Here is a 113,002-nt window from a genome sequence, read left to right on the forward strand (position 1 = left end):
CGACCGACGCCTTCGAGGCCCGCGCGCTGCAGCACGAGATCGACCACACCGACGGGTTCCTGTTCCTCGACCGGGTCGCGGGCGCGCACGCGATCTACCCCCGCCAGACCTACTTATAGGAGTGACCGGTCCCGCTGCGGACCGCCCGCCCCCGTATCCCAACTGGCAGAGGAAGCCGACTTAAACTCGGCGCAGTCCGGGTTCGAATCCCGGCGGGGGCACCTCTTCTGCCCACAGCAGAACTCCTCCGCGACCCGCCCGGCGGTCGGCCCGGCCGACCTACGATGAGGCATGGCCGAGGACGACACCGAACCGCTCTGGCGGGACCTGCTGGGTCGCGAGCTGCGCCGGCTGCGGCGTGAGCGCGGCGAGACGCTGACCGAGACCGCGGAGCGGGCGGGCATCTCCCCGCAGTACCTCTCCGAGATCGAGCGCGGGCTCAAGGAGCCGAGCAGCGAGATGATCGCCGCGGTGACCGGCGCGCTCGGCAGCTCGCTGCTCGACCTCACCTCCGCCGTCGCCGGTGAGCTGTACGACGCCCGCCCGGCCCGCCCGCTGCGGTCGGTCCCGTCCGGCGTGACCGCGCTGGCGCTCGCCGCCTGACCGGCGCGGACTCACGCCAGCACGGGCGACCGCTCCGCGATCACCTGGTCGATCAGCCCGTAGTCTCGCGCGGCATCGGCGCTGAACACCCGGTCGTGGTCGGTGTCGGCGCGCAGCGTGCCGACGTCCTGACCGGTGTGCCTCGCGAGGATCCGCTCGATGTCGGCCCGCACCCGCACCACCTCGTCGGCCTGCAGGATCAGGTCCGGGATCGGGCCGCGTCCCTGCGCTGCCGGCTGGTGCAGGACGACCCGGGCGTGGGGGAGCGCCGCCCGCTTGCCGGGCGCGCCCGCAGCGAGCAGCACCGCACCGACGGCGACGGCCTGGCCGACGCAGGTGGTGGCGACCTGCGGCCGGACGTACTGCATGGTGTCGTGCACGGCGAGCATCGCGCTCGGGTCGCCGCCCTCGCAGTTGATGTAGAGCTGGATGTCGCGGTCCGGGTTGTCGGCCTCGAGGAAGAGCAGCTGCGCGACGAGAGCGTTGGCGACCCCGGCGTCGATCGCTGTCCCGAGGTAGACGACCCGCTCGGTCAGCAGGTGCGAGTAGACGTCCATGATCCGCTCGCCCCGCGGGTGCTGGGCGATGACGTTGGGGATGGTGTAGCTGCTCATCGCGAGACTCCTGTCGTGAACGTGCCGAGGCCGACCGGGCGTCGTACAGGTGGGGCGACGGCGTCGAAGGTGGAGACCACCTCGTCGACGAAGCCGTAGTCCAGCGCCTCGGTGGCGGTGTACCAGCGGTCGCGCAGCGAGTCCTCGAAGATCCGCTCGACCGGCTGGCCGGTGTCCTCGGCGATGAGGCCGAGGACGGTGTCGCGCATGTGCCGCAGGTCCTCGGCCTGCAGCTCCACGTCGGCGGCGGTTCCGCCGATGCCCGCCGAGCCCTGGTGCATCAGGATGCGCGAGTGCGGCAGCGCCCGGCGCTTGCCGTGGGTGCCGGACGAGAGCAGGAACTGCCCGGCGCTGCAGGCGATGCCGAGCGCCAGCGTCGAGACGTCGCACGGGACCAGGCGCATCACGTCACGGATCGCGAGCATCGCCGGGACCGAGCCACCGGGCGAGTGGATCCACAGTGCGATGTCGGCGTTCGGGTCGGCGGTCGCGAGCTCGACGAGCTGGGTCGCGAGGACCACGCCGTTGTCGTCGTCGAGCGCGCCGTCCATCACCAGCACGCGCTGCTGGAAGAGCTCGCGCCGCCGTTTGTCGTCGAAGAGCCGGGGGCCGTTGTCGTGGGTCATGGCGCCACCCTGCGTCGGCTCCGGCACCGGGACCAGAGGATTCTGCCGACGGCGGAGGGCTGCTGCTGGGAGCAGCAGGGGCGGGTCGGTTGACTTCAGGTCCACCTGAACCAGCACAGTTGACCCATGCACCGTCACCACCGCGACCACGAGCACGACCACCAGCACGACAGCTCGCTCGAGGCCCTCCGCAACGCCCTGACCGCCGGCTTCTGGGACGAGCGGTACGCCGGCAGCGACCGCGTCTGGAGCGGCCGGCCCAACCAGCGGCTGGTCGAGCAGGTCGCCGACCTGGCGCCGGGCACCGCGCTCGACGTCGCCTGCGGCGAGGGCGGCGACGCGATCTGGCTGGCCGCGCAGGGCTGGAAGGTCACCGCGGTCGACGTCTCCCAGGTGGCGTTGGCGAAGGTCGCGCAGCACGCCGAGGACGCCGGCGTGGCCGACCGCCTCAAGCTCGGCTTCTACGACGCGCTCGACGACCCGCGGCCCGCGGGGCGCCGCCACTTCGACCTCGTCACCGTCAGCTTCCTCCACGTGCCGGTGGAGGACTTCGTGCCCATCTACCGGGGCATCGCCGACGCCGTCGCGCCCGGCGGCCGGCTGCTGGTCACCGCCCACCACCCGCACGACGTCGAGAGCGGCAGCCGTCATGACCACGGGCCGGGCCTGCTGTTCGAGCCCGACCGCGTCCTCGGTGCCCTCGGTGTGGGGGAGCCCGGCTCGCCGTGGACGGTCGAGGTCGCCGAGACTCCCGACCGCGTCCAGGAGACGGCCGACGGCCCGCTCCACGTGCGCGACACCGTCGTCCGGCTGCGACGGGGAGAGGGCCGCGCCGAGGGGTGACGCGCGTCACCTCGCTGGAGTACCTTGCCGGGCGTGCTCCCTGCAACCTGTTCTAGTTTCCTGCGACGCGTCGCGGTGGTCGCGCTCGCGCTGCTGCTCGGCCTGGTCGGTGCCGCCGCGTCCGCGCCGGCGGCGAGCGCCGACGAGGACGAGCCGCAGCTGCGCCGCGAGGGCCGGTGGCTCGTCGACGACCAGGGCCGGGTGGTGATCGTCCACGGCTTCAACCTGGTGTGGAAGCTCGACCCCTACGTCCCGCCCGCGACCGCGGAGGGCTTCACGGCGGCCGACGCGCAGTGGCTCGCGCGGTACGGCTTCAACGGCGTACGGCTCGGGACCCTGTGGGCGGGGATCACCCCGGACGCGCCGGGGGTGGGCGACCCGTCGTACCGCCAGGGCTGGCAGCGGGTCATGGACCTGCTCGCCGACCGCGGCATCTGGATGCAGCTCGACATGCACCAGGACCAGTGGCACGAGACGTACGGCGGCGAGGGGGTCCCCGACTGGGCGCTGCACCGGCCGACGGCGCTCTCCCTGCTGCCGCCGCTGAACCTGCCCTTCCCGATCGGCTACTGGACGCCCGAGAACTCGCTCGTCTTCGACGAGTTCTGGGCCAACAAGCACCGCGGGATCGACGACTGGGCCGCGGCGTGGCAGGTGGCCGCGGGCTGGTGGAAGGACCAGCCCTACCTGATGGGCTACGACCTCATCAACGAGCCGTGGATGGGACTCGAGTGGCTCACCTGCATCTCCTTCGGGTGCAAGGCGAGCTACACCAAGGAGCTCCAGCCGGCGTACGAGAAGGCCACCCGCGCCATCCGGCAGGTCGACGGCGACAACGTGGTCTGGTGGGAGCCGCAGCAGCTCGCTGCCGGCCAGAAGGTGCCGACCTTCCTCGAGCCGATGGCGGGGGAGGACCAGCTGGGCTACTCGTGGCACAACTACTGCCAGGACGTCTTCCTCGAGTCGCAGGGCCTGCCGCTCGGCGACGTCGAGAACTGCTGGAGGTTCAGCCAGGAGCGCACCACCACGGCGCTCGCGCAGGCGGAGCGGATCAACGCGGCGCCGCTGATGAGCGAGTGGGGCGCCACGGACAACATCCGCGCCGTCGAGATCGACGCTGCCGTCGCCGACCGCAACCTGATGGGCTGGACCCACTGGGCCTACAAGCAGTGGCAGGACCCGACGACCGCCGACGACGCGCAGGGCATGTTCCACGACGACACCGACTTCTCCTCGGTCAAGACCGACAAGCTGCGCGTCCTGGTGCGCACCTACGCGCAGGCGACCGCCGGGACCCCGCTCGCGATGGACTTCGACGCCGCGACCGGCGCCTTCTCCTACCGCTACCGCTCCAACGCGATCGACGCCCCGACGGAGATCTTCGTCAGCCCGCTCCACTATCCCCGCGGGTACGACGTCCGGGTGACCGGCGGTCACTGGGCGCCGGGCACGGGCGGTCGGATCGAGGTGCGTCCCGACGTCGCGGGGCAGGAGGTCACGGTGCAGATCACCGGACGTTGACGCGGGAACCAAACGCCGCGGTCAGGCGTTCCACCAACATCAGGCCCCTAGACTGGGGGCCTCGAGACGATTCGCAGACCTGCGGAGGAGATCATGCAGAGCAACAACCCGGTGTTCCGGCGCTCGGAGGAGTTCAACCGGAGCGGTGCAGGCGCGTACCAGGGGTTCGGCCAGCAGCCGGGCTACGGTCAGCCCGGCCAGCCCTACCCGGGCTACGGCCGGCCCGCCCCGACCCCCACCACGGGAACGGGCCGGATGACCATCGACTCGGTCGTCCAGTCGACGTCGATCACGATCGGCATCACCGTCCTCGCCGCCGCGGTCACGTGGCTCGTGACGCCGGCGATCAGCCCCGAGACGGGCATCCCGTCCAGCCTGCTGGCGGCCTCGGTCATCGGTAGCGGCGCGGCCTTCATCCTGTCGCTGGTCAACTCGTTCAAGCGGATCATCAGCCCCGGCCTCGTCATGGCCTTCGCGGTCGCCGAGGGCGTCGCGCTCGGCGCGCTCAGCGAGCTGTTCAACGCGGTCTACGGCGGCGGCATCGTCGTCCAGGCAGTGATCGGGACGTTCGCGGCCTTCGGTGGCACGCTGGCGGCGTACAAGTTCTTCGACATCCAGGTCGGCAACAAGTTCCGCACCTTCGTCATCGCGGCCATGTTCGGCATGGTGGCCCTGAGCCTCTTCGAGGTCGTGCTCGGCCTCTTCGGCAGCAACCTGGGCCTCTTCGAGGACGGCGCGCTCGGCCTGGTCTTCGCCATCGCCGGTCTCGTGCTCGGTGTGTTCATGCTGATCCTCGACTTCGACTTCGTCGAGCAGGGTGTCCGCAACGGCCTGCCGGAGCGCGAGTCGTGGCGGGCCTCGTTCGGCCTGCTCGTCAGCCTGGTCTGGATCTACACCAACCTGCTCCGGATCCTCGCGATCCTCCAGCAGGACTGACCGACCGCTTCGTACGACGGCCCCGGTCCCACCTCGGTGGGGCCGGGGCCGTTGTGTTTTGCGGTTCACCTACCGAATTTGTCGCCAAGGGGATCAGGGCGCGACGAATTCGGTAGGTGCGTCGTACCACCCGACCTCACGCGGAGGTCCGTCGAAGCCACCGCTGCCTGTCCTCCTCGTCCAGCGCGCGCCGTGCCTGGACGGACGAGGTGTCGACCCACCAGTGCGGCTGGTCCAGTGTCCAGCCCTGCCCGGCGTGGCGCCGCCGGGCGCGCGCGTACGCCGCATCGAGCCGGCGCTCGAAGGAGCCGAGGTCCCGCAGATCGGTGGACAGCATCGTGACGAGCTCGAAGCCGAGTTCCCGACACAGCTCCTCCGTCTCGAGATCGCGGCGTCGTACCGTCCGTCGCTCATGGATCAGTCCGTCGTACTGCCCGACGACGCCTGCCTCCGCGTCGAACAGGTCGGGCGTCAGGAGATGGCTGCCGGCCGGGTCGAAGATGGGTGCGTTGCACAGCAGTGTGGCGACGGGGTGGCGCTGCCGCCAGCGCATCAGCATGGTGACCTCCATCGGCGACCAGACGTTCTCGTCAGCCACTTCGAGCGCAGTGTTGAGGCGTCGAGTGTGCGGGCGACCCTTGATCCGCGCGGCGTAGTCGCGGAGCTCGTCGAGACTGGCCAGGTCGTCTGCCATGGCCATGCAGATGACCTGGACGGTTTCCTCCATGGATCGCGCGCGTAGAGCCGCGACGCAGATCGATCGCTCGGGACGGGTGATCGGAAGACCGTCAACGCGCATGATGTCGCCGTCGAAGAGCCAGTCCCGGCACAGCTGGACTCCCGGACGGCGTGCGAGGTGCACCGAGTCGCCGATGGCGACCGGCACCGGGAGGGGCTCGCCGCCTGCTGTGCACCCGGGGAACCATCGCGCTCCTTGCCAGTGCAAGGCGGCCCAGCCCGTGGCCCCGCTGCCCTCGGGGGCACTCGCGACCGCCTCCACGATCCGTTGTAGGACCGAGCCTTGACCGACATGTGCAGGCACGAAGAGGCCGCAGGACGACCCACGCCAACGCGGCCCGCGTGCCTGGCCCGGAGTCGGACCGTTGCGCCCCGACGGGTCGACGGGCACCGGGACGACAATGTCCGGCCGGGTGATGTTCAGCTCCATCGGCCCAGCCTCGGCCAGATCGCCGGCCTCGGGCGGTCGTCCTCCACAGGCCTGCCGGGAAGTGCGGTTCACCTACCGAATTCGCTCTCGACAGCGCCGAAGCGCGACAAATTCGGTAGGTGAACCGCGACCAGATGCGGACGTGAGGAGCCGCTCAGTCGGCGACGGGTGCGCCCTCGTGCTCGGCCGGGGCCTCGCCGGGGACGTGCTGGCGGCTGCGGCGGTGGCGCAGCTCGACCCAGAGGCCGCGGACGCCGGCGCGGCGGCCGCCGATCTCGGTGCCGTCGAGCTCGGTGCCCGGCTCGTTGACGGCCTGGACGGCTGCGCGGGTGATCGGCAGGACGCCCTCGCCGCGGTAGGCCTCGAGGGCGACCTCCTCGTCGGGGACCTGCTCGAGAGCGGCGAGCACCGACGGGACCAGGACGCCGGCGAGGGCCTTGTAACCCTCGGCGGACGGGTGGAACTGGTCGGGGCCGAACAGCAGCGCCGGGGCTGCGGCGAACTCGGGACCCAGCACGTCGCCGAGCGACACCGTCCGGCCGCCCTCCTCGATGACCGCGATCGTCTGGGCCGCCGCGAGGCGGCGCGACCAGGCGCGCGCCACCTGGCGCAGCGGCGGCGCGATCGGCTGGACCGTGCCCAGGTCCGGGCAGGTGCCGACGACCACGCTGGCGCCGGCGCCCATCAGCCGGCGCACCCCCTCGGAGAGGTAGCGCACCGAGTGCGAGGGCCGCATCGTGTGGGTGACGTCGTTGCCGCCGATGAGGATCACGGCGGCGTCGGGCTCGATCGGCAGCGCGCGGCCGACCTGCGCGGCGAGGTCGGAGGACTTGGCGCCCACGACGCAGAACTCCCGCAGGTAGACACGGCGGTTCGCGTGCTCGGCCACGGCGGAGGCGATCAGCGCGCCCGGCGTCTCCTCGACCCGGTCGACGCCGTAGCCCGCGGCGCTGGAGTCGCCCAGCAGGGCGATCCGGATGGCGGGACCGGGGCGGCCGCGGCCGTACCAGCCGGTCGCGTCCGGGGGCGGCTCCTCGCGCGCGGGACCGATCGTCTTGCGCGCCAGCCGGGCCTCCGCGGTGAGTACGCCGTAGAGGCCGGCGCCCAGCGCGGAGAGCCCGCCGCCGCCGTACAACGCGGCGGAGGCGAGCTTGCGGGCTGCGGACGCCTTGCTCACGGCGGCAACTCTACGGATCCACCGATACGGTGATGGCATGGAGTACGTCGAATCCCTGCTGGAGCTGATCGGCAACACCCCGCTGGTCCGGCTCAACCGTTCCCTCGACCTGCCCGCTGACGGACCGTTGGTGCTGGCCAAGGTGGAGTACCTCAACCCCGGCGGTTCGGTGAAGGACCGGATCGCGACCCGCATGATCGAGGCTGCCGAGGAGTCCGGCGCCCTCAAGCCCGGCGGCACGATCGTCGAGCCGACGTCCGGCAACACCGGAGTCGGCCTCGCGATGGTGGCGCAGCAGAAGGGCTACCACTGCATCTTCGTGTGCCCCGACAAGGTGAGCGAGGACAAGCGCAACGTCCTCAAGGCGTACGGCGCCGAGGTGGTCGTCTGCCCGACCGCCGTCCCGCCCGAGCACCCCGACTCCTACTACAACGTCAGCGACCGCCTCGCGGCGCAGCCGGGCGCGTGGAAGCCCGACCAGTACTCCAACCCGCACAACCCGCGCTCCCACTACGAGGAGACCGGGCCCGAGCTCTGGCGCCAGACCGAGGGCCGGATCACCCACTTCGTCGCGGGCGTCGGCACCGGCGGCACCATCTCCGGCATCGGCCGCTACCTCAAGGAGCAGAACAAGGACGTCCAGGTCGTCGGCGCCGACCCGGCCGGCTCGGTCTACTCCGGCGGCACCGGCCGCCCGTACCTCGTCGAGGGCGTCGGTGAGGACTTCTGGCCCGAGACCTACGACCGCGAGGTCGCCGACCGGATCATCGAGGTCTCCGACGCCGACTCGTTCGCATTCACCCGCCGCCTCGCCCGCGAGGAGGCGCTGCTCGTCGGCGGATCGTCCGGCATGGCCGCCTTCGCCGCGCGCCAGCTGGCGCAGGAGCTCGCCGACGCGGGCCAGAGGGACGCCGTGATCGTCGTGCTGCTGCCCGACTCGGGCCGCGGCTACCTCAGCAAGGTCTTCAACGACGACTGGCTGGCGCAGTACGGCTTCAGCACCGGCCAGCCGCAGCCCGCCCGCACGATCGGCGAGGTCCTCCGCAGCAAGACCGCCGGCCTGCCGGCCCTCGTGCACACGCACCCCAACGAGACGATCGCCGAGGCCGTCGCCATCCTGCAGGAGTACGGCGTCTCGCAGATGCCCGTCGTGCGCGCCGAGCCGCCGGTCGTGGCGGCCGAGGTGGCGGGCTCGGTCTCCGAGCGGGCCCTGCTCGACGCGCTCTTCACCGGCAAGGCCCGGCTCAACGACTCGGTCGAGCAGCACATGTCGCCGGCCCTGCCGACGATCGGCTCGACCGAGGACGCGACGGCGGCGGTCCCGCTGCTGGAGTCGGCGGACGCCGTCCTGGTGCACGAGGACGGCAAGCCGGTCGGGGTGCTCACGCGCCACGACCTGCTGAACTTCCTCGCCAAGGGCTGAGTGCGTGCACGTTGAGACCGGGACCGCCCTCCCCGAGGGTGTCCGGTTCGCGCGGCCGGAGGACGTCCCCGACGTCCTCCGGCTGATCCGCGCCCTCGCGGACTACGAGCGCGAGCCGGACGCGGTCGAGACCACCGAGGCCGACCTGCACCGCTGGGTGTTCGGCGACGACCCGGTGGCGAACGTGCTGGTCGCAGAGGCCGATGGCGTTGTCGTCGGGATGGCGCTGTGGTTCCGCACCTACTCGACCTGGACGGGTGTGCCGGGCATCTACCTCGAGGACCTGTTCGTCGATCCCGCAGCCCGGGGGAGCGGCCTGGGCAAGGCGCTGCTCACCGCGCTCGCCCGGATCGCCGTCGACCGCGGCTACCGCCGCGTCGAGTGGGCCGTCCTCGACTGGAACACGCCGTCGATCGAGTTCTACGAGGCGCTCGGTGCGCGGCCGATGCAGGAGTGGTCGACCTACCGGCTCACCGGCGACGCGCTGGAGTCGCTCGGCGGGTGAGGCCGGCGTCGGTCAGTGCCGCTCCTCGAGCCCGACGGCGTCGCGGAGCCGGCGGACCGAGGCGCGCAGCTCCTCGGAGTCGCCGGCCTGGTGGGACATCAGGTCGGACAGCGCCTCGGCGATCACGTTGAGCTTCTCCTGCGACGCCTCCTCGCCGCGCCGGCCGGCGTTCTCGAGGAGGACCAGCAGGAGCAGCGAGAGGATCGCGGATCCCGTGTGGAGCCCGAGCTCCCACTTCGTCGTGCTTCCCCACAACGGCTTGCTGAGCGCCCATGCCGCGAGGGCGACGACGATGACGCCGAAGAAGGGCGCCCGGCTGATGTGGTCGTTGATGCGGTCGACGAACCGCTCGAACCACGCCCGCCCGCCGCTGCTGTGCCGCGACTCCGCGGCCGGGTTGCTCCTCATGGCGCGAGGCTATGCCAGCGCTGCTCCCGCCGGCGGGACGTAGTAGCGGCACGTGTGGTGGGGCGCGAAGCCCAGGGCGTCCCAGAAGGCGAGGCCGCCCGGGTTGGCGGTCTCGACGTGCAGCCACGCCGTCAGCGCGCCCTGCTCGGCGCCCCAGTCGAGCAGCTCCGCGAGGACCGCCGACGCGAGGCCGCGCCGGCGGTGGCCGGGGTCGACCGTCAGGCCGTAGATGCCGAGCCAGTCGCCGTCGAGCCGGGCCTGCGCCTCGGCGAGCGGGTCGCAGCCGGTGCCGACGCTCGCGACGGCGCGGCCGTCGACGGCGGTGAGCTCGACGGCCTTCCCCTGGCGCCCGAGGGTACGACGAACGCGCGACACCGCCGCGAGCCGGAGCTCCGACTCGCCGTACCCGAGGTCGTGCCAGCCGAGCGCGCGCAGCTCGTCCTCGACGGGGGAGCCCGCCTCGAGCTGGGCGAGCGGGTCGCGCCCGCGGGCGGCGTAGAACGCGACGACCTCCTGCGCCGCCTCGGCGACGGGACGGCCGGGGTCGCCGATGGCGAGACACGAGTTGGCCCGCTTGCGGAGGGTGGTCACGGGATCGGGCTGGCAGCGCAGCTCCCACTCGCCGAGAGGGATCCGCTCGAGGTCGGGCCACAGTGCGCCGGTGCGTGCCTCGGCGTCGCGGGTGCTCACCCGCAGCCGGGTCGAGGGGCGCGGCGGCACCGGCTTGCCGGAGACGATGTCGCCGATCGCGATGGTGACCGGCTCGCCGGACTCCGGCTGGACCACGCACCGACCGTCCCCCCACGCCAGGCAGGTGCCGAGCAGGTCGGTGAACCCGGGACCGCCGGTCGGGCCGGTCTGACCCCGCAGGAGGCGGCGTACGACGATCCGCTGGCCGATGACGTGCGGGCCGAGCAGGTGCCGGCCGGACGGATGTCCATCTTCGGGGGGTCTGCGCGCATCCGACACGGTCGGGATACTAGGCTGCTCCCCGACACGAAACCCCTTCATATTGGATCCGTCGTGTCGAGCCCGAAGCCCCGTAGTGGAAGTCCTGGTCCAGGAGGAACCGATGACCTACATCATCTCGCAGCCGTGCGTCGATGTTAAGGACCGTGCGTGCGTCGATGAGTGCCCGGTCGACTGCATCTACGAGGGCAAGCGGATGCTCTACATCCACCCCGACGAGTGCGTCGACTGCGGCGCCTGCGAGCCGGTCTGCCCGGTCGAGGCGATCTTCTACGAGGACGACGTGCCGGAGGAGTGGAAGGACTACTACGACGCCAACGTGAAGTTCTTCGACGACCTCGGCTCGCCCGGTGGCGCCGCCAAGATGGGCGAGATCGACAAGGACGCCGAGTTCGTCGCCGCGCTCGAGCCGCAGAACCAGGACCACTGAGTCCGCTCTGCGATGGTTGAGGTGCGAGCGCAGCGAGCCTCGAAACCCGTCTCGGGCCGCCTTCCCGACTTCCCCTGGGACAAGCTGACCCAGTACGCCGCCACCGCGCGCGCACACCCTGACGGGATCGTGGACCTGTCGATCGGTACGCCGGTCGACCCCACCCCGGAGGTCGCCCGCCGCGCACTGGCGGAGGCCGCCGACTCGCCGGGCTACCCGCTCACGGTCGGCACGGCCGAGGTCCGCCAGGCCGTCGTCGACTGGCTCGCCGGCACCCACGGTGTGACCGGCCTGGGCCTCGACCAGGTCCTGCCGCTTATCGGCTCCAAGGAGTTCATCGCCTCGCTGCCGACGTTCCTGGGTCTCGGCCCCGGCGACGTCATCGGCTACCCCGAGCTGGCCTACCCCACCTACGAGGTCGGGGCCGCGCTGGTCGGCGCCAAGGCCGTCGCCACCGACTCGCTGACCGCCTTCGGCCCCGAGACGCCGAGCCTGCTGTGGATCAACTCGCCGTCGAACCCGTCCGGCCGCGTGCTCCCCAAGGAGCACCTCAGGAAGGTCGTCGACTGGTGCCGCGAGCGCGGCGTGCTGCTCGTCTCCGACGAGTGCTACCTCGACTGCGTGTGGGAGGGCGAGGCGTACTCCGCCCTGCACCCCGACATCTCCGGCGGCTCCTCCGACGGGATCCTCGTCGTCCACTCGCTGTCGAAGCGCTCCAACCTCGCGGGCTACCGCTGCGGGTTCGTCGCCGGTGACCCAGCCGTCATCGCCGAGCTGCTCGCGGTCCGCAAGAACCTCGGCCTGATCATGCCCGGACCGGCGCAGCACGCGATGGCGGCCGTCCTCGGCGACGAGGCGCACGTCAAGGAGCAGCACGAGCGTTATCTCGCCCGTCGTACGAAGCTGCGGGCCGCGCTCGAGTCCGCGGGCTACACGATCGAGCACTCCGAGGCGTCGCTCTACCTCTGGACGACCCGCGGCCCCGACGGACCGGACGCCTGGCAGCTCGTCGCCGAGCTCGCCGAGAAGGGCATCTTGGTCGCGCCGGGCGCGTTCTACGGCGCGGCCGGCGCGCACCACGTGCGGATCGCGCTGACGGCGAGCGACGAGCGCATCGATGCGGCCGTCGCCCGCCTCTCCTCCTGACGCGCCAGCCGCTAGGCGGGGATCGTCGCCATCACCTCGAGCATGTGGTTCATCACGGCGTTGTGCTCGGCGGCGGGGCTGAACATCACGATCTCGGCATCCTCCTCGACCCGCACCGTGTGACCGGCGGGCCAGTGCACGACCTGGCCGGCGGTGCAGGTCTCGGTGCTGCCGTCGCCGTACGTCACGACGACGCGCCCGGTGGCGACGTACCCCCAGTGCGGGGCGAAGCACAGGCCGTCGTCGAGGCCGGCCAGCAGCGGCGCGACGTCGACGCCGGCGGCGAGCACGAGGTGCTCGGCGGCGAGGGTGCCGAAGGCGGTGCCGAACTCGCCCTGGTGGCGGACGTGGGCGCCGAGGGCGTTGATCTTGACGGGGAGGTCGGTGGTGGCGGCGTGCATGGCGGTTTCCTTTCCTCGGGAGCTGTTCACCCCTCAGGCGTGACAACCGGTGTCACAATGCGACAGTGAGCGCCGCGGCGAGCCCCGGGGACCTCGAGCGGCTGGCCCTCGAGCGCTACGTCGCGGGCGATCTCGACGGCTGCGTGGCCGCCTGGGAAGGCGTGTACGACGCCGAGCTGGCCGCGGGACGTCCCGACGCCGCCGCCCGCGCCGCCGCCCTCGTGGCGCTCAACCTGCTCTGCGAGACCGGGCTGATGGCACCCGTGCGGGGCTGGGTCGCGCGGGCCCGTCGCCTGGTCGCCGACGCCGAGCCGGGCCCGGTGCACGCGCTGCTGGCGATCACCACGACCTACGAGCGCTTCCTGTCCGGCGACCCGGACGCCGCGTGGGAGCCGGCACGGGAGGCGGTGGAGCTGGGGGAGCGGTTCGGCGTCGACCCCGCCCGCGGCCTGGGCCGCGTGGCGCTCGGTCGGCTGGCGATCCACACGGGTGACGTCGACGCGGGGATCGCGCTGCTCGACGAGCTCGCGATGGACCTGGGCGCGGGGCGCTTCGACCCGCTGACGACCGGCAACGTCTACTGCGAGCTCATCTGCGCTGCCCAGTGGCTGGGCAGGCACGACCGCGCGCGGGAGTGGACCGAGGTGATGGACCGCTGGCGGCAGGGGCCGGCGTTCGGGGCCACCCATGGACGCTGCCGCGTCCACCGCGCCGAGCTGCTGCGGATCTCCGGGCCGGCCGATGCCGCCGAGGACGAGGCCCTGGCCGCCTGCGCCGAGCTGCGCCCCTGGCTGCGCCGCGAGCTCGGCTGGCCGCTCGTCGAGCTCGGCAACATCCGGCTGCGCCGCGGCGACCTCGCCGGAGCCGAGGAGGCCTTCCGCGAGGCGCACGCACGTGCGTGGTCCCCCCAGCCGGGCATGGCGCTGGCGCGGCTCGCGCGCGGCGACCTGACCGGCGCGGCGGCGATGGTTCGCGCCGAGATCGAGCACCCGATGGCCGTGCCGTGGAAGGAGCGGCCGCCCTTCGGGGAGCTGCGCCTGGTGCCGCTCCTCGCCGCCGAGGCGGAGATCGCCTGCCACCGCGGCGACGCGGCGACCGCGGTCGCGGCCGCCGACCAGCTGACGACCGTCCTCGCGCACTACCCGAGCGCCGGCATCCGTGCCGAGGCCGCGCTGGCCCGCGCCCGCGCCGCGCTGCTCACCGGCGACCCCGCGACCGCGGTCGACACCGCGCAGGAGGCGGTCGCCGAGTGGGCCGAGCTCGAGGCGCCGTACGACGCCGCGGTGGCCCGCACCGTCCTCGGCCACGCCCACCGGGCGGCCGGCAACGACGACCTCGCGCGGCTGGAGTGGCAGGCCGCGTCGACCGGCTTCGTTGCCTTCGGGGCGGCGGGACGTGTCGCGGAGGTGGCCGCGCTGCTGGAGGCCCCGGCAGCGTCGCCGGTGCCCGGCGCACGCGCGACGCTGGCGCACGAGGGGGACCGGTGGCGGCTCGGGTACTCCGGTGTCGACGCGTGGCTGCCCGACCTCAAGGGCGTCCAGCTCCTCGCCACCCTGCTGGCCGCGCCGGGGCGGGAGTTCCCCGCCGTCGACCTGGCCGGCGCCGCGGTCGTCGAAGCGGGGCTGCCGGTGCTCGACGAGGAGGCCCGGGCGTCGTACCGGAGGAGGTTGGGGGAGGTCGAGGACGACCTCGCCGAGGCCGAGCGCGACAACGACGAGGCGCGGCGCGAGCTGGCCTCGCGCGACCGCGAGTACCTCCTCGCCGAGCTCTCCGGCGCGGTCGGCCTCGGCGGCCGCTCGCGCACGACGGGCGGCACCGCCGAGCGGGCCCGCACCAGCGTCACCCGCTCGCTGCGCTACGCCCTGGCCCGGGTCGCCGAGGCCCATCCCGACCTCGGCGCACACCTGTCCCGCGCCGTCCGTACCGGCACCTGCTGCAGCTACGTCCCCGACCCCACCGCCCCCCTCGACTGGCACGTCACCCCCTGACCTGCCCCCTCGCCCGCCGAGTTGCCACTTTCCCCGGTCGACTCGCCACTTCTGGCCGTCGAGTTGCCGGTATAGCCAAGGCCACGGATCAGGATCGGCAAGTCGACCGCCAGAAGTGGCAACTCGCGCCCGGAAAGTGGCAAGTCGGCGGGTGGAGGTCAGCGGAAGACGTCGATGTGGACGTGGTCGCGGTGCTCGAGGATCGCGATGTCGCCGGAGGAGGAGGGCGGGTCGTAGTCGCGCCAGCCGTCGCGGCCGGCGGTCCAGATCCGGTCGTCGAAGATGACGGTGCGGATGTCGAGGCGGGCGGCGTTGGCGACCGCCCAGTGCGCCATGGCCCAGCCGCGGGCGTTGTTGCGCGCGTTGACCGGGCGCACGAAGACGTCGATCGCGCGGCCGTCGTAGTGGGCGGAGCCCTCCATGTGGCCGCTGCTCACGCCGTCGGGGTCGAAGCCGCCGAGCGAGAGCCGGCCGAAGCTCGCCAGCAGCTCCTTGCGGACGGCGTTCGCGCGCGGCGTCAGCCCGCTCGGGGTCAGCTCGGTCTCCGCGTCGGGTGCGCCTCCGTCGAGGTCGCAGCTGAAGGTGGCGGGGGAGTAGCCGGTCAGCGCGGACGCCAGCGCCCGGCCGTCGGCCTCGTGGTCGGCGTACGCCCCGGGGTACGCCGAGCGTTGCACCCGCTGCGCCGCCACCGTGATCTCCAGCCCCTCGTAGCCGTCGACCTTCACCAGGGCGTCGTAGAACGCGTTGGTGGCGTAGACGGGGTCGAGGATCTGCTCCCGGGTGCCCCAGCCCTGCGACGGCCGCTGCTGGAAGAGCCCGAGCGAGTCGCGGTCGCCGTAGTCGATGTTGGCGAGCTTGGACTCCTGGTAGGCGGTCGCGAGCGCGATCGACGCGGCCCGCGCCGGCAGCCCCCGTCGTACGGCGATGGCGGCGATCAGCGAGGCGTTCTCGGCCTGCTCGCCGGTGACGTCGACGGTGTGCCCGCCGACCGAGACCGTGCAGTCGCCCGTGGGGCCGCCGACGAGCGAGTCGGTCGCCTTGAGCACGGCGATGCCGACGGCCGCGACGGTCGTCACGACCGCCAGACCGACGACGACCGCCGTGACCCTGCCCTTCACGACCTTCAGTGTCCGGGACGGGACAAGCGGAGCCGTGCCGGCGGCGTCAGTTGGCGTGCAGCGCCGCGTTGAGGGCGATGCCCTCGCCCTGCCACGGGACCGCCTCGATGGCGCCCGAGACGGAGTTGCGGCGGAAGAGCACGTTGCTGGCGCCGGAGAGCTCGGCGGCCTTGACGACGCGCGGCTCCTTGCCCGGCTCGAGCACGGTCACCTTGGTGCCGGCGGTGACATAGCAGCCGGCCTCGACGACGCAGTCGTCGCCGAGCGAGATGCCGATGCCGGCGTTGGCGCCGAGCAGGCAGCGCTGGCCGACCGAGATGACCTCCTTGCCGCCACCGGACAGGGTGCCCATGATCGACGCGCCACCCCCGATGTCGGAGCCGTCGCCGACGACCACGCCGGCCGAGATCCGTCCCTCGACCATCGAGGTGCCGAGCGTGCCGGCGTTGAAGTTCACGAAGCCCTCGTGCATGACGGTCGTGCCCTCGGCGAGGTGCGCGCCGAGCCGCACCCGGTCGGCGTCGGCGATCCGGACACCGGCCGGGATCACGTAGTCGACGAGGCGGGGGAACTTGTCGATGCCGTGGACCGTGACGTGCTGGCCCGTGGCCTGGAGGCGCGCGCGGGTGAGCTCGAAGCCCTCGATCGCGCAGGGGCCGGCGGACGTCCAGACCACATTGGTCAGCAGGCCGAACTGGCCGTCCAGGCTGAGCCCGTGGGGCTGCACGAGGCGGTGCGAGAGCAGGTGCAGGCGCAGCCACACATCGACGGTGTCGACCGGCGCGGCGTCGAGGTCGGCGATCTCGACGAGGTTGACCTTGCGGGTGACACCGCGGGCGTCGTCGGCGCCCTCGAGGGCGACCAGGTCCGCTGGCGCTGCGGCGTCGGCGGGCTTCTCGCCCAGCGACGGGGCAGGGAACCAGGTGTCGAGGACGGTCGCGCCGTCGGCGGCGTACGTGGTCAGGCCGAAGCCCCAGGCAGCAGTCACGTGAGGAGATCCTAGTCGTCTCCGGAACCGGACAGGTGTCGGCGCCGTCGGAGCGGACATGACCAAGGGCATGATCCTCCGCGCAGCCGTCCCGCTCCTCCTGCTCGCGCCCGCGCTGGCCGGGTGCGCCGGCGACGACGGACCGGTGACGCTCGAGGTCACCACCCAGGACTGGACCGGCTGGTCGCGCGAGCAGCCGGAGCCGACCACGCAGTCGGTCACCCTCACCGAGGGGGAGAGCTTCACCGTCACGATGCTCGGCGACGAGGTCACCGTCACCCTCACCGGCGTCGACGACGACGGGGTCGAGCTGGAGACGAGCAGGCAGCTCGCCCGCAAGGATCCCGGCGGCGGAGCCGACCACGACGACCTGACCGACGAGTTCACCCTCGACCGCGACGGCTCGGTCGCCTTCACGACACCCAGCCTCGACGGAGGTACGACGGTGACCGTCGCCGAGGGCTGAGGGCGGCCGGTCAGCCTTCGGCGAGGATCGCCAGCTGGCGCCCCTGCGCGATCAGCCGGCCCTGCTCGTCCCACAGCTCCACGTCCTCGTCGTGGTAGCCCGAGATCACGTGCCGGGTCACGACGTGCCCGAGCGCCCAGACCGTGTCCGGGCGCCGCCGGTAGTGCACGGTGAGCTGGATGGTGGCCGAGGCGAGGTGGCCGATCTCCGCCGTCACCGGCGGGAACGCGTCCACCATCGCGCCGGCGAGGAGTGCGTCGACGGGGCGCTCGTCGACGGCCCGGATCCAGCAGATCGACTCGGTGACGCCGGTGGGCCGGCCCTGCAGCCAGCCGGCGACGACCGGCGCGCGGTAGCTGTAGCGGTCGAGGATCGGCACCATCCCCTCCGGGATGAGCTCGCTGGCGTCGGCGCAGTCCTCCGGACGCGGGACGTCGGGCGCGGCGTGGGGTGTGTGCTCGACCGAGCCGACCGCGTCCCAGTCGTGGGTGCTGACCACGGCGTGCGCGATCTCCTTGCCGTCCTGGACGAGGACGGCGTCGTACGTCGAGACGCGGCGGCCCTTGCGCACCTCGCGGACCCGGATGTCGGCGGGACCGGCGGTGGCGGGCCGGAAGTAGGTGATCGAGATGCTCAGCGCGTCGGGGTGGGCCGACTCCAGGAGCACCGCGTGCTGCAGCAGCGCGAGGACGTAGCCGCCGTTGGGCGTCTGGTTGGCGGTGTTCCAGTCGGTCGTCAGCTGGACCCGGTGGACGCCGTCGCCCAGCGGCTCCGTGGCGACCGCGTCGTCGAGGAGGTGGCTCACCCGTCCATCGTGCCGGAGTACACGGACGACGACGACGTGGCAGTCGTCACTCGCCGGCCCTCCTCACTCGCCGGTCGTGCCGTCGATGCACTCGCGCAGCAGGTCCGCGTGCCCGCAGTGGCGGGCGTACTCCTCGATCATGTGCACGAGGATGTCGCGCACGCTCGAGGTCTCGGTGCCCTGGCGGAAGGTGACCACCTGGCCGAGGCCCTCGTCGGTCAGCCGGTCGAGCCAGGCGTCGGCGAGGCTCACCTGCTCGCGCCACGACGCCCACGCGAGGGTCACGGCCTCCTCGGTCGGCTCGACCTCGGCGAAGCCGGCGTCCCCGTCGTCGTACAGGCGCTGGCCCTCGACCTCCACGAGCGCCCGCTGGAACCAGAAGTGCTCGACCCGCGCCATGTGGCGGACCAGGCCGAGCAGGCTCATCGAGCTCGGCGGCACGGACTTCGTCGCGAGCTGCTCGGGGGAGAGGCCGGCGCACTTGCGCTCGAGCGTCTCGCGGTAGTGGGTGAGGTAGTCGCGGTAGTTCGCCAGCTCGCCGGTCATGGGCCCCAACCTAGGAGGCAGCGCAATCCGGTTTCCCGTACGGCGCCCGGGCGCCGTACCCTTGGGGCACAGCGTTCGAGCCGTCATCAGCGGCGAGCTCCGGGAAGAAAGCCCCCAGCAGCCAGCCGGGGGTGACTAGAACCCGGCGGGCAGGCCCGTGACAGCCGCCAAGGAGGGGTCCCGCCAGCAGGTCCGGCGGGACAAGCAGGGTGGTACCGCGGTCCTGACGGATCGTCCCTGCGGTGCAGATGCCGCAGCAGAGACGACGCAGGAGACCGAAGCCCGATGACCTATCCGAAGGTCAGCACCGACCCCACCAGTGACGCGAACAACGGGCGCGGCGCCGTTCCCGGCTCCCCGCGCTTCCCCGAGATCGAGGAGCGGGTCCTCGCGTACTGGGCGGAGGACGACACCTTCCGCGCGTCGGTCGAGCAGCGCGACCCCGGCGCCCACGGCGAGAACGAGTTCGTCTTCTACGACGGCCCGCCGTTCGCCAACGGCCTGCCGCACTACGGCCACCTGCTGACCGGCTACGTCAAGGACATCGTGCCGCGCTACCAGACGATGCGCGGCAAGCGCGTCGAGCGCCGCTTCGGCTGGGACACCCACGGCCTGCCGGCCGAGCTCGAGGCGATGCGCCTCAACGGCATCAAGACCACCGACGAGATCGTCGAGATGGGCATCGACAAGTTCAACGACGCCTGCCGCGCGTCGGTGCTCAAGTACACCGGTGAGTGGCGCGACTACGTCACCCGCCAGGCGCGCTGGGTCGACTTCGACAACGACTACAAGACCATGAACCCCGAGTTCATGGAGTCGGTGCTGTGGGCCTTCAAGAGCCTGTTCGACAAGGGCCTGGTCTACGAGGGCTTCCGCGTGCTGCCCTACTGCTGGAACGACGAGACGCCGCTGTCCAACCACGAGCTGCGGATGGACGACGACGTCTACCAGATGCGGCAGGACCCCGCGGTCACCGTCGGCTTCGACGTCACGACCCCCGGCGAGCTCCAGGGCGCGAAGCTGCTGATCTGGACCACGACCCCGTGGACCCTGCCGAGCAACCTCGCCGTGATGGTCGGCTCCGACATCGACTACGTCGCAGTGGAGCACGAGGGCCAGCGGTTCGTGCTCGCCGAGGCGCGGCTGGCGGCGTACTCCCGCGAGCTGGGCGACGAGCCCACCGTCGTGTGGCGCGGCACGGGCGCCGACCTGCTCGGCCTGACCTACGCGCCGCCGTTCTCCTACTACGCCGGCCACGCCAACGCCTTCCGCGTCGTCGCCGCCGACGAGGCGGTCACGACGACCGACGGCACGGGCCTGGTGCACAGCGCCGGCGCGTTCGGTGAGGTCGACAAGGAGGTCACCGACCGCGAGGGCATCGAGCCGGTCATGCCGGTGGGCAAGGACGGCCGGTTCACCCACCCCGTCGTCGAGTACGCCGGCATGCTGGTCTTCGACGCCAACCTGCAGATCATCGACGACCTCAAGACGGTGACCCAGGGCGGCGTCGGCGGCTCGGTGACGCCGGGCACGGTGCTGCTGCGCCGCGAGACCTACGACCACTCCTACCCGCACTGCTGGCGCTGCCGCGAGCCCCTGATCTACAAGGGCGTGAGCAGCTGGTTCGTCGAGGTCACCGCGTTCAAGGCGCGGATGGCCGAGCTCAACCAGGAGATCCGCTGGGTCCCCGAGCACATCAAGGACGGCCAGTTCGGCAAGTGGGTCGACAACGCCCGCGACTGGTCGATCACCCGCAACCGGTTCTGGGGCTCGCCGGTGCCGGTGTGGAAGTCGGACAGCGAGGAGTACCCCCGCATCGACGTCTACGGCTCCTTCGAGGAGATCGAGCGCGACTTCGGCCGGCTGCCCCGCAACGCCCAGGGCCTGCCGGACCTGCACCGCCCGTGGGTCGACGACCTGACCCGCCCGAACCCCGACGACCCGACGGGCCAGTCGACCATGCGCCGCGTCAGCGACGTCCTCGACGTGTGGTTCGACTCGGGCTCGATGAGCTTCGCTCAAGTCCACTACCCGTTCGAGAACAAGGACTGGTTCGCCGGTACTGATGACGGCTCCGCCGTGGGGCACTTCCCCGCCGACTTCATCGTCGAGTACATCGGCCAGACCCGCGGCTGGTTCTACACGCTGCACATCCTGGCGACCGCGCTCTTCGACAAGCCGGCGTTCTCGTCCTGCATCAGCCACGGCATCGTGCTCGGCTCCGACGGCAACAAGATGTCGAAGTCGCTGCGCAACTACCCCGACGTGTCCGAGGTCTTCGACCGCGACGGCGCCGACGCCATGCGCTGGTTCCTGATGGCCTCGCCGATCCTGCGCGGCGGCAACCTCGTCGTGACCGAGCAGGGCATCCGCGACGCCGTGCGCCAGGTGATGATCCCGCTCTGGAACACCTGGTACTTCTTCGCGCTCTACGCCAACGCCGAGAACTACGAGGCCAGCGTCGGTCGCGCCGAGTCGCTGGGCAGCAAGGACCCGCTCGACCGCTACCTGCTCGCCAAGACGCGCCAGTACGTCGAGAAGATGACCGCCGAGCTCGACGACTACGCCATCGCCGACGCCTGCGAGACGACGCGGGCGTTCATCGACGTGCTGACGAACTGGTACGTCCGCCGTTCCCGCGAGCGCTTCTGGGAGGGCAAGCCGGAGGCCTTCGAGACGCTGGCCGCCGTCCTCGACGTCGTGTGCCGGGTCGTGGCGCCGCTGCTGCCGCTGACGACCGAGGAGATCTGGCGCGGCCTGACCGGTGGTCGCTCGGTCCACCTCGTCGACTGGCCGGACGCCTCCGCGCTGCCGGCCGACGACCAGCTGGTCGCGGCGATGGACGAGGTCCGTGACGTGTGCTCGGCGACCTCGGCGCTGCGCAAGGCCGGCAAGCTCCGCAACCGGCTCCCGCTCGCGGGCCTGACCGTCGTGGTCTCCGACCCGGCGGCGCTCGAGCCGTTCGCGGCGATCATCGCCGACGAGCTCAACGTGAAGTCGGTGCGCCTGGTCGCGGCCGACTCCGACGAGGCGGCCGGCTACGGCGTCGAGCAGAAGCTCACCGTCAACGCCCGCGCCGCGGGCCCGCGCCTGGGCAAGGACGTCCAGCTCGCCATCAAGGGCTCCAAGTCCGGCGACTGGTCCGTGGCCGCCGACGGCACGGTCACCGCCGGTGGCCTCGCGCTCGTCGAGGGCGAGTTCACGCTGGAGACCGTCGTCGGTGCCGCCACCGAGGGCGTCGCGACCGGCATGCTGCCGGCCGGTGGGTTCGTCGTGCTCGACACCGTCGTCACGCCCGAGCTCGCCGAGGAGGGCGTCGCCCGCGACCTGGTGCGCGCTGTCCAGCAGGCGCGCCGCGACGCGGACCTGCAGGTGACCGACCGGATCGAGCTCGTCGTCACCGGGACGCCGGCGGTGCTCGCCGCGGCCCGCGCCCACGAGGCGCTGATCGCGGGCGAGACCCTCGCGACGTCGTACACGGTGGGGGAGGAGGCGCCCGCGGGCGCCACCGAGGTCGTCGTCGGCGACGGCGAGAAGGGCGCGATCAGCCTGAGCCTGGCCTGACGCCGGACTGCGGCGGGTCAGGCGCACGGACGTCGGGGGCGGGCTGGTTGACTGTGACCGTGCCTGCCCTCGACCTGTCCGCCGACGTCGTCACCCTGACCCGCCAGCTGGTCGACATCGAGTCGGTCAGCCGCGACGAGCAGGCGATCGCCGATGCCGTCGAGGCGGCGCTGCGAGCCCTCCCGCACCTCGAGGTCGTACGACGCGGGCACACCGTCGTCGCGCGCACGGCCCTCGGCCGGGCGAGCCGGGTGGTGGTGGCCGGCCACCTCGACACGGTGCCGGTCAACGACAACATGCCCAGCCGGCTCGACGAGGCGGCCGGGATCCTGCACGGGCTGGGCACCTGCGACATGAAGGGCGGCGACGCCGTCATCCTCCGGCTCGCCGCGACCGTGACCGAGCCGGTGCACGACGTGACCTACGTGCTCTACGAGGCGGAGGAGATCGACTCGGCCTACAACGGCCTCCGGCTGCTGGGGGAGTCGGACCCGGAGCTGCTCGCGGCCGACTTCGCGATCCTGATGGAGCCGTCGAACGCCGTCGTCGAGGCCGGCTGCCAGGGCACCCTGCGCGTCGAGGTGCGCACCCGCGGCGAGCGGGCGCACTCCGCGCGCAGCTGGCGCGGCGTCAACGCGATCCACGGCGCCGCCGAGGTGCTGGCCCGGCTCAACGCCTACGAGGCGCGGCGCCCGGTGATCGACGGGCTGGAGTACCACGAGGGCCTCAACGCGGTCGGCATCAGCGGCGGCGTCGCCGGCAACGTGATTCCCGACGAGTGCGTGGTCACCGTGAACTTCCGGTTCGCCCCCGACCGCTCGGAGGCCGAGGCGCTCGCCTTCGTCGAGGACTTCTTCGACGGCTTCGAGACCACCCTGACCGACAGTGCGTCCGGGGCCCTGCCGGGGCTGGACCGGCCGGCAGCGCGGGCGTTCATCGATGCCGTCGGTGGCGAGGTCAACCCGAAGTTCGGGTGGACCGACGTCGCCCGGTTCACCACGCTCGGCGTGCCCGCGGTCAACTACGGCCCGGGTGACCCGATGCTGGCCCACAAGCAGGACGAGCACGTCGAGACCGCCCAGATCGAGCGCTGCGAGCAGCAGCTGCGGGCGTGGCTGCAGGGCGAGGCCGCGCCGACCGACCGCGAGGAGAAGCCATGACCCGGCGCAACGGACCCGGACCCCGGCCCAGCAAGGGCCGTCCCGAGGGCTCGACCACCGACCAGCGGCTGCTCGACAGCCGCGGCGACGGCGGCTGGGTCCACACCGACACGTGGCGCGTGCTGAAGATCCAGGCCGAGTTCGTCGAGGGCTTCAACGACCTCGCCGAGCTCGGGCCGGCGATCTCGGTCTTCGGGTCCGCGCGGATCCCCGCCACCCACCCGGCCTACGACATCGGCGTCCGGGTCGGCAGTGCGCTCGCGAAGGCGGGCTTCGCGGTGATCACGGGCGGCGGGCCGGGCGCCATGGAGGCGGCCAACAAGGGCGCGATGGAGGCCGGCGGCGAGAGCGTCGGCCTCGGCATCGAGCTGCCTTGGGAGGCCAAGCTCAACGACTACGTCGGGTTCGGGCTCAACTTCCGCTACTTCTTCGTCCGCAAGATGATGTTCGTGAAGTACTCCCAGGGCTACGTCGTGCTGCCCGGCGGCCTGGGCACCCTCGACGAGCTGTTCGAGGCGATGACCCTGTCGCAGACGCTCAAGATCACGCAGTTCCCGATCGTGCTGATGGGCGTCGAGCACTGGCGGGGCCTCATCGACTGGATGCAGGGCTCGATGCTCGAGGACGCCCGGATCAAGCAGTCCGACATCGACATGCTCACCCTGACCGACGACGTCGACGAGGCGGTCGAGCTGATGGTGGCCGCCCGCGAGCGGCACGCCTGAGGTCGCCGTGTCCGATCCGATGATGTGGATCTTCGCCGTCCTGATCGTGCTCGCCATGGGCGGCGTCGCGATGCTCGCGGCCGGCTACGGCGAGCCGATGACCCCGACGTACGACGACCGGCCGGACGCGCTCGTCCCCGCCCACCGTCCCGTCGGCCCCGGCGACCTGCGCAAGGTCCGCTTCTCGCTGGCGCTGCGCGGCTACCGGATGGCCGAGGTCGACGCCCTGCTGGCGCGCCTCGCGTCCGAGATGGAGGGTCGGTCCCCGCACGCGGAGCTGGCGGCCGCGCCCGATCCCGCGGGCGTGGTCCACGTGCCGAGGGTGCGGGAGACCGCCGAGGAGTGGGCGGCCGCCCACCCCGCCGGGGAGGACATCCTCGACTTCTCACTGGAGAGCGTCGACCAGGTGGAGTCCTTCCTCGACCAGTGGTCGCGGCGGCCGGACCGGGCCGACGCCGAGGACAACGACGACGTCTGGGCGGCCGGTGCCTATGTCGGCGAGATCCTCGTGCGCGCCGTCCCCGGCGCGGTGTGGGTGCACCACCCCGACTTCGAGCCGCTGCCGGTGGTGGAGATGCCGTCCGGTCGGTTCGAGAACCCCATCGGCAAGGCGATGAACCGCTACGAGGGTGACGAGAGCGACAGCATCGCGTTCTACCTGGAGGCGGCACTCGCCGCCGAGCAGCGCGCCTGACCTCCAGTCCGCGGACCGGGTTCGGCGAGGGGCGCTGCATGGTTTGTGTGGCATGGGCGATAATGGTCCGGCGCACAGTCGGGTGCACAGGGCGCCCGACAGCACGCTGAGGTAGTGGAAGAGGGGTGCCGCATGGCGGCGATGAAGCCTCGGACCGGCGACGGTCCGCTCGAGGTGACCAAGGAGGGGCGCGGCATCGTGATGCGCGTCCCGCTCGAGGGCGGCGGCCGTCTCGTGGTCGAGCTCAACGCCGAGGAGGCTTCCGCGCTCGGCGAAGCGCTCAAGAACGTCGTCGGGTGACCTCACCCGCTGCCAGCACCCGGCCCGTCCTCCCCGGACAGGTCAACCCTCCCGAGTTCGCGCTCAGCGACCTCCTTCCGGGAGCGATCAAGGGCGTCGACGTCGTCGCGCTCCCGGTCCTCCCGGCCGACGGTGACGGTGCCGTCCTGCTCGGGCCCGGTGCGGCCGAGCTCGCCGACGAGCTGGGCATCGACCTGGTCGGCATCGCCGAGGTGCACGGGCTGACCGGTGCCACCGCCGAGGTCGCCGTGGTGCCCGTGCCCGGTGGCTCGCCCGCCAACCCGGACCTGCAGCTCGTGGTGCTCGTCGGCGTCGGCGCCGCGACGACCACCGACCTGCGCCGGGCCGGCGCCGCGCTCGCGAGGGCGACCCGTGACCGGGCCGCTGTCGCGACGTCGATCCCGACCGTCCACCTCGACGCCGACGACGCGGTCGAGGCGTTCGTGGTCGGCACGATGCTCGGCGCGTTCGTCTTCCACTGGCGCTCCCAGGGACCCGAGCACACGCCCGTACGCCGGGTGGTGCTCGCCGGCCCGACGGTGAGCGCCGACCGCTCGGTCCTCGAGCGGGCCGTCGCGCTGGGTGGAGCCGGCTGGCGCTCGCGGCTGCTCGCCACGGTGCCCTCCAACCTGAAGAACCCCGCCTGGCTGGCCGAGCAGGCGAGCGACCTCGCGGCCGTCGCCGGCCTCGACGTCGACGTCTGGGACGAGCAGCGGCTCGCGGCGGAGGGCTTCGGCGGGATCCTCGCCGTGGGTGCCGCCTCGGCCACGCCGCCGCGCCTGATCCGCCTCGACTACACGCCGGGCGGCATCTCGGCCCGCGCGGCGAAGAAGCTCCCGTTGGTCGTCCTCGTCGGCAAGGGCATCACCTTCGACACGGGCGGCCTCTCGATCAAGCCGAGCGCCTCGATGGGCTCGATGAAGCGCGACATGACGGGTGGCGCCGTCGTCCTCGCGACCATGGCGGCGCTGGCCGACGTCGACTGCCCGGTGCGCGTGGTGGGGCTGGTCGCCGCCGCCGAGAACGCCATCTCCGGCAGCGCGCTGCGGCCCGGCGACGTGATCACCCACTGGGGCGGTCGCACCACCGAGGTCGGCAACACCGACGCCGAGGGCCGCCTGGTCCTCGCCGACGCACTCGCGTACGCCGTGGCGAAGCTCGACCCGGCCGTCGTCGTCGACGTCGCCACGCTCACCGGCGCGGTGAAGGTCGCGCTGGGTCAGCAGGTCGGCGGCCTGTTCGCCAACGACGACACCCTCGCCGACGCCCTCGCCGGTGCGGGGGAGCGTGCGGGCGAGCCGCTGTGGCGGTTCCCGCTGTACGCCGGCTACGAGGACAAGCTCGCCTCGAAGATCGCCGACGCCTCCAACGACCCCGGCGGGGCCGGCGCGATCACGGCCGCGCTGTTCCTGCAGCACTTCGTGGGCGACGTACCGTGGGCGCACCTCGACATCGCCTCCGTCGGCGACGTCGAGAAGGAGTGGCACGAGTGGACCGTCGGACCCTCGGGCTTCGGCGCGCGCCTCCTGCTCACCTGGCTCGGCAGGCCCGACCCGGTCGCCGGTGTGGGGGACCAGCCGAGCTAGCCAGGCCGGCAGCGTGGCGGGAGGCGCGCGATGGCAGCTTGCTGCCTCCCGTCATCGCGCCGGAGACACGCTCGGACACATCATCAGTCCGACTCGGGGACCCATTCCTTCTTGGCGACGAGCAGGCCGTCGCCGACGGGCAGCAGCGCGGGGACGAGACCCTCGGTCGCGGCGACCTGGTGGACGAGGTCGCGGATCGCCACGGTCTCCTCGTCGCGCTGGGACGGGTCGGCGACCCGGTCGTGCCACAGGGCGTTGTCGAACGCCACGACCCCGCCCGGGCGGAGCAGGCGCAGCGCCTCGGCGAGGTAGGCGCCGTACTCACGCTTGTCACCGTCGGCGAAGACGATGTCGTAGTGGCCGTCGGTGAGGCGGGGGAGCACGTCGAGGGCGGAGCCCGCGATGGTGCGCACCCGCTGCGGCGCGATGCCCGCCTCCTTGAAGGACTCGCGGGCGAGCCGCTGGTGCTCGGCCTCCACGTCGACCGTGGTCAGCACGCCGTCGGGGCGCATGCCGCGCAGCAGCCAGACGCCCGAGACGCCCGTGCCGGTGCCGATCTCGACGACCGCTCGGGCCTCGAGGACCGCGGCGAGCAGGCGCAGCGTGGCGCCCGCGCCCGCGCCGATGGGGACGACGCCGACCTCCTCGGCGCGCGCCCGGGCAGCCGCCAGGACGTCGTCCTCGTCGACGTAGGTGTCGGCGAAGGTCCAGCTGGTCGCGTTGATGGGTGTCGGAGCCACGGTCCCACCCTAGGGCGTTGCGGCCGCCGAGGCGGGGAGGCGGCACGGGGCACCGGGAACAGCGGCTTCCCGCCGTTCGTTGGGGTCAATGATCAACGAGTTCACAGGGAACGTTCAGGACCGACCCCTACCGTGAGAGGAGCCAGGAGACCTTGGCACTGATCCAGCGGAAGAAGGCCACGATGAAGGAGCCCGTCGATACCCAGCAGGCCCGCCCCGAGCACGATGTGCCCGGCGCCCCGGAGCTGAGCTGGGAGAGCATCGTCGAGGAGCACTCCGACCGTGTCTACCGCCTTGCCCTGCGCCTGACGGGCAACCGTCACGACGCGGAGGACCTCACCCAGGAGGTCTTCGTCCGGGTCTTCCGCTCGCTGCACACCTACACGCCCGGCACCTTCGAGGGCTGGCTGCACCGGATCACCACCAACCTGTTCCTCGACCAGGCCCGTCGCAAGCAGCGGATCCGCTTCGACGCCCTCTCCGACGAGCGGGCCGCCCGGATCGCCAGCGCCTCGCCGGCCCCTGAGCTCGCCTACGCCGACCAGACCTTCGACGACGACGTCGAGGCCGCCCTGTCGGCGCTGCCGCCCGACTTCCGCGCCGCCGTGGTGCTGTGCGACATCGAGGGCCTCAGCTACGAGGAGATCGCCGAGATCCTCGGCGCCAAGCTCGGCACGGTGCGCTCCCGCATCCACCGCGGCCGCGCGCTGCTGCGCACCGCGCTGGCGCACCGCGCCCCGACCGCCGGCCGCACGCAGTACGCCGGACCGGCTCCCGTGGGGGCGCCGTGAAGCACGCCACTCGATTCCCCACCTCCCCCGCTTCGCTCCTCCGGCGGACAATCGATCGGGGACCCCGGTGATCGGCCACCTCGGCAACCGCGTCAGTGCCCTCCTCGACGGCCAGTTGTCCCCGAAGGACACCGAGGACGCCTGGGCGCACGTCTACACCTGCCACGCCTGTCGTGACCTCGTCGAGCGCGAGGGCTGGGTCAAGACCCGGCTGGCCGGGCTCTGCGGTGGCCAGGGGGAGGCCCCGTCCGGGCTCAAGGGCTCGTTGATGAGCATGCCGCCGGGCGACGCGCTGCTGGCTGCGCCGACGCACCACGGCCCCGGTCGTCGTACCTCCGGCGCGGTGATGATCGGTGGCAGTGCCGTCGGCGCCGCCATCCTCGGTGTGGTCGCCCTCGGGTTCGCGACGGGCACGGCACCGCCCGCCGACCGCCGCCCTCCCGTCACCCAGATCAACACCGCCGTCCCGACCGCGCCCAGCACGCCGGCGCCGTCCTCCAGCACGGGCGGCGGCACGGGCGGCACGACCCCGGGCGCCGGGCTCGGCCAGCCCATCCCGGTGCGCCGGGTGCTGCCCTGACCGACCGCCCGCAGCCGGCGCTGGGGGGATCGGCAATGATGTACAGGTGAACGACGAGCTCGACCCCGACCGGGAGCCCACCCAGCCGATCGCCGCGGACGACGCGTCCGCGCCGGCGCCCGAGCGCCCCGTCGAGCCGTCGCCCGCGCCCGTGCCGGCCCAGCCCGTGTCGCAGTGGGCACCCCCGGCGCCCGGCGCGCCCCGGCTCCCCGACGCCGCGGCGCCCGACGCCGCCCCCGAGCCGACCGCGATCCTGCCGGCCGAGCCGCTCGCTGCCCCGATCGGCGCGCACGCGGGTCCTGCGCCCTCGATGGCTCCCTCGCTGATGCCGCCGGCCCCGACCACGCCGCCGACGACGGCCGACCTCTCGGTCCGGCGCCCGTCGGCCGACTCCGTCGCCGCCACCGGCGCCCGGATGCGCTGGCCCCTGGTCGCGCTGCTGGCGCTGGTCGTCGGCCTCGGCGGTGGCTTCCTCGGCGCCCTCGGCTACGACAAGCTGGCCGACGACGACGTCTCCGGCCCCGGGTACGCCGACGGAGGGCTCTCCGACGTCGACCTCGAGGACGCCGCCCCGCTGGCGGCCCCCGGCTCCGTCGCCGACGTGGCGAAGGCGGTCCTGCCCAGCACCGTCCAGATCCTCGCCGAGTACGACGGCCAGGAGGCCGGCGCGACGGGCTCCGGCTGGGTGCTCGACGGCAACGGCCACATCGTGACCAACAACCACGTCGTCGCCGACGCGGCCAAGGACAACGGGCCGATCGTCGTCATCGACCACGACCGCAACCGCTACGACGCCGAGGTGGTCGGGCGCAGCCCCGTCTACGACCTGGCGATCCTGTTCGTGAAGAAGCACGACGACCTCAAGCCGGCCAAGCTCGGCTACTCCGCCAAGCTGCAGGTCGGGGAGCCCGTCGTCGCGCTCGGCTCGCCCCTGGGCCTGCCGGACACCGTCACCTCGGGGATCGTGAGCTACCTGCACCGTCCGGTCAGCACCGGCTCGACGGCCGACGACTCGTCGTACATCGACGCGGTGCAGACCGATGCGGCCATCAACCCCGGCAACTCCGGCGGCCCGCTGGTCAACCAGAAGGGCGAGGTGATCGGCGTCAATTCGGCCATCGCCACCGCGGGCGGCGGCTCGGTCGACAAGGAGGCCGGCAACATCGGCGTGGGCTTCGCGATCCCGGTCGAGCAGGTGCGGATCACGGCCGACCAGATCCTGAAGTCGGGCAAGGCGCAGTACCCGTTCATCGGAGCCAACGTGAAGCCCGGCTCGGGCCCCGACGGCAAGGGTGCGGTCCTCGACTCCATCATGAAGGCAACGCCCGCCGAGAAGGCCGGCCTGAAGCCCGAGGACGTGATCCTCGCGGTCAATAACCAGCCCGTCTTCGCCAGCGTCGACCTCGTCGTTGCCATTCGCACCTATCAGCCCGGCGAAACTGTCGAGTTCACTGTTGTGCGCGACGGCGACACCAAGCAGGTCAAGATCGTCCTGGCTGGCAAGGACGGCTGATTCATCCCGCGGTCTGGTCGCGCCGTCAGCGCGCCAGAGCTGAGACTGCCGCGGGGATTGCTCCCAGCAGCGCGGCGCACGCGATCAGCGTGCGCCGCGCAGACGCCGACTTGAGCAGTTCGCGTCGTTCCAGGACGGCCGCCATCAGCACCACCGCCGCGAACACGACGATGAAAGTGCCGTCCGTGAGCGCCAGTGACCTGGTCAGAGCCAGACTGGCGAGGACGTAAGTGAGCAGGAACGAACTGATCGCCGTGGGAAGCAGGGGGCTCGTCGCGGCCCACGCGCGATCCAGCTCGTCCCTACCGGGCGTCCTTGCCAAGGCAGCGCCTCAGAAGCAGTTGGTGGCGATGGCCGAGATGCCGAGGATCTCCCCGGCCAGTGCGGGCGCCGCCTTGCGCACGTCGGACCAGTTCCCCGCCTTGACCAACAGCTCTGCCGTCTTCCGGATGCCCCCGAGACTCTTGACGATCGAACCGGCCTTGGCGAGTGGCACGATCGCGAGCGTCACCGAAGCCACGCACTTGGTCACCTTCCACGTCGTCGACCAGAAGCCCGGATCGCCGAACCAGCCCCAGCCCCAGCGACTGACCACGACACGGGTGTTCGCCGTGCAGGAGACCACTCGAGAGGAACCGTCCTCAAAGATGCGGGCTACGTAGTTCTGGCAGCGCGGGAGCGGGTTGCTGCGTGCGGGGCGCAGGTTGATCTCCCGCTTGATGGCGTAGTAGATCCGGCTGCCGCTACGGAACTTGACGGTGCGGTAACGACAGGGGACCTCCGACGTGCGGCAGTCGCGGGCCGCGGCAGCTGCCACACGCTCGGCCTGGCCGGACGGAGCCGCGGGAGCGGCATGGGCCGGCGCGGCCACGAGGGCCGCGAGGGATGCCACCAGCAGGGCAGTGACAAGAGCGATGCTGCGCGTCCATGAGAGCGCGCGAGTACGACGGTCGAGCATGGAATGTCTCCTGGTCCCGAGTTGTGAGGAGTGCGAGAGGGCACTAGATCATGGGCGCCACACGAGGTCAACCCGTTTTGGCGAACCCTCGCAACAAGCGGGGCTTCAGACTTCGGAGTCGCTCTCCACGAACGGGTGCTCGGCGACGTACTCGCGGGTCGCCTCGTACTGGTTCGCGATGTACTCCTCCAGGCGCGTGCCCTCGACCCGCCACTGGCCGCGGCCGCCGATCTTGATCGCGGGCAGCTCGCCGCGACGGACCAGGGCGTAGACCTGCGCGCTGGACGTGTTCAGCACCTCGGCGACGTCGGCGAGGGTGAGGAACCTCGGGGTGTCGGCCATGGGTCCATCGTCGCACCCGAGCGCCTCCGCGCCGAACGCGGCACGCCCCGCTTGTGGACAGCCGGCCTGTGGAGGAGCGGGTGGCGCGCCGCGGCGACGGCCTGCATGATGTGCCGGTGTCCAGAGATCTCGGGAACTCTCCGGGCACGCCTGCCCCGCCCCCGGCCATCCGCGTGGCCCGGCCCGGCTGGCGTGACCCCAGGTTGTGGATCGGCGTGCTGCTCGTCGCCGGCTCGGTCGTCGCCGGCGCCCGCCTGCTGGCAGCCGCTGACGACACGGTGGCGGTCTGGGCGCTCGCCGACGACCGGGGGAGCGGCACGCCCGTGGTGGCGGCCGACCTCGAGGTGCAGCGCGTGCGCTTCGGCGACGACCAGGCGCTGGCACGCTACTTCCCAGCCGACCGGGACGTGCCGGACGGGCTGGTGCTGACCCGCGCGGTCGGCGCCGGCGAGCTGCTGGCCCGCTCGGCGGTGGCCGACGCGGAGAGCGACGAGGTGCTCCAGGTCCCGCTGGCGGTGGATCCCCAGCAGGTCTCCCCGGACGTCACCACCGGCTCCGTCGTCGACGTGTGGGTCAAGGACGGCATCGCCGAGCGGGCGACGGCGGACGACGCGAGCGACGCGACCGGCCCGGTCGGCGCGCCGGCGCTGAGCGGGGTGACGGTGCTCGCCGCCCCGGCCTACGACGACACCTTCGCGGTCTCCGGCACCCGCCAGGTCGTGGTGGCCGTCGACGACGAGCGGGCGGCCGCGTTCGAACGGCTGCTGGCCGGCCTGCAGGACCCGGTGATCCGGATCCTCCAGCGGTCGTGAGCGCGCGATGAGCTCCCCGGTCACGATCGTCCTCCTGGTCTCGACGGGGGCGGCGTGGGAGACCCGCGCCCTGGCCGCCCTGCAGGCGAGCCCGGCCACGGTGGTGCTCAAGCGCTGCGTCGACGTCGCCGACCTGCTCGCGACCGCCAGCACCGGCCAGGCGCACGTCGCGGTGCTCGCCGCCGACCTCGCCGGGCTCGACCACGCCGTCGTCGACGACCTCGGCCGGTACGGCGTCCGGGTGGTCGGCATCGCCACGGACGCCGAGCTGACCCGCCCCCGCGCGGCCCGGATCGGCCTCGTCACCCTGCTGGAGGTCGCCCGGATCGACGAGGTCGCCGCCCTGGTGGCCGCACTCCCGGCGGACCCGACGGAGCCGCCGGGACCACCCGAGCTGCCCGGCGTCGTACCCGGGGGTGCGGGGGAGGGCCCTCCCGCGGCTCCGGAGGCGGGCGCACCGGGCCGCGTGATCGCGGTCTGGGGGCCCGGTGGCGCCCCGGGGCGCACGACCCTCGCCGGCGCTGTCGCCGCCGACCTGGCGCGCCGCGGACTCAGCACGCTGCTCGTGGACGCCGATCCCTACGGCGGAGCGGTCGCACAGCAGCTGGGGATCCTGGACGAGGTGTCCGGCCTGCTCGCCGCGGCGCGGCTGGTCGCAGCGGGCACGGTCGAGCAGCGGTTCGCGACCGTGCAGCGGCGGCTGTCCGACCGGTTGCGGGTCATCACGGGCCTGCCGCGCCCCGACCGCTGGTCGGAGGTGCGGCCCGGCACGCTCACCGCGCTGGTCGAGCGGGCCCGCCTCGACGGCCAGGTGGTCCTCGACACCGGCTTCAGCATCGAGCCCGACCCGGCCGCCGACCTCGGCCGGCCGGCCCGCAACGACCTGACCCGCGAAGCCCTCGAGGTGGCCGACGAGGTGGTGCTCGTCGGCGCCGCCGATCCCGTCGGGCTGGCCCGCCTGGCCCGGGCCGTCACCGACCTGCGCGACCTGGTGCCCGACCTGGCGCCACGCATCGTCGTCAACCGGATGCGGCCGAGCCTCGGCTGGCGGGAGGCGGACGTCACCGCGATGCTCGCCGGGTTCGGCCCGAGCCGTGGTGTCCACTTCCTGCCCGACGACCAGCCGGCCGTCGACCGCGCCCTGGTCGCCGGGCGGCTCCTCGTCGAGTCGGGCGAGTCGCCGCTGACCCGCGCGGTCGGGCGCCTGATCGACGCCATGGCCGGCGGGTCCCCACGACTGCCATAGTGGCGGGGTGCCCCGGATCCCCGTCCCCGACGTGCTCCTGCGCGTCCTCGGCCGCCAGCTCGGCGGTCCGTCGGGGCCGCTCGGGGCGCTCGTCGCGCGCATGCTCAACAAGGGCAACGCGACCACGGTCGCCGCGGCGGTCGACGCGCTGGCGCTGACCGGGGGCGAGACGGTCGCCGACATCGGCTTCGGCGGCGGACTCGGACTCGACCTGCTCCTCGACGCATCCGGCGACACCGGCCGCGTGCACGGCGTCGAGCCCTCGGCGGACATGCTGGACCGCGCTCGGCGGTCCCATCGCGATGCCGTGGCGAGCGGCCGGCTCGAGCTGCACGAGGCGACGATGGCCGCGCTGCCCTTCGCCGACGGTGCCCTGGCGGGCTGGATCAGCGTGAACACCGTCTACTTCGTCGACGACCTCGATGTCGCCTTCCGCGAGACGGCGCGCGTGCTCGCCCCGGCCGGGACGGGCGTGATCGGCATCGCCGACCCCGCGTGGATGGGCCGCCAGCCGTTCACCCGCCACGGCTTCACGTTGCGGCCGGTCGCGGACGTGGTGGCCGCGCTCGCCGCGGCCGGCCTCGACGTCGAGCACCGCACGCTCGGGGACCGCGAGCCGGTGTTCCACCTGCTCGTCGGCACCCGGCCGTCCGTCAGGCGCTGAACAGCAGCATCAGACCGCCCGCGGTGAAGGTCACCATGACGGCCAGCAGCGGCAGCTGACCGGTCACCTGGTCCTTCCGCGGCAGCAGGGCCAGCGCCCGGTCGTGGGCGGCGATCGCCGCCACCACGTGTCCGACCACGACCGCGAGCACCTTGATCGTGGCGAGCGTCTGCGGGTGGTAGGAGAACCAGTACGACGGCTCGACGGCCGCCGTGCCGAGGATGTCCCAGCCCTTGCCGAACGGGTCGCTGGCCCGGGCGAGCGTCTGCGTCCCGACGTCGATGAAGAGCGTGAGGTAGTGCGCCACGATGTAACCGAGGATGATCGGCACGATCGAGTGCGCGTAGTGGCGCGGCAGGTCGCGCCGCGACACCTCGGCACCCGGGGGCGTCAGCGCGCTGCCGCCGCTGAACAGCAGGCCCGCGAGCAGCACGAAGCAGAGCAGGGCGACGTTGTCGAGGTAGACCTTGTCGATGCTGGAGCCCTGGTAGAACTTCACCCAGAAGGTCGACTCGCGGAACGAGTCGAACGCCGTGCTGCCGAAGAGCACCGCGACCACCGCGACCAGGCCGGGCAGCGGCGGGATCGTCGCCAGGTTGGCGAGCGGGCTGCGCAGCACCAGGCGCTCCTCCTCGTCGCGCGCCCACGGCGAGAGCTTCGCGATGAGCGAGGAGTAGACCTCGAAGGGGTCCGCCCGCTCGTAGAAGCGGTTGCCGAACACGGCTCCGCCGACGAGCATCGCGCCGACGTACACGGCACACCAGAACCGGACGGAGCCCAGCTCGGTCGGGTACTCGTAGGCGAGCTCCAGCCACACGAACGCGAACAGGCCGAGCGCGGCCGGCCAGTAGCCGAGGCGCTCGGGGTAGGGGACCAGCCCGGCGTCGGGGTCGCTGCCGGCGAGGCGCGCGATGCCGGCGTTGAGGGTGCGGACCGGGCTGATCGCCCTCCACACCGGGCCCAGCAGGGCCGAAGCGAAGACGAGCCCGACCCACCACCAGACGTAGAAGATGCCGAAGAACGGGTTGGTCAGGTTGTCCTGGCCGGCGACCGCCACCGCGACCGTGTACGCCGCCAGCAGGAGCCCGACCACGCGGGCGCCGACCCGGAAGGCCACCGACGACACGAAGGCGTCGAGCGGGGGCCAGACGACGCGGCCGGTGACCGGCTGGCCGTCGTAGCGCGGCCTGCGCCAGGCGACGACGAGGACGGTGAACGAGACGACGAGCGCGGCCACCGCGCCCGACACGGCCAGCTCGAGGGAGATCGGCAGGTCCGCCTGACCGCCGATCCCGTGCGCCTCGATCGTGCCGTCGGCGCCCCCGATCAACGGACCTCGAGCTGGACGATCACCTGGTCCAGCTCGTGCGACTCGACGGCGACGACGCCGGGCCGGTCGATCGCGATCGGCAGCGTGGTGGTGCCCGCGTCGTACTCCAGCTGCTGCTCCGGGTCGGAGTGGATGTGCAGCTCGCCGGGCTCGTCGGCGGTCACGACGAGGTCGACCGGCTGGCCGGCGTCCACCTTCACCCGGTCGCCGCTCGGGTCCACCTGGCCGTCCTTGATGGTGATGTCGATCGTCACCACGTCGTCGGAGCCGGCCTTCTCGTCGTCGCCGCAGGCGGTGACGGTGGCCAGCAGGGCGACGCCGGTGAGCACGGCGGCGACAGCGCGCAAGCGCATGGGTGGTCCTCCTCGTCGGGGAGCCGGCACTCGTCGGCCGACACTCGTGGACCGTGTCGGCCCGGCTCCAGGTTCTCTGCCAGAATCTCACGGTGACCCCAAGGCGTCCGGATGGGGCCGGACACCGTTGGTCCCCGGGGGTCCGCCAAGAGGTTGGAGAACGACGTGGTGGATCGGGTGCGTCCGCGCGACCTGACGTTCCTCGCTGAGGAGACGCCGGAGACGCCGCTGCACAACGCCACCATCGAGATCTTCGATCCCGGTGAGGGCGAGGGTGCCTTCGACCACGCGCGCCTGGTCGCCCTGATCCGCGACCGGATCGCGTTCGTGCCGCGCTACCGCCAGCGGCTCCAGACCGTTCCCGGCCACCTGGCCAACCCGGTGTGGGTCGACGACGAGAACTTCGACCTCGGCTTCCACGTCCGGCGCTCGGCCCTTCCGCGGCCCGGTACGTCGGCGCAGCTGCTCGAGCTCGTCTCCCGGATCGTCTCGCGCCCGCTCGACCGGACCCGCCCGCTGTGGGAGATCTACTTCGTCGAGGGCCTCGAGGGCGGCCGCGTCGCGCTGCTCTCCAAGACCCACCAGGCCCTCGTCGACGGGGTCCACACCGTCGACCTCGGCCAGCTGCTGCTCGACCTGCAGCCCGAGGCGCGCGAGCTCGACCCCGACGACTGGGTGCCGCGGCGCTCGCCCAACCCGGCCCGCCTCCTCAGCAGCGCCGTCCGGGAGAACCTCACCGACCCCGGCGTCCTGCTCGACACGGTGCGCACCGGCTCCCGGGCCGTCGCCCGCGAGGCCGACCGCCGCAGCAGCCGCGTGCGCTCCTTCGCCGCCGCGGCCACCGGGCGCCGGCCCAAGCGGCGCGGCGTCATCAACGGCCCGCTCTCGCAGCAGCGCCGCGTCGTGACCGTCGAGACCCGCCTGTCCGACTACCGCAAGGTCCGCGAGGCGCACGGCGGCACGGTCAACGACGTGATCCTCGCGACCGTCACCGGCGCCCTGCGGGCGTGGCTGATGACGCGGGCCGAGTCGATGGGCGGTCTGCGCCAGGTCCGCGCCGTCGTGCCGGTCTCGGTCATCGACGAGGAGCTCGAGGCCACATCACTGGGCAGCCAGATCGCGGCGCACTTCGTCGACCTGCCGATCAGCGAGACCAGCCCCGTCGTCCGGCTGCACCAGGTCTCGTACTCCTTCCAGGCGCACAAGGACACCGGCCGCAGCGTGGCCGCCAACCGGCTCGCCGGCATCGCCGGCTTCGCGCCGACGACCTTCCACGCCATCGGCTCCCGCGTCGCCAATGCCGAGCTGCGACGCGGCTACCAGCTGTCGGTGACCAACGTGCCGGGCCCGCAGACCCCGCTGTACGCCGCCGGCGCGCGGATGCTGGCCAGCTACCCGGTGCCCCCGTTGACGCCCGGCCACCCGTTGGCGATCAGCGTGACGTCGTACGACGGCGGGGTGTTCTACGGCATCACCGCCGACCGCGACTGGATCCCCGACGCCGAGCTCCTCGGCTCGTGCGTGCAGGAAGCGCTGGAGGAGCTGCTCGAGCTGTCGTCGGCGACGCGGGAGCGCGCGCCGCGCGGACGCCGCAACCCGAAGGCCAAGCCGAGGCCCAAGCCCGGTTCCTGACCCGCAGGGGTCGCGACGGCGCGGGTGGTGGGACGATGGGTCCGTGATCCCGCTGCACATGGGCGCCCTGCATCCCGCCGAGCAGGTCGCCACGATCGTCCTGGCCTTCGGGCCGTTCGTGGTGCTCGGCATCGTGATCATGGTCCGGCGTCGTGCCGAGCTCGAGGAGGAGCGCCGCGAGCAGGAGAGCGACACGGCCCGGCTCCCCGAGGGGGAACCGGGCCGCGACGACTGAGCGTGGTGCCGGGGCGGGCGGCTACGGCTGGCGCGCCAGCCACGCCTTCCCGGTCCGCTCCTCGGCGCGCAGCGCGCTCCCGAGCAGCTTCGCCAGCAGGTCCTCGATCTTCCCCGCCACGAGCGGGATCTTGACCGTCACGTCGAGGGTGACCGTCTCGTGGGTGACGCCGTCCTTCTCGACGAGGACCGCGGTGCCCTTCATCTCGCCCGGCTTGCCGGGGATGGTCACGTGGACGTCGGCGTGCGACGCGCTCGACCAGGCCTCGGTCTGCACGATCGTCACCGTGTCGCCGACGATCTTCTTCGCGAAGGCCGGGACCTTGTCGGTCGGCTGGGTCATCTCGATCCGGACGGCCTTCTCGTTGGCGTCGCCCTCGATCTCCGCCGTGTACGACGTCGCGCGCTGGTTGCGGCAGACCTCCTGCCGGAACTCCGGGTCCGACAGCATGCCCGCGACCTCGATCAGCGGTGCGTCGTACACCATCTCGTGCACCAGACGTGTTGCCATGTCAGCGATCTCCCCTCAGCCAGGCGATGCCCGTGGCGTGCTCCACGGACAGGCCCTCGTCGATGTTGTCGGCCATGATCTTCTCCAGCTTGCCCGCGATGAGCGGCACCTTGACGCCCACCTCGAGCTCCTGGACATAGGTCGTCCCGCTGCCGTCGGCAGTGAGCCGGATCGTCCCGACCATGGTGGTCGGCTTGCCCGGCGCCGTGATCTCGACCGTCCCCGAGGCCGGGTCGGACCACTCCTCGCGGATGACCGCGCGGGTGGTGTCGCCGGCGATCTTCTTGGCGATCGCCGGCAGTCCTGCGGTCCTCTGCACCTGGTCGCTGACCATCGTGAAGCCCTCACCCTGCGGGGTGATGGTCACGTCGATCGACACGACGTCCTGGGCGGCGGCGACCTTCTCCCGGAACGCCGGGTCCGCCAGCATGGCGAACACCTCGGCCGGGGCTGCCTCGTAGGCGAGCTCACGTCGGAACTTCATGGCGACATCATGTCGCACCCCGGTGGCCCGTGTACGGCAGCCGGGCGACGGCCTGTCGCAGCGACCGCCGGACCGTCTCGGATACGAGACGAATGCGGCCGCGTCAGGTTGTGGCCCGGGTCACCGGGGTCCTAGTGTCGAGACGTGTCAATGACGACGCTGCCGCCCTCGGCACCGGGGGCCGACCGTGACCGCATCTTCGAGCAGGCCGCCGCCGCGGCCGGAACACCGAAGGGGTCGGGTGGGCCGCCGCGTGACGCGCTGCCCGTGCTGCTTCCGGCCTACTACCGGCACGTCGCGACGGAGGAGCTGGCCGCGCGCAGCGACGTCGACGTGTACGGCGCCTTCGCGTCGCACCACCACCTCGCGCTGGACCGCAAGCCCGGCCAGGCGAAGGTGCGGGTCTTCACCCCGACGGTCGCCGAGCACGGCTGGTCCGCCGCCGGGCACTCGGTCGTGGAGGTCGTCGGCGACGACATGCCCTTCCTGGTCGACTCGCTGACCATGCTGCTCGCGCGGCTGGTCCACGACGTCCGGACCGTCGTCCACCCCACCTTCGACGTGCGCCGCGACGCCGACGGCCGCCTCCTGTCGGTCGAGCCGGTCGCGTCCGGCTCGGTCACGCCCGCCGAGGGCGCCGTGCGCGAGTCCTGGATGCACATCGAGGTCGGCCGCCTCGGCGGCGACGGCGACGACCACCCCGAGCAGGTCGCGGCCGCGTGCCAGCGCGTGCTGGCCGACATCCGCGCCGCGGTCGAGGACTGGTCCGGCATGCAGGGCCAGGTCACCGACATCGTCGACGGCCTCGCCGCCGACCCGCCGCCGCTCGACCCCGAGGAGGTGCGCCGCGCCCGCGAGCTGCTGGGCTGGCTCGCCGACGAGCACTTCACCTTCCTCGGCTACCGCGAGTACGTCCTGGACCACGTCGTGCTCCCCGGTGGCGAGGAGGCCGAGGACGTGCTGCGGCCGGTGCCCGGCTCCGGCCTGGGCATCCTGCGCGACAACCCGGGCGAGGGCGACACCTCGGTCGCGTTCAGCCGCCTGCCCGACGCCGTGAAGGCCAAGGCCCGCGAGAAGACGCTGATGGTCTTCGCGAAGGCCAACTCGCGCTCGACGGTCCACCGGCCGGCGTACCTCGACTACGTCAGCGTGAAGACGTTCGACGACGCCGGCGAGGTCGTCGGCGAGCGCCGCTTCCTCGGCCTGCTCTCCAGCGCGGCCTACACCGAGTCGCTGCTGCAGATCCCGCTGCTGCGCGAGAAGGTCGCCGAGGTCCTGCACCGCAGCGGCTACGACGCGCGCAGCCACGACGGCGCCGCGCTGCTCGACACCCTCGAGACCTATCCGCGCGACGAGCTCTTCCACACGCCGGTCGACGAGCTGTCGCCGATCGTGGAGGCGGCGATGCAGGCGCGCGAGCGCCGCGCGGTCCGGCTGTTCATCCGCCGCGACACCTACGCCCGCTACCTCTCGGTCCTCGTCTACCTGCCGCGCGACCGCTACAACACCGGCGTGCGCCAGCGGTTCGTGCAGATCCTGGTCGACCAGATCGGCCGGGGCCGGATCGGCCCTGACGACGTCGAGTTCAACGTCAGCATCAACGAGTCGACGACCGCGCGCGTGCACTTCGTGGTCCACCTTCCCAAGGGCGAGCTGGTCCCCGACGACATCGACACCGCCGACCTGGAGCGCCGCCTGGTCGAGGCGTCGCGCTCGTGGCAGGAGGACTTCCTCCAGGCCGTCATCGCCGAGTACGGCGAGGAGGTCGGCGCGCTGCTCGGCCGGCGCTACGTCGACGCCTTCCCGGAGGCCTACAAGGAGGACTTCAACCCCCGGGCCGCCGCGGTCGACCTCGGCCGGATCGAGGCCATCCACGGCGAGAGCGGGATCGACCAGTCGCTCTACGCCGACCTGGACGCGGCCGACGGCGAGGCCCGGCTCAAGGTGTTCCGGGTGGGGGAGCCGCTCTCGCTGAGCGGCGTGCTGCCGATGCTGTCGTCGATGGGGGTCGAGGTCGTCGACGAGCGGCCCTACGGCCTGACCGGCCTCGAACGTCGTACCCACATCTACGACTTCGGCCTGCGCTACGGCCAAGCCCTCCCGGACCACGCGCGCGAGCTCTTCGCCGATGCGCTGCGGGCGATGTGGGACGGCTTCACCGAGATCGACGGCTTCAACCGCCTGGTCCTGCGCGCCCAGCTGACCTGGCGCCAGGCGATGGTGCTGCGTGCCTACGCGAAGTACATGCGCCAGGGCAACAGCCCCTTCGCGCTCGACTCCATCGAGCAGGCCCTGGTCGACAACGTCGAGCTGGCCCGCCTGCTGGTGCTGCTCTTCGAGACCCGGTTCGACCCGGGAGCCGCGGACGGCCGCGCCGACCGCGAGGCCGGTCTGGTGGCCAAGATCAGCACCGCGCTGGACGACGTGGTCAGCCTCGACCACGACCGGATCCTGCGGTCCTACCTGACGCACGTGCAGGCGACCCTGCGGACCAACTACTTCCAGGGCGAGGACGGCGCCCCGAAGCCGTACCTCTCCCTCAAGCTCGAGCCGTCGGCCATCCCGGACCTGCCGGAGCCGCGGCCGAAGTTCGAGATCTTCGTCTACTCGCCGCGGGTCGAGGGCGTGCACCTGCGCTTCGGTGCGGTCGCCCGCGGCGGCCTGCGCTGGTCGGACCGGCGCGACGACTTCCGCACCGAGATCCTGGGCCTGGTGAAGGCGCAGATGGTGAAGAACACCGTCATCGTGCCGGTCGGCGCGAAGGGCGGCTTCTACGCCAAGCAGCTGCCCGACCCGGCCGGTGAGGGCGGTCGCGAGGCCTGGCTGGCCGAGGGCGTCGCCTGCTACAAGACGTTCATCCGCGGCCTGCTCGACGTCACCGACAACCTCGTCGGTGGCGAGACCGTGCCGCCGCCGCTCGTGGTCCGCCACGACGCCGACGACTCCTACCTGGTCGTCGCGGCCGACAAGGGCACGGCGACCTTCTCCGACATCGCCAACGGCGTCGCCGCCGACTACGGCTTCTGGCTGGGCGATGCGTTCGCCAGCGGCGGCTCGGTCGGCTACGACCACAAGGCCATGGGCATCACCGCCAAGGGCGCCTGGGTCTCGGTACGCCGCCACTTCCGCGAGATGGGCATCGACTGCCAGAACGAGGACATCACCGTCGTCGGTATCGGCGACATGTCCGGCGACGTGTTCGGCAACGGGATGCTCTGCTCGGAGCACATCCGGCTGGTCGCCGCCTTCGACCACCGCGACATCTTCATCGACCCGGAGCCGGACGCGGCGACGTCGTACGCCGAGCGCCGGCGGCTCTTCGACCTGCCCCGCTCCAGCTGGCAGGACTACGACCGCTCGCTCATCTCCGAGGGCGGCGGCATCTTCCCGCGCAGCGCCAAGTCGATCCCGATCAACGCCCAGGTGCGGGCCGCGCTCGGGATCGCCGGCCACGTCGAGCGGATGACGCCGGCCGAGCTGATGCGCGCGATCCTGCTCGCGCCCGTCGACCTGCTCTGGAACGGCGGCATCGGCACCTACGTGAAGGCGTCGACCGAGACCAACGCCGACGCCGGCGACAAGGCCAACGACGCGATCCGCGTCGACGGGGGCCAGCTGCGCGTGCGGTGCGTCGGCGAGGGCGGCAACCTGGGCTTCACCCAGCGCGGCCGGATCGAGTACGCCGTCGACGGGGGCCGGATCAACACCGACTTCATCGACAACTCGGCCGGTGTCGACACCTCCGACCACGAGGTCAACCTGAAGATCCTGCTCGACCGGGTCGTCCTCGCCGGCGACCTGACCGGCAAGCAGCGCAACGAGCTGCTCGCCTCCATGACCGACGAGGTCGCCGAGCTGGTGCTGCGTGACAACTACGAGCAGAACCTCGCGCTGGCCAACGCCGCGAAGAACGCGCCGTCGCTGCTGCACGTCCACGAGCAGTGGATGCACGACCTCGAGTCGCGTGGGCTGCTCGACCGCGACCTGGAGGCACTGCCGCCGACCCGCGAGGTGAAGCGGCGGATCGAGGCCGGGGGAGCGCTCACCCAGCCGGAGCTCGCGGTGCTGATGGCGTACACGAAGATCGTGCTCGCCGAGGAGCTGCTGGCCTCCGACCTGCCGGAGGACCCCTACCTCACCCTGGACCTGCAGTCGTACTTCCCGGCCCCGGTGCAGGAGGGCTTCCTCGACCAGATCGGCGACCACCCGCTGCGCCGGGAGATCATCGTGACCCAGGTCGTCAACGACCTCGTCAACGGCGCGGGCTTCACCTACTGGCCCCGCCTGGCGGGCGAGACGGGCGCCAGCCCGGCCGAGCTGACCCGGGCGAACTTCGTGGCGCGCGAGATCTTCGGCTCGCTCGACCTGCGGCGTGAGCTCGAGCAGTACGACAACGTGCTCGACGCTGCCCTCCAGACCCGGATGCGGGTGGAGATGCGCACGCTCGTGGAGCGCGCCTCGCGCTGGCTCGTCACCAACCGGCGCCCACCCATGGACAGCCAGGGCAATGTGGAGTTCTTCGCGACGCCGGTGCAGGAGACGATGCTCGCGCTCCCGTCGCTGCTGACCGGCGCCGAGCTGGCCGCGTACGAGAGCCGCCGGAAGTCGCTGGAGGCGCAGTCCGTGCCGCCCGAGCTGGCGTCGCGGGTCGCGTCCTTCGACGTCGCCTACACGCTGCTCAACGTGGTCGAGATCGCCGACCGGGCCGGCCTCCCGCCGGCCGAGGTCGCGCGGGTGCACTTCATGCTCGGCGAGCGGCTCGGCGTCTCGGCGCTGCAGCAGCGGATCGTCGACCTGCCGCGCGAGGACCAGTGGCAGACCATGGCCCGGGCCGCGCTCCGCGACGACCTGCACGCCGTCCACGCCCAGCTGACCGGCGAGGTGCTCGCCGCGACGGCCGGCCTGGAGCCGGAGGGGGACGAGGACCCGCTCGAGCTGGCGTCGCGCCGCGTCACGGTGTGGGAGGAGGCCGCGGGCGGTGTCGTCGACCACGCCATCGGCGCGCTGAACGCCATCTGCGCCGACGAGCCGACCGACATCGCCAAGGTCTCGGTCGGTCTGCGCGTGGTGCGGGGCCTGCTCACCTGAGCCGAATGTCGTTGAGAGGGCTCACCACCTTGTCCTAGGGTCGCGGTGATGTCCGCGATCGACGTGCAGGACCTGACCAAGCGCTACGGCGACCTCACGGCCGTCGACGGCGTGACGCTCCAGGTCGCCGAGGGTGAGTTCGTCGGCGTCCTGGGGCCGAACGGCGCCGGCAAGACGACCCTGCTCGAGATGATCGAGGGGCTGCGGAAGCCCGACGGCGGCGAGGTGCGGTTGCTGGGGGAGCCGGTGTGGCCGCGGAACCCGCGGCTGCAGCCGCGCATCGGCGTCCAGCTGCAGGCCTCGTCGTTCTTCGAGCGGCTCACCGCGCGCGAGCAGATCCGCACCTTCGCCAGCCTGTACGGCGTCGGCGCCGGTCCCGCGGACGAGTGGCTCGAGCGGGTGGGGCTCACCGACAAGGCCGGCGCACGGGTGGAGGACCTCTCCGGGGGCCAGGCCCAACGGCTGTCGATCGCCTGCGCGCTGGTGCACGACCCGGAGCTGGTCTTCCTCGACGAGCCGACGGCCGCACTCGACCCCCAGGCGCGGCGCAACCTGTGGGACCTGCTGTCGTCGATCAACGAGAGCGGGCGCACGGTCGTACTGACGACGCACTACATGGACGAGGCGGAGGTGCTCTGCGACCGGGTGGCGGTCATGGACCGCGGCCGGATCCTGCAGTTCGACACCCCGGCGGCGCTGGTGCGCGGCCTGGACGCACCCGCGCGGATCACGGTCGCCCCCGGCACGCTGACGGCGGACCAGGCGGCGGCGATCCCCGGCGTGAGCGATGCTGCCGAGGACCTCGACGGCGTGGTCCTGGTGACCCGCGACCCGGCGGGCGTGCTGACCGCCCTCGCGGCCGGGGACCACCTGGCCGGGGTGAGCGTGCGCACCGGCACCCTCGAGGACGTCTTCCTGTCGCTGACCGGACGGGAGTACCGGGCATGAGCCGTCGCCTCGAGGGCTCGCCCTTCCTGGCCCTGTCCGTCGCGATCCTGCGCGGCTTCCTGCGCGACCGCGCCGCCGTGTTCTTCGCCGTCGTCTTCCCCCTGATGTTCCTCGTGCTCTTCGGCGGCCTGCTCGGCAACCAGGACCAGTCGAAGGTCGACCTGGTCAAGGTCGGCGCGGTGCCGCTGGTCGACGAGCTCCCCGACGACGCGCGGGCGGCCTTCGACCACACCTTCGAGGTCACCGACGAGGACGACCTCGCCGCGGCGCTGGAGGAGGTGCGCAAGGGCGACGCCGACGTCGCGATCGAGCAGCGCGGCGACGAGCTGGTCGCGCACTACACCCAGACCGACCAGGTGAAGGCCGCGGTCACCCAGGGCACGCTGCGGGCCTTCGTGGACGGGGCCAACGTGGCGGCGACCGGCGAGCCGCCGACGTACACGTTCACCGCGGAGCGGGTCGAGGACGACTCGCTCTCGGTGATCCAGTTCGTCACCCCCGGGCTGCTCGGCTGGGCGGTCGCGATGAGCGCGGCCTTCGGGTCGGCCGCGACCCTGCAGGGCTGGCGGCAGTCCAAGCTGCTCCGGCGCCTCCAGCTGGCACCGGTCGGCACCGGCACGATCGTCGGCGCCCGGGTCGCGGTGACCCTGCTGATCGCGCTCGGCCAGCTCGCGATCTTCCTCGGGCTGGGCGCCGCGGCCTTCGGCCTCCGGCTGACCGGTTCGTGGTGGATGTCCGTGCCGCTCGTCGTCGTCGGCACGCTGTGCTTCATGGCCATCGGGCTGCTCGCCGGTGCGCTCGCGAAGACCACCGAGGGTGCGGTCAACCTCGCCAACTTCCTCGTGCTGCCGATGGCCTTCCTCAGCGGGTCCTTCTTCCCGCTCGACGGCGCCCCGACGTGGCTGCGGCGGCTCTCGGACCTGTTGCCGCTCAAGCACCTCAACGAGGGCATGCTCGACGTGATGGTGCGCGGCGAGGGGCCGGCCGCGGCCGTCGTACCGCTGGTCGTGCTGGCCGGCTTCGCGGTCGTGGTGACCCTGCTGGCGGCGAGATTGTTCCGTTGGGAGACGGCGTGAGGCGCAAGCCCTAGGGTGTCTGTTGCTCCGACCGACGTCGTCCTCGAGGAGAACCCATGCCCGCCCCCACCGTGCTCGTGGCGCCGCCCGCGACGGGACCCGTGCTCGACATCGCCGTCGTGCTCGGCCTGCTGGCGCTGATCATCGTCGTCGCGCGGATCGCCGGCACGCTGGTCGCCAAGGTCGGCATCCCGCCCGTCGTCGGGGAGATCGCCGCCGGTGTGCTGCTGGGCCCGAGCCTGCTCGGGATGGAGCTCAGCAACGACCTCTTCCCGACCGACCAGCGAGGCTTCCTCGACGTGCTCGCCCGCGTCGGCCTGGTGCTGTTCATGTTCGTGGTCGGGCTCGAGCTCGACCTGAAGCTGATCAAGGGCCGCGAGAAGGTCGCCGGGGCGGTGTCGGTCTGCTCGATCATCCTGCCGTTCTCGCTCGGCATCGGGCTGGCCCACCTGTTCGTCACCAGCGACGCCACCAAGGCGCTCAAGCCCGAGGGCGCGGACTTCTGGCCGTTCGCGCTCTTCATGGGCGCGGCGATGTCCATCACCGCCTTCCCCGTCCTCGCCCGGATCCTCACCGACCGCCGGATGCACCGCACGGAGACCGGAGGCCTCGCGCTGGCCTGCGCGGCGACCGACGACATCATCGCCTGGACCCTGCTGGCCGTCGTGCTCGCGATCGCAGGCGTCGACGGCGGCCACGGACACCTCCCGAGCTGGGCGATCTACCTCGCGATCCCGTTCGTGCTGCTGGCGATCTTCGTGGTCCGGCCCGCGCTCACCTGGCTCACCCGGGCCTACCACCGGGCCGGCGAGCTGACGCCGACGATCCTCTCGGTCGTGCTGGTCGGGATGCTGCTGTTCGCGGCCACCACCGAGGTGCTCGGCATCCACTACATCTTCGGCGCGTTCCTCTTCGGCGCGATCATCCCGCACGAGCAGGCCGCCGCCCTCCGCCACGAGATCCTGGTCCGGCTCGAGCAGATCTCGGTGCTCCTGCTCCTGCCCGTGTTCTTCCTGATCTCCGGCCTCAAGGTCAACATCCAGGGCCTCGGCACCGAGCACATCGTGCCGCTGCTGGCGATCCTGGCCGTGGCGATCGTCGGCAAGTACGTCGGCGCCTACGTCGGTGCGCGGTTGCAGAAGGTCCCGCACTGGCAGGCCAGCTCGCTCGGCCTGCTGATGAACACCCGCGGCCTGACGGAGCTGATCATCCTCAACGTCGGCCTGGAGAAGGGCCTGCTGTCGCCGGAGCTGTTCACGCTCATGGTGATCATGGCCCTGGTCACCACGGTGATGACCGGCCCGTTGCTCGGCTTCACCTACCCGCAGCGCCGGGTCGCGCGCGACATCGCCGAGGCCGAGCGGGCCGCGCTCGGCGAGGAGGCCGTCGACCGGATCCTCGTCCTCGCCCACGACGGCCAGGACAACCGGCTGCTCGTCGACCTGGCCATCGGCGCGCTCGGGGGCGCCCGTCCGGCCGAGATCGTGATCGCGGACCTGACCCCGCAGGGCCGCGCCCTCGAGGTCGGCAGCGGCATGTCGCTCGACCTCGCCGAGATGGCCGCGGCCATGGAGCGCCAACAGGTCCTGGTCCACCACGGTGAGGGCCAGGGCGTCCCGGTGCGGGTCATCGCCCACCCCTCGGCGGACGTCCAGGAGGACCTCGTCGAGCTCGTCGGGGTGCTGCAGCCCCAGGGCCTGGTGGCCTGGTCCGACGACCCGTCGCTCGACGCCGTCGTCGCGGCCAACGAGTCGCCCGTCGTGGTGGCTCCAGCGGGGACCCCGGTCCCGGACGCGGACGCGCCGGTCGTCGTACACGGGAGCAATGACACGGACGGCGACGCTGCGATCGTGCTCGGCGCGCGCCTGGCCCTCGTGCGCGGGACGACCCTGGAGGTCCGCGGCGACGGTCGCCGCACCACGGCAGCCCGCACGGCGCTGGCCGCGCGGGGCGTGCGGGTGGTCGACGCCGCCGAGGACGCCGGACCACTGGCCGCCGCGCCCCTCGTCCTGTCGGCCGCGTCCGCGGGGCAGGGCGGGATCACCGTGCGGGCCGAGCTGGACGCCGCGCCGACCGACTTCGCGACGGTCACCCTCGGCGAGGTCGCCGCCCCGGCCTGACGCCGTCAGCGGGTGATGCCGAAGCGCTCGGAGAGCGTGGTCCAGAACGACTGGTCGACGTCGGCCTGCCGGGCGAGGGCGACGTGGACGAGGTCCATGTCGGCGCGGAGCACGGCACGGGCGGCGGCGTGCCCGGGGTCGGCATGGCAGGCGTTCTCGATGGCGCTCGCCACCGTTGACAGCATGACGAGGTGGTCGACCTCCTGCTGGGGAGCGGGTTCGTGGTCCTGCTGCCGTCGTCGGCTCTCGGCCTCGAGCGCTGCTTCGGCCTGCGCGAGCCGAGCCGCGGTGGCCGGCGTCATGGTGGCCACCGCACCCCGCCCGAACTGTCCCAACGTCACGGCGAAGTCGGGGTCCTGGTCGACGCCGGCCGCGCGGGCGAGGAAGGTGGCCACCCACTCCGCCAGTTGCCGTTGACGTGCCGGCGCGAGGGTGCGGGCGGCCTCGTGGGCCTCCAGCCTGGGCACCATCAGGGCCGATCCCGACGGATGGGCGGCGAGGAAGCGCCGGACCAGCTCGGCGGAGAACTGCTCGCGTCGGGTCCCGCCCTCCAGCCGGCTGACCGCGTCCATGGTGCCGAAGGCCGCGTGGACCGTCCGCCAGACCGAGGTGGTGGCGTCAGGATGCACGGCAGCCTCGCAGGTGCCCGATGCCCACTGCTGGACGTTCAGGGTCCGGTAGCGGCTCTCCGAGAACATGTGGTCCGGATCCGTCTCGTCGTCCGGGGCGTCCCAGTCGTCGAGCTCCTCGGCGAGGCTGCCGTCGCGCAGGGCCCGGAACTCGGGGCTCTCCTCGAGGTGGCGGACGATCTCGTCCCACTCCGGGTCGCCGGGACCGACCGATCGCGCGGATGCGGTCCCGCCCTCGGCGTCGCTGGACACCACGACGTTGACGTTCACAGCCCAGCTCTCGCCGTCCTCGTCGTCATCGTCCCCGTAGCCCACGATCTCCTGCCAGTCGTCCTCGTGCTCCTTGAGGTTCTCCTCGGAGATCGCGCGATCGATCGCACCGAAGCGCTTGCGAGCCTGCTCGGGCAGCGGAGCGGGCGACGCGGACCTGAGTAGCTCGACCACGCAGCGGAAGTCGGGATCGTCGGCGAGCCCGCTCGCGGCGAGCACCTGGTCCACCGACCACGCCACCACCTCGCGCTGGGTCGGCGCGGGCAGCGCAGCGAGCGCGGTGACCAGCTCCGGGTACTCGCGGGCGAGCGCCGTCGATGAGGTGGTGTCGGCCTCCACGGACGCCGGCATCGGGTTGATCCTCACGACGTCCGTCCTGTCGACGTCGTGCCGCCCGAAGGCCACGCCGGTGAAGAGGTGGACCATCGCCGACCCGAGCGCGATCGGGTCGACCTCCTCGTCGTCCACGTGGGGAAGGACGAGCGCCCGGACGTCGGGTGGGAGGTCGCCCAACTCCTCGTCGTCGTACGGCGGGAGCTCCATCGAGGCCACCATCCGGCCCGCCTCCGCGCAGGCGAAGCGGATGCCGACGTTCTCGTTCCAGTAGACCGACGCGGCGCGGCCGTTCGGCGCGGCGAACGACGCCGGCACCAGGACCTCCGGGCGGTTGCCCTGGTAGCCGTTGGGCTCGACCGTCAGCGATCCACCGCCGAGCAGGCGGTGGAAGGCAGCGATGTCCTGGAGCTCGTCCTCGTCGACCGGCTCGTCGGGATCCGCGCCGAACAGCTCCATGAGCCTGGCCGGCGGCAGCCCCCCGACCACCGTGATGCAGGCGGCGACGTCGCCGACGACGTCGACGACCCAGCCGTACCGAGCCGCCGTGGTCATCGATGCATCAGCTGGAAGCGCCGGCGTGCGTGTTGAACGCCAGCGTGCGGTGCCCGATCCGGACCCGCGTGCCCTGCACGAGGACCTGCTCGGTGCCGGGCGGCATGCGCACCCAGTCCGGGGTCTTCGGGACGTGCACGAAGGTGCCGTTGGTCGAGTTGTTGTCGATCAGCACGACGTCCCAGCCCCGCATCTCGAGGCGTGCGTGCACGCGGGAGACCTGGTTGGACTGGTCGATGATCGGCAGCGGCCGGAACTCGCCCGACCCGATCCGCGGGTCGGCGTTCGGGTCGCGGCCCAGGAGGTAGGGGGTGTCCAGCTGGAACACCGCGCCGTCGTCGAGCACGATCACGCCCAGCGGCGGCCGTGGTCCGTTCACCAGCACCGGCGTCTGCTGGACCATGTTGATGCCGCAGACTGCGCAGAAGAGCACGCGCGGGTCGTTGAAGTGGCGGTTCTTGCAGTAGACGCCGCGGACCTGCTCCTGCGCCGCCTCGTCGACGACCTGTGAGGCGTCCTCGACGATGGGGAGCGGCTCGAAGTCGTCCATGTCCTCGTCGACGTCGTCGATGAGCACGGACTGGAAGCTGACCTGCTCGTCCGCGGGCTGCGGCGGCAGCGGGCGTCCCGCCACGGGCGGGACCGGCGCCGGGGGAGCGGGCGGGGCCGGCGGTGCGGCCACGACCGGCTCGGGCGCCGTGTCGGGCTCGGGAGCCTCGGGCTCGGCGGCGGGCGGCCGGTGGGCGGTGTGCCCGTGCCCGTGGTCGTGCCCGTGCTCGTGGTCGTGCACGGCCTCCGGCGCCGCCTCGGGCGCCTCCGCCATCGCCGGCTCGGCCGGCGCCATGACGGCAGCGGCCGTGCCGGAGCCGAGGGCGAACGAGCCCGCGGGGATCACCCCACCGTCGAGTCGGTACGACGACCCGTCGGCCGGCGCGGCAGCGCCCGCCAGCGTCACGCTGACGGACTCGACCGGCCAGGGGATCAGCCGCTCGACCCAGGCCAGCGAGTCGGCGCCGCTGAAGGAGTCGCCGTCGACGGTGACCGTGACGTCGCCGTCGACGAAGACCGCCAGGCCCGTGGTGTGGGGCGCGATGGCGGCGAAGCCGGGGGACTGGTCGACCGCGGTCGACAGCATCAGCGCGTAGCCGCGGACCAGCTGGCGGCCCTGGCCACCGTTGGCCGCGACGATCTCGGCGTGCTCGAGATAGGGCTTCACGACCTCCGGGTCGCTCGACCCGACGAGGAGCACCACGGACCCGATCCGGGCGAGGGTGCCCTCGCCGGGGCCGGGCACGATGCTCGCGCGGGACCAGTCGTCAGCAGTAGTGGCAGCCATGGCGTCACACGATCCTTCCACCGAAGAAGCGCCAGCGAATGAACGGAACGCGCATCGGGCCGTTGGTCCAGACCCAGATGACGAACCAGATGACGGCGAAGTCGATGAAGAACGCCCAGAAGGGCACGCCGTCGGAGGGGTAGTCGATGCCGGGGACGAGCTCGAGGTCGAGCAGCAGCCAGACCAGCGCGCCCTCGTTGATCGCGGTGATCAGGCCGAACATCGTCGGCCAGTCCTTCTCCCACCGGAACTGCTGGATGACGTGGTAGATCAGCTCCCAGACGATGCCGAGCACCAGCACCGCCGCCAGGATGATGTACGTCGTCCGGTAGTCCGGGTCGCCGGGCAGGATCGGCGTCAGGGCCAGCGTGATCAGCCCGCCGAAGACGACGAGCATGAAGATCCGGGTCTGGATCCGTCCGTTGAGGGTGGGCAGCATCAGCGCGCTCCGGTGGTCGAGGCGGTCAGGACGGGGCGGGCGCTCACGGGTTGCTCCCCGCGAGCCACTTCCACCACTGCACGGTCGAGCGCACCGGTCCGATCCTCTTGCAGAACCCGCGCTTGTTGAGGTCGCCGTAGATCTCCTGCGCCGCGACCTGCAGGCCGAGGAAGGTGTCGACGCCGGGGAAGTAGCCGCCCAGCGTGGTCGCGCCGGAGGCGTACATGGCGCCGCCGCCCGAGGCCGTGCCGATCAGCTCGAAGTTGCGGTCCACGTTGAGCCGGCCGACCGGGTTGCGGCTGGCGCCGCCGTGGTCGAGCAGGTCCTTGAGCAGCCGGTGCTCGGCGATGTCGGCCTCGAGGCCGGTGCAGTCGATCACGAAGTCGACCTCGAGCGGCACGACGCCCTGCGCCGTACGGACCTGGTTGAGGATCCGCGAGCCGCTCGGCTCCATGGCATCGACCGTGCCCACCACGCAGTTGTACCAGCCCTCGCGGCGGCCCTGGTTCATCTGCCGCTGCCAGCTCTTGCGCCACGGGGTGTTGGTGCCACCCATCCGCTTGTAGAGCTCCGCGCGCTCCTCGCCCTCCAGGTTGCGCACCTGGGCCTTGAGCTGGCCGCCCCACACCGACTTCGGGTAGTTGAAGCCCTGGTAGGCCCAGCCGTTGCCGCCGCGGCGGCGCATCGTGACCCGGGTCCTGCCGCCACCGGGACGCGGGTCGGACTCGTTGCCGTAGCCGTCGTTGGTGCCGTTGATGTAGGTCCGGAAGAGGTGGACGATGTTGGTCTGCGCGCCGAACTTCTCGCGGTCGTCCATCAGCCGCTGCAGGATGCGGGAGGCGACGATGCCACCGCCGCGCACGAGCACGGTGCTGGGCTTCTGCACGAGCCGCTCGTAGACGTGCTCGTGGGCCTCGTAGGCGTTGACGATGTGCTGGTAGTCGTTGTTCTCGGTGCGGTAGCGCTGCAGCTCCGGCAGGAACTTAAGGCCCGGGTAGCCCACCGCGAGGTGGACGTACTGCGAGCGGAACGCGACGCGCTTGGTGGCCGACGCGCCCTCGGGCGGGGTCAGGATCGTGAAGTACCCGCCGCCGTACCGACGGCGCACGATCCGGACCAGGCCCTTGACGAGCATCTCGTCGTAGTTGATCCGCTTGGACTCGCGCTCGAGCTGCTCGAAGACGTTGCCGGCCTTCGGGGTGTAGTAGTCGGAGAAGATCGGCTCGCTGAACAGGCCCCAGAGCACCTTGAGGTTGAACTTCTTGACGCCCTCGGCGAAGCCGTACGACGGGAAGCCCCAGATGTTGTCGGGACGCGACGCCGAGTCGGAGCGGATCCGCTCGGGGCGCGGCACCTGCGAGACCCGGGTGAGGTACTCGTAGGTCTGCCACGGGAAGTCGAGGGTGCTCAGGACCCGCATCTGCGAGGTCGGCACGCCCGCGATGCGCAGGTAGTCGACCGTGACGAAGCTGCCGATGCCGCCGCCGACCGTCACGAAGGGGACGTCGACGATAGGGATGCCCGCGGCCGCGACGAGCTCGTCGGTCCAGAAGTCCGTCTGCAGCATCTGGTCGGTGAGGTCGCCGGTGATCGGCTGCGCCGGCAGGTACGTGGACGGATCGGTGGTGGGGACGACTGATGCCGCCGAGGGGTCGATCAACGGTGCCTCCTGGGTCGCTGATGGCGTCCGGAACGCTACACCGGCTACCCGGGGTCGCGCCCCATGAATCCTTGCACCACCAGCGGATCGAGTGGAGGGTTTCCGGGTGGAGAAGGGGTGGCAACGTGCCATGCTGGGACTTGGCCACCGGCCCGACCGACACCACGGAGGACCCTGTGCAGGGAATCGCTGACTACGAGTTCGTCCGCCCCCTGGGCGAGTCGAACTACGGGACCAACTATCTCGCCAAGGCGCCCGCACGGCTCGGGATCGGTGCCGGCGAGGTGGTCGTGAAGGTGATCGCCGGCCCGACGTCCGACGACGCCTTCCGCCGCGCGACGCGCGAGCTCAAGCACTTCAGCGTCGCCGACTCGGACCGCCTCGTCGCGGTCTACGACGCCGGCCGCCACGGAGGCGCGTTCTACTACGCGATGGAGTTCCTCCCGCTCGGCTCGCTGGAGAAGCCCCACGGTGAGTTCGGTACGGCGGCCCGCGTGGCCGCCGTCCGCGACGCGGCCCTGGCCGCCCACGCGCTGCACGAGCGCGGCATCGCCCACCGCGACATCAAGCCGGCCAACATCCTGCTCGCCGAGGACGGCGGCCGGCTGTCCGACCTCGGCCTCTCGCAGCTGCTCTCGCCGGGCATGGTGACGACGGGCCTGGGCCAGATCGGCCTGGAGTTCACCGATCCGGCGATCATGCTCGGCGCTCAGGCGTCGCGGGCCAGCGACATCTGGTCGCTGGGCGCCTCGCTGCACTTCGCGATCGCGGGCAAGGGGGTCTACGGCGACCTGAAGGGCACCGAGCCGCTGCTCCTGGTCCGCTCGATCCTCGCCTCGCAGCCGACCATCTCCGACCAGCTGCCGGCGAGCGCGCGCGAACTGGTCGAGGCGTCGCTGGCCACCGACGTCGCCGTCCGTCCCCGCACCGCCGCCGAGGTCGCCGACCGGATCTCGGGCATCCTCGCCGAGCTCGGCACCACGGTGTGATGGAGCTCCACGACGCGATCCGCTCCGTCGTCGTCCAGCACGGCAGCGCGATGCTGTCGGACGGCGCCGGCTTCCGGGGTGTCCTCGACGACGTGTTGGAGGAGGACCAGGCGACGACGGGTGACATCAACCTGCTCGTCGACGCCGTCCGCTTCGACGTGATGTCGCCGCTGGTCGCCATGATCGACAGCGGCGCCGACGTCTCCCGCGCCGTCGAGGAGGCCGGTGCGCGGCTGGCCCGTGAGCGGGGTGGGGACGACTCGGCCGCCGCGAGCTGGGCCGCAGCCGTGCTCGGCTACGCGCTCGGCAAGGTGCCCGAGGCGATCGTGCTGCGCTACCGCTCGCAGCGCCCGCCGAGCCACCTGCCGCCGCCGAGCACGCCGCCCACGACCCCGCCGGCGCCGCCCGTGCAGTCGCCGCCGCCCACGGTGTGGCCCGGGCAGGGGCAGCCTGCCCCGTCGGTCACGCCGGGCTACGGCTCCGCGCCGCAGCCGGTCGCGCCGGCGCCGTACACGGGCTATCCGGCGGCGCCGGGCTTCAGCTCCCCGCCGCCCCGCAAGGGCAAGGGCCCGGTCGTGTGGGCCGCCGCCGCGGTGGCGGGCATCGTCGTCGTCGGCGGCGTCATCGCCGGCGTCGTACTGGCGTCGAGCGGCGACGACGACCCGGGGAAGAAGTCGGACGAGAAGTCCGGCCCGAAGTCCCCCGAGGTCGACGTCGATCCGGCCGCCATCGACGGCCGCTACGACGCGCTGGCCTCGAAGATCACCGAGGGCGCGAGCGACTGCAAGGCGGCGACCGCCTCGTCCGGCGAGAAGGAGGTCGTCGAGTGCACGGTCAACGCCGGGACCCTGCGGCTGGTCACCTACGCCGACCAGGCCGCGGCCGAGGCGGCGCGCACGTCGCGGCTCGACTACCGCTCGGGCACGATGACGGCCGACAACGGTTCGACGGCGCTCTACGAGTTCGACCCTGAGCGCGGTGGGACCAGCGACCCCGCCGTCGTCTACTGGGACAGCACGACGGCCCTGCAGTCGGCGACGCTGACCGCCTCGGGCAGCGCCAAGATCGACGCCCTGACCACCCTGTACGACGCCACCTCGCCGCGCGTCGCCGTGCCGACCGCTCCCGCCCACCCGGTGCTGCGGGAGTTCATCGACATCAACATGGACGTGGCCGGATGCGAGCGGCAGCGCACCTTCTTCGAGGGCGAGACCGAGGAGAGCTCCTGCAAGGCCGACGTCGAGGGCATCGTCGTCAACGTCGGGCGCTACAACACCCGCAAGGGCATGGTCGAGGACCGCAAGTACTACAAGGGCAAGTACGACGAGGCCGCGACCCAGGGCGGCGGCGGCACGTGGCGCTTCGGCGAGGGCAAGGGCGAGGGCGCCTACTACGCCTACCTCGACGACGGCACGGCCGCGCTGTACTGGGACTGGAACAAGTCCGACTGCTACTGCTACGGCATCGCGTGGAGCTTCGAGGGGAAGCTGAAGAAGCTCGAGGACTGGTGGCCCGGCGAGGGCGAGTGACCGTCGGCCCGGGCTCCTAGCCCTCCGGCACCGGCACCGTGTCGGCGAGGTCCGGGCGGCTGACGCCGGCGATGTCGGAGCGCACCAGCAGCGCCATCGTCGTGTCGTCGCCGCCGACCTGGGCCGGCTCGGCGAGCCAGTCCGGCAGCTGCTCGCGGATCCAGTTCAGGCCGCGGCTGCGGCTGAACTCCAGCAGCTGCTCGCCAGTCTGGCGCCACCAGCCGTCGCTGTCGACACGGGGGCGGCCGAAGCCGTCGGTGCACAGGAACGCCAGCGCCACGTCGTCGACCTGGGCGTCCACCACGGCCGTCCGCAGCGCCTCCAGGGGGCGGGGCTGGCACAGCGAGCTGGTGTGCAGGCCGTCGAGGTCGGGGTCGTCGGGCAGCGGCCGGACGGCCTCGCCGTGCGCCGAGACCAGCACCGAGTCGCCGTCGCCGATCTGGAGGAAGAGCACGAGGTCGGCGACCGCGGCGGCGGCCAGGATCGTCGTACCGTAGGCGCGCAGGGGGTCCTCCCCGGCGCCGAGCGCCAGCTCGGCCTCGGAGTACGGGTTGGCCTCGAGGTGGTGGCGCACCTTCGCGGTCCAGGTGTCGACCAGGCCCTCGGCCGCCGTGCGGAGCAGCTCCTCGGCCGCGGCGTGGTCCGCCTTCGCCGCCACGTCGGGCAGGATCCGGCGCAGCTCCTCGACGGCGCTGACGACGGCGAGCGCGGCGCCTGTGTCGCTGCGGAAGTGGAGCTTGTGGCCGTGGCCGTCGGCCACCGCCACGACGGCGTGGCCGCCCTCGGGGTCGGTCCAGGTCAAGACGGCGTCCTGCAGGGGGAGCTCGTCACGGACGTGCACGGACCCGATCGAGGAGCCGGACAGCGTGGTCCAGCGAACGGTCATCCGAGGGTGCTCCAGATCGGGTCACCGATCGGGCTCGGGGGTGCCGCATTGACTCCGCTGCCCGGCCCGACGACGGGACGGGAGGCGACCTTGCTGGCGGCCTTGGACGCCCAGACGATGTACTCGACGAGCTGCTCGGGGTTGTCCGCGCGCAGCAGCGGCACGTCCTCGTCGCCGATGAAGCGGCGCATCGAGTGCATGTCCGCGTCACGGCCGACGCCGAGCGCGAGACGGACCGCGGTCGCGCCCCAGCGGTTGTTGAGCAGCGTCTGGAGGCCCTCCGCGAAGGAGATGCCGCTGCTCTGCGTCGGGCGGCCGTCGGAGACGAGGATGATCGCGGGCGGGAAGGCGCTGTTGCTCTCGTCGAGGTGGTCGAGCGCCTCGGCGAGCGTCTGCAGCGCGCTGCCGAGCTCGGTGAAGCCCCGCGGCACCGCCTCGAGGCGCTTCCAGTGGATCTGGTCCACCGGCGTGGGCTCCTCGATGATCCACTGCGGCTCGTTGGCGAACGCGAGGACGCGGACCAGGAGCTCGGCGTGCGGGTTGGCGCGCGCCTCGTCCTTGAGGTGGGGGAGCACCTCGGTGATGGCGTTGTTCAGCGCCTGGATGCGGCCGCCGCGCAGCATCGAGCCCGACACGTCGAGCACGAAGATGAAGTGCAGGGGCTTGCGCGCGAGCGCGCCACCGAGCCGGTCACTCATCGCGCCTCCTTCGGACGGCCGGGGTTGGCAGGGTCGTTGGTTTCAACTATCCCCGATCTGTCGAGGTTATAGCCTGTCACGGGTCAAGGAACGCGATAACGGAGGTCGGACACACCGATGGTGCTGGCAGAGGGTGTCGAGGTCGACCTCGGCCCGTTGGGGCGAGCCCGGGTGATGTCGCTGCTCGGGCAGGGAGGCCAGGGCTACGTCTTCGAGGTGCGTCGCGACTCCGGTGAGCCCTTGGCGCTGAAGTGGTACAAGCCCGAGAGCGCGACCGCCCAGCAGTACGACGAGATGCAGCAGCTGGTCGAGATCGGCTCCCCGCACCAGCGGTTCCTGTGGCCGTTGAGCATGGCGCGGGTCCCGACCGAGCCCAGCTTCGGCTATGTCATGCACCTGCGGCACCAGCGCTTCCTCGAGCTCAGCTACCTGCTGCTCAACGCCGACCGCGACGGCAAGCCGCTCGACGTGTCCTTCTCGTCGATCATCGAGCTGTGCCGCCAGCTGAGCTACAGCTTCCTGCGCCTGCACGCGCGGGGCCTGTGCTACCGCGACATCTCCTTCGGCAACGTCTTCTTCGACCCCGGCAACGGCGACGTGCTGATCTGCGACAACGACAACGTCGGGATCGACAACGGGACCGGGCGGGTGCTCGGCACGCCGTACTTCATGGCGCCGGAGGTGGTGCGCGACACGACCTACCGCACGCTGCCCAACACCGACACCGACCGGCACTCGCTGGCCGTCCTGCTCTTCTACTCGCTCTTCCTCGGCCACCCGCTCGAAGGAGCACGCACCGACGCGGGCATGCGCGACGCGCACTGGCTGATGACCCACTTCGGCACCGACCCGCTCTTCTGCATGCACCCGACGCGCACCGACAACCGGCCGGCGCAGATCGTGCAGCAGTACTGGAACATCTACCCGCAGTTCCTGCGCGACCTGTTCGTGCAGGCGTTCGTCGACGGCATCGACCAGCCGGGTGCGCGGGTCACCGAGGGCCAGTGGATCAAGGCGATGGACCGGCTGCGCGACGGCATCCTCGCCTGCCCGACCTGCGGCACCACGAACTTCTGGGCGCCGGGCGACGACACGGTGACCTGCTGGCAGGACGGCACGGAGTTCCGGCCGCCGTACCTCCTGCAGGTCGGGCGGCGCACCATCGCGGTCGGCCCGCAGAGCACGATCCGCTCCGACCACCTCACCTCGGGCACCGACCACCCGACCGTCCTGGCCCGCGTCCGGCAGCACCCCGACGCCCCGGACCGCTGGGGTCTGCACAACGCCTCCGACTTCTCGTGGCCCATCGCCTATCCCGGCGGACAGAACTTCCTGCTCGAGCCCGACCGCACGATCGAGCTGGTCGAGGGCGCGCGCATCCAGATCCGGAATTCCACCGTGCAGGTGCGTCGCCCGAGCGCGTCCGCCGCCGCACCGAACGCATAGGGTGACCGCCATGTCTGCTCTCGTGGTCGAGGTCGACGGCCGCGTCCTCCGACTGGACGGCAAGTCGTCGTACCGCATCGGTCGTGCCATCGAGGCCGACGTCGTGCTGACGGCCGGGTCCGTGTCCCGGCAGCACGCGGAGATCCGCCTCGTCGACGGGGCGTGGGTCCTGGTCGACGCCGGCAGCCAGTTCGGCACCTTCGTCGACGGCGAGCGGATCACGGAGCACGCCGTGGACCGCCGGATCGCCGTCCGCTGTGGTCCGCCCGCGCCAGGCGCGGAGCTGATGGTCGTCCCCGCCGAGCAGTACGACGACGCGTCGGCCACGCCCAGCGCCCCGGCCCCGCCCCCGCCCATGCCGGGCCCATCCCAGCTCGACGAGCCGACCAGCGTCCCGGCGGTCCCGGTCGCCCCGTCCGCGCCGCAGCCGACGAGCGTCGCCCCGCGGCCGGACGTGGCGCCGCCGGGGTCCGACCGGTTCGCGCCGCCCGGTGCGGTGCCGCCCGCGGCACCTCCGGCGGTCGTGCCCCCGGCGGCCGGGCCCGCGACGCCTGCCCTCGGTGTGCCTGCCGCGCCGCCCGCGCCGGGTGCTCGCCCCGCCGGTGCCCCGGGCCTGCCGCCCGCGATCGCCGGCAACGACGCCACCCAGATCCTCGCGGCCGCGCCGCGCCCCGCCGCTCCGGGCCAGGCCGGCCCGGTGCCGCAGCGCACCGGTCCCGACCTGCTGCTCGTCGTCGAGGGCCGCGAGCACCGCTTCCGCCACCCGGCCCAGATCACGATCGGCCGGCGCAGCGACTCCACGGTCGTCGTCGCCGACCCGGCCTGCTCGCGCGCGCACGGCCGGATCGACGCCCAGCCGGGCGGCTGGAACTACACCAACCTCTCCAACGAGGGCACCTGGCTCGACGGCCGCCGGATCGACAACCACCGCTTCGACGAGCGGATCGCGGTGCGCCTGGGCCACCCGGTCGCCGGCACCGAGCTGACCCTCGTCCCGATCCTCTCGGCGGCCGAGGAGGAGCGCCGCATCGCCCGCCGGCGCCTGCGCCGGCGCCTGGCGATCATCGGTGCCGCCGCGGCGGCCGTGCTGCTCATCGCGGGCGTCCTCGGCGCAGCCTGGTTGATCGGCCGCGACGACGACGGAGACCGGCGGGCCGACGGCGGCAGCTCGCAGGAGCCCGGCACCGGCAGCGACAGCTCGATGGACTCGCTCAGCGACGCCGAGCTCGACTCGGCGAAGGCCGCCGCCGTGAAGATCACCGGCGACAGCGTCGACTCCAGCGGCCAGCAGTTCAGCTATGGCGGCTCGGGCTCGATCATCCGCAAGGACGGCCTGATCCTCACCAACGCCCATGTCGCCGCCCCCGAGTCGCCGGGGCTGAGCGAGCAGTATGACGGGTTGGATATCGCAAACCCCGAGTTCTTGCTGATCCACTTGACAGATGGGATGACGGACACGAACGCGCCCGCGTCGTACCGCGCGCGCGTGATCCAGGCGGACGGCTACCTCGACGTCGCCGTCATCCAGATCTACGCCAAGGCCGACGGGAGCGAGCTCGACGGCGACCTCGACTTGCCGACCGTGCCGATCGGCTCCTCCGGCGAGCTTCGTGCAGGTGACGACGTCACCGTGCTCGGCTTCCCGGCCGTGGCCCGGTCAGAGGACTCGATCACCGTCACCACGGGCGTCATCTCGACGGTCATCAACGACCCAAACCTCGGGCCGCGCTCCGAGCTCGACACCGACGCCCGCATCGCGCCGGGCAACTCGGGCGGCATGGCGATCAACAACGACGCGGAGCTGATCGGCATCCCGACCGCGTTGTTCGCCGATCGCGAGACGTTCGTCACCAGCGGGCGAATCCGTTCGATCGATGCCGTCAAAGGTCTGATCGAACGCGCGTTTGCAGCCAGTTGATTCTGGAAGTGAAGACATTCGACACCGATATCTCGGAAAGGAACCCTCGATGGGACGACGACTCGGCGTCATCATTCTTCTCAGTACTGCTTTGGCGGTCGGATTTGCAGCACCGAGTTCAGCTGCCGTCATCAACGGAACGTCGGGCCCCGACACACTTCGGGGTACCAGTTCAGCAGATGAGATCTACGGCCACGGCGGCAATGACGTCATCTCGGATGGCGCTGGGAACGACAGCATCTGGGGCGGCTATGGTGCCGACGACATCGGCATCTTCGGAGGGCTCGACCATGTTTGGGCAGGGCCAGGCAACGACCGACTGGTGATCAACCTGACGGGGCCGGCAGTTCGTGATGTCGTTGAGTGTGGGCCGGGCTATGACAGCGTGGTGGTCCGATACCTGGACGGCGGCGCGGCGCCGATCTTGAGTGGCTGCGAGGACGTCACCTACTGGTAGCGATCCGTCGTCGCGTGGACGCCGATCCCGGGCAGTCAGCTGGCCCTCTTGGTCGCGGCCTTCTTGGTCGCGGCCTTCTTGGCAGGAGTCTTCTTCGCCGCGGTCTTCTTGGCAGCCGCCTTCTTCGCCGGGGCCTTCTTCGCGGCCGCCTTCTTCGCGGGCGCGGGCTCGCTCTCGCCACGGCTAGTCTTGGCCGCCTCCACGGAGCGCTGCAGCGCGGCCAGCAGGTCGACCACCTCGCCGCCCGTCTTGGCCGACGTCTCGGTGCGCTGGACCTCGCCGCCCTCGATCTTCGCCTTGACCACCGCGTTGACGGCATCGGCGTAGTCGTCCTCGAACTCCGACGGATCGAAGTCACCGGACAGGGTCTCGATGAGCATCTGCGCCATCTTGACCTCGGCGTCCTTGACCTCGCCCGTCTCGACCTTGAAGTCGGGCTGGCGGATCTCGTCGGGCCACATCATGGTCTGCAGGACGATCACCTCGCCGGCCTCGGTCTCGCGGACCCGCAGCACCGCGGTGGTCGTCCGCTGGCGCAGGGCCACGGTCACGACCGCCATCCGCTTCGAGTCGAGCAGCGCCTGGCGGAGCAGGGCGTAGGGCTTGGCGCCGGTGCCCTCGGGCTCGAGGTAGTAGCTCTTCTCGAAGAGCATCGGGTCGATCTGGTCGACCGGGACGAACTTCTCCACGGCGATCTCGCGCGAGGAGGTCGTCGGCAGGTTGGCCATGTCGTCGTCGGTGAGGATGACCATCTCGCCGTCCTCGGTCTCGAAGCCCTTGGCGATGTCGGAGTACGGCACCTCCTCGCCGTCGATCGAGCACACCCGCTGGTACTTGATCCGGCCACCGTCCTTGGCGTGGACCTGCCGGAACGAGACGTCGTGGCTCTCGGTCGCGCTGTAGAGCTTGACCGGCACGCTGACCAGGCCGAACGAGACGGCACCCTTCCAGATCGCACGCATGTGCTGAGGGTACCCGTGGGCACCCCCACCAGCCGCCTGCGAGCATGACGGGGTGGAGCAGACCATCGGCATCGTCGGCGGCGGGATCGTGGGCCTCGCCGTCGGGCGGGAGGTCACGCTGCGCCGTCCGGGCACGCGGGTGGTGGTCCTCGAGAAGGAGGACCGGGTCGGCGCGCACCAGACCGGCCACAACTCCGGCGTCGTCCACGCGGGCATCTACTACCGGCCGGGCAGCCTCAAGGCCACGCTCTGCACGCGCGGCCGGCTGCTGCTGCGCGACTACTGCGCCGAGCACGCGCTGCCGTACGACGAGTGCGGCAAGGTCGTCGTCGCGGTCGACCGGGCCGAGATGGGGCGCTTCGACGCGCTCGAGCGGACGGCCCGGGAGAACGGGGTCCCCGGCCTGCGCCGGCTCGACGGCACCGCCCTGGCCGAGGTCGAGCCGCACGCCGTCGGGCTGGCCGCCCTGCACTCGCCGCGCACCGCGATCACCGACTACGTCGCCGTCGCCGAGCGGCTCGCCGCCGACATCGTCGCCGCCGGCGGGGAGGTGCACCTCTCGACGCCGGCCACGGCGATCTCCCGGACGGGCGGTCGCGTGCGGGTCACGACCCCCGGACCGTCGTACGACGTCGACCGGCTCGTGCTCTGTGGCGGGCTCCAGTCCGACCGGCTGGGCCGGCTGGCAGGCGGCGCCGCGGACCCGCGCATCGTGCCCTTCCGCGGGGAGTACCTCGCCGTGCGACCCGAGAAGCGGGACCTCGTGCGCGGCATGGTCTATCCCGTCCCCGACCCGCGCTACCCGTTCCTCGGCGTGCACTTCACCCGCCGGGTCGGCGGCGGGCTCGAGGTGGGGCCCAACGCGGTGCTCTCGCCCCACCGCGACGCCTACCGGCGCCGGTCGGTCAGCGCCGCCGACCTCGCCAGCACGGCGACCTGGCCGGGCTTCTGGCGGATGGCACGCCAGCACTGGCGTACCGGTGTCACCGAAGTGCGGGGCTCGCTGTCGGTCCGCTCCTACCTCAGGGGCGCGCAGCGCTACGTCCCCGGGATCGGCCCGGACGACGTGGTCCGCGCCGGCTTCGGCATCCGGGCCCAGGCCGTCGAGCGCGACGGCACGCTCGTCGACGACTTCCGGATCGACGTCCTCGGCGGCGTGCTGTGCCTCCGCAACGCCCCCTCGCCGGCCGCCACGTCGAGCCTCGCCATCGCGGAGCACGTCGCCGACGCGCTCGGTTGGGCATGATGACGCCGTGCCCGACCTCCTGCCGATGCTCGCCTCCCCGGGCACCCACGTCCCGCCAGGGGAGGACTGGCGCCACGAGGTGAAGTGGGACGGCGTGCGCGCGCTGACGCGCGTCTCCGGCGGCGTCGTCACGATGACGAGCCGCAACGCCAACCGGATCACCGCGGCCTGGCCGGAGCTCGCCACCGCGCCAGCGGTCGGCGACGACACCGTCGTCGACGGCGAGATCATCGCGCTCAACGAGCGCGGCGTCCCCGACTTCCGCGTCCTGGCGGACCGCATGCACGTGCGCAAGCCCGCGACGGTCGCGCGGCTCGCGGAGCGGGTGCCGGCGACGTACATGGTCTTCGACCTGCTCCGCCTCGACGGCGAGGACCTGTGCGCGCTGCCCCTCGAGGAGCGCCGTGCGCGCCTCGCCCGCCTCGACCTGGCCCGGTCCGGGTGGCAGGTGCCGCCCGAGTACGACGACGGCGCGATGCTCCTGGAGGCCACCCGCGCGCAGGGGCTCGAGGGGATCGTCAGCAAGCGGGCCGACTCGACCTACCGGCCCGGGCAGCGGACACCGCACTGGCTGAAGTTCCCGCACCGCCACCGCGGCTCCTTCGTCGTCGGCGGCTGGCGGCCGCAGACCGGCACCAGCGACCGGCTCGCCGCGCTGCTGGTGGGGGAGCCGACGCCGGACGGACTGATGTACCGAGGGCGGGTCGGCAGCGGGATCGGCGCGAAGCAGTCACGCCTGCTCGCCGAGCTGCTGGCCCCGCTGACCCGGACGGCCACCCCGTTCGCCGACGAGGTGCCGCGCGTCGACGCCACGGGCACCACCTGGGTGGAGCCCGTCGTCGTGGTCGACGTCGACACGCACGGGCTCGGCTACGCACGACTGAGGCAGCCGTCGTACCAGGGTGTGCGCTCCGACCTGGCACCCGACGACCTGATCGGAGGCACCGCCTGATGCCGAAGAAGCCCGAGCACCCGCAGACCGAGGTGCACGTCGACGTCGAGGGACGCACCCTGCGGCTGACCAACCTCGAGAAGGTGCTCTACCCGTCGACCGGCACCACCAAGGGCGAGGTGCTCGACTACTACGCGCGGGTCGCGCCGGTGCTGCTGCCGCACCTCGCCGGCCGGCCGGTGACCCGGATCCGCTGGCCGCACGGTGTCGGCGACATGAGCTTCTTCGAGAAGAACGCACCCGCCGGGACCCCGTCGTGGGTCCGCACCGCAGAGGTGCCGACGACGGGCAGCCGCGGGCCCAGCCGCCACGGCGACACCCTGCGCTTCCCGATCATCGACCAGCTCGCGACGCTCGTGTGGGCGGTGAACCTCGCTGCGCTGGAGCTGCACGTGCACCAGTGGACCGTCGACGACGACGGCGACCCGGTGGGTGCGGACCGGATCGTGATCGACCTCGACCCGGGCGAGGGCGCCGGGCTCCACGAGTGCTGTGGCGTCGCGCTGCTCGTGCGCGACGTGCTGGCCGAGCGCGGGTACGACGCCCTCCCGGTCACCAGCGGCAGCAAGGGGCTGCACCTCTACGCACCCCTCGACGAGCCCCTCCCGTCCGACGAGACCAGCGCGATCGCCAAGGAGATCGCCGAGGAGCTCCAGGCCGCGCACGGGTCGCTCGTCACCGCGACCATGACCAAGGCCCGGCGCCGCGGCAAGGTGTTCCTCGACTGGTCGCAGAACGCGGGGTCGAAGACCACCGTGGCGCCGTACTCCCTGCGCGGCACGCCGCGACCCCAGGTGGCCACCCCGGTCACCTGGGACGAGGTCGCCGAGGGCGCGGACGACCCGCTCGGGCTGGACCAGTTCTCGATGGCGCAGGTGCTCGAGCGCGTCGAGGAGTACGGGGACCTGTTCGCCTAGGCGTGTCGGCCGCGCCGGCGCATCCCGTAGACGTCGAACTCCGACACCACGCCCGCCGGGTCGCCCCCGGTGCCGACGGCGTGGGCCACCTCGTCGGGGGAGACGGCGTGGTCGGCCTCGTCGAGGGTGGCGTCGATGAGCATCTGGAACTCCGGCGACGGGTGGCTCACCCGCTGCGCGGTCGCCTCGATCCGCCAGCCCCGGCGGCCGAGGTCGTTGAAGAGGCCCATGAGGGTCGTGTTCTTCTCGGCGGCGATGCCCTCGAAGCCGTCGGCGGCCTCGATCAGGTACACCGGCCGCAGGACCGCGAGCGCGGCGGCGTCGTACAGCGGCACCCAGAGGCGCGCGTACTCGTAGACCCGCTGTCGGCTCACCCTTCCAGTGTAGGACCCGGCACGGACGTCCGCCTGACCCTTTCGGGTGGCGCCGGTCAGGCCGACCGGAGCGGGCGGACCGCCGTCGGGTCCACGACGTGGGCGAGGTCCACCCCGGCCCCCAGCACGATGCCGGTGCCGACGACGGCCGGCGCGTCGACCACGTCGCCGATCACCACGGTCACGTTGTCGCGGGTGCCGCTGTCGATCGCGGCCCGGACCAGGCGCTCGGCGGCCATGCTGCGGGAGTCGAGCCCGAGCAGCATCTGCATCGCGGCGGGGGAGAGGACGTCGCTGAGCCCGTCGCTGCACAGCAGCAGGCGGTCTCCCGGGCGCAGGTCGACGAGCTGCACGACCGGCTCGGGGGTGTGCTCGCCGTCGACGGCCTGCAGCACCACGTGCCGGTACGGCGACTCGGCGGCCTGCTGGACCGAGATCCGGCCGGCGTCGAGGAGGGCCTGGACCATGGTCTGGTCGTGCGAGAGCTGGGACAGCGCGCCGTCGCGCAGGAGGTAGGCGCGGGAGTCGCCGACCTGGGCGAGCGCGGTGTGCATGCCGTCGGTCAGGACCGCGGTGAGCGTGGTGGCCATGCCCAGCCGGTCGGGGTCGGCCGCGACGCCTGCCACGAGCTGGTCGTGCGACTCGGCCACCGCGCTGCGCAGCAGGCGGACCGGCTCGACGCCCGGGTGGGCGAGGGCTCGGGCGCTGACGACGTACGTCGTGGTGGCCGACGCGATCTCGCCGGCCGCGGCGCCGCCGACCCCGTCGGCGACGCAGAGCAGGTAGGGACCGGCGAAGCCGGAGTCCTCGTTGTGCTCGCGAACGGGACCCGTGTCGCTCATCGCGGCGAAGCGGAACTGGAGCACGAGGCACCTCCCAGGCTGTCCGGTGACCCGGTGGGTCACCACCGATCGTCGCCGGTCAACCTGTGAAACGTCTGTCAGCGCGCCGAGAGTTCCGAGAGAGCCGATTTCGGCTCCGGGGCCGTGGCCGGCGAGCTCGAGCGCTACGAGCGGAAGCCGACCTGCCCCGAGGTGCTCCGCCCGATCTCGACGTACGCGAGCTTGGCGACGGGTACGACGGTCACCTTGCCCTTGGTGTCGGTGAGCGTGAGCACGCCGTCGGAGGCGAGCGCCTCGGACACCTGCGCGCTGATGTCCTCGCTGGTGCTGTCGGCCTCGATCACGAGCTCGCGGGCCGTCTGCTGCACACCGATCTTGACCTCGACGGTCATGTCACTTCTCCTCGTTCGGGGGACGGCCCGCGCCTCCGGGGCCGTTCATGCCGCCAGCCTAGTCAGGCGGCGGTCGGGACTGGGCGGGGCTCGGTCAGTCCTCGTGCGGCTCGTCGATGAGCGGGTAGCCACCGATGCCGCGCCAGGCCAGGCCGGACACCAGCGTGGTGGCCTGGTCGCGCGTGAGCCCGGCGAGGCCGCCGTCGGTGTCGGTCATCCAGAACCGGGCGCTGACCTGCGCCATTCCCACCAGCGAGACGGCCAGCAGCTGCGAGGCCGCCGGCGGCAGCGAGGTGTCCTCGGCGATGACGCTCGCGATCAGGTCGGCGCACTCGGTGGTGACCCGGTCGATGTGGCCGCGCACGGCGGGCTCGTTGGTCAGGTCGGACTCGAACACGAGCCGGAACGCACCGGTGTCATGGCCGACGTACGCGTAGAAGGCGTCGATCGTCGCCGCCACCCGCTGCTTGTTGTCGTGGGTGGACTCGAGTGCCTTGCGGCAGTTGTCGATGATCGCGTCGCACGCGGCGTCGAGGATGGCGAGGTAGAGCTCGAGCTTGCCGGGGAAGTGCTGGTAGAGCACCGGCTTGGAGACGCCGGCGCGCTCGGCGATGTCGTCCATCGCGGCCGCGTGGTAGCCCTGCGCGACGAAGACCTCGAGGGCGGCGGCGAGCAGCTGGGCGCGCCGCTCCCGCCGGGGGAGGCGGACGCCGCGGGGCCGGGACTCGTCGAGGTCGAACTGCTCCATCACCACGTGCCCGAGCCTACTCGCTGGTAGCCGTCCGATCGGAGAGGTACCCCTCCCGCGGGCGCCCCGCCGGTCTCCGGTCCAGACGGTGGGACGCGGTGTCCGGTCCTTGGACCGGGCAGGGACCATGGAGGGGCAGGGAACACCCGGGCCCGTAGCAGCGTTGGGACCGGGACGACCCCCCCCATCTACGAACTGTTCAACCGAGGAGCTGTCCCGTGAGCTTTCCCGCGCTGGTGGAGCCGGCCGCCGAGCTGACCATCGACGAGGTACGCCGCTACAGCCGGCACCTGATCATCCCGGACGTCGCGATGGACGGCCAGAAGCGGCTGAAGAACGCCAAGGTGCTGGTCATCGGCGCCGGCGGCCTCGGCAGCCCGGCGCTGCTGTACCTCGCCGCCGCCGGTGTCGGCACGCTCGGCATCGCCGAGTTCGACGAGGTCGACGAGTCGAACCTGCAGCGCCAGGTCATCCACGGCATGTCCGACCTGGGCAAGTCGAAGGGCCTGTCGGCCAAGGAGTCGATCCTCGAGATCAACCCGCTGATCAACGTCGTGCTCCACGAGGAGCGCCTCGACAACGACAACGTGTTCGACGTGTTCAAGGGCTACGACCTCATCGTCGACGGCACCGACAACTTCGCGACGCGCTACATGGTCAACGACGCGGCGTACTTCCTCGGCATCCCCTACGTCTGGGGCTCGATCTACCGCTTCGACGGCCAGGCGTCGGTGTTCGCGCCCACGATGGCCGACGACGCGCCGTGCTACCGCTGCCTCTACCCGGAGCCGCCGCCGCCGGGCATGGTGCCGTCGTGCGCCGAGGGCGGCGTGCTCGGCGTGCTGTGCGCGTCCATCGGCTCGATCCAGGTCAACGAGGCCATCAAGCTGCTGATCGGTGCCGGCGAGCCGGCCATCGGCAAGCTGGTCATCTACGACGCACTCGAGCTCGAGTGGCGCAAGCTGAAGGTCCGCAAGGACCCCAACTGCGCGCTGTGCGGTGAGAACCCCACCGTCACCGGCCTCATCGACTACGAGACCTTCTGCGGCGCGATCTCCGAGGAGGCCGCCGACGCCGCCGTCGACGCGACCATCTCGGTCACCCAGCTCGCCTCGATGATCAAGGAGAAGGAGGAGGGCAGCCGCGACTTCGTCCTGATCGACGTGCGCGAGCCCGCCGAGGCCGAGATCAACCACATCCCCGGCGCGGTGCTCATCCCCAAGGGCGACTTCCTCAACGGCACCGCCCTCTCGCAGCTCCCGCCGGTCGACTCCGGCAAGCAGGTCGTCCTGCACTGCAAGAGCGGCGTCCGCTCCGCCGAGTGCCTGGCGATCGTCAAGGGCGCCGGGTACGACGAAGCGGTGCACGTCGGCGGCGGCGTGGTGGCCTGGGTCAACCAGATCGACCCGAGCCAGCCGTCGTACTGACCGCTGCTCCAAGGCAACAGGCCCCGCGATCCCGAGGGATCGCGGGGCCTGTCCTGTTCCCCGGTCAGTCGGAGGTCACGGGTTGGTGACCTCGACGGTGATGGTGCCGTCCTTCTTCTCGTTCAGCACCCGGGCCCTGACCCCGGCTCCCGCGACCTTGACGGAGTTCCACGGGTTCGTGGCGGTCCAGTAGGCCAGCGGGTCGGTGTCGTCGAAGGTCGCGACCCCCGCCACGCTCGGGGCGCAGGCCTCGAGCGTCTTCACGCCGCCCGCGGTGCTGACCTGCTTGTGCAGGCAGACCCGGTCCGTCCGCGACTTGCCGAACGTCGCGTCGAACGGCTCGCGGCGGTTGCTCGGGCTGCTGCCGTCGGGGTAGGTCAGCGAGTCCGGCCGGACGTCCACCGGCAGCGCGTAGCCCTCGCCGACGTGCTTGCTGGTGTTGTTGTCGGCGTAGGCCAGGTCGACCAGCCAGACGAGCATGCCGTTCTGGTAGGGGAACTGCTCGACCCAGTCCGGCCGGGTGACGGCCTCGCTGAAGTTGTACGGACCGACCTTCAGCGTCTGGTCGTAGCCGACGTACTGGCGGTTCTCGATCAGGTAGTAGCGCGACGTCGTCTTCGTGTCCGTGCCCGTCGACGTGGAGAACCCGTCGGCCGTCCAGCCGTTGTCGCCCTGCTCGGCGCCGTCGGTGAAGGTCGTGGCGTCCGCGGCCACCGTGATGTTGTCGAGGAACGCCCCGGCCTCGTTGACGCCGCCGTCGGTGTTGTAGCGGAAGCGCAGGACCGACGCCGCACCACCCGGGGCGTAGGACCAGTCGTGGCTGGTCCAGTCGGCGTTGCCGGTGATCGTGGCGAGGTTGGTCCACGTCGAGCCGCCGTCGAGCGAGTACTCCACGTAGAGGTAGTCGTACCCGGCCTCGATCTGGTTCCAGACGTCGGCGCCCACGTCGACCGACGCCGCCGCCGGCACCGGGCGGGTCAGCGTCGCCACCAGGTTGTCGCCCCGGCCGCTCCACCAGGCGCGGGTGCCCTCCGGCGGGGTGGTGTAGGTCCGCACCGTGGTCTTGTCCGGCAGGTTGACCTTGATCGCCTGGTCGTGCCCGGTCATCGTGCGCTGCGACGGGCTCAGCTTGAAGGTGCCCTCCTGGCCGGCGTTCACCTCGGTGTAGTCGAGCCAGCCGAGGAAGAGCCGCTCCTCGGGGCCGAAGCCGCCGGGCGTCGTGCCGATGGCCCCGTCGGCGTGGTTGAGCCACGAGCCCGACGACATCACGGTCCAGAAGCCGGTGCCGTTCTCGCCACCCGCCGTGTCGTAGTAGTCGGGCAGCTCGAGGTCGTGGCCGTACTCGTGGACGAAGACGCCCAGGCCGCCGTTCTCCGGCTCGACGGTGTAGTCGCCGATGAAGTACTTCGACTGGCCGACCTGCGTGCCGCCGTAGAGGTTCGGCGTGTCGCCGACCGTCGGACCGGACTGGCCGTACTGGTCGCCGTTGACGTACCAGCGGTGCGACCAGATGGCGTCGTCGCCCGCGCCGGCCTCCTCGCCGCCGCCCGCGTGCACCGCCTGGAAGTGGTCGATGTAGCCGTCGGCCTCGTTGAAGTCGCCGTCACCGTCGAAGTCGTAGCGGTCCCAGACGTCGAACTGGGCGAGATAGGCGTCGATCTCGGCGGGCGTCCGGCCGGCGTCGAGCTGCGCGTCGTACCAGGCGTCGGCGGTGTCGGCGATGAACGCCCACGAGCCGCCGTCGTCCTCGACGGAGTTGTCGCCGTAGGTGGAGGCGTTGCCCGGGACCGTCACCCAGTCCTCGGTCGTCACCGACACGTCGTAGCGGCCCGACGAGGCCTCCTTGTAGAAGCTCTTGAACGACTCGCCCGAGCCGTTGAACATCTCGTCGTAGTGACCCTTGTCGAAGTCCTCGGTCCAGTACGTCGAGTTGTCCTGGGTGCGGTCGGGCTCCGGGATCTCGTTGTGGAGCGGACCCGGGTCGGTGCCGAGCTCGGGGTCCGACGCGGAGCCGAACTCGCCGAGGAAGGTCAGCACCTTGTCGGTCCGGTTCACGGGGAACTCGACGTACTTGCCGCCCTTGAGCCGGACCGTCGCGCCGCCTCCGGCGCGCTTCGACAGCTTCGCGCTGCCGGACTCGAGCATCTCGAGCGCCTTGCGCATCTCGCCGCGCTGCTCGCGGGTCTTCGGGCCGGGACGGTCGTGCTTCTTGGCGTGGGCCGAGGCCTGCCGCGCAGGGCCATCGGCGGACGAGTCGGCCTGGGCCGGCTGCGTGAAGGCGCTGCCGAGGGCGAGCGCCGCGGCGCCGGCCACGAGACCGGATGCCAGTTTCTTCAAGGGGACCTCCGAGATCGGTCGATTCACTGGACGAATGTGTGTCCGCGTCGTACCCCACACGAAAATCGCCGGTCACCGCAAGGGTCCTGCACAAAACTGAAGGAAGACGCGTGCTGCGCCCCCGTCCCACCCGTCCCGCCCGTAACCGTGACGCACTGTCGTCGTTGGTCAGGTCATCACGGCCCCGGTGTCCCCGGGCCGTTGCGAACCGGGTTTCGAGGCGTTTGCCGCACCGAGGGAGCACCTGAGGGCCCCGTCCGACGGACGGGGCTCTCGGCGTCTCACCGGATCGTCGCCGGACTGTCGACGGACTGTCGACGCCGCGGTGTTGGATGGTCCTGTGGACGAGGGGTACGTCGAGTCGGTGCTCGAGCTGGTCGAGCGGGTCCCGGAGGGCCGGGTGACGACGTACGGCGCCCTCGCGGCCGTCGCCGGCGGTGGACCGCGGCAGATCGGCTCGGTGATGGCCCGGTACGGCGCTCCGGTGCCGTGGTGGCGGGTGGTGCGTGCCGACGGCACGCTCCCCGACAGCCACGGCGACCGGGCGCGCGAGAACTACCTGGCCGAGGGCACGCCGCTCCGGGCGAGCGGCGGCCTCGACATGTCGCGGGCCTTCTGGGACCCGGCGACGGGGGACTGACTCAGCCGAGCGCGGCGATGGCCGCGTCGTAGTCGGGCTCCTGGGCGATCTGGGGGACGAGCTCGGTGTAGACGACCGAGCCGTCGGCGTCGAGCACGACAACGGAGCGGGCGAAGAGGCCCTCGAGCTTGCCGTCGGTCATCCGGACGCCGTAGTCGTCACCGAAGGTCGAGCGGAAGGCCGAGCCGACCTGGACGTTCTCGATGCCCTCGGCGCCGCAGAACCGGTTGAGCGCGGGCGGGAGGTCCTGCGAGACGTTGATGACCGCGGTGTTGTCGAGGCCGGCGGCCAGCTCGTTGAACTTGCGCACGCTCGCGGCGCACACGCCGGTGTCGATGCTGGGGAAGATGTTGAGGACGGTGCGCTTGCCCTCCGGCAGGGTGACGGCGCTGAAGTCGGCGCCGACGAGGTCGACCGAGGGAGCGGCGGAGCCGACGGCCGGCAGGTCGCCGACGGTGTTGACGGGGTTGTCCCCGAGTGCAGTGGTAGCCATGCCCTGATGTCTAGCAGGTCGCCCCGACGGCTCCGTCACCGGAGCCGACCGAGGAAGCCGACCGCCCTGCGGACCTCGAGCAGACGTCGCTCCCAGGTGATGCCGACGACGGTCAGCAGGGCGCCGGCGAGGCCGATCCAGACCCACTTGGGGAAGTCGCCCGCATAGGGGCCGAGCTCGCGCACCACGATCGCGGCACCGACGCTCGCGCCGACCAGCAGCGGCGCGCTCCAGCGCAGGGCCGCGCCGGCGATCGTGAGCGCCAGGCAGGCGCCGCCGAGCACCAGCGCCCGCAGCGACACCGGGTCGCCGACGACCCACAGCAGCGACGGGATCGTGCCCAGCAGCAGGCCGGGGAGCAGCGCCTCCGCGGTCCCGACCGCGGGCGAGCGCTGCATCCGCCAGGCGCCGAGCGCCAGCAGTGCCGCGGCGAGCGGGAGCGTGTACGCCTCCGGCTCCCGCACCTCCAGGTTGGCCAGGCGCACCCAGCTGGCGAGGAGCAGGAGGGCGGCACCGCCCCAGACCGCGTGGCGGCGCGACTCGTTGACCAGGGCGCTGGCGCAGACGACGAAGCCGGCGACCGCGAGCCACAGGGCGGCGAGCCCTCCCGGGTCCGTCGCGGTGCCGAGCGAGCCGGGCAGGGCGACGAGGGCGACCACCGCCGCGGTCAGCTCGACCTCGGGTCGCGCGATGACGACGGCCAGGACGCCGACCGCCAGCAGGACGGGGACCGCGACCCAAACGATGCCGCCACCGGTGGCGTGGACGAGGGCCGCGACGGCGAGCCCGAGCAGGGGAGCAGCCGCGAGCCGACCGGCCACGGTGCTGTCCGTGGTGCGCACGAGCGTCGCGAGCAGGAGGGCGAGCGCTGCGCCGACGCCGGCGACGACGGCGGTCAGCGGGGCGCTCGGGACGGTCGCCAGCGCGGCCGCGCCGGCGACCAGGACCGCCACCGCCGAGAAGCCGGTCGCGCGCAGGGCCGCGCTCCCGATCGCCACGAGGAGGAGCACGGCGACGGGGGCGGCCAGCTGGACGTCGTACGACGTGAGGGTGGCGGCGACGCCGAGGCCGGTGACGACGACGGCGACCCGGGCCCACGCGAGCAGGGCGGCGCGGCTGCGGTCGGTGGCGACGAGGGCGAGGAACGCGAACGGCACGAGGAGCGAGGGGGCCAGCAGCAGCGGCTCCGTGACCGGGGCCGGGCCGCCCACCACGACGTCGAACGAGCGCGTGAACGGGCGGATGTCGTCGGCCCAGCGAGCCACGGCCACGGCGCCCGTGACCACGGCGAGGCCGGTGAGGATCAGGCTGCCCGCCGCCGACGGGGCGATCGCGATCGGGCGGACCATCCGCGGGAGGACGGCAAGACCCGCGACCCAGGCGGTCGTCACGCCGAGGGCGACGAGACCGAAGGTCGCAGCGTCGGTGTCCACGCTGGGCAGCGTCAGCACGACGGTCACCACCATCGCGGCGCAGCTGGCGCCCGCGAGCGCGACCTGCTGGTGCCGGACGACGAGGCCCGGGACGAGCATCGCGGCCGCGGTGACGAGCAGCGACCAGCCGGAGCCGTCCGCCCACAGCTGGTGGAGGTCGGGGTCGAGGAGCGCATCGGTGGTGGCGATCGAGGCCGAGCCGAACCAGGCCAGCGCGCCGGCGGCGGCCACGGACCACTGCAGGGGGACGAGCCCGGCGACGCGACCGACGAGGACGATGCCGATCGCCAGGAGGGTCAGCAGGTGGCCCGGGACCAGGCGGTGGTCGGTGACGTCGACGGCGCCGGCGTAGGCGACCGTCAGGCCGATGCCGGCGATCAGCTGGGGCGCGACGAGCCGCGGCTGGCCGGCCGGGCGCAGGAGGGCGACGAGGACGGACGCGACGGCGACGGTCAGGCCGGCGGCGACGCTCACCGCGCCGTCCGAGCCGTCGCCGAGCCAGCCGGCCGCGCCGGCGCCGTACACGTCGAGCGCGAGCATCCCGAGGGCGACCACGATGAGCGACTCCCCGGCGATCCGCAGTCCGGTGCGGTGCAGGAGCAGGGCCGAGGCGCCGGCGGTCAGGGTGAAGGCGCCGAGCACCGCGGTCCGTCCGCCGACACCCAGCGCGGACCACGACACGGCGAGGAAGATGACGGCCGCGACCAGCAGGCAGAACGCGCCGAGGCCGAGCAGGATCTTCGGCACTGACGCGAAGGCGACGCCGCCCCGGTCGGGGGTCGGCGTCGCAGTCGTGGGGTACGGCGGCAGCGGGGGTGCCGGGGGAGCAGGCGTCGCCCGCTTGGGCTCGGGCGCCGCCGACGGCGGGACGAGCGGCCCGCCCAGGCTGGAGACCCGGGTGGCGGCGGGTGCGGTGGCGGCTGGGACGGGCCGGTCGTGGAAGAGGTCGCTGGCCGCGCGCAGCTCGCCGACCAGCGCGTCGGCACGACTCAGGGTGCGGAACAGGTCGACGGCGAGCGGGTGCCGGACCAGCAGGTCGCAGGTCGGGCAGACCGGTACGCCGTCCGGCAGGGCGGAGCGGCAGTCGGGGCACTGGGACGGGTCGGCGTAGCGCATGGATCCATTCGGCCAGTTGCGCACTCGGAACGGCATCGCCGAAGGGCTCAGTGCCGCTGAGCCCTTGTACTCAGTTGGCGGGTGGGGCTGGCGGGTGGGCGCCTGCGGCGCCTCCCGGGCCGGCCGTCCCGTCCGGCGGCTCCGGCGCCCACCCCCCCCGACGGATCGGCGCGTTCGCGCCCCGCCTCCGGCCCTGCAGTGTCGTCTTGCCGCCAGGCCAAGGCTGGACCTACGGGAGACAACTGCGGCGCGGCAGCGCGGCGGGAGCGTAGCGACGGCAGCTTGCTGCCCCCCGACGGAGCGAAGACGCGCTCGCGCTGCTGACCTTGCAGTGTCGGCTTGCCGCCAGGCCAAGGCCTGGCCTACGGAGGGCGACTGCGGCACGGCAGCGCGGCGAGAGCCGTCGCCGGCAGCTTGCTGCCCGCTCTTCGGCGAAGACGCGCTCGCGCAAAAAGGGCGAAGGGCCCTCGTGAGTATGAGTCACAAGGGCCCTTCAGGTGACCGGTACTGGTGACGCTCCCGGTCCACCCGCCGGCTGCTGGGATCCCGCGAGCCTCGTCACCCGGCTCGCGCGGCCGGCGTCCCCGTGAGGGGCCGCCTCGACGTCGCCCCGAAGGGCTCCGGCGTGGCCGTGCGGATCCTCGCCTTCCGGCGGATCCCGCTCTCCCGGAGGAGTGCGTGGGAGAAGTTCTACGCCCGCTGGTCGAGCGTTGACAAGGGGTTTTCTCCAGGTTTTTCGGGGGGTTTCGATCATCCACCGATCCTCGGCGTGTCGTCCACAAGCAGACGCGCTCCGTCCACAGGAAGAACGTGTTCCTCCCCAGATCGGGGGCGTGCCTGTGGAGGAAGCGACCCGGCAGACTGGGGGCATGGATCGACCGCCCCTCGCCGTACGCCATGACCTGGAGCCGCACCCGGAGGGTGGGTGGTACCGGCAGACGTGGGTGGCGGACACGACCGTCGAGCTGCCGGACGGGCGGGTGCGGCCGACCGCGACATTGATCTACTTCCTCCTGCCCGCGGGCGAGTCGTCGGCCTGGCACCGGGTGCGCTCGGACGAGACCTGGCTCGCCCACCAGGGAACGGTGACCGTCGAGCTCGGTGGTGACGGCCCGGCACCGGACCCGGGCTCCACGGTGCGGCTGGTCGTCGGGCCGGACGCGCCCCAGGGTCTGGTTCCCGCCGGGGTGTGGCAGCGGACGCTGGTCTCCGGTGCGGACGCGCTCGTCAGCTGCCTGGTGTCCCCGGGCTTCGACTTCGCGGACTTCGAGCTCGCCTGAGGGTCGTCCGGGGTCCGCGCGGTTTGTGTCGGGCGGGGGTGGTTGAGTGGCGCCCGTGGAGCAGCAGGCCAGCCAGCCGACGTACGTCCTCGCCCCGGGGACGGCACCCGGGCCTGCCCCGGAGCTCGACGAGCACCAGCGCCGCGTGGTCGAGCACGAGGGCGGCCCGCTGCTCGTGCTGGCCGGGCCCGGCACGGGCAAGACGACGACCTTGGTCGAGGCGGTCGTCGACCGGATCGAGCGGCGCGGCGCCAGCCCCGACCAGGTCCTCGCGCTGACCTTCTCCCGCAAGGCGGCCGACCAGCTGCGCGACCGGGTGAGCGCGCGGCTCGGGCGCACGACCGGCCACCAGCTGAGCTCGACCTTCCACTCCTTCGCCTACGCGCTCGTGCGCCGCTACGCGCCGGCCGAGCTCTACGAGGCGCCGCTGCGCCTCCTCTCGGCTCCGGAGCAGGACGTCGTGCTCCGCGAGCTGCTGGCCGACCACCCGGAGTCGGTGACCTGGCCCGAGCGCTTCCGGCAGGCCACCGCGACGCGCGGCTTCGCGCGGGAGGTCCACGCCGTGCTGGGGCGCGCGCGGGAGAAGGGGCTCGACGGCGAGGAGCTGCGGCTGCTGGGGGAGCGCGAGGGCATCGACGAGTACGTCGCCGCGGGGCTCTTCCTCGAGCAGTACCTCGACTCCCTCGACAGCCTGGGCGCGACCGACTACGCCGACCTCATCCGGCGCGCCTGCATCGAGGCCCACGACCACCGCGACGAGCTGCGCGCGCGCTTCCGCCACGTGTTCGTGGACGAGTACCAGGACACCGACCCCGGCCAGGTGGCGCTGCTGCGGGCGCTCGCCGGAGACGGGCGCGACCTCGTCGCCGTGGGCGACCCGCACCAGTCGATCTACGCGTTCCGCGGGGCCGAGGTGCGGGGGATCCTCGAGTTCCCGACCGTGTTCCCGAAGGCCGACGGCAGCCCCGCCGACGTGGTCGCGCTGCGGACGACGCGGCGCTTCGGCCCACGGATCCTGATCGCCGCGCAGCGGGTGGCCGGCCGGATCGGCCTGCCGGGCACGATCCCCGAGACGGCCCGGGAGTCCTTCCTGGCGCCGCAGTGCGCCCCCGGGCCCCACGGCGACGGCAAGGTCGAGGTGGTCACCTACGACACCGAGCGCGCCGAGGCCGATCACCTCGCCGACATCCTGCGCCGCGCCCACCTCGAGGACGGCCTGGGCTGGGACGAGATGGCGGTCCTGGTCCGCTCGGGTCGCGCGAGCATCGGCCCGCTCCGGCGCGCGTTGGGTGCGGCCGGCGTACCGGTCGAGGTCGCCAGCGACGAGGTCCCGCTGGTCCGCGACCCGGCCGTCCTGCCGCTCCTGGAGGCGCTGCGTGCCGTCGTCAACCTCGACAACACCGACCACAACGACGTCGGGTACGTGGATCCCGGTCGCGCCGAGGCGCTGCTCACCGGGCCGCTGGGCGGCCTCGACGCCGGCGACGTGCGGCGGCTCGCCCGACAGCTGCGGGCGCGCGAGAAGGACGCCTGCCAGGAGAGCGGCGGCACCCCCCGCAGCTCGCGTGAGCTGGTCCGGCTGGCGGTCGTCGACGCGAGCCACCTCGAGGGCCTGTCCGGTCCCGAGGCCGACCGGGCGCGCGCCGTGGCGCAGCTGCTGGCCGGCGCGCGCGCCGCGGCCGACGACGGTGCGAGCGCCGAGGAGCTGCTGTGGACCCTGTGGTCCGGCACGTCCTGGCCGCAGCGGCTGCGACGCTCGGTCGAGGCGGGCGGCGGCGCGGCGCGCCGCGCCCACCGCGACCTCGACGCGATCTGCGCGCTGTTCGACCTCGCGGCGCGGGTGGGCGAGAAGCGCGAGCACCTCGCGGTGGTGCCCTTCCTCGCGAGCCTGGTCCAGCAGGAGATCCCGGCCGACACCCTCGCCGACCGCGGCGCCCGCGGAGCGGCGGTTCGGTTGCTGACGGCCCACCGGAGCAAGGGCCTGGAGTGGCGGTTGGTCGTCGTCGCCCACGTGCAGGACGGCGGATGGCCGGACCTGCGCCGCCGCACGACCCTGCTCCAGGCCGACCGGATCGGACCGGGGGTCGTCGTCCCGGCGGTGACGCCGCGTGAGCTGCTGGCCGAGGAGCGTCGCCTGTTCTACGTCGCGTGCACGCGCGCGCAGGAGCGCCTCGTGGTGACCGCCGTGGCCTCGCCCGACGACGACGGCGAGCAGCCGTCGCGCTTCCTGGAGGAGCTGGTCCCGGACCGCGACCACATCGTCGCGGTGTCGGGCCGACCCGCGCGGCCGCTCTCGCTCGCGGGTCTGGTCGCGGAGCTGCGTCGTACCGTGGCGGACCCGGAGGCGGCCGAGCCGCTCCGCGCGGCCGCCGCGCGGCGGCTGTCCCGGCTCTCCGGGGAGTTCGCCGGTCGCCGGCAGCTGGTCGCGAGCGCCGACCCGGCGAGCTGGTGGGGCACGCGTGCCGCGAGTCGCTCCGCGGAGCCGATCCGCGAGGTCGACAAGCCGGTGCCGATCTCGGCAACGGTGCTCGACGCGATCGCGGCCTGCCCGACGCGGTGGTTCCTGGAGCGCGAGGCCGGCGGCGTGGCGCGGTCGCACCAGTCGGCCAACCTCGGCCAGCTGGTGCACGCCCTCGCGGAGCGGGTGGCCGACGGCAGCATCGACGGCGATCTCGACGTCCTGATGGGCGAGGTCGACCGCGTGTGGGACCGCCTCGACTTCCGGACGCCGTGGTCGAAGGACCGCGAGCACAAGCGGGTCCGCGCCGCGCTCGTCCGCTTCCTCACCTGGCACGAGCGCAACCCCCGCCGGCTGATCGCCACCGAGGCGCGGTTCGCGACGGTGGTGACGATGGACGACGGCACGCCCGTGCGCATCAACGGGTACGCCGACCGGGTCGAGATCGACGGCGACGGACGCGTCGTCGTGGTCGACCTCAAGACCGGTCGCGGCAAGCCGTCCGGCCCGCAGGTCCGCGATCACGTCCAGCTGGCCCTGTACCAGTACGCCGTCGACGCAGGAGCCCTCGACGACCCCGAGTCCGGCCTCACCGGGCTCGCCAGTGGGGGAGCGGAGCTGATCCAGCTCGGCCTCGAGGACGGCTCGGTCGACGCCACCCGCCAGGAGCAGGACCCGCATGCCGCCGAGGGGCCCGAGCGGGCTGCGTTGCGCACCCGCATCACCCACGTCGCCCACCTGCTGCGTGAGGAGACCTTCCCGGCGGTGGCCGGCGACCACTGCCGCGACTGCGGCTTCGTCGCGATCTGTCCCGTCAAGAGCCCCGGATCGGTGGTCGAGCGATGAACCCGGCGATCAGCACCCCCGAGGACCTCCAGCGGGTGATGAGGGCGGAGTTCCCGCCCAGCCCCGAGCAGTGGACGGCGATCACGGCGCCGCTGTCACCGGTGGTCGTGATCGCGGGTGCCGGCTCCGGCAAGACCACCCTGATGGCGGCCCGCGTCGTCTACCTCGTGCTGACCGGTCAGGTACGGCCCGAGGAGATCCTCGGCCTGACCTTCACCACGAAGGCAGCGGCCGAGCTGCGCCAGCGGGTCCGGGCCGCGCTGACCGCGGCGGGCGTGCTCGACCTCAAGCAGGCGGCCGACGGTGAGGAGGTCCTCGAGCCGACCGTGGCCACCTACAACGCCTACGCCGCCGGCCTGCTCACCGACCACGGCCTGCGGATCGGCCACGAGCCCGACACCCGGGTCATCACCGACGCCGCGCGCTACCAGCTCGGCGCCCGCGCCGTCGACCGCTACGACGGCGCCGTCGAGAAGCTGTCCGACCACCCGCCGACCGTGATCCAGAACCTCCTCGCGCTCGACGGGGCGATGAGCGAGCACCTGGTCGGGCCCGACGACGTGCTCGCGTTCGACGCCGCCGAGCGGAAGGCGTTCGAGCGGGCCGTCGCCGAGGAGCAGGCGGGCAAGAACCGCAAGACCTACGTCGAGGCGAGCCAGAAGGCGGTCGACGTGATCGACCGCCGGGCGGAGCTGATGGGCCTCGTCGCGTCGTACAGGCGGTTGAAGGCGGAGCTCGGGCTCATGGACTTCAGCGACCAGATCGCGCTGGCAGCGCGGCTCGCCGACGCGCAGCCGGAGGTCGGCCGGCTCGAGCGCGAGCGGTTCAAGGTCGTGCTCCTCGACGAGTACCAGGACACGTCCGTGGCCCAGGCCACCCTCCTCGCGCGCCTGTTCGGTGAGGGCCACGCCGTGATGGCCGTCGGTGACCCCAACCAGGCGATCTACGGCTGGCGTGGTGCGTCGGTGTCCAACATCATCAACTTCCCCGAGGTCTTCCCGGCGGCCGGCGGGGCCCCCGTCCCGGTGCTGCCGCTCACGGTCAACCGCCGCTCCGACACCCGCATCCTCGACGTCGCCAACAAGCTCGCCGAGCCGCTGATGGCGAAGTACGGCGACAAGGTCGCCGTCCTCCGTCACGGATCGACGCGGCCGGGATCGGTGCGGGTCAAGGTGTTCGAGACCCACCTCGACGAGCTCGCCTGGCTGGCCGGCCAGGTGCAGGCCACCCACGACGCCGGGACGGCCTGGGCGAAGATCGCGGTGCTGAGCCGGGACAACCAGCACGGCGAGGCCGTGTTCGACGCGCTCACCGGCGCCGACATCCCGGTCGAGATCGTGGGTCTCTCCGGTCTGGTCCGGCTGCCCGAGATCGCGACGGTCGTCGCCACGCTCAAGCTGGTCCAGGACGTCACCGACAACGAGTCGCTGCTGAGCCTGCTGGCCGGCCCCCGCTGGGCGATCGGCCCGCGCGACCTGCGTCTGCTGGGCCTGCGGGCCTTCGAGCTCGCCGGTCGCGGCGGTCGTGACGAGACGGCCGGGTCGGTCCACGACCAGCTGGTCGCCATCGCCGACGGCATCGACCCGGCGGAGGTCCCGTGCCTCGACGACGCGCTCGCCGACCCGGGAACGGCGGCGTACTCCCCGGAGGCGCTGGAGCGCTTCGCCCTCCTCCGCGACGAGCTGCGCCTGCTGCGGTCGTCGGTGGGGGAGCCGCTCCTCGACCTGGTCCGTCGCATCGTCGACGTCACCGGGGTCGACGTCGAGCTGGCGTCGTCGATGAGCAAGGCGGCCGCCGCCCGCCGCGAGAACCTCGACCTGTTCGTGAAGGCGGTCGCGGACTTCCAGGCGGTCGACGGCGACGTCACCCTGCCGGCGCTGATCGCGTGGCTCACGGCCGAGGACGAGGCCGGCAACGGACTCGAGGTCGCGACGCCCTCGGGTGCGGACTCGGTCAAGCTGCTCACCGTCCACCGGTCGAAGGGCCTCGAGTGGTCCACCGTGTTCTGCGTGGGTGTCGGTGAGGGCCGGTTCCCGAGCACGCAGGGGCGGTCGCTGTGGTGCTCCTCGCCGAGCGTGCTGCCCGCGCCGCTGCGCGGCGACGCCGACGACCTGCCGCAGCTCGCGGGCCACGACAAGGCAGCGCTCGACGCCTACCGCGCGGCCACCCGCGCGCACGAGGCCGAGGAGGAGCTGCGCCTGGGCTATGTCGCGTTCACGCGCCCCGAGCACGACCTGTGGGTCACGTCCTTCCTGTGGGGCACGCGCAAGAACCCCTACGGGCCCTCGTCCTTCCAGGTGGCGATCCGCGAGCTCTGCGACGGCTGGGGCGAGCCGGTCGACTGGCTCGACAAGCCCGAGAAGGGCGCCGCCAACCCGTTCGACGCGGTCGACCCCTCGCGGCCGTGGCCGGTCGAGGGCATCGGGGCCGAGACCGCCCGGAGGCTCGACGCCGCCCAGCGGGTACGAAGCGCGGACCCGGCCGCCGGGGACGACGACCTCGAGCTCGACCTCGTCGACGCGGCCCGGGTCGCGGACTGGGACCAGGAGATCGAGCGGCTGCTCGCAGAGGCCCGGTCCGACCGGTCCCAGCGCGTCGAGGTGCCGCTGCCCTCGTCGCTGTCGGCGACGGCGCTGGGTCGCCTGCGCGACGACCCGGAGGGCTTCGCCCGCGACCTGGCCCGGCCGATGCCGCGGCCGCCGGCGCCGGCCGCCCGGTTCGGCACCCGGTTCCACGCGTGGGTGGAGGCCCGGTTCGGCCAGCAGGGGCTCTTCGAGCCCGACGAGCTGGAGGGACGCGCCGACGCGGGCATCGACAACGACAGCGACCTGAAGGAGCTGATCAACCGCTTCGAGGCGGGCCCCTTCGCGACCCGCGAGCCCACGGCGATCGAGGCCCCGTTCGCGCTGGTCCTGACCGGGGCAGGCGGAGTGCGGCAGGTGGTCCGCGGCCGGATCGACGCGGTCTACACCGAGCCGGACGGCTCCTACCTCGTGGTCGACTGGAAGACCGGCGTCCACCAGGAGGCCGACCCGCTCCAGCTCGCGCTCTACCGGCTCGCGTGGTCGGAGCTCACCGACGTCCCGCTCGAGCGGGTGCGGGCGGCGTTCTGCTACGTGCGGACCGGCGACATCGTGGAGCACGACGGGCTGCCCGACCGGGCGGGCATCGAGGACCTGCTCAGCGGCGGACCACGCTGATCCGCGGCGGTACGCCGAGCGACCGGCCGACCACGCAGTAGCGCTCGGTCGCGGTCGCCAGCCGGCCGAGGGTGGCGTCGTCGGCGTCCGTGTCGAGGACGACGGTGACGACGACGTCCTGGACGCCGATCGGTGCGTCCCGGTCGACGCCGAGCGTGCCGCGGGCGTCCCACCAGCCCTCGGCGCGCAGGTCGGCCGACCGGATCTCGACGCCCATCGCCGTCGCGACGGCACGCAGGGTGACCCCGGCGCAGCCGAGGAGCGCCTGGAGCAGCAGGTCGGCCGAGCAGGCGTCGTGGCCGTCGCCCCCGGCCGCCGCGTGCAGGCCGGCGCGCACCGGCCCGGCGAAGCCGTCGACGGTCGCGGTGACCTCCGGGTCGCGGTAGTCACCGGTCGCCGTGGTCGGGATCCGGGCACTGGCCGGGTCCGTGCGGTAGCGGTCCTTCAACGGCGCCTGGGCGGCGCGGAGCGTGCTCGCGTCCATGGCTCACCGTAGCCGCCCGCCTCGTCGCTCCATCAGTCTCCTAGGCTCGGGACGTGACGTTCCCCCACCTCTCGCTCGTCGCCGACCCGCACGACCGCCTCGGGCTGCTCCGCACCGACGAGGACTGGCTGCAGCAGCGCTGGGAGGATCCGGCCAGCCGCGTGCTGGTCATCGCCGGAACCCGGGTCCGCCCCGGCCCCGACGGGCTCGAGTGGGTCGCGAGCGCGGACGCACCGGACGGCGTACGCGTGCTCCTCGGCGACCGCGACGGTACGACGTGGTGGGCGGTCATCGTCGACGGCGACGTCGTCAAGGCGGAGCCGGAGCAGTGGCTGCCGCTGCGGGGGCTGCTGCCCTTCCTGAGCGGTGAGGCCGTCGCCCAGGCGCCGCTGGTGTTCCACGCGATCGGGCTGGCGGAGTGGCACTGGGCGCACCGGTTCTGCCCGCGCTGCGGGGGGAGGCTCGTGCCGCGCGCAGCCGGCCACGAGCTGGTCTGCGTCGACTGCGGCAAGGCGCAGTTCCCGCGCTCGGACCCGGCGGTGATCATGCTGATCGCGGCCGGCGAGCCCGGGACGTTCGAGGAGCGCTGCCTGCTCGGGCGCGGCAGGACCTGGCCCGAGGGCCGGTTCAGCACGCTGGCCGGCTTCTGCGAGCCGGGGGAGTCGCTGGAGGACGCCGTGCGCCGCGAGGTCCTCGAGGAGACCGGGGTCGTCGTCGGCGACGTGACCTACTTCGGCAACCAGCCGTGGCCGCTGCCGTCCAGCCTGATGCTCGGCTTCCACGGCCGCGCCCTCACCGAGGAGATCCGGCTGGAGGATGCCGACGTCGAGGACGCCCGGTGGTTCACCCGCGAGCAGATGCGCCGCGAGGCCGAGGACGGCTCGCTGGTGCTGCCCGGCGGTGTCTCGATCAGCCGCTCGCTGGTCGAGGACTGGTACGGCGGGGTGCTGCCCGGCAGCTGGTGAGGCGGGGGCGCTCAGGCGCCGAGGCGCTCCAGCTCCTCGAGCTTGCCCTTGACCTGGGCCACGCTCGGGTTGGTCTGCGCGCTGCCGTCGGAGTAGACGAGCGTCGGGACCGTCTGGTTGCCGTTGTTGGCCGACTCCACGATCGCCGCCGCCTCGGGCTGCTGCTCGATGTCGACGATGTCGTAGGCGATGCCCTCGCGGTCCAGCTGGCTCTTCAGCCGGTGGCAGTAGCCGCACCAGGGGGTCGTGTACATGACGAAACGCTCGGAACCAGTCACGCTCATGCGAACACCCTAGGCAGGGGGCCCATTCCCGCCTGATTCGTCACGGTGTCCGGTTCAGGCCGCGTCGTTGGCGCAGCGGAAGCCGATGTTGCCCGACGACGACTCGGCCGTGTTCGAGGAGCGGGCGGCCACCCGGTAGCGGTTGCAGTAGCTGTCGTGGCACAGGTAGGAGCCGCCGCGCATCACCCGCCGCACCTGCGCGGGGTCCTCGTCGGGCTCGGCGGCGACGGGGGCGACCACGGGCTCGGGGCCGGCCCGGTCGGCGTACTCGGTCGGGCGGAAGGCGTCTTGGCACCACTCCCAGACGTTGCCGACGGTGTTGTGCAGGCCGTAGCCGTTGGGCTGGAAGGCCGTCGCCGGCGCGGTGGTGAGGTAGCCGTCGTCCAGGGTGTTGTGGCCGGGGAAGTCGCCCTGCCAGATGTTGCAGCGCCAGCGGCCGCCGTTGGTCAGCTCGTCGCCCCACGGGTAACGGGCCCGGTCGAGGCCGCCGCGGGCGGCGTACTCCCACTCGGCCTCGGTCGGCAGCCGCTTGCCCGCCCAGCGGCAGTAGGCCTGCGCGTCGTTCCACGACACGTGCACCACGGGGTGGTTCTGCAGGTCGGCGATCCCGGAGCGGGGACCGCCGGGGTGGCGCCAGTCGGCGCCGCGGACGGCCAGCCACCACGGGACCCCGGTCGCGCTGCGCAGGACGTCGGCCGGGGCCGCGTCGACGGCGAGGTGGAAGACCGCCGAGACCCCGTCACGCTCGGCGTCGGTGACATAGCCCGTGGCCTTCACGAAGGTGGCGAACTGGGCGTTCGTGACCACCTTCGCATCCATGAGGTACGACGCCAGCCGGACCTGGTGCACGGGCAGCTCGCCGTCGGCGGGGTACCCGTCGCCATGGCTGTCGCCCATCCAGAACGTGCCGGCGGGGATCCTCGCCTGGCCCCGGGTCGACCGGGAGCCGGCGGGCACCGTCGTCCGCACCCCGGGGGCGCCCGCGCGGCTGGTGGCCGGGCTGCAGCACGACCCGGCATGCTCCGCAGGGTGCTCCTCGGGGCGCTCCTCGGCCCGCGTCGCGGGGCTCGTGTCGAGGAGCGGCAGGAGGGACCGTCCGGCCGGGGAGAGCGTGCTCACCCGATCAAATTACAGTAACTCACTCATATTTCGTTCTTCACGTCCGGATCCCGTCGTCCACAGGGGCCGAGTGAAGTGTCGAACCCGGCGTCTACTGTCGGTCCGTCAGCCCACCCGCTCTCCGTGAAGGAGATGTCCCGCACCATGGCCGCCGCCGACCCGATCGAACGGCTCCTGTCCGCCCTCGACCCCGAGCAGCGACAGGTCGCCGAGACGCTGCGCGGGCCGGTGCGCGTGCTCGCGGGCGCCGGGACGGGCAAGACGCGGGCCATCACGCACCGCATCGCGCACGGGGTGCACTCCGGGCTCTACGCGCCGACCGAGGTGCTGGCCGTCACCTTCACCACCAGGGCCGCCGGCGAGCTGCGCCAGCGCCTGCGCCAGCTGGGTGCCCCCGGGGTCCAGGCGCGGACCTTCCACAGCGCCGCGCTGCGCCAGCTGCGCTACTTCTGGCCGCACGCCTACGGCACCGAGCTCCCCGAGCTGACCGAGTCCAAGCTCGGCATGCTCGCCGCCGCCTGCCGCACGCTCGGCGTGCGCAGCGAGCAGGCCCAGCTGCGCGACCTGGCCTCCGAGGTCGAGTGGGCCAAGGTCAGCAACGTCCGGCCCGAGAGCTACGCGGGCATCGCCGAGGCGCGCGGCCGTGGCGTCGACGGGCTCACGCCGATCGACGTCGCCCGCGCGTTCGCCGCCTACGAGGACGTCAAGCGCGAGCAGGGCCGGATGGACATGGAGGACGTGCTGCTGCTGACCGCGGGCCTGCTGGACGCCGACGAGCGGGTCGCTGCGCAGGTGCGGCGGCAGTACAAGTGGTTCGTCGTCGACGAGTTCCAGGACGTCTCCCCGCTGCAGTCGGCCCTGCTCGACCTGTGGCTGGGCGGGCGCGACGAGCTGTGCGTGGTGGGCGACCCGGCGCAGACCATCTACTCGTTCGCCGGTGCCGACGCGACGTACCTCCGTGACTTCCCGAAGCGCTACGAGGGCACGACGTCGATCGAGCTGGTCCGCAACTACCGCTCGACGCCGCAGGTGGTCGAGCAGGCCAACAAGCTGCTGGCCGGCACGCCGAGCGCCGGCGTCGAGCTGCGCTCGCAGCAGCCGGCCGGCTCGGCCGTGCGCTACGCGGGCGAGCCCGACGAGGTGGCGGAGGCCCGCAGCGTCGCCGACCGGATCGCGCGGCTGCACCGGGCGGGCACGCCGTACGGCGAGATGGCCGTGCTGTTCCGCATCAACGCGCAGTCGGAGACCTTCGAGGACGCCCTCACCGACCGCGGCATCCCCTATGTCGTGCGGGGCGCGGCGCGCTTCTTCGAGCGGCGCGAGGTGCGCGAGGCCGTCACCCGGCTCCGCGGTGCGGCCCGGTCCGGCGAGGCAGACGGCCTGCCCTGGGTGAAGGTGGTGCGCGACGTCCTGGGCGGGATGGGGTGGACCAGCGAGCCGCCGACGGCGCGTGGGCAGGCCCGCGACCGGTGGGAGTCGCTGCAGGCCCTGGTCGACCAGGCCGAGGACTTCGCGACCGAGCGGGGTGTCGAGGCCTCCGTGAGCACCTTCGTCGAGGACCTCGACCGCCGGGCCGCCGAGCAGCACGCCCCGACGGCCGACGGCGTGACCCTGGCGACCTTCCATGCCGCCAAGGGCCTCGAGTGGGATGCCGTCTTCTGCTGCGGCGTGCAGGACGGCACCGTGCCGATCACCTATGCCAGCCAGGAGGGCGCGCCGGCCGGAGCGGTGGAGGAGGAGCGCCGCCTGCTCTACGTCGGCATGACGCGTGCCCGCAAGGAGCTCATGGTGTCGTGGGCCGCCGCCCGCAACCCCGGGCAGGCGCCGCGCCGGCAGGCCTCGCGCTTCCTCGTGCCGCTGCTGCCGGCCTCCCAGCAGCCGCAGGCCACCCGCGGGCGCACGAAGGTCGCGCGCTGCCGTGACTGCCTCCAGCCGTTGGCGACGGCGGCCGAGAAGAAGCGCGGTCGCTGCGCCCACCATCCGACCCGCTACGACGAGGAGCTCTTCGACCGGCTCAAGGCCTGGCGGCTCGAGACCGCCCGCGAGGCCGGCGAGGACGGCAAGCCGCTGCCGGCGTACGTCGTGTTCACGGACGCGACGCTGGAGCTGATCGCGGAGCAGAAGCCGACCACGATCACGGCCCTCGGAAAGGTCAACGGGGTCGGCCCGAACAAGATCGAGAAGTACGGAACGGACGTCCTCCGGCTGGTTTCAGAAAAACCTTGAAAAAACCTCGATAAATGATTTGCACCGCCTGATACGCGACCGTTACGGTCGTCAGGCAACAACCGCTGCGCATCACAGCCCTGGCAAGGCTGGCGCCTTTCACGCACCTGAGGAGGTGGCACCCATGGAGAACATCACGATGATCCCGATGTCCGACGTCAACGTCTGGCAGATCTCGCTGACCGCGCTCGACTGCGCCACCTCTGCTCTCGCGACCCTCGAGGTCCAGGGCATTGCCGTGCGTCAGGCCGCTCCGGCGTCTGCCGCCTTTGCGCCGTTCGCCGCTGGCGACGCCGCTCTGGCCTCCGACGTGACGGCCGTCAAGCGGGAGCGCGCCCTCACCGGCATGGGACACCGCGGCAACACGACCGCCTACGTCCCGGGTTCACCAGCCTGGAGCCATCCGAACTGATCAGCATCAGCTCGGCAGCCTCCAGGCCGCGGAACCCGACAGACCGGGATCCGCGGCCTTTGTGTTTCTCAGGACCTGAGAAGGCGAAGGCCACCGGATCCCCTCAAGGAAACCGACCAACGCGATCAGGTCAACAAGAGGAGGTGAAAGCTGATGACGACCAGTGTTCTCGAGCCGACGCTGGACGAGCTGCTGCCCTGCCGTCTGAACGACGCGGAGCTGTGGTTCGCCGAGTCCCCGTCGGACGTCGAGTCCGCGAAGGCCCTGTGCCAGGCATGCCCCGTGCAGGCGATGTGCCTCGCCGGCGCCCTCGACCGGCGTGAGCCGTGGGGCGTGTGGGGTGGCGAGCTGTTCCTGGCCGGCGTGGTGATCCCGCGCAAGCGGCCCCGGGGCCGCCCGCGCAAGGACGCCACCGTCACCGCCGCGTGATGGCCCGCACGCCACTGCCGCGGATCTGCTCCACCGAGTGATCAACCCCAAGACCAACAACCGAAGGACTTCACCATGTACAACATGCTCAACGAAGACATGGCGCGCGCGCAGATGGCCGCGCGCCTGGGAGAGGCGCAGCAGCTGCGCGAGGCCACCCAGGTGGCTCGCGCCCGCCGCTTGAGCCGCAAGGCCGAGCGTGCTGCGCAGCAGGCTCGTCTCGCCCTCGCTCGCGCGCTCTGATCACGGCCGGGTCCCTGCCAAGGATCCTGCCTGACAGCGAGACGGAACGTCCTCGCAAGCCCTCCTCTCTGAGGGACACCTGATCGCGGGTGAACAGAAGGGGCCGGAACCGACCACCGTCGGTTCCGGCCCCTTCGCATCTTTTCGGTCACGACGCGTCCCCCGCGTGCGCGCTGCTCCTAGGCTGGGGCGATGAGCGTGACCTGTGACTTCTGCGGTCGCCGCGTGGACGGCGACGCGCCGCCGCTCACCTGGACGACCGCGGTCGAGCGCGGCCGGGTCCGGCGCTTCTGCGACGAGTGCTCGCGCGACAACCTGCGCTCGATGGAGGCGAAGCTCGACAGCGAGTGGTGGTGACCTGCCCGCTCACTCGAACAGCGTGGGCGCGTCCCACGCACAGCCGCAGTCCGGGTGCCGGCCCCAGTGCAGGGCCGCCGGCGCCGCGGTCGGCCCGATGTCGAAGGTCGTCGACCAGGTGCTGGGGGAGTCGCCCTCGACGTAGCGCGCCAGGTCGCGCACGGCCCACGCGAGCGCCAGGGCGTCGAGGACCGGGTCCAGCGGTGGCGGGCGCTCCGTCGCCGCGCGTGCCGCCTGGGCCACCAGGAACGGCCGGCGGGCGTCGTGCAGCGCCTCGTGCGCGTCCACGCAGCGCAGGCAGGCCGTGTGACCGGGATGGACGAAGGGCCCGACCCGGCGCCGCCCGGCACCACCGCTGACGACGAGGTGGGGGATCGAGCTGCGCACGAGCGGGTCGAGACGCTCGCGGTCCAGCGGTCCCGTGCTGACCACGAGGTGTGCGGTGGCGCCGTCCTCGCCGCCGGTGCGCCGCAGGCCTGCCTGGGCGAGCAGCGGACCGAGCAGCGGCTCGGCTCCCGGAGCGGCCCGTACGACGATCGCGGCTGCGGACCGGGCGGCGCGGCGGCGTACGGCGTCGGGGCCGAACTGGGCCCGCAGCACCTGGTCGGCGGGCTCGGGCACCGCCTCGGAGTCCGGTACGACGACCAGCAGGCCCGTCGCGTCCAGTCGGTCGAGCGCCGGGGAGCTGGTGCCGTGGGGGACGCCCGGGAACCGGCCGAGGGCGGACAGCAGGTCGCGGGTGGCGGGCTGGTCGGGCAGCTGGACGACGGGCCCGTCGAGGCCGACCTGGAGCACGCCGGGCCCGCGGGCCATCACGGGTGTGCCGGGCCGGAGGAGCAGGCGCGAGGACATGGCTGCAGCGTCGCACCGCGGCCCGTGCGCTGCCCGGCGTCATCCACAGGCACGGGGGAGCCGCCGGAAAACATGCCGCGGGCGGCACCACCGGTGGTGGTGCCGCCCGCGACGGTCGGTCTGTGTGGCCGGGTGATCAGGCCTTGCCGAGGATGCGGTTGAGGTTGGTGCCGCACTCGGGGCAGACGGCCTTGGCCATCCGGGTGCCCTTCTCGTTCACCTTGACCTCGCCCTCAGCCTCACGCTTGGCCTTGCACTTCACGCAGTAGAACTCGCCGCTCCAGGTCTCCGCCATGACGGCCTCCTTGCCATGTTTCATTCTGTTGGTCGTCGCGACGGGGGTCTTTGGGGGAAGCCCGCCGGGGCCCGGAGTCACACTCCAAGCCTCCCTGACCCTACGGCACGCCGCCACACGGGCGCAGTAGCGTGCCCCGCATGTCTGAAACCGCCCGAATTTCACCTCCGCCGCCGTCGCTGGTCCACCTGCGCCTCGAACGGCCCGCGGAGGGCGTCGCGCTGCTCGTCCTGGACCAGCCGGACCTGCGCAACGCGATGAGCGACGAGATGACCGCATCGTGGGTCGCGGCGGTCGACCACCTCGCGGCGGACCCGTCGGTGCGAGCCGTCGTGGTGACCGGCGAGGGCAAGGCGTTCTGCTCGGGCGGGAACCTGTCGTGGCTGGCCTCCGAGCCCGACGCCACCGTCGACGACCTGCGCAACCGGATGCTGCCGTTCTACCGGGCCTGGCTGTCGATCCGCCGGCTCGAGGTGCCGACCATCGCCGCGCTGAACGGGGCCGCGATCGGCGCCGGGCTCTGCATGGCGCTCGCCTGCGACATCCGGTACGCCGCCCGGGGTGCCCGGATGGGCGTGCCCTTCACCAAGCTCGGGATCCACCCGGGGATGGCGGGCACCTACCTGCTGCCCGACGTGGTCGGACCTGCTGCCGCCAGGGACCTGTTCCTCACCGGCCGGCTGGTCGACGCCGACGAGGCGCTCGGGCTGGGCCTGGTCTCGCGGGTCCTCGAGCCGGAGGGCTTCCTCGACGAGGTCCTCGCCGTCGCGGAGGGGATCGCCGGGGCCGCGCCGATCGCGACCCGGCTCACCAAGCGGGCCCTGCAGCGCGGGCACGCGAGCATCGAGACGGCCCTGGAGTGGGAGGGCCTGGCCCAGCCGGTCACCCTCGCGACCGAGGACCTGCTGGAGGGGATCCGGGCGGCCCAGGAGAAGCGGGCGCCGCAGTTCCGCGGCCGCTGACCGGGCCCGGACGCAACGATGCCCCCGGTTCGCAGGACCCTCGCTTGCCTTCCCCTTGCGAGCGAGGACTGCGGCCCGGGGGCCTCGTCGTGGGAGACGCTAGGCAGCGGCGGCGGCAGGGTCAATCCGACGGGACCCCACCCTGTGGACAGACCTGTGGACACGGTTGTGGAAGAGCGGCGGTCGCGGTGGACAGAGGCGAGGGATCGGTGAGTTCGGTGTGGACGGACCCGGGAAAACGGGGCGGTTCGTGACGTCGTACTGTCGGGTGACCTGCGGGAACGCTGCCCACAGGTTCTTCCACCGGTTGTGGACAACAAATACTTCAGTCCCGAAGGGAGCGTGATCGGGGTCACATGGCGGACGAGGTGTACGACGGCTCGCCGGTCGCGGCGCTGCGCCGGATCGCGTTCCTGCTCGAGCGCGGCCGGGCCGACAGGTACAAGGTGAAGGCCTACCGGGGTGCGGCCAACGCGATCCTCCCGCTGCCGGCCGACGAGGTCGCCGCGCGGGCCCGCGCCGGCACGCTGACCGAGCTCGCCGGGGTCGGCGCGAGCACCGCGCGGGTGATCAGCCAGGCCGTCGCCGGGAAGGTGCCGGACAAGCTCGCCGAGGCCGAGGCCGAGTACGGCGCCCCGCTGACCGACGGCGCCGGAAGCGCGCTGCGCGCCCGCCTGCGGGGTGACCTGCACTCCCACTCGGACTGGTCCGACGGCGGCTCGCCCATCGAGGAGATGGCGATGACGGCGATGGAGCTCGGCCACGACTACCTCGTGCTGACCGACCACTCGCCGCGACTCAAGGTCGCGCGCGGCCTCTCCGTCGAGCGGCTGGCTCGCCAGCTCGACGTGGTCGACGCCGTGAACGCCCACCTGGACGGCGGGTTCCGGCTGCTCAAGGGGATCGAGGTCGACATCCTCGACGACGGCGGGCTGGACCAGACCGAGCAGATGCTGGCGCGCCTCGACGTCCGGGTCGCGAGCGTCCACTCGAAGCTGCAGATGGACGCGGAGCAGATGACGAAGCGGATGGTGGCCGCCGTCCGCAACCCGTACGCCAACGTCCTCGGCCACTGCACCGGCCGCCTGGTCACCGGCAACCGCGGCACCCGGGCCCAGTCGCGCTTCGACGCGCGGACGGTCTTCGAGGCGTGCGCTGAGGAGGGCGTGGCGGTCGAGATCAACTCCCGGCCGGAGCGCCGCGACCCGCCCACGAAGCTGCTCGAGCTGGCCCGGGACATCGGCTGCCTCTTCTCGATCGACAGCGACGCGCACGCGCCCGGGCAGCTGGACTACCCGCTGCTCGGCTGTGAGCGGGCGGAGGCGGCCGGGATCGACGCCGACCGGATCGTCAACACCTGGCCCGTGGAGCGCCTGCTGGAGTGGGCGGCTCCCTGAGTTCCCCGGTTTCGGGGCTCCAGCGCCGTAGGGTCGGGCCATGGGAGCGCGGAGCAGGCCGCGGGTCGAGGTACGACGGTCGGGCAAGCGGCGTCGTACCGTGTCGGCGTACCGCGACGGCGCCAAGATCGTCGTGCTCGTCCCCGACAACCTCTCCGGCGAGGAGGAGCGCGCCTGGGTGACCAAGATGGTCGCCCGGGTCGAGCGCAAGGAGCTGCGCGCCGCGGCGCCGCGCAAGTGGGACGACGAGGACCTGATGGCCCGCGCCCAGCGGCTCAGCGACGCCTACCTCGGCGGGCTCGCGGTGCCCGAGTCGGTCCGCTGGGTCGGCAACCAGCGCTCCCGCTGGGGCTCCTGCACGCCGAGGGACCGGACGATCCGGCTCTCCGAGCGGCTGCAGCGGATGCCCGAGTGGGTCGTCGACTACGTCATCGTGCACGAGCTCGCGCACCTGATCGAGCCGCAGCACGACGAGAAGTTCTGGGGCTGGGTCGCGCACTACCCGCTGTGGGAGAAGGCGAAGGGCTACCTCGCCGGCTGGTCGGACGCGGCGCGGATGCCGCGACCGCCGGGGCACGAGGTGTACCCCGCCGGCGACGCGGTGGACTAGACGCGCGAGGACTTAGACGCGCGGTGACGGGAGGATCTCCCGGGCGCGCGCGATCAGCGCGTGCATCTCCGGCTCGAGGTCCGGCAGCGCGTCGACCGGCCACCACCGCACGGCCAGTGACTCGTCGCTGACGACCGCCTCCGCGCCCGGGCTCGCCGCCGCGACGTAGCGGACGTCGAGGTGGTTGACGTCGCCGCGCTCGCCGCAGAACGGCACGCTGTGCAGGTCGAGCTGCACGGGCTCGGGGTGGAAGCGGAGGTCGGTCAGCCCGCTCTCCTCGTGGGCCTCGCGCAGCGCCACGGCCGCCAGCGTCGCGTCCCCCTCTTCGGCGTGCCCGCCGAAGTGGAACCAGCGTCCGGCCTTGCGGTGCAGGTTGAGGAGCACGTGGTCACCGGTCGCGTCGACGACCAGGGTCCCGGCCGTCACGTGGTCCGGGTACGACGCCCGCCACATCCCGTCCGCCCGCGACTCCAGGTGCGTGACGTAGCGGCGGCGCAGCTGCTCCTCGGCGGGACCGGGCGCGCGCCAGCCCCGCAGGACGCGCAGGGCGTCCGCGTGCAGCCCGCTCACTCGGTGTCGGTCGGGGCGCCGGGGCCGTCGGGGCCGTCGTGGCTGTCGGGGTCGCCGGATCCCTCCGGGCCGTCGAGCAGCTTGCGCAGCTCGGCGTCGAACTCGTCGTCCGACAGCTCGTCCGGGACGGTCGCCTCCGCGCGGAACGACAGCGGGTCGTCGAGGTCGGCCGCGGTGGGCAGCAGGTCCGGGTGCATCCACACGCCGTCGCGCGCCTCGGCGCCCGAGCGGGCGCGCAGCCCACCCCACAGGGTGGACGCGTCGCGGAGCCGGCGCGGACGCAGCTCCAGCCCGACGAGCGCGGCGAAGGTCTGCTCAGCGGGTCCTCCGGCGGCCCGGCGGCGTCGTACGGCCTCGCGCAGCTTCGCCGCGGCGGGCATCCGCTCCTCGGTGGCCTGGCCGACGACCTCGTCGACCCAGCCCTCGACGAGGGCCAGCGCGATCTCGAGGCGCGACAGCGCCGCCGTCTGCGCCGCGGTCTGCGGCGGGTCGAACAGGCCGCCCTCGAGCAGGCCCTGCATCGACTCGAGGTTGGTGGGGTCGATGCCGCGCAGCTGCTCCTGCACCCGGTCCTGGATCTGCTGGGCGTTGATCTCGAGCCCGCGGGCGTAGTCGGTGACCGCGCCGATCAGGTGCTCGCGCAGCCACGGCACGTGCGCGAACAGGCGCTGGTGGGCGGCCTCGCGCAGGGCGAGGTAGAGGACGACGTCGTCCTCGGTGACGTCGAGGCCCTCCGCGAACGCCTTGACGTTGCTCATCACGAGCGCGGCCTTGCCGGGCGCCCCGAGCGGCAGGCCGATGTCGGACGCCGTGAGCACCTCGCTCGCGAGGGCGCCGAGGCCCTGGCCGACCTGCATGGCGAGCATGCCGCCGACCGCCTGGCCGATGATCCCGACGAGCGGACCCGCGGCGGCCTTCATCTCCTCCGGCAGCCCGCTCGACAGCCCGGTCACCGATCGGGCGGCGACCGGCTCGACGAGGACCTTCCAGACCGGCTGGGTCTCGACCAGCCACTCGGCGCGGGACCAGGCCGCGGTCGTGCTCACGCCGGACGGGAACGCCGTGGTGGCGTCGAGCCAGTGGTCGGCGAGGCGCACGGAGTCGGCGACGCGGTCGTGGTCGCGCTGGCCGGGGGACGGGTCGGGCTGCTGGGCGACCTGCTGGCGGGCCATGTCGCCGGCGGCGTTCCAGTTGAGCGGACCGTCGTGCGGCTGCATCAGCGACTGGAGCTGCTGGAAGAACGCCATTCCGCCGCCCGGGCCGAACGGGCTCGCGCCACCGGGCAGGCCGCCGCCGAGCGCTCCGAAGAGCTGCTCGAAGGGCGTGCCCTTGAACGGGTTCGGCTGCTCGTCTCCGGGCTCGCCCGGGTTGTTGGTCATGACCCAAAACTACGCCTGATCGCCAACCGGCGGTGTGGGGGAGAGCCCTGAGCGGACCCCTAGAGTGGCCCCATGCCCCACCCCGCCGTACGCCTGGTCGCGATCTCCGACGAACCGCTGTCCGTCGACAGCGTGCTCGCCAGCCTCGAGGACCCGACGGCCGGGGGGCTGGTGCTCTTCGTCGGCCGGGTCCGCGACCACGACGGGGGACAGGGAGTCACCGGCCTGTCGTACTCCGCGCACCCGAGTGCCCTCGAGCGGCTGCAGGACGTCTGCGACCGCATCGCCGGCGAGTACGACGTCACGGCGGTCGCCGCCGTGCACCGCGTGGGCGACCTCGACATCGGCGACCTCGCTGTGGTCGTCGCCACCACCGCGGGGCACCGGGGCTCGTCGTTCGAGGCGAGCCGGGCGCTGATCGACACCCTCAAGGCGGAGGTGCCGATCTGGAAGCACCAGCGCTTCGCCGACGGCAGCGACGAGTGGGTCGGTTCGCCGTAGCGGCCCGGGGGTCTCGTGACGGTTGCTGCGCAACCTCCTCGACCACCGGGCGTCGTGGCCCGGGGCGGCTCGACGATGGCCTCCTCGACCACCGGCGCCCGCGTGTCCTGACCGATCCGCCTCCACCACCGACCTACGCTCGTCGGGTGGAGATCCTGCTCTGGCTGCTGCCCGCCGCCGTCGCGACCGTCGTCGCGATGGCCTGGGTCGCCTGGTGGGGTCGGGAGGGCCGGGGCGAGGTCGACCGCGAGACCGCGGCCCGGCGCCTCGGTGAGGCCCTCTCCCGCGAGCAGCGCACCCGGCCCGGCTACGCCGTCGCGACCCGGCCCGAGGACCGCTCCACCGGGGTCGCGCTGCGCCCGTCGAAGGTGCGTCCCGTGGTGCTGCCCGGGGCGTCGCCGGACGTCGTCGGGGAGCCGCCGGTCGCGGCCGACGAACCCGTCGCCGAGCCGCCGGCCGGCACCGACGAGCAGCCCGCCCGCGACCGCCGCGCGTCCTGACCGTTCCGCACCCACCCCTGAGGCACCCGTACGTTGGCGCGGTCTGAGAAGGTAGGCGCCATGAGCCAGCGCCTGATCGCCGTGTGCATCGCGGGACCGTTGGCGCTGATCCTCGGCGGGATTGCGTTGGCCGTGCCGCTGCCGTACGCGTCGTACAGCCCCGGCCCGACATTCGACATCCTCGGCACCGACGAGAACCAGGCCGAGGTCATCCAGGTCGACGGCCACAAGGCGTACTACGACAAGGGCCAGATCCGGTTCACCACCGTGATCGCGTCGTCGTACGGCCAGAAGCTCACCCTGGGCGACGCGCTGACCCGGTGGTTCGACCCGGACCGCGCCGTCGTCCCGTACGACGTCGTCCACCCGCCCGAGCAGTCGAAGAAGGACGAGGAGGCCGAGGGCCAGGTCCAGATGTCGACCTCCCAGGACACCGCCAAGGCGGTCGCCCTGAAGGAGATCGGCGTCGACGTCCCGACGGCCGTGCAGGCCGCCGCGGTCGCGGCGGACGGCCCCGCGGCGGACAAGCTGCTCCCGGGCGACCTGTTCCGCGAGGTCGACGGCGAGCCGGTCACCGACGCCGACCAGATCGTCAAGGCCGTGCAGAAGCACAAGGACCTCTCCAACGTGGAGTTCAAGATCCTGCGCGACAAGGACGAGCTCACCGTCCGGGTGAAGCCGAAGCTGGACGACGAGGGCGTGCCGAAGGTGGGCGTCCAGGTCGGCCTGGGCTACGAGTTCCCCTTCAAGATCCAGCTGCGTGTCGACCCGACCGTCGGCGGTCCCAGCGCCGGGCTGATGTTCTCCCTCGCCATCTACGACACGCTCACCCCGGGCTCGATGACCGGCGGTGCGACCGTCGCCGGCACCGGCGAGCTGCTGCCCGACGGCACGGTGGGCCCGATCGGCGGCATCGCGCAGAAGATCGCCGGCGCCCAGGAGGCCGGCGCCCAGCTCTTCTTCGTCCCCAAGGACAACTGCCCGGACGTCACGGACCTCGACCCGGACCTGCGCCTGGTCAAGGCGACCACCATGCACGAGGCCCGGCTGGCGCTGGAGAAGTGGTCGAAGGACCACGACGCCGAGCTGCCGGCCTGCTGAGCCCGACCGACCTTCCCGACCTGCCCGATCCGCACCGAGCACGAAGCGAGCCCCATGGACTACGAGCTGGACGTCGACCCGGCCCTCGCGGCTGCCGTGCTGGAGCTGGAGGCGCACCACGCCCGGGCGGGCTGGGACCAGCCGGCTCGGCTGTACGCCCTCGTCGACACCGCACAGCTGGTCGAGCAGGAGCCGACGCTGGCTGCTCAGCTCGGCCTCGACCAGCCGATCGAGCGCGGTTCGCTGACGCCCATCGAGCAGGAGGAGCTGCCCGACGGGCAGCAGCTCGAGGAGGTGCTGCCCGGCATCGTGTGGCCCGAGGTCGTGACCGGCTGCGCTGCGGTCGTGGAGCGGCTCGTGCTGCCGCCCGCCGCCGACGGCCAGGTCCCGGAGGACCCCGCGGCCGCGCTCGAGTTCGCGCGGGAGCACCCCGATGCCGAGGAGGTCCGCATCGTCGCCGGGGTCACCCGGCACGGGGCGGCGTACTGCGCACTGCGGATGCGCAGCCACGACGAGGACGCCGCGGTGATGGGGGGTCCGGACCTGGTGCCCGGGCTGATCGAGCTGTTGCGTGGCACGCTGGAAGACGCGGAGGACGAGTCCATGGGTGGCAACGATGAGTGACCTGTTCGACGAGGAGCCGGAGCGCCCGGCGCCCGAGCGGCCCGGCCGGCGCGCCCGCGCGCTGGTCATCACCGGCGTGGTGCTGGTCCTCGGCTTCTTCCTGCTGACCGCGTTCGCGTCGGTCTACACCGACCGCCTCTGGTACAAGGAGGTCGGCTACGGACAGGTCTTCAGCACGATGCTGTGGACCCGGGTCGGCCTGTTCATCGCCTTCGGCGCGCTGATGGCCGCGATCGTCGCGGTCAACATGCACCTCGCCTTCCGCTTCCGGCCGCTGTTCCGGATGTCGCCCGGCGACGCGAGCGTCGAGCGCTACCGCGACGCCGTGACCCCGATCCGTGGTTGGCTGCTGGCCGGTGTCGCGGTCGTGGTCGGCATCTTCGCCGGCACCTCCGCGGTCGGGCAGTGGCGCACCTTCCAGCTGTGGCTGAACTCGCAGAGCTTCGGTCAGCAGGACGCCTACTTCCACAAGGACATCAGCTTCTACGTCTTCCGCCTGCCGTGGTGGAACTTCCTCGTCGACTTCGTCATGGCCGCCACCGTCGTGGCGCTCATCGGCACGGCGGTCGTGCACTACCTGTACGGCGGCATCCGGCTCCAGCAGTCCCAGGACCGCCTCTCCGGGGCCGCCCAGGTCCAGCTGTCGGTGCTCCTCGGCGTCTTCGTGCTGGCCAAGTCGGTCGACTACTACCTCGACCGCTTCGACCTCGTCACCGACGACCACAAGCTGCTCACCGGGATGAACTACACCGCCGAGAACGCGCTGCTCCCCGCACGCAACATCCTGGTCGGTGTCGCGCTCATCTGTGCGGTGCTCTTCTTCCTCAACGTCTGGCGCAAGACCTGGCAGCTTCCGTCGGTCGGTCTCGCCCTCCTCGCGCTCTCGGCCGTCCTGCTCGGCATGATCTGGCCGGCCATCGTGCAGAACGTGCAGGTCGACCCTTCCGAGGCCGACAAGGAGAACCCCTACCTGCAGAAGAACATCGACGCGACGCGGGAGGCCTACGGCCTCAGCGACGTGGAGACGGCCGAGTACACCGCGTCGTCGTCCAGCGAGTCGGACGCGGCCCAGTGGCGTGCCGTGACGGGCCAGCTCACCAACGCGCCGGTCGTCGACCCGCTGCAGGTGCGCGACACCTTCCAGCAGCGTCAGCAGGTCCGGTCCTACTACAACGTGCCGAAGGTGCTCGACGTGGACCGCTACGAGCTGGACGGCGCCGACGTGCCGCTGGTGCTCGGCGTGCGCGAGCTCGACCAGTCGGGCATCCCGACGGGGGACCAGAACTGGTCCAACCTCCACACCGTCTACACGCACGGCGAGGGTCTGATCGCCGCCTATGCCAACAAGATCGCGACCACCGACGACCCCAACGGACGGATCGCATGGGCGGAGGGGATCGGCAGCGGCAACAGTGGCCGCACCGACCTCAGCGACGCCGAGAAGTTCGAGACGCGCGTCTACTACGGCGAGCTCAGCCCGTCGTACTCCATCGTCGGCAAGGCCGGCGGTGGCAAGGACGTCGAGCTCGGCCTCGCCAACGTGGGCAGCTCCGGCCAGGACCAGCGCACGACGTACGACGGCAAGGGCGGTGTGGCGATCGGCAGCACCTTCAACCAGTTGATGTACGCGATCAAGTTCGGCGAGCCGAACTTCCTGCTCTCCGGACGGGTCAACGACAAGTCGAAGGTGCTCTACAACCGCGAGCCGGTCGAGCGGGTCGAGAAGGTCGCGCCGTGGCTGACCGTCGACAGCGACCCCTACCCGGCGGTGGTCAACGGCAAGATCGTGTGGATCCTCGACGGCTACACGACCACCGACAAGTACCCGAACTCCCAGCGGGACTCGTTCGAGTCGATGATCGACGACTCGCTCCAGCAGGAGAACCTGGGCATCCAGACCATCCCGACGGACGAGATCAACTACATGCGCTCGGCCGTCAAGGCCACGGTCGACGCCTACGACGGCACGGTCACCCTCTACCAGTGGGACGAGGACGACCCGATCCTCAAGACCTGGATGAAGGTCTTCCCCGGCTCGGTCCAGCCCAAGTCGGAGATCAGCGAGGACCTGCTCAAGCACATCCGCTACCCGGAGGACCTCTTCAAGGTCCAGCGCTACCAGCTCGCCCGCTACCACGTGACCGACGCGGGGGCGTTCTACTCCGGCAACAACCGCTGGGAGGTCCCGGAGGACCCGAACTCCTCGCGCCAGGTCTTCCAGCCGCCGTACCGCCTCTTCGCCACCGGCGAGGGGGAGAGCGTCGACAGCGACTGGTCGCTGACGTCGGTCTTCGTGCCCTACCGCAAGGGCTCGCTGGCGTCGTACCTCCAGGTCAACTCGGACGCCACGCGCGACGACTTCGGTCGGCTGCGGCTGCTCGAGATGACCGACCAGAGCGCCCAGGGCCCCGGCCAGGTCGTCAACGAGATGAAGCAGGACCCGGCCGTGGTCAGCACGCTCCAGGACCTCAACGTCAACAAGGACACCCCGCCGCGCTACGGCAACCTGCTGACCCTGCCGGTCGAGGGCGGGCTGGTCTACGTCCAGCCCGTGTACGCGCTGCGGACGACCGGCGCCGGCAGCTTCCCGATCCTGCAGTACGTCATCGTCAAGTACGGCGACGAGGTCGGCATCGCCTCGACGCTCCCGGACGCCCTCGGCAACGCCCTCGGCGTCGACACGGACAACGGCGAGCCGAAGCCCGACGAGCCCGGCACCGGACCGGGGGAGGGCGACGGGGAGCCCAAGCCATCGGGGTCGATCGACGACCAGATCGCAGCGAAGCTGCGCGAGGCGGAGACCGCGTTCACGGCGGCCGAGAAGGCTCAGAAGTCCGGTGACACCGTCGAGTGGGCCGAGCAGGTCGAGAAGGCGCAGGAGGCGATCGAGGAGGCCGTGAAGCTCGCGGACCGTCGCGACGCCGCCGGAGCCGACAAGAAGCAGTAGCCAGGTCAGGAGGCAGGCGTGCTCCTCACCCTCGACCTCGTGGGGATCTTCGTCTTCGCGATCTCCGGGGGCCTCGTCGCGGTGCGCAACCAGCTCGACATCGTCGGGGTGGTCGTGCTCGCGATGGCCACCGGACTTGGCGGCGGTGTCATCCGTGACGTCGTCATCGGTGCGGTCCCACCACCGGCGGTGAAGGACTGGTGGTACCTCCTGGTCCCGGTCGTCGGGGGACTGGTGACCTTCTGGTGGCACCCGGCCGTCGGCCGACTGGAGCGGGTGATCAACGTCTTCGACGCCTTCGGGCTCGGGCTCTTCTGCGTCGCCGGCGCGCTGAAGGCCCATGAGTACGGGCTCGGCCCGGTGCCGGCCGCAGCGCTGGGCATGGTCACCGGGGTGGGCGGCGGCATCATCCGCGACCTCCTCGTCGGCCGGGTCCCGGTGATCTTCCGCAAGGGCCAGCTCTACGCGATTCCGGCCCTGGCGGGCGCCGCCGTGGCGTCGACGGGGGCCGAGCTCGGCCTGGCCGGCGAGCTGGTCGTCGGCCCCGCCGCGGCGGTGACGATCGGCTGGCGGCTGCTCGCGCTCAACCGCGGCTGGACGGCGCCGTTGCCCCGGACCTGAGGCTCGGGAGGCAGGCCCAGAAGCGCTGGATGCCCCCGATTTGGTGGCCTTTGCCGCCATGCCGTAACGTTGGGTTCACCGACGCGGGGTGGAGCAGCTCGGTAGCTCGCTGGGCTCATAACCCAGAGGTCGCAGGTTCAAATCCTGCCCCCGCTACGAATTTCAGGCTCGGAATCTACGGATTCCGAGCCTGAAAGCATTTACGAACTTGATCGAGTGTCCACTTAGTGACGGGTTTCCCGGACAACGTTCTAGCCGGCGGGCGTAGTGCGCCCCCGGGTGACCTACAACGCTGCCACATCGGGACCGGCCCGCGGATCGACGCCGGACGGCGGTTGGCTATGCGGGTCCGACATGACCCACCTCATGACGATGACCGCCAGCCACGCCCTCGACCGGATCACCGACTGGCAGACCGCCCTACGTGCCGAAAACAAGAGCCCGGGCACGATCTTCATCTACGCCGACGGAGCCACCCGCTACCTGCGCTGGTGCGCCGAGGCCGACCACCTGCCGATGAGCCGCGCCGCGCTCAACTCCTGGATCGCCGGTCTCCTCGACCGCGGTTCGTCGCCGGGCACCGCCCGTATCCGCCAGCTCGCCGTACGCCGCTTCGCAGCCTGGCTCACCGCCGGCGGTGAGATCGACGCCGACCCGTTCCCCGGAGTCAAGGCACCCCGCTACGAACCACCGCTGGTCGAGCCGCTCACCGACGCCGAGCTCCGCGCACTGATCGCCACCTGTGCCGTCCCCGCCGACCACGCCCGGCCGGAAGACACCCTCAACGACCGCCGCGACGAGGCCATCATCCGGCTCATGTTCGAAACCGCCATCCGCTCCGGGGAGCTCGTCGACCTCCAACTCGACGACGTCGACCTCATCGCACGGCTGATCACGATCCGTCGTGGCAAGGGTGGGCGCGGCCGAGTGATCCCCGTCGGCCAGAAAACGACCGAGGCGCTGCTGGTCTACCTCGACCAGCGTGAACAACACCCGCTGGCCGCCAGCCCTGACCTGTGGCTCGGCAACCGTGGCCAGCGGTTCGGACGCGAAGGACTCAGCCGCGCCCTGCGCCGACGCGCCAAGCGAGCCGGCGTCCAGCGCTTCCGACCCCACCGGCTGCGGCACACCGCCGCCCACCGCTGGCTCGCCGCCGGCGGCTCCGAATCCGGCCTCATGGCCATCGCCGGATGGACCCGCAGCGACATGCTCGTCCGCTACACCCGCGCCCGCGCCTCCGAACGAGCTGCCGCCGAGGCACGTCGTCTCGACCTGGGAAACCTCTGAACCTCGGTTCGTGAGGTCGTCAGGACCACGAAAGCGACTATGTCTCGCATTCTGGACACGTGGGTGCCGTCGGGCCGGCGCCGAGCGGTTCTCCCATCAGCCAAGGACGCCTGTCCACGACTATGGGAGAGAGCACCGTGAAGATCACCAACATGCGCACCATCGCCACCACCGGCATCGCCGTCCTCGCGATCGGCGGGATCGGCGTCGCCGCCCACGCGGCCACCAGCGACCCGGCCCCCACGACCCCGACTCCGGCCGTCGTAGACGCCCCGAGCACGCCGGCGACCCCGGAGGACACGGCTGACGTGATCGAGGGTGACAACAACGGCGACAACCAGAACACTGACGACGCCGCGCAGGGTGACGCGCAGGACGGCAACACCGACGAGGGCGACGTCGTCGAGGGTGACAACAACGGCGAGAACGACAACGTCGACAACGGTGACGTGGCCGAGGGCGACGACAACGGCGACAACCAGAACGCCGACGACGGTGCCCAAGGCGACGTCCAGGACAACGCTGGCGACACCAACGACGCTGCTGCCGACGACAACCAGGGCGACACGGGCAACACCGGCTCCGGTAACGCCGGCGACAGCCAGGACAACGCCGGTGACGGCGCGAACGGCGACGGTTCCAACGGCTGACACCATGGTCATCGGTAGGACGGGCAGTCTTCCTGCCCGTCCTACCATCGTGTCCTGGAGGAGTCAGTCGGTGACCGAAGAGCTCGAGTTGGCCGTGGCCGGTGCCGCGGCCGGTGACGGCGAAGCGATGCGCACCCTCTACGAGGCGCTCGCATCCCGCGTCGCGGGTTACCTGGAGTTCCGGGGTGCAGCAGACCCCGACGGCATGACGAACGACGTGTTCGTCCGGGTCCTGACCCGGATGGCCGAGATCACCGGAGGCTGGCCCGGGTTCCGGGCTTACGTGTTCACCGTCGCTCACGGAAAGCTCGTGGACGAGTTGCGGAGTCGGGACCGCAGACCGGCTCACACCGAGTACGACGCGGATTCGGACCCACGCACGCATGCCTCCGCCGAGGACCAGGCCCTTGAACGTGCCGGTTCCAGCGACGTCCTGGCGGTGCTCGATCTGCTCCCCGAGGACCAACGCGCTGTGATCACACTGCGCGTGCTGGGCGAGCTGACTCTTAAGGAGACAGCTGCGGCGATCGGACGCAGCGAGGTGGCCGTCAAGAAGCTCCAGAGCAAGGCACTGGGCAGTCTCCGCAGGCTGCTGAGCACCGGGCAATCGGACCCCGGGAGCGCGACCACGTCGGAGGGATTCCGATGACCAAGCACAACCATCACGAGGACGAACCCATGATCAGCGAAACCGCAGTCGACGACCCGGCAATGCGCGATCTCTTCGCCGAGCTGAGCGCCCTCGCTGACCGGCCCACGCCGGCGGTCGGCGATGAACTCGCCGCCCTCTTCGCTGGAGCAACCCCGCTGGCCGCTGCGCGCAGTCGCCGGAACAAGGCAGCCAAGACCGGCCTCATCGGCCTGGTCACGGCAGGAATCCTGGCCGGCGGCGTCACCGCTGCCGCCGCAGCCAACGAGCTGCCGACCCCGGCACAGCGCATCGTCTCCCGGGTTATCAACACCCTCACCCCATTGGAAATCCCGAACCCCGACGAGCAGGGGCCGGTCGAGCACCAGACCGACACCAACATCGACGACAACGGTGACCAGCCGGGCCAGGACGTTGACCAGCCCGGTCAGGACGGAACCGAACAGGGTGACCAGAGCGACGGCCAGGGCGGCCAGTCGGGCGGAGACCAGTCGGGCGAGCCGGCCGGCGGCGCCGGCGACCAGGGCGTGTCAGACGGTGGCGCGGACCAGCAAGGCAGTGGTCAGGGAACCACGGGCGGCACAGCGGGTGAGTCCGGAGACACTGGCACATCGGGCAACGACTCCGGCGGCGCCGGAACAACCGGTGGTCAGCAAGGCACCAACGGCTCCGGCCAGAACTGACGGGACACCATGGGACGCCTCGGCCCTGGCATCTTCCTCGCCATCGCCGGTTCGGGCTGTTGCTCGGCGTTGTCGATGGCAGCTACGAGTTCGGCAATCACTAAGAAGCGCCCCGGGGTTTGCCGCTGCCAGCTGATGTCAAGGATCTCGGGGAGGACGCCGACCGTGGGCCACGGGAATCGATCCGGGTCCACTTACTGCTCCTTTCATCGACACGACCGGTAGCGCCAATGCGGCGCGGACGTGAGCGGCACCCTTCTCAGCGGCTCGCGTGAGAGCCGGCCAGCGGAGTGGCCGGGACGCTGGCGGCTACGCCACCGCCGCGGTGAGCCCGGTGACGACGGTGCTGTTCTGGCTCCGGACAAGTTCTGGGTGAACCCAGCCCTGACATCAGCCACCCGACCGCCCGATCTGCCCGCCGGCCTCACCGTCGAGGAGGCCGTCCGGATCAGCGATGCGATCACCGCCGCGCACGCCGAGTCCACCCGCACCGTGTACGACTTCGCATGGAGCCAGTGGGAACGCTGGTGCTCTACTCGCGGCGCCACGCCGCTGCCCGCGGAGCCGGCGCTGATCTGCGCGTACCTCACCGAACGGGCGGCCGACGGACTCTCGGTCGGCACCATCGACCTGGCCTGCGGCGCCATCTCCTACCGCCACCGGATGCACGGCCTGAGGGACCCGGTCCTTACCGAAGGGGTTCGGCAGGTCCGCCGAGGACTGCGCCGGATCATCGGCCCCGCTCCACGCCGCCAGGCACGCCCACTGGCCACCACGGAGATCCGCCAGATCGTCCAGCACATCGACCGTTCCACCGCCCTCGGCGCCCGCGACGCCGCCATCATCCTGCTCGGCTTCGCCTCGGCCATGCGACGCTCCGAGCTCGCCGCGCTCACCCTCGCCGACGTCGAGTTCCAACCCGGCGGCATCCTGCTCACCATCCGCCGGTCCAAGACCGACCAGTACGCCGACGGTCAGGTCGTCGCCGTGGTCCACGGCCAATACGCCGCCACCGACCCGATCGCCGCACTGGACGACTGGCTGACGTTTCGCGGATCCCAGGCAGGACCGCTGTTCAGCAGCCTTCGAAACAAGGCGGTGACCCTCGAGCCGATCTCGGGCGAAGCCGTCTCGATCGTGCTCCGCAAACGCGCCCGAGCCGCCGGCCTGGCCGCCGAACGCATCACCGCCCACTCACTGCGCGCCGGACACGCCACCAGCGCCGCGGTCGCCGGCGTCGCCCTGGACCGGATCGCCGCCCAGACCCGACACAAGCGGCTCTCCACACTCATGGAGCGCTACATCAGACCGGCCCAAGCCCTGGAGTACACCTCCAGCCGCGACCTCGGGCTATGGGCCCAGCCAGGTCCGGCGGAGTAGTGGGTTTCAAGTCCCCCTGGGCAGGCTGAGAGGATGAGGCACGTGCCAGAAATGACGGATCCGCCCGCGACGCGGGAAGGCGGGCAGGCATGGAGCCCGTGGCGGACCGTGGTCGCGTTCGGCCTGGTCAGCCTGTCGGCCGACATGGTCTACGAGGGCATGCGGTCGGTGGCCGGTCCGTTCCTCGGCACCCTGGGGGCATCGGCACTGACCGTCGGCATCGTCACGGGCGCCGGTGAGGCGATGGCGCTCATCCTGCGCCTGATCACCGGGCCATGGGCCGACAAGAGTCAGCGGCATTGGCGGCTGACCGTTGTCGGGTACGGCATGACCGCAGTCTGCGTGCCCTTGCTGGCGGTCGCTCCCGCGCTTGGAGCGGCAGGCGTTGCGGTGGCAGCGACCCTGATTCTGCTCGAAAGAGCCGGCAAGGCCGTGCGGAGCCCATCCAAGTCCGCACTGCTCGCCCGGATGGCGACCGGTACTGGCCGTGGGCGCGGCTTCGCCGTGCACAAGGCGCTGGACCAGGTCGGAGCTTTCGCCGGTCCTCTCCTGGTCGCCGGCGTGGCAGCGGTGACCGGGGTGCTCTGGTCCGGGCTCGCCCTGCTCGCGATCCCCGGGCTGGCCTCGCTGCTGCTCCTGGCCCAGCTGCGCCGACGGGTCCCGACGATCGCCCAGCCCGACCCCGACGACGAGGAACCGGCGGCCGGCGACCAGACTGCGGGCGGGCTCTGGTCGGCGATACTCGGCGCCGACCTGCCGCGCGACTTCCACCTCTTCTCGCTCGCGGTTGCCCTGACCACCGCCGGACTAATGACGTTCGGAGTGATCTCGTTCCGGTTCGTCGAGGCCGGCCTGATCTCACTGGCCGCGGCGCCGTTGGTCTATGCGATGGCGATGGGCGTCGAGGCGATCGCGGCGCTGCTTACCGGCGACCTCTTCGACCGGTACGGCGGCAAGGTGTTGCTCGCGGTCCCGGTGATCGTTGCCGCGGTCCCGGTGCTGGTCTTCGCACCGAGCCTGACCCCGGTCCTCGGCGGTGTCGTCCTCTGGGGCCTGGCCACCGGGATCCAGGACTCGACCGTCAAGGCCTTCGTCGCCGACCTGGTCCCATCTCGCCGTCGAGCCACGGCCTATGGGATCTTCGCCGCGGTCCAGGGACTCGGTGCGATCGCTGGCGGGGTGCTCGCCGGCGCCCTCGCCGTCCAACGCCCCGGCCTACTCGCCGCATGTGTGTCCGTGCTCCAGCTCGCGTCGTTCGTTCTGCTGCTCAAGCTGACGCGAAGCTCGGCAGAGCTCAAGCACTGAAGAGCATCGCAGCGGCACGAGGCTGGTGTTTAGCCGACTATGCGGACGGGTCCTGGTCCCGCGTCCACTGCGCGGTGGCCGAACTCTTGTGCTGCACCCCGAAAAGCCTGGCAGGGAACCACCATTTGACCGCCCGGCCAACCGCCGTACGACGGCACCAGCAGTCGGCATCGCAACCGCACTCGCGGTTCCTCGGATTGTGGACTCGCTGGACCAGACTCCGGCTCACAATGTCGAGTCTAGGTCGCCACCCGCAGGGCAGCGGCGGCTTGCTCACGACTGTGCCAGGACCCGGCCGCTGCCACATCAATCGCAGGGAATCTCGATCTCGATTCCGCCCGGGACCAATGCCGCCGTGCCGCCGTTCCGTCGTGCGATGGCAGCGACCAAAGCTAGGCCGAGTCCGTTGCCGGGGGTGGACCTGCTCGTGTCAGCCCGGGCGAACCGGTCGAACGCCTTGACGCCCAGGTCGGTCGGTATCCCTCCGCCCTCGTCGGTGACATCTATGCGCAGCATGGGGGAATCGCCTTGGCCGACTTCGACGGCGACCTTGATGGTCCCGCTGCCGTGCTTGATGGCGTTGGCCACCAGGTTGCCTACCGCGAGCCCGACCCACCGCTGATCGATTCGTACTTCGGCGGATGAGGCTAGGACCTCGATCGATCGCCCAGCTGCGATCGCGAGTTCACGCAGGTCGGCAATGGCTGATTCGATGAGCACATCCGCGGCAACGATGGATCGGTCGAACCCCGTCGAGGTAGCTTCCTCGAGGTCCAGCAGCGCGTTCGAGAGGTCCACAAGGCGTTGAGTCTGTACGCCGAGCGAGGTCAACACGGTCGCTATCTCCTCCTCGCTGCGTGGCCGGTGCCGGGCCCATTCGACCTCGGCGGCCATCAGGGCCAGCGGTGACCGCAGTTCGTGGGAGGCGTCTGCGAGGAACTGGCGCTCTCGAACCTGGCCTTCTTCGATCTCTGCGAGCAGGGTGTTGAACGTCGTTCCGAGGCGGGTGAGCTCGTCGTCGCGGTCGGTGTCCACCGGGAGGCGTCGACTGGGGTCTCCGCCGGCGGCGGCAGCGGCGCGGCGGTATCGCTCGACCGGACCGAACGCCGCTCGCACCGCGCCCCATCCCACGAGACCGGCCGCGATCATCGTGGCCAGGTCTGCCAGGGCGAGTTGACCCAGGAGCTCACGAAGGGCCTCGTCATGCTTGTGACGGCTGATGGCGGTGGCGACCACGACTGTCCCTCGGGCGGTTTCGACGGTGAAATAGCGCACTCGGTAGGGGTGCGCCCCGGGAACGATCACGCGTCCCAGGTCGAGCTGTTTCGGTGTCGCGGTTGCGGTCGTGACCTGGCTTGGGGTGAGGAGCCGTATGACTCCTTGGTCGCTCTTCGCGGTCACGTCGCCGTTGATGGAGTAGGTCTGGGAAACCTCGCCCGGGTTGTCGGCCGGGAGGGGTTCCCCGGCGCGGACGACCTTCGTGATGAGGTCGGAATAGGCGAGCAGGTCCTGGTTGAGCTGCCGGTCGAGTGCAAAGCTGACGCGCCAGTAGACGAACCCGCCCGCGGCCAGCAGGACCACGGACATGGCCAGGACGACCGCTGCGACGATACGGACCCGGATGCGTGCCCGCGGAAGGAATCGGACCCACAGGCCCCTCATGTGCGGGTGTCGAGTCGGTAGCCGACCGACCGCAAGGTCGTGATGGACACGATCGACGAGGCGCGCAGATGGTGGCGCAGCCGGGAGACGTAGACCTCCAGGGAGTTGCTGCGCAGGTCCGCCTCGTCTCCCCACACCTCCTCGAACAACCGCTGTTTGGAGACCACCCTCCCGGGTGGGTCCATCAGGGTGGTGAGCATGTCGAACTCCCGGCGCGCCAACGACAGCTCGGCGTCCCCGACCCGAACCCGACGAGTCCCGAGGTCGATCGAGACGTCACCGGCAACCAGGACAGAGGACGGACGTTCGTCGCGGCGACGTGCAATCGCCCGAATGCGGGCGTGGAGCTCTTCGAGCGCGAACGGTTTGACCAAGTAGTCGTCGGCGCCGGCCTCCAAGCCAGCGACACGTTCGCTGACCTCACCCCGCGCGGTGAGCATGAGGATCGGAACCTGGTTGCCAGCAGCGCGCAATGCCCTGCAAACGCCGGTTCCGCTCAACCCAGGAAGCATCAGATCCAAAACCACAGCGTCGGGGTCGTGCTCGGCGATAGCGGCGAGCCCTGACTCGCCGTCGTAGCACCCCGTGGTGCGCACGCCGCTCTCCTCCAGGTAGCTCGTGACGAGCTCGACCATCCTGGGCTGGTCGTCGATGACCACAACATGCACGACCAGAGTCTAGGAGGCTGTCGCTACGACGGCTGCGCGTCCAAACGTCGGGTTCACGTTGCTTTCAGGTCCCGTCTCTAGCGTCGTGCACATGAACGAAACCCTTGCGGTCGATGCGACCGGGCTGATCAAGACGTTCGGGTCGGTGCGCGCCGTCGACAACATCTCGATCCAGGTCGCGGCGGGCGAGGTGTACGGCGTCCTGGGACCCAACGGCGCCGGCAAGACCACTTTCCTGCGGATGCTGTTCGGTCTGATCCGCCCCGACGCCGGCACCATCGAGATCTTCGGGCGCACCTGGGCCGAAGACGGCGTCAAGACCCTGGACGGAGTAGCAGGCTTCATCGAAAGCCCGAAGTTCTACCCCTACCTGACCGGCCGCCAGAACCTCAGGGGCCTTGCCCTCCTCGACGGGGGCATCCGACCTGGCCTGCTGGAGGAGACCCTTCAGATCGTCGACCTGGTAAGCCGAGCCGACGACAAGGTCGGGGGCTACTCCTACGGCATGCGCCAGCGCCTTGGGGTCGCCGCCAGCCTGCTGCGCGAGCCGAAGCTCCTTGTTCTCGACGAGCCCGCGAACGGCCTCGACCCGGCAGGTATCCGTGACATGCGCGCGTTGGTCAAGCGGTTGGCCGCCAGCGGGCTGACGGTGTTGCTCAGCTCGCACCACATGGATGAGGTCGAAGAGATTTGTGACAACGTCACCATCATGCGCCGCGGCGCGGTCGCGTTCCACGGCACCATCAACGACCTCCGCGCGATGGCTCCGGATCCCGGGCACGTGCTGAGCACCAGTGACGATGCCCGCGCACTCGATCTCGCCCACCAGCACCCGGACATCTCGGTAACCCGCCAGCCGGAGGCGGCCCTTGTCGTCTCGGGCCCTCCGCCGGCCGTCTCCGCGTACGTCGCTGCCCTAGTACGTGACGACATCGCACTGCTCGGCTTCACCCAGACCAGGACTCCTCTGGAGGAACTCTTCTTCATGCTCACCGACGATCAGTTCGACGACCGCACCACCGAACCGGAGCCCGTGCGATGAGCACCCTTGAGTCCGAGGCCGTTGCAACTGAGCCCACAGCACCGCCGCGCCCGGGCCGTCCCGGCTTGCTCGCCGCCCTGCGCTGGGAGATCCGAAAGCTCAGCGCCCAGTACCGTGCCCGCGCCGTGCTCGTGGGTGCCTTGATCGCGCCCATCCCCATCGTGGTGATCCTCCACGGACAGTCACGGCCTCCGAAGGACACCCTGTTCGGCCGATTCGCCACCGAGAACGGGTTCGCACTGGCATTGCTTATCCTCGGGTTCGCGTCGCAGTGGGTGCTCCCACTGCTGACGGCGATCGTCGCCGGCGACATCTTCGCCAGCGAAGACCAGCACGGCACCTGGAAAACGGTCCTCACACGCTCCGCCAGCCGCTCCAAAGTGTTCTGGGCCAAGACCCTGACCGCCGGCGGCTTCGCCATACTGATGCTGGTCCTGCTCGCGACCTCCACCATCGCGTCGAGCCTGCTCATCGTTGGGCATCAGCCACTGGTCGGCCTCACCGGGCAAACCATCTCGGCGCACACCGCCGTGCAACTAGTCACGGCGAGCTGGGCCAGCATGCTCGGGCCCGTCATCGGCTTCACCTGCCTGGCCATCCTGCTCTCGGTCTGGTCCAGGAACCCAGCTGTGGGCATTGCCGCGCCCGTCGTCCTCGGAATGGTGATGGGACTGGTCGGCTCTCTAGGCGGCATCGAGTCTGTCCGCCCGTTCTTGCTGAGCACACCCTTCGAGGCCTGGCACGGACTCCTCGCGGCCCCCCGATTCACGGGGCCACTCCGAGAAGGTTTGCTCGTCAGCGGGGCATGGAGCCTCGCTTCCCTGGCTGGCGCGTTCGTCCTGCTTCGCCGCCGCGACATCACTGGAGGCTGAACCCCATGCGTCGAACCATCATCGTCATCGTGACCGCACTCGCCCTGCTCGGTGGACTCGGAGCCGCGGTCGCTGCCAACAACGGCGGCAGCACCGTCACACGCGCCCGCCTGGAGAAGTCACTTCCCGCGACATTCGCCAACATCTACATCCAACAAGCCCAGATCCTCGGCAGACACGACATCACGGCATCCTCCCTCCAGGCCAAGGCGATGTGCGACAAGCACGGGCCTGATGTTGCCGACGTCGGCCCCGGCGGTGACTGGGTCTGCCTGATGAGCTGGAACGACCCCCAGGTCCCGATGCCCACCGAGGGCTACGGCAAGTTCGAGCTCAACGTGCACAGCAACGACTGCTACACCGCGGCCGGACCGACCAAACTCACCGGATTCCTGACCATCACCGACGCACACGGCAAGGAAGTCACCAACCCCGCCTTCGAGTTCGACGGATGCTTCGACCCCAACAGCGACGACACAGCCACCGGCGTCCAGTTCCCCTCAGTGCTCAACTCAGCCAGCCCCAGCGTTGTCCCCAACAGCGAAGGACACGTCAGCATGAAGGCCACCTGTGGGACCGGTAGCCAGGGCTGTGCAGGGACAGCGGTCGCCACCGCTGGGGACGTCAACCTTGGAACCGTGCCGTTCAACGTCAAAGAAGAAGCCACCGCGACCATTTCGTTCCCCGGCGCGTTGCCGCCCGGCACCAAGGAGATCACCGTGGACTTCACGACATCAGCTGGAGTCGCAGGCTCCGACTCGGTGACGATCCCGGTACTGGCCAGGTGACGATGCGCCATGACGACGGATTCGAGCACGGTCCATTTAGTGTCCACATTGGATCCGTCCCACACCGCACCAGACGGGTATCCTGAGACTGGAAGCGAGGGCGAATCCCTCACCACACCGAGCGAATCGGTTGTTTCCGGCCCGAGACCGTAGTAGTCGCGATGCCCCTGATGGCGTCCAGAGGTCGCAGGTTCAAAT

Annotated in this window: 107 protein-coding genes, 2 tRNA genes and 1 pseudogene (1 of these 110 cut by a window edge); 68 read left to right on the plus strand and 42 right to left on the minus strand. The window is 71.9% G+C overall.

The window, feature by feature from the left end:
• The 3 genes from BJ993_RS17910 to BJ993_RS17920 form a co-directional block, all read left to right on the plus strand.
• A protein-coding gene (locus tag BJ993_RS17910; protein WP_179650337.1) for a peptide deformylase crosses the window boundary here: on the plus strand, positions 1-119 show its end. The gene continues 436 nt to the left of window position 1, outside the view; only the last 119 of its 555 coding nucleotides appear in the window; its start codon lies beyond the left edge, outside the window; its stop codon occupies positions 117-119.
• Positions 120-147: 28 nt separating this feature from the next.
• Positions 148-221, plus strand: a tRNA-Leu gene (locus tag BJ993_RS17915).
• Between the two features lie 70 nt (positions 222-291).
• On the plus strand, positions 292-603 hold the full coding sequence (locus tag BJ993_RS17920; RefSeq protein ID WP_036540960.1) for a helix-turn-helix domain-containing protein: 312 nt from the start codon (positions 292-294) through the stop codon (positions 601-603).
• Positions 604-614: 11 nt separating this feature from the next.
• Here the strand turns inward: BJ993_RS17920 and BJ993_RS17925 are convergent, their stop codons facing one another.
• Both BJ993_RS17925 and BJ993_RS17930 read right to left on the minus strand, forming a co-directional pair.
• Positions 615-1,217 carry a ClpP family protease gene (locus BJ993_RS17925; protein ID WP_036540962.1) on the minus strand — a complete coding sequence of 201 codons (603 nt, stop codon included), beginning with the start codon at positions 1,215-1,217 and terminating at the stop codon, positions 615-617.
• Positions 1,214-1,843, minus strand: a complete 630-nt coding sequence (locus BJ993_RS17930) for a ClpP family protease (protein ID WP_036540964.1) — start codon at positions 1,841-1,843, stop codon at positions 1,214-1,216. Before BJ993_RS17930 ends, BJ993_RS17925 begins: the two co-directional genes overlap by 4 nt.
• A gap of 126 nt (positions 1,844-1,969) precedes the next feature.
• On the opposite strand from BJ993_RS17930, the gene BJ993_RS17935 reads away from it, so the two are divergent.
• The 3 genes from BJ993_RS17935 (at position 1,970) to BJ993_RS17945 (ending at position 5,143) form a co-directional block, all read left to right on the plus strand.
• Complete coding sequence (locus BJ993_RS17935; protein ID WP_179650339.1) at positions 1,970-2,686, plus strand: SAM-dependent methyltransferase; 717 nt, start codon at positions 1,970-1,972, stop codon at positions 2,684-2,686.
• A 33-nt stretch (positions 2,687-2,719) separates the two neighbouring features.
• Entirely contained in the window at positions 2,720-4,207 is a 1,488-nt protein-coding gene (locus BJ993_RS17940) for a cellulase family glycosylhydrolase (protein ID WP_179650341.1), read from the plus strand.
• Positions 4,208-4,300: 93 nt separating this feature from the next.
• Positions 4,301-5,143 (plus strand): Bax inhibitor-1/YccA family protein, encoded by an 843-nt coding sequence (locus BJ993_RS17945; protein WP_179650343.1) that lies wholly within the window; start codon positions 4,301-4,303, stop codon positions 5,141-5,143.
• A 136-nt stretch (positions 5,144-5,279) separates the two neighbouring features.
• On the opposite strand, the gene BJ993_RS17950 is transcribed toward BJ993_RS17945, so the two are convergent.
• Positions 5,280-6,311 carry a hypothetical protein gene (locus BJ993_RS17950; RefSeq protein ID WP_218864739.1) on the minus strand — a complete coding sequence of 344 codons (1,032 nt, stop codon included), beginning with the start codon at positions 6,309-6,311 and terminating at the stop codon, positions 5,280-5,282.
• A 154-nt stretch (positions 6,312-6,465) separates the two neighbouring features.
• The gene (locus BJ993_RS17955; RefSeq protein ID WP_179650345.1) at positions 6,466-7,488 is read right to left on the minus strand and encodes an SGNH/GDSL hydrolase family protein; all 1,023 of its coding nucleotides are present in this window, start codon (positions 7,486-7,488) and stop codon (positions 6,466-6,468) included.
• Positions 7,489-7,525: 37 nt separating this feature from the next.
• On the opposite strand from BJ993_RS17955, the gene BJ993_RS17960 reads away from it, so the two are divergent.
• The gene (locus tag BJ993_RS17960) at positions 7,526-8,911 is read left to right on the plus strand and encodes a cystathionine beta-synthase (protein WP_179650347.1); all 1,386 of its coding nucleotides are present in this window, start codon (positions 7,526-7,528) and stop codon (positions 8,909-8,911) included.
• A gap of 4 nt (positions 8,912-8,915) precedes the next feature.
• Positions 8,916-9,416: a GNAT family N-acetyltransferase gene (locus BJ993_RS17965; protein ID WP_179650349.1), complete on the plus strand. Its 501-nt coding sequence runs from the start codon at positions 8,916-8,918 to the stop codon at positions 9,414-9,416.
• A gap of 12 nt (positions 9,417-9,428) precedes the next feature.
• Here the strand turns inward: BJ993_RS17965 and BJ993_RS17970 are convergent, their stop codons facing one another.
• Positions 9,429-9,824 carry a low affinity iron permease family protein gene (locus BJ993_RS17970; RefSeq protein ID WP_179650350.1) on the minus strand — a complete coding sequence of 132 codons (396 nt, stop codon included), beginning with the start codon at positions 9,822-9,824 and terminating at the stop codon, positions 9,429-9,431.
• Between the two features lie 9 nt (positions 9,825-9,833).
• Positions 9,834-10,793: a GNAT family N-acetyltransferase gene (locus tag BJ993_RS17975; protein WP_179650351.1), complete on the minus strand. Its 960-nt coding sequence runs from the start codon at positions 10,791-10,793 to the stop codon at positions 9,834-9,836.
• A 103-nt stretch (positions 10,794-10,896) separates the two neighbouring features.
• Here BJ993_RS17975 and fdxA point away from each other — a divergent pair, with 103 nt between their 5' ends.
• Together fdxA and dapC are read left to right on the plus strand one after the other, a co-directional pair.
• The gene (gene fdxA, locus BJ993_RS17980; protein ID WP_036540981.1) at positions 10,897-11,223 is read left to right on the plus strand and encodes a ferredoxin; all 327 of its coding nucleotides are present in this window, start codon (positions 10,897-10,899) and stop codon (positions 11,221-11,223) included.
• Between the two features lie 21 nt (positions 11,224-11,244).
• Positions 11,245-12,369, plus strand: a complete 1,125-nt coding sequence (gene dapC / locus BJ993_RS17985) for a succinyldiaminopimelate transaminase (RefSeq protein WP_373366954.1) — start codon at positions 11,245-11,247, stop codon at positions 12,367-12,369.
• Between the two features lie 11 nt (positions 12,370-12,380).
• Here dapC and BJ993_RS17990 read toward each other — a convergent pair whose 3' ends face one another.
• Complete coding sequence (locus tag BJ993_RS17990; RefSeq protein WP_179650353.1) at positions 12,381-12,770, minus strand: cupin domain-containing protein; 390 nt, start codon at positions 12,768-12,770, stop codon at positions 12,381-12,383.
• A gap of 65 nt (positions 12,771-12,835) precedes the next feature.
• Here BJ993_RS17990 and BJ993_RS17995 point away from each other — a divergent pair, with 65 nt between their 5' ends.
• Complete coding sequence (locus BJ993_RS17995; protein ID WP_179650354.1) at positions 12,836-14,758, plus strand: ATP-binding protein; 1,923 nt, start codon at positions 12,836-12,838, stop codon at positions 14,756-14,758.
• Positions 14,759-14,916: 158 nt separating this feature from the next.
• Here BJ993_RS17995 and BJ993_RS18000 read toward each other — a convergent pair whose 3' ends face one another.
• On the minus strand, positions 14,917-15,876 hold the full coding sequence (locus BJ993_RS18000) for a VldE C-terminal domain-containing protein (protein WP_179650355.1): 960 nt from the start codon (positions 15,874-15,876) through the stop codon (positions 14,917-14,919).
• A gap of 46 nt (positions 15,877-15,922) precedes the next feature.
• Positions 15,923-16,864 carry a 2,3,4,5-tetrahydropyridine-2,6-dicarboxylate N-succinyltransferase gene (gene dapD / locus BJ993_RS18005; protein WP_051931430.1) on the minus strand — a complete coding sequence of 314 codons (942 nt, stop codon included), beginning with the start codon at positions 16,862-16,864 and terminating at the stop codon, positions 15,923-15,925.
• A gap of 58 nt (positions 16,865-16,922) precedes the next feature.
• Here dapD and BJ993_RS18010 point away from each other — a divergent pair, with 58 nt between their 5' ends.
• Positions 16,923-17,330: a hypothetical protein gene (locus BJ993_RS18010; RefSeq protein WP_179650359.1), complete on the plus strand. Its 408-nt coding sequence runs from the start codon at positions 16,923-16,925 to the stop codon at positions 17,328-17,330.
• Positions 17,331-17,340: 10 nt separating this feature from the next.
• Here the strand turns inward: BJ993_RS18010 and BJ993_RS18015 are convergent, their stop codons facing one another.
• Both BJ993_RS18015 and BJ993_RS18020 read right to left on the minus strand, forming a co-directional pair.
• Positions 17,341-18,135 carry an acyl-CoA thioesterase gene (locus BJ993_RS18015; RefSeq protein ID WP_036540997.1) on the minus strand — a complete coding sequence of 265 codons (795 nt, stop codon included), beginning with the start codon at positions 18,133-18,135 and terminating at the stop codon, positions 17,341-17,343.
• A gap of 63 nt (positions 18,136-18,198) precedes the next feature.
• Positions 18,199-18,681: a DinB family protein gene (locus tag BJ993_RS18020; RefSeq protein WP_179650361.1), complete on the minus strand. Its 483-nt coding sequence runs from the start codon at positions 18,679-18,681 to the stop codon at positions 18,199-18,201.
• A 285-nt stretch (positions 18,682-18,966) separates the two neighbouring features.
• On the opposite strand from BJ993_RS18020, the gene ileS reads away from it, so the two are divergent.
• The 6 genes from ileS to BJ993_RS18050 all read left to right on the plus strand — a co-directional run bounded on the left by ileS (position 18,967) and on the right by BJ993_RS18050 (position 26,710).
• The gene (ileS, locus tag BJ993_RS18025) at positions 18,967-22,245 is read left to right on the plus strand and encodes an isoleucine--tRNA ligase (RefSeq protein WP_179650363.1); all 3,279 of its coding nucleotides are present in this window, start codon (positions 18,967-18,969) and stop codon (positions 22,243-22,245) included.
• Between the two features lie 59 nt (positions 22,246-22,304).
• Positions 22,305-23,405, plus strand: coding sequence for a succinyl-diaminopimelate desuccinylase (gene dapE, locus BJ993_RS18030; protein WP_179650364.1), 1,101 nt, complete (start codon positions 22,305-22,307; stop codon positions 23,403-23,405).
• Entirely contained in the window at positions 23,402-24,130 is a 729-nt protein-coding gene (locus tag BJ993_RS18035; RefSeq protein WP_036541003.1) for an LOG family protein, read from the plus strand. The genes dapE and BJ993_RS18035 overlap by 4 nt, the downstream gene beginning before the upstream one ends.
• 7 nt (positions 24,131-24,137) lie before the next feature.
• On the plus strand, positions 24,138-24,824 hold the full coding sequence (locus BJ993_RS26755; RefSeq protein WP_373366955.1) for a DUF6278 family protein: 687 nt from the start codon (positions 24,138-24,140) through the stop codon (positions 24,822-24,824).
• 132 nt (positions 24,825-24,956) lie between these two features.
• A complete protein-coding gene (locus tag BJ993_RS18045) occupies positions 24,957-25,124 on the plus strand; it encodes a DUF3117 domain-containing protein (RefSeq protein ID WP_082612288.1) in 168 nt (55 codons plus the stop codon).
• Positions 25,121-26,710 (plus strand): leucyl aminopeptidase family protein, encoded by a 1,590-nt coding sequence (locus BJ993_RS18050; RefSeq protein WP_036541006.1) that lies wholly within the window; start codon positions 25,121-25,123, stop codon positions 26,708-26,710. The genes BJ993_RS18045 and BJ993_RS18050 overlap by 4 nt, the downstream gene beginning before the upstream one ends.
• Positions 26,711-26,793: 83 nt before the next feature.
• Here the strand turns inward: BJ993_RS18050 and BJ993_RS18055 are convergent, their stop codons facing one another.
• Positions 26,794-27,450 (minus strand): O-methyltransferase, encoded by a 657-nt coding sequence (locus BJ993_RS18055; protein ID WP_308645619.1) that lies wholly within the window; start codon positions 27,448-27,450, stop codon positions 26,794-26,796.
• Between the two features lie 152 nt (positions 27,451-27,602).
• On the opposite strand from BJ993_RS18055, the gene sigE reads away from it, so the two are divergent.
• The 3 genes from sigE to BJ993_RS18070 all read left to right on the plus strand — a co-directional run bounded on the left by sigE (position 27,603) and on the right by BJ993_RS18070 (position 30,334).
• A complete protein-coding gene (gene sigE / locus BJ993_RS18060; protein ID WP_257026912.1) occupies positions 27,603-28,241 on the plus strand; it encodes an RNA polymerase sigma factor SigE in 639 nt (212 codons plus the stop codon).
• 67 nt (positions 28,242-28,308) lie between these two features.
• Complete coding sequence (locus BJ993_RS18065; RefSeq protein WP_179650365.1) at positions 28,309-28,821, plus strand: anti-sigma factor family protein; 513 nt, start codon at positions 28,309-28,311, stop codon at positions 28,819-28,821.
• A 46-nt stretch (positions 28,822-28,867) separates the two neighbouring features.
• Entirely contained in the window at positions 28,868-30,334 is a 1,467-nt protein-coding gene (locus BJ993_RS18070) for a S1C family serine protease (protein WP_179650366.1), read from the plus strand.
• 25 nt (positions 30,335-30,359) lie between these two features.
• Here BJ993_RS18070 and BJ993_RS18075 read toward each other — a convergent pair whose 3' ends face one another.
• From BJ993_RS18075 to BJ993_RS18085, 3 genes are all read right to left on the minus strand, one after another.
• Positions 30,360-30,656 (minus strand): hypothetical protein, encoded by a 297-nt coding sequence (locus BJ993_RS18075; protein WP_179650367.1) that lies wholly within the window; start codon positions 30,654-30,656, stop codon positions 30,360-30,362.
• Between the two features lie 9 nt (positions 30,657-30,665).
• Positions 30,666-31,292, minus strand: coding sequence for a hypothetical protein (locus tag BJ993_RS18080; RefSeq protein ID WP_179650368.1), 627 nt, complete (start codon positions 31,290-31,292; stop codon positions 30,666-30,668).
• Positions 31,293-31,397: 105 nt separating this feature from the next.
• A complete protein-coding gene (locus tag BJ993_RS18085; protein ID WP_179650369.1) occupies positions 31,398-31,634 on the minus strand; it encodes a helix-turn-helix domain-containing protein in 237 nt (78 codons plus the stop codon).
• A gap of 215 nt (positions 31,635-31,849) precedes the next feature.
• Here BJ993_RS18085 and BJ993_RS18090 point away from each other — a divergent pair, with 215 nt between their 5' ends.
• The 3 genes from BJ993_RS18090 to BJ993_RS18100 are packed head-to-tail and all read left to right on the plus strand — an operon-like array spanning position 31,850 to position 34,356.
• The gene (locus BJ993_RS18090; RefSeq protein WP_179650370.1) at positions 31,850-32,446 is read left to right on the plus strand and encodes a hypothetical protein; all 597 of its coding nucleotides are present in this window, start codon (positions 31,850-31,852) and stop codon (positions 32,444-32,446) included.
• A 7-nt stretch (positions 32,447-32,453) separates the two neighbouring features.
• Positions 32,454-33,692: a CpaE/TadZ family protein gene (locus tag BJ993_RS18095; protein ID WP_179650372.1), complete on the plus strand. Its 1,239-nt coding sequence runs from the start codon at positions 32,454-32,456 to the stop codon at positions 33,690-33,692.
• A gap of 7 nt (positions 33,693-33,699) precedes the next feature.
• Positions 33,700-34,356, plus strand: coding sequence for a class I SAM-dependent methyltransferase (locus tag BJ993_RS18100; RefSeq protein WP_308645620.1), 657 nt, complete (start codon positions 33,700-33,702; stop codon positions 34,354-34,356).
• Here the strand turns inward: BJ993_RS18100 and BJ993_RS18105 are convergent.
• Both BJ993_RS18105 and BJ993_RS18110 read right to left on the minus strand, forming a co-directional pair.
• Entirely contained in the window at positions 34,346-35,686 is a 1,341-nt protein-coding gene (locus BJ993_RS18105; RefSeq protein ID WP_218864742.1) for a hypothetical protein, read from the minus strand. The genes BJ993_RS18100 and BJ993_RS18105 overlap by 11 nt on opposite strands.
• Positions 35,683-36,039, minus strand: a complete 357-nt coding sequence (locus tag BJ993_RS18110; protein WP_179650374.1) for a cupredoxin domain-containing protein — start codon at positions 36,037-36,039, stop codon at positions 35,683-35,685. Before BJ993_RS18110 ends, BJ993_RS18105 begins: the two co-directional genes overlap by 4 nt.
• A gap of 165 nt (positions 36,040-36,204) precedes the next feature.
• Here BJ993_RS18110 and BJ993_RS18115 point away from each other — a divergent pair, with 165 nt between their 5' ends.
• Together BJ993_RS18115 and BJ993_RS18120 are read left to right on the plus strand one after the other, a co-directional pair.
• Complete coding sequence (locus tag BJ993_RS18115) at positions 36,205-37,671, plus strand: wax ester/triacylglycerol synthase family O-acyltransferase (RefSeq protein ID WP_036541016.1); 1,467 nt, start codon at positions 36,205-36,207, stop codon at positions 37,669-37,671.
• 43 nt (positions 37,672-37,714) lie between these two features.
• Entirely contained in the window at positions 37,715-37,906 is a 192-nt protein-coding gene (locus BJ993_RS18120) for a hypothetical protein (protein WP_036541018.1), read from the plus strand.
• Positions 37,907-37,927: 21 nt separating this feature from the next.
• Here BJ993_RS18120 and BJ993_RS18125 read toward each other — a convergent pair whose 3' ends face one another.
• Both BJ993_RS18125 and BJ993_RS18130 read right to left on the minus strand, forming a co-directional pair.
• On the minus strand, positions 37,928-38,416 hold the full coding sequence (locus BJ993_RS18125; RefSeq protein ID WP_179650376.1) for a DUF2505 domain-containing protein: 489 nt from the start codon (positions 38,414-38,416) through the stop codon (positions 37,928-37,930).
• Position 38,417: 1 nt separating this feature from the next.
• Positions 38,418-38,900 carry a DUF2505 domain-containing protein gene (locus tag BJ993_RS18130; protein ID WP_179650378.1) on the minus strand — a complete coding sequence of 161 codons (483 nt, stop codon included), beginning with the start codon at positions 38,898-38,900 and terminating at the stop codon, positions 38,418-38,420.
• A 150-nt stretch (positions 38,901-39,050) separates the two neighbouring features.
• Here BJ993_RS18130 and BJ993_RS18135 point away from each other — a divergent pair, with 150 nt between their 5' ends.
• Genes BJ993_RS18135 through BJ993_RS18150 form a run of 4 tightly spaced genes read left to right on the plus strand, consistent with a single transcriptional unit; the run spans position 39,051 to position 48,132 of the window.
• On the plus strand, positions 39,051-43,988 hold the full coding sequence (locus BJ993_RS18135; RefSeq protein WP_179652426.1) for an NAD-glutamate dehydrogenase: 4,938 nt from the start codon (positions 39,051-39,053) through the stop codon (positions 43,986-43,988).
• A 48-nt stretch (positions 43,989-44,036) separates the two neighbouring features.
• A complete protein-coding gene (locus BJ993_RS18140; protein WP_179650380.1) occupies positions 44,037-44,936 on the plus strand; it encodes an ABC transporter ATP-binding protein in 900 nt (299 codons plus the stop codon).
• Positions 44,933-46,012, plus strand: a complete 1,080-nt coding sequence (locus BJ993_RS18145) for an ABC transporter permease (protein ID WP_179650382.1) — start codon at positions 44,933-44,935, stop codon at positions 46,010-46,012. Before BJ993_RS18140 ends, BJ993_RS18145 begins: the two co-directional genes overlap by 4 nt.
• 56 nt (positions 46,013-46,068) lie before the next feature.
• A complete protein-coding gene (locus BJ993_RS18150) occupies positions 46,069-48,132 on the plus strand; it encodes a cation:proton antiporter (protein WP_179650384.1) in 2,064 nt (687 codons plus the stop codon).
• 5 nt (positions 48,133-48,137) lie between these two features.
• On the opposite strand, the gene BJ993_RS18155 is transcribed toward BJ993_RS18150, so the two are convergent.
• The 4 genes from BJ993_RS18155 to BJ993_RS18170 are packed head-to-tail and all read right to left on the minus strand — an operon-like array spanning position 48,138 to position 53,354.
• A complete protein-coding gene (locus tag BJ993_RS18155) occupies positions 48,138-49,919 on the minus strand; it encodes a hypothetical protein (RefSeq protein WP_179650385.1) in 1,782 nt (593 codons plus the stop codon).
• Between the two features lie 7 nt (positions 49,920-49,926).
• The gene (locus BJ993_RS18160) at positions 49,927-51,255 is read right to left on the minus strand and encodes an FHA domain-containing protein (RefSeq protein ID WP_179650386.1); all 1,329 of its coding nucleotides are present in this window, start codon (positions 51,253-51,255) and stop codon (positions 49,927-49,929) included.
• 4 nt (positions 51,256-51,259) lie between these two features.
• The gene (locus BJ993_RS18165; RefSeq protein ID WP_179650387.1) at positions 51,260-51,694 is read right to left on the minus strand and encodes a hypothetical protein; all 435 of its coding nucleotides are present in this window, start codon (positions 51,692-51,694) and stop codon (positions 51,260-51,262) included.
• A gap of 43 nt (positions 51,695-51,737) precedes the next feature.
• Complete coding sequence (locus BJ993_RS18170; RefSeq protein WP_207009980.1) at positions 51,738-53,354, minus strand: FAD/NAD(P)-binding protein; 1,617 nt, start codon at positions 53,352-53,354, stop codon at positions 51,738-51,740.
• A 176-nt stretch (positions 53,355-53,530) separates the two neighbouring features.
• Here BJ993_RS18170 and BJ993_RS18175 point away from each other — a divergent pair, with 176 nt between their 5' ends.
• On the plus strand, positions 53,531-54,343 hold the full coding sequence (locus BJ993_RS18175) for a protein kinase domain-containing protein (RefSeq protein WP_036541195.1): 813 nt from the start codon (positions 53,531-53,533) through the stop codon (positions 54,341-54,343).
• Entirely contained in the window at positions 54,343-55,872 is a 1,530-nt protein-coding gene (locus tag BJ993_RS18180) for a hypothetical protein (RefSeq protein WP_179650388.1), read from the plus strand. Before BJ993_RS18175 ends, BJ993_RS18180 begins: the two co-directional genes overlap by 1 nt.
• A gap of 16 nt (positions 55,873-55,888) precedes the next feature.
• On the opposite strand, the gene BJ993_RS18185 is transcribed toward BJ993_RS18180, so the two are convergent.
• Entirely contained in the window at positions 55,889-56,758 is an 870-nt protein-coding gene (locus BJ993_RS18185; RefSeq protein ID WP_179650389.1) for a protein phosphatase 2C domain-containing protein, read from the minus strand.
• Positions 56,755-57,456, minus strand: a complete 702-nt coding sequence (locus tag BJ993_RS18190) for a vWA domain-containing protein (protein WP_051931451.1) — start codon at positions 57,454-57,456, stop codon at positions 56,755-56,757. The genes BJ993_RS18185 and BJ993_RS18190 overlap by 4 nt, the downstream gene beginning before the upstream one ends.
• A gap of 117 nt (positions 57,457-57,573) precedes the next feature.
• Between BJ993_RS18190 and BJ993_RS18195 the strand changes: the two genes are divergently transcribed.
• From BJ993_RS18195 to BJ993_RS18205, 3 genes are read left to right on the plus strand one after another with little or no spacing between them, the layout of a single operon-like run.
• Entirely contained in the window at positions 57,574-58,902 is a 1,329-nt protein-coding gene (locus tag BJ993_RS18195) for a protein kinase domain-containing protein (RefSeq protein WP_051931453.1), read from the plus strand.
• Positions 58,903-58,912: 10 nt separating this feature from the next.
• Positions 58,913-60,820 carry an FHA domain-containing protein gene (locus tag BJ993_RS18200; protein ID WP_179650390.1) on the plus strand — a complete coding sequence of 636 codons (1,908 nt, stop codon included), beginning with the start codon at positions 58,913-58,915 and terminating at the stop codon, positions 60,818-60,820.
• Positions 60,821-60,869: 49 nt separating this feature from the next.
• Positions 60,870-61,277 (plus strand): calcium-binding protein, encoded by a 408-nt coding sequence (locus tag BJ993_RS18205; protein ID WP_179650391.1) that lies wholly within the window; start codon positions 60,870-60,872, stop codon positions 61,275-61,277.
• Between the two features lie 35 nt (positions 61,278-61,312).
• Here the strand turns inward: BJ993_RS18205 and ku are convergent, their stop codons facing one another.
• Entirely contained in the window at positions 61,313-62,239 is a 927-nt protein-coding gene (gene ku, locus BJ993_RS18210; RefSeq protein WP_179650393.1) for a non-homologous end joining protein Ku, read from the minus strand.
• Positions 62,240-62,291: 52 nt separating this feature from the next.
• On the opposite strand from ku, the gene lhgD reads away from it, so the two are divergent.
• The 3 genes from lhgD to ligD (BJ993_RS18225) are packed head-to-tail and all read left to right on the plus strand — an operon-like array spanning position 62,292 to position 65,354.
• On the plus strand, positions 62,292-63,485 hold the full coding sequence (gene lhgD, locus BJ993_RS18215; RefSeq protein WP_179650394.1) for an L-2-hydroxyglutarate dehydrogenase: 1,194 nt from the start codon (positions 62,292-62,294) through the stop codon (positions 63,483-63,485).
• 7 nt (positions 63,486-63,492) lie between these two features.
• Positions 63,493-64,437: a non-homologous end-joining DNA ligase gene (ligD, locus tag BJ993_RS18220; protein ID WP_308645621.1), complete on the plus strand. Its 945-nt coding sequence runs from the start codon at positions 63,493-63,495 to the stop codon at positions 64,435-64,437.
• Complete coding sequence (gene ligD, locus BJ993_RS18225; RefSeq protein ID WP_179650395.1) at positions 64,437-65,354, plus strand: non-homologous end-joining DNA ligase; 918 nt, start codon at positions 64,437-64,439, stop codon at positions 65,352-65,354. The genes ligD (BJ993_RS18220) and ligD (BJ993_RS18225) overlap by 1 nt, the downstream gene beginning before the upstream one ends.
• Here ligD (BJ993_RS18225) and BJ993_RS18230 read toward each other — a convergent pair.
• The 4 genes from BJ993_RS18230 to BJ993_RS18245 form a co-directional block, all read right to left on the minus strand.
• A complete protein-coding gene (locus BJ993_RS18230) occupies positions 65,351-65,728 on the minus strand; it encodes a hypothetical protein (RefSeq protein ID WP_179650396.1) in 378 nt (125 codons plus the stop codon). The two genes, ligD (BJ993_RS18225) and BJ993_RS18230, sit on opposite strands and share 4 nt — an antisense overlap.
• A 56-nt stretch (positions 65,729-65,784) precedes the next feature.
• A complete protein-coding gene (locus tag BJ993_RS18235; RefSeq protein WP_051931456.1) occupies positions 65,785-66,594 on the minus strand; it encodes a PP2C family protein-serine/threonine phosphatase in 810 nt (269 codons plus the stop codon).
• Between the two features lie 140 nt (positions 66,595-66,734).
• Positions 66,735-66,962, minus strand: coding sequence for a DUF3107 domain-containing protein (locus BJ993_RS18240; protein ID WP_036541051.1), 228 nt, complete (start codon positions 66,960-66,962; stop codon positions 66,735-66,737).
• A 94-nt stretch (positions 66,963-67,056) separates the two neighbouring features.
• Positions 67,057-67,710, minus strand: coding sequence for a TetR/AcrR family transcriptional regulator (locus BJ993_RS18245; protein WP_036541053.1), 654 nt, complete (start codon positions 67,708-67,710; stop codon positions 67,057-67,059).
• 218 nt (positions 67,711-67,928) lie between these two features.
• Here BJ993_RS18245 and moeZ point away from each other — a divergent pair, with 218 nt between their 5' ends.
• Positions 67,929-69,137, plus strand: coding sequence for an adenylyltransferase/sulfurtransferase MoeZ (gene moeZ, locus BJ993_RS18250; protein WP_179650397.1), 1,209 nt, complete (start codon positions 67,929-67,931; stop codon positions 69,135-69,137).
• Positions 69,138-69,212: 75 nt separating this feature from the next.
• Here moeZ and BJ993_RS18255 read toward each other — a convergent pair whose 3' ends face one another.
• Entirely contained in the window at positions 69,213-71,474 is a 2,262-nt protein-coding gene (locus BJ993_RS18255) for an immune inhibitor A domain-containing protein (RefSeq protein ID WP_179650398.1), read from the minus strand.
• Between the two features lie 340 nt (positions 71,475-71,814).
• On the opposite strand from BJ993_RS18255, the gene BJ993_RS18260 reads away from it, so the two are divergent.
• On the plus strand, positions 71,815-72,114 hold the full coding sequence (locus BJ993_RS18260; RefSeq protein WP_207010000.1) for an MGMT family protein: 300 nt from the start codon (positions 71,815-71,817) through the stop codon (positions 72,112-72,114).
• Position 72,115: 1 nt separating this feature from the next.
• Here BJ993_RS18260 and tpx read toward each other — a convergent pair whose 3' ends face one another.
• Positions 72,116-72,607 carry a thiol peroxidase gene (tpx, locus tag BJ993_RS18265; RefSeq protein ID WP_036541057.1) on the minus strand — a complete coding sequence of 164 codons (492 nt, stop codon included), beginning with the start codon at positions 72,605-72,607 and terminating at the stop codon, positions 72,116-72,118.
• 35 nt (positions 72,608-72,642) lie between these two features.
• Positions 72,643-75,156 carry an SCO7613 C-terminal domain-containing membrane protein gene (locus BJ993_RS18270; protein ID WP_179650400.1) on the minus strand — a complete coding sequence of 838 codons (2,514 nt, stop codon included), beginning with the start codon at positions 75,154-75,156 and terminating at the stop codon, positions 72,643-72,645.
• An 869-nt stretch (positions 75,157-76,025) separates the two neighbouring features.
• Here BJ993_RS18270 and BJ993_RS18275 point away from each other — a divergent pair.
• The 3 genes from BJ993_RS18275 to BJ993_RS18285 are packed head-to-tail and all read left to right on the plus strand — an operon-like array spanning position 76,026 to position 82,940.
• On the plus strand, positions 76,026-76,436 hold the full coding sequence (locus tag BJ993_RS18275) for a cupin domain-containing protein (protein ID WP_179650402.1): 411 nt from the start codon (positions 76,026-76,028) through the stop codon (positions 76,434-76,436).
• 55 nt (positions 76,437-76,491) lie between these two features.
• Positions 76,492-79,740 carry an ATP-dependent helicase gene (locus BJ993_RS18280; RefSeq protein ID WP_179650404.1) on the plus strand — a complete coding sequence of 1,083 codons (3,249 nt, stop codon included), beginning with the start codon at positions 76,492-76,494 and terminating at the stop codon, positions 79,738-79,740.
• The gene (locus BJ993_RS18285) at positions 79,737-82,940 is read left to right on the plus strand and encodes an ATP-dependent helicase (RefSeq protein WP_179650406.1); all 3,204 of its coding nucleotides are present in this window, start codon (positions 79,737-79,739) and stop codon (positions 82,938-82,940) included. Before BJ993_RS18280 ends, BJ993_RS18285 begins: the two co-directional genes overlap by 4 nt.
• On the opposite strand, the gene BJ993_RS18290 is transcribed toward BJ993_RS18285, so the two are convergent.
• On the minus strand, positions 82,921-83,424 hold the full coding sequence (locus tag BJ993_RS18290) for an OsmC family protein (protein ID WP_179650408.1): 504 nt from the start codon (positions 83,422-83,424) through the stop codon (positions 82,921-82,923). The genes BJ993_RS18285 and BJ993_RS18290 overlap by 20 nt on opposite strands.
• A gap of 53 nt (positions 83,425-83,477) precedes the next feature.
• Between BJ993_RS18290 and nudC the strand changes: the two genes are divergently transcribed.
• Positions 83,478-84,389, plus strand: coding sequence for an NAD(+) diphosphatase (gene nudC / locus BJ993_RS18295; protein WP_179650410.1), 912 nt, complete (start codon positions 83,478-83,480; stop codon positions 84,387-84,389).
• Positions 84,390-84,400: 11 nt separating this feature from the next.
• On the opposite strand, the gene BJ993_RS18300 is transcribed toward nudC, so the two are convergent.
• Together BJ993_RS18300 and BJ993_RS18305 are read right to left on the minus strand one after the other, a co-directional pair.
• The gene (locus tag BJ993_RS18300; RefSeq protein ID WP_036541872.1) at positions 84,401-84,643 is read right to left on the minus strand and encodes a mycoredoxin; all 243 of its coding nucleotides are present in this window, start codon (positions 84,641-84,643) and stop codon (positions 84,401-84,403) included.
• 84 nt (positions 84,644-84,727) lie between these two features.
• Positions 84,728-85,642 (minus strand): formylglycine-generating enzyme family protein, encoded by a 915-nt coding sequence (locus BJ993_RS18305; RefSeq protein WP_444547293.1) that lies wholly within the window; start codon positions 85,640-85,642, stop codon positions 84,728-84,730.
• Between the two features lie 282 nt (positions 85,643-85,924).
• On the opposite strand from BJ993_RS18305, the gene BJ993_RS18310 reads away from it, so the two are divergent.
• From BJ993_RS18310 to BJ993_RS18330, 5 genes and pseudogenes are all read left to right on the plus strand, one after another.
• The gene (locus BJ993_RS18310) at positions 85,925-88,018 is read left to right on the plus strand and encodes an ATP-dependent DNA helicase UvrD2 (RefSeq protein ID WP_257027567.1); all 2,094 of its coding nucleotides are present in this window, start codon (positions 85,925-85,927) and stop codon (positions 88,016-88,018) included.
• Between the two features lie 124 nt (positions 88,019-88,142).
• Complete coding sequence (locus BJ993_RS18315) at positions 88,143-88,430, plus strand: hypothetical protein (protein ID WP_036541874.1); 288 nt, start codon at positions 88,143-88,145, stop codon at positions 88,428-88,430.
• 153 nt (positions 88,431-88,583) lie between these two features.
• Positions 88,584-88,859 (plus strand): WhiB family transcriptional regulator, encoded by a 276-nt coding sequence (locus tag BJ993_RS18320; protein WP_036541875.1) that lies wholly within the window; start codon positions 88,584-88,586, stop codon positions 88,857-88,859.
• A 60-nt stretch (positions 88,860-88,919) separates the two neighbouring features.
• Positions 88,920-89,102 (plus strand): annotated as a pseudogene (locus BJ993_RS18325) (putative WhiB-interacting protein); the annotation flags it as partial.
• Between the two features lie 192 nt (positions 89,103-89,294).
• Entirely contained in the window at positions 89,295-89,459 is a 165-nt protein-coding gene (locus BJ993_RS18330; protein WP_179650416.1) for a hypothetical protein, read from the plus strand.
• 9 nt (positions 89,460-89,468) lie between these two features.
• Here the strand turns inward: BJ993_RS18330 and BJ993_RS18335 are convergent, their stop codons facing one another.
• Both BJ993_RS18335 and BJ993_RS18340 read right to left on the minus strand, forming a co-directional pair.
• Positions 89,469-90,311 (minus strand): hypothetical protein, encoded by an 843-nt coding sequence (locus BJ993_RS18335; protein ID WP_179650418.1) that lies wholly within the window; start codon positions 90,309-90,311, stop codon positions 89,469-89,471.
• 136 nt (positions 90,312-90,447) lie between these two features.
• The gene (locus BJ993_RS18340) at positions 90,448-90,606 is read right to left on the minus strand and encodes a DUF5679 domain-containing protein (RefSeq protein WP_107776774.1); all 159 of its coding nucleotides are present in this window, start codon (positions 90,604-90,606) and stop codon (positions 90,448-90,450) included.
• 140 nt (positions 90,607-90,746) lie between these two features.
• Between BJ993_RS18340 and BJ993_RS18345 the strand changes: the two genes are divergently transcribed.
• The 3 genes from BJ993_RS18345 (at position 90,747) to BJ993_RS18355 (ending at position 93,575) form a co-directional block, all read left to right on the plus strand.
• Positions 90,747-91,568 carry an enoyl-CoA hydratase/isomerase family protein gene (locus tag BJ993_RS18345; RefSeq protein WP_051931633.1) on the plus strand — a complete coding sequence of 274 codons (822 nt, stop codon included), beginning with the start codon at positions 90,747-90,749 and terminating at the stop codon, positions 91,566-91,568.
• Between the two features lie 356 nt (positions 91,569-91,924).
• Positions 91,925-92,965 (plus strand): PHP domain-containing protein, encoded by a 1,041-nt coding sequence (locus BJ993_RS18350; RefSeq protein WP_179650420.1) that lies wholly within the window; start codon positions 91,925-91,927, stop codon positions 92,963-92,965.
• Positions 92,966-93,005: 40 nt separating this feature from the next.
• Entirely contained in the window at positions 93,006-93,575 is a 570-nt protein-coding gene (locus BJ993_RS18355; protein WP_036541879.1) for a M48 metallopeptidase family protein, read from the plus strand.
• Positions 93,576-93,587: 12 nt separating this feature from the next.
• Here BJ993_RS18355 and BJ993_RS18360 read toward each other — a convergent pair whose 3' ends face one another.
• Positions 93,588-94,145, minus strand: coding sequence for an NUDIX hydrolase (locus BJ993_RS18360; RefSeq protein WP_179650422.1), 558 nt, complete (start codon positions 94,143-94,145; stop codon positions 93,588-93,590).
• Entirely contained in the window at positions 94,142-95,524 is a 1,383-nt protein-coding gene (locus BJ993_RS18365) for a zinc-dependent metalloprotease (RefSeq protein WP_179650424.1), read from the minus strand. Before BJ993_RS18365 ends, BJ993_RS18360 begins: the two co-directional genes overlap by 4 nt.
• A 72-nt stretch (positions 95,525-95,596) precedes the next feature.
• Between BJ993_RS18365 and BJ993_RS18370 the strand changes: the two genes are divergently transcribed.
• The 13 genes from BJ993_RS18370 (at position 95,597) to BJ993_RS18430 (ending at position 107,772) form a co-directional block, all read left to right on the plus strand.
• A complete protein-coding gene (locus BJ993_RS18370; protein ID WP_179650426.1) occupies positions 95,597-96,025 on the plus strand; it encodes a molybdenum cofactor biosynthesis protein MoaE in 429 nt (142 codons plus the stop codon).
• A gap of 146 nt (positions 96,026-96,171) precedes the next feature.
• Entirely contained in the window at positions 96,172-96,525 is a 354-nt protein-coding gene (locus tag BJ993_RS18375) for a hypothetical protein (protein WP_179650428.1), read from the plus strand.
• Positions 96,526-96,585: 60 nt separating this feature from the next.
• Complete coding sequence (locus BJ993_RS18380) at positions 96,586-97,626, plus strand: YlbL family protein (protein WP_179650430.1); 1,041 nt, start codon at positions 96,586-96,588, stop codon at positions 97,624-97,626.
• Between the two features lie 54 nt (positions 97,627-97,680).
• Positions 97,681-98,250, plus strand: coding sequence for a PPA1309 family protein (locus tag BJ993_RS18385; RefSeq protein WP_051931635.1), 570 nt, complete (start codon positions 97,681-97,683; stop codon positions 98,248-98,250).
• Positions 98,243-101,197, plus strand: a complete 2,955-nt coding sequence (locus BJ993_RS18390; protein WP_036541887.1) for a UPF0182 family membrane protein — start codon at positions 98,243-98,245, stop codon at positions 101,195-101,197. The genes BJ993_RS18385 and BJ993_RS18390 overlap by 8 nt, the downstream gene beginning before the upstream one ends.
• An 18-nt stretch (positions 101,198-101,215) precedes the next feature.
• On the plus strand, positions 101,216-101,818 hold the full coding sequence (locus tag BJ993_RS26655; protein WP_036541888.1) for a trimeric intracellular cation channel family protein: 603 nt from the start codon (positions 101,216-101,218) through the stop codon (positions 101,816-101,818).
• A gap of 82 nt (positions 101,819-101,900) precedes the next feature.
• Positions 101,901-101,974, plus strand: a tRNA-Met gene (locus BJ993_RS18400).
• Positions 101,975-102,172: 198 nt separating this feature from the next.
• Positions 102,173-103,105: a tyrosine-type recombinase/integrase gene (locus tag BJ993_RS18405; RefSeq protein WP_257026914.1), complete on the plus strand. Its 933-nt coding sequence runs from the start codon at positions 102,173-102,175 to the stop codon at positions 103,103-103,105.
• Positions 103,106-103,242: 137 nt separating this feature from the next.
• Positions 103,243-103,755, plus strand: coding sequence for a hypothetical protein (locus BJ993_RS18410; protein ID WP_179650431.1), 513 nt, complete (start codon positions 103,243-103,245; stop codon positions 103,753-103,755).
• Between the two features lie 70 nt (positions 103,756-103,825).
• On the plus strand, positions 103,826-104,404 hold the full coding sequence (locus BJ993_RS18415) for an RNA polymerase sigma factor (protein ID WP_179650432.1): 579 nt from the start codon (positions 103,826-103,828) through the stop codon (positions 104,402-104,404).
• Positions 104,401-105,087 (plus strand): hypothetical protein, encoded by a 687-nt coding sequence (locus tag BJ993_RS18420; RefSeq protein ID WP_179650433.1) that lies wholly within the window; start codon positions 104,401-104,403, stop codon positions 105,085-105,087. The genes BJ993_RS18415 and BJ993_RS18420 overlap by 4 nt, the downstream gene beginning before the upstream one ends.
• A gap of 372 nt (positions 105,088-105,459) precedes the next feature.
• Entirely contained in the window at positions 105,460-106,467 is a 1,008-nt protein-coding gene (locus tag BJ993_RS18425; protein ID WP_308645623.1) for a site-specific integrase, read from the plus strand.
• Between the two features lie 51 nt (positions 106,468-106,518).
• Positions 106,519-107,772: an MFS transporter gene (locus BJ993_RS18430; protein WP_179650434.1), complete on the plus strand. Its 1,254-nt coding sequence runs from the start codon at positions 106,519-106,521 to the stop codon at positions 107,770-107,772.
• Positions 107,773-108,078: 306 nt separating this feature from the next.
• Here BJ993_RS18430 and BJ993_RS18435 read toward each other — a convergent pair whose 3' ends face one another.
• Together BJ993_RS18435 and BJ993_RS18440 are read right to left on the minus strand one after the other, a co-directional pair.
• A complete protein-coding gene (locus BJ993_RS18435; RefSeq protein WP_179650435.1) occupies positions 108,079-109,359 on the minus strand; it encodes a sensor histidine kinase in 1,281 nt (426 codons plus the stop codon).
• Positions 109,360-109,430: 71 nt separating this feature from the next.
• A complete protein-coding gene (locus tag BJ993_RS18440) occupies positions 109,431-110,102 on the minus strand; it encodes a response regulator transcription factor (RefSeq protein ID WP_179650436.1) in 672 nt (223 codons plus the stop codon).
• A 91-nt stretch (positions 110,103-110,193) separates the two neighbouring features.
• Between BJ993_RS18440 and BJ993_RS18445 the strand changes: the two genes are divergently transcribed.
• Genes BJ993_RS18445 through BJ993_RS18455 form a run of 3 tightly spaced genes read left to right on the plus strand, consistent with a single transcriptional unit; the run spans position 110,194 to position 112,804 of the window.
• Positions 110,194-111,144 carry an ABC transporter ATP-binding protein gene (locus BJ993_RS18445; protein ID WP_179650438.1) on the plus strand — a complete coding sequence of 317 codons (951 nt, stop codon included), beginning with the start codon at positions 110,194-110,196 and terminating at the stop codon, positions 111,142-111,144.
• Positions 111,141-112,016 carry a DUF2705 family protein gene (locus BJ993_RS18450; RefSeq protein ID WP_179650440.1) on the plus strand — a complete coding sequence of 292 codons (876 nt, stop codon included), beginning with the start codon at positions 111,141-111,143 and terminating at the stop codon, positions 112,014-112,016. The genes BJ993_RS18445 and BJ993_RS18450 overlap by 4 nt, the downstream gene beginning before the upstream one ends.
• A 5-nt stretch (positions 112,017-112,021) precedes the next feature.
• Positions 112,022-112,804 (plus strand): hypothetical protein, encoded by a 783-nt coding sequence (locus BJ993_RS18455; protein WP_179650442.1) that lies wholly within the window; start codon positions 112,022-112,024, stop codon positions 112,802-112,804.
• Positions 112,805-113,002: the final 198 nt, after the last annotated feature.

This window comes from Nocardioides aromaticivorans, from assembly GCF_013408525.1.
Classification (GTDB): domain Bacteria; phylum Actinomycetota; class Actinomycetes; order Propionibacteriales; family Nocardioidaceae; genus Nocardioides; species Nocardioides aromaticivorans.

Excerpts from the sequence above, each read along its gene's own strand:
- BJ993_RS17920 (WP_036540960.1), top strand. The coding sequence starts at position 292 with ATGGCCGAGGACGACACCGAACCGCTCTGGCGGGACCTGCTGGGTCGC.
- BJ993_RS17925 (WP_036540962.1), bottom strand. The coding sequence starts at position 1,217 with ATGAGCAGCTACACCATCCCCAACGTCATCGCCCAGCACCCGCGGGGC.
- BJ993_RS17930 (WP_036540964.1), bottom strand. The coding sequence starts at position 1,843 with ATGACCCACGACAACGGCCCCCGGCTCTTCGACGACAAACGGCGGCGC.
- BJ993_RS17935 (WP_179650339.1), top strand. The coding sequence starts at position 1,970 with ATGCACCGTCACCACCGCGACCACGAGCACGACCACCAGCACGACAGC.
- BJ993_RS17945 (WP_179650343.1), top strand. The coding sequence starts at position 4,301 with ATGCAGAGCAACAACCCGGTGTTCCGGCGCTCGGAGGAGTTCAACCGG.
- BJ993_RS17950 (WP_218864739.1), bottom strand. The coding sequence starts at position 6,311 with ATGGAGCTGAACATCACCCGGCCGGACATTGTCGTCCCGGTGCCCGTC.
- BJ993_RS17960 (WP_179650347.1), top strand. The coding sequence starts at position 7,526 with ATGGAGTACGTCGAATCCCTGCTGGAGCTGATCGGCAACACCCCGCTG.
- BJ993_RS17970 (WP_179650350.1), bottom strand. The coding sequence starts at position 9,824 with ATGAGGAGCAACCCGGCCGCGGAGTCGCGGCACAGCAGCGGCGGGCGG.
- fdxA (WP_036540981.1), top strand. The coding sequence starts at position 10,897 with ATGACCTACATCATCTCGCAGCCGTGCGTCGATGTTAAGGACCGTGCG.
- BJ993_RS17990 (WP_179650353.1), bottom strand. The coding sequence starts at position 12,770 with ATGCACGCCGCCACCACCGACCTCCCCGTCAAGATCAACGCCCTCGGC.
- BJ993_RS18010 (WP_179650359.1), top strand. The coding sequence starts at position 16,923 with ATGACCAAGGGCATGATCCTCCGCGCAGCCGTCCCGCTCCTCCTGCTC.
- BJ993_RS18020 (WP_179650361.1), bottom strand. The coding sequence starts at position 18,681 with ATGACCGGCGAGCTGGCGAACTACCGCGACTACCTCACCCACTACCGC.
- ileS (WP_179650363.1), top strand. The coding sequence starts at position 18,967 with ATGACCTATCCGAAGGTCAGCACCGACCCCACCAGTGACGCGAACAAC.
- BJ993_RS18035 (WP_036541003.1), top strand. The coding sequence starts at position 23,402 with ATGACCCGGCGCAACGGACCCGGACCCCGGCCCAGCAAGGGCCGTCCC.
- BJ993_RS18045 (WP_082612288.1), top strand. The coding sequence starts at position 24,957 with ATGGCGGCGATGAAGCCTCGGACCGGCGACGGTCCGCTCGAGGTGACC.
- BJ993_RS18080 (WP_179650368.1), bottom strand. The coding sequence starts at position 31,292 with ATGCTCGACCGTCGTACTCGCGCGCTCTCATGGACGCGCAGCATCGCT.
- BJ993_RS18085 (WP_179650369.1), bottom strand. The coding sequence starts at position 31,634 with ATGGCCGACACCCCGAGGTTCCTCACCCTCGCCGACGTCGCCGAGGTG.
- BJ993_RS18095 (WP_179650372.1), top strand. The coding sequence starts at position 32,454 with ATGAGCTCCCCGGTCACGATCGTCCTCCTGGTCTCGACGGGGGCGGCG.
- BJ993_RS18110 (WP_179650374.1), bottom strand. The coding sequence starts at position 36,039 with ATGCGCTTGCGCGCTGTCGCCGCCGTGCTCACCGGCGTCGCCCTGCTG.
- BJ993_RS18125 (WP_179650376.1), bottom strand. The coding sequence starts at position 38,416 with ATGGCAACACGTCTGGTGCACGAGATGGTGTACGACGCACCGCTGATC.
- BJ993_RS18130 (WP_179650378.1), bottom strand. The coding sequence starts at position 38,900 with ATGAAGTTCCGACGTGAGCTCGCCTACGAGGCAGCCCCGGCCGAGGTG.
- BJ993_RS18135 (WP_179652426.1), top strand. The coding sequence starts at position 39,051 with ATGACGACGCTGCCGCCCTCGGCACCGGGGGCCGACCGTGACCGCATC.
- BJ993_RS18140 (WP_179650380.1), top strand. The coding sequence starts at position 44,037 with ATGTCCGCGATCGACGTGCAGGACCTGACCAAGCGCTACGGCGACCTC.
- BJ993_RS18145 (WP_179650382.1), top strand. The coding sequence starts at position 44,933 with ATGAGCCGTCGCCTCGAGGGCTCGCCCTTCCTGGCCCTGTCCGTCGCG.
- BJ993_RS18150 (WP_179650384.1), top strand. The coding sequence starts at position 46,069 with ATGCCCGCCCCCACCGTGCTCGTGGCGCCGCCCGCGACGGGACCCGTG.
- BJ993_RS18155 (WP_179650385.1), bottom strand. The coding sequence starts at position 49,919 with ATGACCACGGCGGCTCGGTACGGCTGGGTCGTCGACGTCGTCGGCGAC.
- BJ993_RS18160 (WP_179650386.1), bottom strand. The coding sequence starts at position 51,255 with ATGGCTGCCACTACTGCTGACGACTGGTCCCGCGCGAGCATCGTGCCC.
- BJ993_RS18165 (WP_179650387.1), bottom strand. The coding sequence starts at position 51,694 with ATGCTGCCCACCCTCAACGGACGGATCCAGACCCGGATCTTCATGCTC.
- BJ993_RS18180 (WP_179650388.1), top strand. The coding sequence starts at position 54,343 with ATGGAGCTCCACGACGCGATCCGCTCCGTCGTCGTCCAGCACGGCAGC.
- BJ993_RS18185 (WP_179650389.1), bottom strand. The coding sequence starts at position 56,758 with ATGACCGTTCGCTGGACCACGCTGTCCGGCTCCTCGATCGGGTCCGTG.
- BJ993_RS18190 (WP_051931451.1), bottom strand. The coding sequence starts at position 57,456 with ATGAGTGACCGGCTCGGTGGCGCGCTCGCGCGCAAGCCCCTGCACTTC.
- BJ993_RS18195 (WP_051931453.1), top strand. The coding sequence starts at position 57,574 with ATGGTGCTGGCAGAGGGTGTCGAGGTCGACCTCGGCCCGTTGGGGCGA.
- BJ993_RS18200 (WP_179650390.1), top strand. The coding sequence starts at position 58,913 with ATGTCTGCTCTCGTGGTCGAGGTCGACGGCCGCGTCCTCCGACTGGAC.
- BJ993_RS18205 (WP_179650391.1), top strand. The coding sequence starts at position 60,870 with ATGGGACGACGACTCGGCGTCATCATTCTTCTCAGTACTGCTTTGGCG.
- ku (WP_179650393.1), bottom strand. The coding sequence starts at position 62,239 with ATGCGTGCGATCTGGAAGGGTGCCGTCTCGTTCGGCCTGGTCAGCGTG.
- ligD (WP_179650395.1), top strand. The coding sequence starts at position 64,437 with ATGCCGAAGAAGCCCGAGCACCCGCAGACCGAGGTGCACGTCGACGTC.
- BJ993_RS18240 (WP_036541051.1), bottom strand. The coding sequence starts at position 66,962 with ATGACCGTCGAGGTCAAGATCGGTGTGCAGCAGACGGCCCGCGAGCTC.
- BJ993_RS18245 (WP_036541053.1), bottom strand. The coding sequence starts at position 67,710 with ATGGAGCAGTTCGACCTCGACGAGTCCCGGCCCCGCGGCGTCCGCCTC.
- tpx (WP_036541057.1), bottom strand. The coding sequence starts at position 72,607 with ATGGCTACCACTGCACTCGGGGACAACCCCGTCAACACCGTCGGCGAC.
- BJ993_RS18270 (WP_179650400.1), bottom strand. The coding sequence starts at position 75,156 with ATGCGCTACGCCGACCCGTCCCAGTGCCCCGACTGCCGCTCCGCCCTG.
- BJ993_RS18275 (WP_179650402.1), top strand. The coding sequence starts at position 76,026 with ATGGATCGACCGCCCCTCGCCGTACGCCATGACCTGGAGCCGCACCCG.
- BJ993_RS18285 (WP_179650406.1), top strand. The coding sequence starts at position 79,737 with ATGAACCCGGCGATCAGCACCCCCGAGGACCTCCAGCGGGTGATGAGG.
- BJ993_RS18290 (WP_179650408.1), bottom strand. The coding sequence starts at position 83,424 with ATGGACGCGAGCACGCTCCGCGCCGCCCAGGCGCCGTTGAAGGACCGC.
- BJ993_RS18300 (WP_036541872.1), bottom strand. The coding sequence starts at position 84,643 with ATGTACACGACCCCCTGGTGCGGCTACTGCCACCGGCTGAAGAGCCAG.
- BJ993_RS18310 (WP_257027567.1), top strand. The coding sequence starts at position 85,925 with ATGTCCCGCACCATGGCCGCCGCCGACCCGATCGAACGGCTCCTGTCC.
- BJ993_RS18315 (WP_036541874.1), top strand. The coding sequence starts at position 88,143 with ATGGAGAACATCACGATGATCCCGATGTCCGACGTCAACGTCTGGCAG.
- BJ993_RS18320 (WP_036541875.1), top strand. The coding sequence starts at position 88,584 with ATGACGACCAGTGTTCTCGAGCCGACGCTGGACGAGCTGCTGCCCTGC.
- BJ993_RS18330 (WP_179650416.1), top strand. The coding sequence starts at position 89,295 with ATGAGCGTGACCTGTGACTTCTGCGGTCGCCGCGTGGACGGCGACGCG.
- BJ993_RS18335 (WP_179650418.1), bottom strand. The coding sequence starts at position 90,311 with ATGTCCTCGCGCCTGCTCCTCCGGCCCGGCACACCCGTGATGGCCCGC.
- BJ993_RS18340 (WP_107776774.1), bottom strand. The coding sequence starts at position 90,606 with ATGGCGGAGACCTGGAGCGGCGAGTTCTACTGCGTGAAGTGCAAGGCC.
- BJ993_RS18345 (WP_051931633.1), top strand. The coding sequence starts at position 90,747 with ATGTCTGAAACCGCCCGAATTTCACCTCCGCCGCCGTCGCTGGTCCAC.
- BJ993_RS18350 (WP_179650420.1), top strand. The coding sequence starts at position 91,925 with ATGGCGGACGAGGTGTACGACGGCTCGCCGGTCGCGGCGCTGCGCCGG.
- BJ993_RS18355 (WP_036541879.1), top strand. The coding sequence starts at position 93,006 with ATGGGAGCGCGGAGCAGGCCGCGGGTCGAGGTACGACGGTCGGGCAAG.
- BJ993_RS18365 (WP_179650424.1), bottom strand. The coding sequence starts at position 95,524 with ATGACCAACAACCCGGGCGAGCCCGGAGACGAGCAGCCGAACCCGTTC.
- BJ993_RS18370 (WP_179650426.1), top strand. The coding sequence starts at position 95,597 with ATGCCCCACCCCGCCGTACGCCTGGTCGCGATCTCCGACGAACCGCTG.
- BJ993_RS18380 (WP_179650430.1), top strand. The coding sequence starts at position 96,586 with ATGAGCCAGCGCCTGATCGCCGTGTGCATCGCGGGACCGTTGGCGCTG.
- BJ993_RS18385 (WP_051931635.1), top strand. The coding sequence starts at position 97,681 with ATGGACTACGAGCTGGACGTCGACCCGGCCCTCGCGGCTGCCGTGCTG.
- BJ993_RS18390 (WP_036541887.1), top strand. The coding sequence starts at position 98,243 with ATGAGTGACCTGTTCGACGAGGAGCCGGAGCGCCCGGCGCCCGAGCGG.
- BJ993_RS18405 (WP_257026914.1), top strand. The coding sequence starts at position 102,173 with ATGACCCACCTCATGACGATGACCGCCAGCCACGCCCTCGACCGGATC.
- BJ993_RS18420 (WP_179650433.1), top strand. The coding sequence starts at position 104,401 with ATGACCAAGCACAACCATCACGAGGACGAACCCATGATCAGCGAAACC.
- BJ993_RS18430 (WP_179650434.1), top strand. The coding sequence starts at position 106,519 with ATGACGGATCCGCCCGCGACGCGGGAAGGCGGGCAGGCATGGAGCCCG.
- BJ993_RS18435 (WP_179650435.1), bottom strand. The coding sequence starts at position 109,359 with ATGTCCGTGGTCCTGCTGGCCGCGGGCGGGTTCGTCTACTGGCGCGTC.
- BJ993_RS18445 (WP_179650438.1), top strand. The coding sequence starts at position 110,194 with ATGAACGAAACCCTTGCGGTCGATGCGACCGGGCTGATCAAGACGTTC.
- BJ993_RS18450 (WP_179650440.1), top strand. The coding sequence starts at position 111,141 with ATGAGCACCCTTGAGTCCGAGGCCGTTGCAACTGAGCCCACAGCACCG.
- BJ993_RS18455 (WP_179650442.1), top strand. The coding sequence starts at position 112,022 with ATGCGTCGAACCATCATCGTCATCGTGACCGCACTCGCCCTGCTCGGT.